General features: G+C 33.4%; 109 protein-coding genes, 1 other RNA gene and 4 pseudogenes (2 of these 114 cut by a window edge). 40 read left to right on the top strand and 74 right to left on the bottom strand.

Annotation, left to right across the window (positions count from 1 at the left end):
* From P5P90_RS03795 to P5P90_RS03690, 22 genes are all read right to left on the bottom strand, one after another.
* Positions 1-523, bottom strand: partial view of a peptidoglycan recognition protein family protein gene (locus tag P5P90_RS03795; RefSeq protein ID WP_278035886.1) — the 5' portion only. 8 nt of this gene lie to the left of the window's left edge; 523 of the gene's 531 nt are visible here — the first part of the coding sequence; it begins with the start codon at positions 521-523; its stop codon lies beyond the left edge, outside the window.
* Positions 513-722 carry a hypothetical protein gene (locus P5P90_RS03790; RefSeq protein WP_278035885.1) on the bottom strand — a complete coding sequence of 70 codons (210 nt, stop codon included), beginning with the start codon at positions 720-722 and terminating at the stop codon, positions 513-515. Before P5P90_RS03790 ends, P5P90_RS03795 begins: the two co-directional genes overlap by 11 nt.
* On the bottom strand, positions 719-1,033 hold the full coding sequence (locus tag P5P90_RS03785) for a hypothetical protein (RefSeq protein WP_278035884.1): 315 nt from the start codon (positions 1,031-1,033) through the stop codon (positions 719-721). The genes P5P90_RS03790 and P5P90_RS03785 overlap by 4 nt, the downstream gene beginning before the upstream one ends.
* 95 nt (positions 1,034-1,128) lie before the next feature.
* A complete protein-coding gene (locus P5P90_RS03780) occupies positions 1,129-1,671 on the bottom strand; it encodes a hypothetical protein (protein WP_278035883.1) in 543 nt (180 codons plus the stop codon).
* An 11-nt stretch (positions 1,672-1,682) separates the two neighbouring features.
* Positions 1,683-2,144: a hypothetical protein gene (locus P5P90_RS03775; RefSeq protein ID WP_278035882.1), complete on the bottom strand. Its 462-nt coding sequence runs from the start codon at positions 2,142-2,144 to the stop codon at positions 1,683-1,685.
* Positions 2,144-2,548: a hypothetical protein gene (locus tag P5P90_RS03770; protein WP_278035881.1), complete on the bottom strand. Its 405-nt coding sequence runs from the start codon at positions 2,546-2,548 to the stop codon at positions 2,144-2,146. Before P5P90_RS03770 ends, P5P90_RS03775 begins: the two co-directional genes overlap by 1 nt.
* 12 nt (positions 2,549-2,560) lie before the next feature.
* Positions 2,561-3,922, bottom strand: coding sequence for a leucine-rich repeat protein (locus P5P90_RS03765; protein WP_278035880.1), 1,362 nt, complete (start codon positions 3,920-3,922; stop codon positions 2,561-2,563).
* 3 nt (positions 3,923-3,925) lie between these two features.
* Positions 3,926-5,452, bottom strand: a complete 1,527-nt coding sequence (locus P5P90_RS03760; RefSeq protein WP_278035879.1) for a hypothetical protein — start codon at positions 5,450-5,452, stop codon at positions 3,926-3,928.
* Between the two features lies 1 nt (position 5,453).
* Complete coding sequence (locus P5P90_RS03755) at positions 5,454-5,849, bottom strand: hypothetical protein (RefSeq protein ID WP_278035878.1); 396 nt, start codon at positions 5,847-5,849, stop codon at positions 5,454-5,456.
* On the bottom strand, positions 5,846-6,322 hold the full coding sequence (locus P5P90_RS03750; protein ID WP_278035877.1) for a hypothetical protein: 477 nt from the start codon (positions 6,320-6,322) through the stop codon (positions 5,846-5,848). The genes P5P90_RS03755 and P5P90_RS03750 overlap by 4 nt, the downstream gene beginning before the upstream one ends.
* Positions 6,322-6,816, bottom strand: a complete 495-nt coding sequence (locus tag P5P90_RS03745; protein ID WP_278035876.1) for a hypothetical protein — start codon at positions 6,814-6,816, stop codon at positions 6,322-6,324. The genes P5P90_RS03750 and P5P90_RS03745 overlap by 1 nt, the downstream gene beginning before the upstream one ends.
* Before the next feature lie 884 nt (positions 6,817-7,700).
* Positions 7,701-8,114, bottom strand: a complete 414-nt coding sequence (locus P5P90_RS03740; RefSeq protein ID WP_278035875.1) for a hypothetical protein — start codon at positions 8,112-8,114, stop codon at positions 7,701-7,703.
* A 341-nt stretch (positions 8,115-8,455) separates the two neighbouring features.
* Positions 8,456-8,848 (bottom strand): DUF1541 domain-containing protein, encoded by a 393-nt coding sequence (locus P5P90_RS03735; protein ID WP_278035874.1) that lies wholly within the window; start codon positions 8,846-8,848, stop codon positions 8,456-8,458.
* A gap of 165 nt (positions 8,849-9,013) precedes the next feature.
* Positions 9,014-9,271 (bottom strand): hypothetical protein, encoded by a 258-nt coding sequence (locus P5P90_RS03730; RefSeq protein WP_278035873.1) that lies wholly within the window; start codon positions 9,269-9,271, stop codon positions 9,014-9,016.
* Between the two features lie 188 nt (positions 9,272-9,459).
* Entirely contained in the window at positions 9,460-9,951 is a 492-nt protein-coding gene (locus P5P90_RS03725) for a hypothetical protein (RefSeq protein ID WP_278035872.1), read from the bottom strand.
* Positions 9,948-10,130 carry a hypothetical protein gene (locus P5P90_RS03720; RefSeq protein ID WP_278035871.1) on the bottom strand — a complete coding sequence of 61 codons (183 nt, stop codon included), beginning with the start codon at positions 10,128-10,130 and terminating at the stop codon, positions 9,948-9,950. The genes P5P90_RS03725 and P5P90_RS03720 overlap by 4 nt, the downstream gene beginning before the upstream one ends.
* Positions 10,130-10,405 carry a DUF3127 domain-containing protein gene (locus tag P5P90_RS03715; protein WP_278035870.1) on the bottom strand — a complete coding sequence of 92 codons (276 nt, stop codon included), beginning with the start codon at positions 10,403-10,405 and terminating at the stop codon, positions 10,130-10,132. Before P5P90_RS03715 ends, P5P90_RS03720 begins: the two co-directional genes overlap by 1 nt.
* 1 nt (position 10,406) lies before the next feature.
* Entirely contained in the window at positions 10,407-10,709 is a 303-nt protein-coding gene (locus P5P90_RS03710) for a hypothetical protein (protein ID WP_278035869.1), read from the bottom strand.
* Between the two features lie 19 nt (positions 10,710-10,728).
* Positions 10,729-13,626, bottom strand: a complete 2,898-nt coding sequence (locus P5P90_RS03705; RefSeq protein ID WP_278035868.1) for a hypothetical protein — start codon at positions 13,624-13,626, stop codon at positions 10,729-10,731.
* Between the two features lie 3 nt (positions 13,627-13,629).
* Complete coding sequence (locus tag P5P90_RS03700) at positions 13,630-13,995, bottom strand: hypothetical protein (protein ID WP_278035867.1); 366 nt, start codon at positions 13,993-13,995, stop codon at positions 13,630-13,632.
* Positions 13,996-14,095: 100 nt separating this feature from the next.
* Positions 14,096-14,674 carry a helix-turn-helix transcriptional regulator gene (locus tag P5P90_RS03695; RefSeq protein WP_278035866.1) on the bottom strand — a complete coding sequence of 193 codons (579 nt, stop codon included), beginning with the start codon at positions 14,672-14,674 and terminating at the stop codon, positions 14,096-14,098.
* A gap of 11 nt (positions 14,675-14,685) precedes the next feature.
* On the bottom strand, positions 14,686-14,949 hold the full coding sequence (locus P5P90_RS03690; protein ID WP_278035865.1) for a hypothetical protein: 264 nt from the start codon (positions 14,947-14,949) through the stop codon (positions 14,686-14,688).
* A gap of 103 nt (positions 14,950-15,052) precedes the next feature.
* On the opposite strand from P5P90_RS03690, the gene P5P90_RS03685 reads away from it, so the two are divergent.
* On the top strand, positions 15,053-15,394 hold the full coding sequence (locus tag P5P90_RS03685) for a helix-turn-helix domain-containing protein (protein WP_278035864.1): 342 nt from the start codon (positions 15,053-15,055) through the stop codon (positions 15,392-15,394).
* Between the two features lie 127 nt (positions 15,395-15,521).
* Here the strand turns inward: P5P90_RS03685 and P5P90_RS03680 are convergent, their stop codons facing one another.
* Together P5P90_RS03680 and P5P90_RS03675 are read right to left on the bottom strand one after the other, a co-directional pair.
* Positions 15,522-15,926 carry a hypothetical protein gene (locus P5P90_RS03680; protein ID WP_278035863.1) on the bottom strand — a complete coding sequence of 135 codons (405 nt, stop codon included), beginning with the start codon at positions 15,924-15,926 and terminating at the stop codon, positions 15,522-15,524.
* Positions 15,923-16,657: a hypothetical protein gene (locus P5P90_RS03675; RefSeq protein WP_278035862.1), complete on the bottom strand. Its 735-nt coding sequence runs from the start codon at positions 16,655-16,657 to the stop codon at positions 15,923-15,925. Before P5P90_RS03675 ends, P5P90_RS03680 begins: the two co-directional genes overlap by 4 nt.
* A 406-nt stretch (positions 16,658-17,063) precedes the next feature.
* Between P5P90_RS03675 and P5P90_RS03670 the strand changes: the two genes are divergently transcribed.
* Entirely contained in the window at positions 17,064-17,852 is a 789-nt protein-coding gene (locus tag P5P90_RS03670) for a tyrosine-type recombinase/integrase (protein WP_278035861.1), read from the top strand.
* The gene (locus tag P5P90_RS03665; RefSeq protein ID WP_278035860.1) at positions 17,837-18,997 is read left to right on the top strand and encodes an IS91 family transposase; all 1,161 of its coding nucleotides are present in this window, start codon (positions 17,837-17,839) and stop codon (positions 18,995-18,997) included. Before P5P90_RS03670 ends, P5P90_RS03665 begins: the two co-directional genes overlap by 16 nt.
* A 371-nt stretch (positions 18,998-19,368) precedes the next feature.
* On the opposite strand, the gene P5P90_RS03660 is transcribed toward P5P90_RS03665, so the two are convergent.
* The 14 genes from P5P90_RS03660 to tsaD form a co-directional block, all read right to left on the bottom strand.
* A complete protein-coding gene (locus P5P90_RS03660) occupies positions 19,369-20,388 on the bottom strand; it encodes a Kiwa anti-phage protein KwaB-like domain-containing protein (protein WP_278035859.1) in 1,020 nt (339 codons plus the stop codon).
* Entirely contained in the window at positions 20,381-20,971 is a 591-nt protein-coding gene (locus P5P90_RS03655; protein WP_278035858.1) for a hypothetical protein, read from the bottom strand. The genes P5P90_RS03660 and P5P90_RS03655 overlap by 8 nt, the downstream gene beginning before the upstream one ends.
* Positions 20,968-21,729, bottom strand: a complete 762-nt coding sequence (locus P5P90_RS03650; RefSeq protein ID WP_278035857.1) for a DNA methyltransferase — start codon at positions 21,727-21,729, stop codon at positions 20,968-20,970. Before P5P90_RS03650 ends, P5P90_RS03655 begins: the two co-directional genes overlap by 4 nt.
* 8 nt (positions 21,730-21,737) lie before the next feature.
* Entirely contained in the window at positions 21,738-23,186 is a 1,449-nt protein-coding gene (locus P5P90_RS03645; protein WP_278035856.1) for a restriction endonuclease, read from the bottom strand.
* A 1-nt stretch (position 23,187) separates the two neighbouring features.
* A complete protein-coding gene (dcm, locus tag P5P90_RS03640; protein ID WP_278035855.1) occupies positions 23,188-24,243 on the bottom strand; it encodes a DNA (cytosine-5-)-methyltransferase in 1,056 nt (351 codons plus the stop codon).
* A gap of 2 nt (positions 24,244-24,245) precedes the next feature.
* Complete coding sequence (locus P5P90_RS03635) at positions 24,246-24,572, bottom strand: helix-turn-helix domain-containing protein (protein ID WP_278035854.1); 327 nt, start codon at positions 24,570-24,572, stop codon at positions 24,246-24,248.
* A 397-nt stretch (positions 24,573-24,969) separates the two neighbouring features.
* On the bottom strand, positions 24,970-26,013 hold the full coding sequence (locus tag P5P90_RS03630; RefSeq protein WP_278035853.1) for a tyrosine-type recombinase/integrase: 1,044 nt from the start codon (positions 26,011-26,013) through the stop codon (positions 24,970-24,972).
* 781 nt (positions 26,014-26,794) lie between these two features.
* The gene (locus P5P90_RS03625) at positions 26,795-27,364 is read right to left on the bottom strand and encodes a hypothetical protein (RefSeq protein ID WP_278035852.1); all 570 of its coding nucleotides are present in this window, start codon (positions 27,362-27,364) and stop codon (positions 26,795-26,797) included.
* A gap of 30 nt (positions 27,365-27,394) precedes the next feature.
* Positions 27,395-28,576 (bottom strand): class I SAM-dependent methyltransferase, encoded by a 1,182-nt coding sequence (locus P5P90_RS03620; protein WP_278035851.1) that lies wholly within the window; start codon positions 28,574-28,576, stop codon positions 27,395-27,397.
* A 2-nt stretch (positions 28,577-28,578) separates the two neighbouring features.
* A complete protein-coding gene (locus tag P5P90_RS03615) occupies positions 28,579-29,670 on the bottom strand; it encodes an AI-2E family transporter (RefSeq protein ID WP_278035850.1) in 1,092 nt (363 codons plus the stop codon).
* A 34-nt stretch (positions 29,671-29,704) separates the two neighbouring features.
* Positions 29,705-30,208: a TrmH family RNA methyltransferase gene (locus tag P5P90_RS03610; RefSeq protein WP_278035849.1), complete on the bottom strand. Its 504-nt coding sequence runs from the start codon at positions 30,206-30,208 to the stop codon at positions 29,705-29,707.
* Positions 30,209-30,213: 5 nt separating this feature from the next.
* The gene (locus tag P5P90_RS03605) at positions 30,214-30,852 is read right to left on the bottom strand and encodes a DUF4159 domain-containing protein (RefSeq protein WP_278035848.1); all 639 of its coding nucleotides are present in this window, start codon (positions 30,850-30,852) and stop codon (positions 30,214-30,216) included.
* Between the two features lie 99 nt (positions 30,853-30,951).
* A complete protein-coding gene (locus P5P90_RS03600) occupies positions 30,952-31,659 on the bottom strand; it encodes a 16S rRNA (uracil(1498)-N(3))-methyltransferase (RefSeq protein ID WP_278035847.1) in 708 nt (235 codons plus the stop codon).
* Between the two features lie 2 nt (positions 31,660-31,661).
* Positions 31,662-32,684 (bottom strand): tRNA (adenosine(37)-N6)-threonylcarbamoyltransferase complex transferase subunit TsaD, encoded by a 1,023-nt coding sequence (gene tsaD / locus P5P90_RS03595; protein ID WP_278035846.1) that lies wholly within the window; start codon positions 32,682-32,684, stop codon positions 31,662-31,664.
* A 207-nt stretch (positions 32,685-32,891) separates the two neighbouring features.
* Between tsaD and P5P90_RS03590 the strand changes: the two genes are divergently transcribed.
* From P5P90_RS03590 to P5P90_RS03570, 5 genes are all read left to right on the top strand, one after another.
* Positions 32,892-37,325, top strand: a complete 4,434-nt coding sequence (locus tag P5P90_RS03590; RefSeq protein ID WP_340696461.1) for a translocation/assembly module TamB domain-containing protein — start codon at positions 32,892-32,894, stop codon at positions 37,323-37,325.
* Positions 37,326-37,590: 265 nt separating this feature from the next.
* Positions 37,591-38,577, top strand: coding sequence for a 6-phosphofructokinase (pfkA, locus tag P5P90_RS03585; protein WP_278035844.1), 987 nt, complete (start codon positions 37,591-37,593; stop codon positions 38,575-38,577).
* A 77-nt stretch (positions 38,578-38,654) separates the two neighbouring features.
* Positions 38,655-39,659: a type I glyceraldehyde-3-phosphate dehydrogenase gene (gene gap / locus P5P90_RS03580; RefSeq protein WP_278035843.1), complete on the top strand. Its 1,005-nt coding sequence runs from the start codon at positions 38,655-38,657 to the stop codon at positions 39,657-39,659.
* A gap of 125 nt (positions 39,660-39,784) precedes the next feature.
* A complete protein-coding gene (locus P5P90_RS03575; protein ID WP_278035842.1) occupies positions 39,785-40,636 on the top strand; it encodes an N-acetylglucosamine kinase in 852 nt (283 codons plus the stop codon).
* A 10-nt stretch (positions 40,637-40,646) separates the two neighbouring features.
* A complete protein-coding gene (locus tag P5P90_RS03570; RefSeq protein WP_278035841.1) occupies positions 40,647-41,021 on the top strand; it encodes a methylglyoxal synthase in 375 nt (124 codons plus the stop codon).
* On the opposite strand, the gene P5P90_RS03565 is transcribed toward P5P90_RS03570, so the two are convergent.
* Complete coding sequence (locus tag P5P90_RS03565) at positions 41,011-41,391, bottom strand: RidA family protein (RefSeq protein ID WP_278035840.1); 381 nt, start codon at positions 41,389-41,391, stop codon at positions 41,011-41,013. The two genes, P5P90_RS03570 and P5P90_RS03565, sit on opposite strands and share 11 nt — an antisense overlap.
* Positions 41,392-41,445: 54 nt before the next feature.
* A complete protein-coding gene (locus P5P90_RS03560) occupies positions 41,446-44,196 on the bottom strand; it encodes a putative LPS assembly protein LptD (RefSeq protein ID WP_278035839.1) in 2,751 nt (916 codons plus the stop codon).
* An 82-nt stretch (positions 44,197-44,278) separates the two neighbouring features.
* Between P5P90_RS03560 and P5P90_RS03555 the strand changes: the two genes are divergently transcribed.
* The 8 genes from P5P90_RS03555 (at position 44,279) to P5P90_RS03520 (ending at position 52,909) form a co-directional block, all read left to right on the top strand.
* Positions 44,279-45,439, top strand: a complete 1,161-nt coding sequence (locus tag P5P90_RS03555; protein ID WP_278035838.1) for an N-acetylmuramoyl-L-alanine amidase family protein — start codon at positions 44,279-44,281, stop codon at positions 45,437-45,439.
* 48 nt (positions 45,440-45,487) lie between these two features.
* Complete coding sequence (locus P5P90_RS03550) at positions 45,488-46,450, top strand: MlaD family protein (RefSeq protein ID WP_278035837.1); 963 nt, start codon at positions 45,488-45,490, stop codon at positions 46,448-46,450.
* 6 nt (positions 46,451-46,456) lie between these two features.
* Positions 46,457-47,794 carry a 4Fe-4S dicluster domain-containing protein gene (locus P5P90_RS03545; protein WP_278035836.1) on the top strand — a complete coding sequence of 446 codons (1,338 nt, stop codon included), beginning with the start codon at positions 46,457-46,459 and terminating at the stop codon, positions 47,792-47,794.
* Between the two features lie 92 nt (positions 47,795-47,886).
* The gene (locus tag P5P90_RS03540) at positions 47,887-48,684 is read left to right on the top strand and encodes a (Fe-S)-binding protein (RefSeq protein WP_278035835.1); all 798 of its coding nucleotides are present in this window, start codon (positions 47,887-47,889) and stop codon (positions 48,682-48,684) included.
* 75 nt (positions 48,685-48,759) lie between these two features.
* Complete coding sequence (locus P5P90_RS03535) at positions 48,760-49,242, top strand: ABC transporter ATPase (protein ID WP_278035834.1); 483 nt, start codon at positions 48,760-48,762, stop codon at positions 49,240-49,242.
* 116 nt (positions 49,243-49,358) lie between these two features.
* Positions 49,359-51,221 carry a serine hydrolase domain-containing protein gene (locus tag P5P90_RS03530; RefSeq protein ID WP_278035833.1) on the top strand — a complete coding sequence of 621 codons (1,863 nt, stop codon included), beginning with the start codon at positions 49,359-49,361 and terminating at the stop codon, positions 51,219-51,221.
* Between the two features lie 77 nt (positions 51,222-51,298).
* On the top strand, positions 51,299-52,468 hold the full coding sequence (gene bshA / locus P5P90_RS03525) for an N-acetyl-alpha-D-glucosaminyl L-malate synthase BshA (protein ID WP_278035832.1): 1,170 nt from the start codon (positions 51,299-51,301) through the stop codon (positions 52,466-52,468).
* 12 nt (positions 52,469-52,480) lie between these two features.
* The gene (locus P5P90_RS03520) at positions 52,481-52,909 is read left to right on the top strand and encodes a protease complex subunit PrcB family protein (protein ID WP_278035831.1); all 429 of its coding nucleotides are present in this window, start codon (positions 52,481-52,483) and stop codon (positions 52,907-52,909) included.
* Positions 52,910-52,956: 47 nt separating this feature from the next.
* Here the strand turns inward: P5P90_RS03520 and P5P90_RS03515 are convergent, their stop codons facing one another.
* On the bottom strand, positions 52,957-53,445 hold the full coding sequence (locus tag P5P90_RS03515) for a hypothetical protein (protein WP_278035830.1): 489 nt from the start codon (positions 53,443-53,445) through the stop codon (positions 52,957-52,959).
* Between the two features lie 117 nt (positions 53,446-53,562).
* Positions 53,563-54,387, bottom strand: coding sequence for a UDP-2,3-diacylglucosamine diphosphatase (locus P5P90_RS03510; protein WP_278035829.1), 825 nt, complete (start codon positions 54,385-54,387; stop codon positions 53,563-53,565).
* Between the two features lie 187 nt (positions 54,388-54,574).
* On the opposite strand from P5P90_RS03510, the gene aroC reads away from it, so the two are divergent.
* Positions 54,575-55,639, top strand: a complete 1,065-nt coding sequence (aroC, locus tag P5P90_RS03505; protein ID WP_278035828.1) for a chorismate synthase — start codon at positions 54,575-54,577, stop codon at positions 55,637-55,639.
* 191 nt (positions 55,640-55,830) lie between these two features.
* The gene (locus P5P90_RS03500; protein WP_278035827.1) at positions 55,831-57,114 is read left to right on the top strand and encodes a dicarboxylate/amino acid:cation symporter; all 1,284 of its coding nucleotides are present in this window, start codon (positions 55,831-55,833) and stop codon (positions 57,112-57,114) included.
* 65 nt (positions 57,115-57,179) lie between these two features.
* On the opposite strand, the gene P5P90_RS03495 is transcribed toward P5P90_RS03500, so the two are convergent.
* Positions 57,180-58,433, bottom strand: coding sequence for a DEAD/DEAH box helicase (locus P5P90_RS03495; RefSeq protein WP_278035826.1), 1,254 nt, complete (start codon positions 58,431-58,433; stop codon positions 57,180-57,182).
* A 122-nt stretch (positions 58,434-58,555) separates the two neighbouring features.
* A pseudogene (locus P5P90_RS03490) lies at positions 58,556-59,598 on the bottom strand (formimidoylglutamase).
* A 113-nt stretch (positions 59,599-59,711) separates the two neighbouring features.
* Here P5P90_RS03490 and P5P90_RS03485 point away from each other — a divergent pair.
* On the top strand, positions 59,712-60,587 hold the full coding sequence (locus P5P90_RS03485) for a hypothetical protein (RefSeq protein WP_278035825.1): 876 nt from the start codon (positions 59,712-59,714) through the stop codon (positions 60,585-60,587).
* Positions 60,588-60,655: 68 nt separating this feature from the next.
* On the opposite strand, the gene P5P90_RS03480 is transcribed toward P5P90_RS03485, so the two are convergent.
* Positions 60,656-61,726: a glutaminyl-peptide cyclotransferase gene (locus P5P90_RS03480; RefSeq protein ID WP_278035824.1), complete on the bottom strand. Its 1,071-nt coding sequence runs from the start codon at positions 61,724-61,726 to the stop codon at positions 60,656-60,658.
* An 88-nt stretch (positions 61,727-61,814) separates the two neighbouring features.
* Between P5P90_RS03480 and ffs the strand changes: the two genes are divergently transcribed.
* The 4 genes from ffs to fsa all read left to right on the top strand — a co-directional run bounded on the left by ffs (position 61,815) and on the right by fsa (position 63,866).
* Positions 61,815-61,912: signal recognition particle sRNA small type (gene ffs, locus P5P90_RS03475), an RNA gene on the top strand.
* A 195-nt stretch (positions 61,913-62,107) separates the two neighbouring features.
* Positions 62,108-62,911 (top strand): SDR family oxidoreductase, encoded by an 804-nt coding sequence (locus P5P90_RS03470; RefSeq protein ID WP_278035823.1) that lies wholly within the window; start codon positions 62,108-62,110, stop codon positions 62,909-62,911.
* Between the two features lie 5 nt (positions 62,912-62,916).
* Entirely contained in the window at positions 62,917-63,117 is a 201-nt protein-coding gene (locus P5P90_RS03465) for a YhdT family protein (protein ID WP_278035822.1), read from the top strand.
* Between the two features lie 92 nt (positions 63,118-63,209).
* On the top strand, positions 63,210-63,866 hold the full coding sequence (gene fsa, locus P5P90_RS03460; protein WP_055091173.1) for a fructose-6-phosphate aldolase: 657 nt from the start codon (positions 63,210-63,212) through the stop codon (positions 63,864-63,866).
* A gap of 72 nt (positions 63,867-63,938) precedes the next feature.
* On the opposite strand, the gene fahA is transcribed toward fsa, so the two are convergent.
* A complete protein-coding gene (fahA, locus tag P5P90_RS03455; RefSeq protein ID WP_278035821.1) occupies positions 63,939-65,222 on the bottom strand; it encodes a fumarylacetoacetase in 1,284 nt (427 codons plus the stop codon).
* Positions 65,223-65,329: 107 nt separating this feature from the next.
* Between fahA and glyA the strand changes: the two genes are divergently transcribed.
* From glyA to P5P90_RS03435, 4 genes and pseudogenes are all read left to right on the top strand, one after another.
* Entirely contained in the window at positions 65,330-66,604 is a 1,275-nt protein-coding gene (gene glyA / locus P5P90_RS03450; protein ID WP_278035820.1) for a serine hydroxymethyltransferase, read from the top strand.
* Positions 66,605-66,742: 138 nt separating this feature from the next.
* Positions 66,743-67,336 (top strand): MiaE family protein, encoded by a 594-nt coding sequence (locus P5P90_RS03445; RefSeq protein ID WP_278035819.1) that lies wholly within the window; start codon positions 66,743-66,745, stop codon positions 67,334-67,336.
* Between the two features lie 108 nt (positions 67,337-67,444).
* Positions 67,445-68,488, top strand: a pseudogene (locus P5P90_RS03440) (GMP reductase).
* A gap of 3 nt (positions 68,489-68,491) precedes the next feature.
* Positions 68,492-68,986 carry a GNAT family N-acetyltransferase gene (locus P5P90_RS03435; RefSeq protein ID WP_278035818.1) on the top strand — a complete coding sequence of 165 codons (495 nt, stop codon included), beginning with the start codon at positions 68,492-68,494 and terminating at the stop codon, positions 68,984-68,986.
* 113 nt (positions 68,987-69,099) lie between these two features.
* Here P5P90_RS03435 and P5P90_RS03430 read toward each other — a convergent pair whose 3' ends face one another.
* The 3 genes from P5P90_RS03430 to P5P90_RS03420 form a co-directional block, all read right to left on the bottom strand.
* A complete protein-coding gene (locus tag P5P90_RS03430; protein ID WP_278035817.1) occupies positions 69,100-69,417 on the bottom strand; it encodes a hypothetical protein in 318 nt (105 codons plus the stop codon).
* Positions 69,418-69,529: 112 nt separating this feature from the next.
* On the bottom strand, positions 69,530-70,162 hold the full coding sequence (locus P5P90_RS03425) for a response regulator (protein WP_278035816.1): 633 nt from the start codon (positions 70,160-70,162) through the stop codon (positions 69,530-69,532).
* A gap of 50 nt (positions 70,163-70,212) precedes the next feature.
* Entirely contained in the window at positions 70,213-71,868 is a 1,656-nt protein-coding gene (locus P5P90_RS03420) for a sensor histidine kinase (RefSeq protein ID WP_278035815.1), read from the bottom strand.
* A gap of 431 nt (positions 71,869-72,299) precedes the next feature.
* Between P5P90_RS03420 and P5P90_RS03415 the strand changes: the two genes are divergently transcribed.
* A complete protein-coding gene (locus tag P5P90_RS03415) occupies positions 72,300-72,542 on the top strand; it encodes a hypothetical protein (RefSeq protein WP_278035814.1) in 243 nt (80 codons plus the stop codon).
* 7 nt (positions 72,543-72,549) lie between these two features.
* On the opposite strand, the gene P5P90_RS03410 is transcribed toward P5P90_RS03415, so the two are convergent.
* Positions 72,550-73,068 carry a GNAT family N-acetyltransferase gene (locus P5P90_RS03410; RefSeq protein WP_278035813.1) on the bottom strand — a complete coding sequence of 173 codons (519 nt, stop codon included), beginning with the start codon at positions 73,066-73,068 and terminating at the stop codon, positions 72,550-72,552.
* A gap of 52 nt (positions 73,069-73,120) precedes the next feature.
* On the opposite strand from P5P90_RS03410, the gene P5P90_RS03405 reads away from it, so the two are divergent.
* The 5 genes from P5P90_RS03405 to P5P90_RS03385 all read left to right on the top strand — a co-directional run bounded on the left by P5P90_RS03405 (position 73,121) and on the right by P5P90_RS03385 (position 76,553).
* Positions 73,121-73,693 carry a DapH/DapD/GlmU-related protein gene (locus P5P90_RS03405; protein ID WP_278035812.1) on the top strand — a complete coding sequence of 191 codons (573 nt, stop codon included), beginning with the start codon at positions 73,121-73,123 and terminating at the stop codon, positions 73,691-73,693.
* Between the two features lie 9 nt (positions 73,694-73,702).
* Positions 73,703-74,020 carry a HesB/IscA family protein gene (locus tag P5P90_RS03400; RefSeq protein ID WP_278035811.1) on the top strand — a complete coding sequence of 106 codons (318 nt, stop codon included), beginning with the start codon at positions 73,703-73,705 and terminating at the stop codon, positions 74,018-74,020.
* A gap of 4 nt (positions 74,021-74,024) precedes the next feature.
* Complete coding sequence (locus P5P90_RS03395; RefSeq protein WP_278035810.1) at positions 74,025-74,672, top strand: hypothetical protein; 648 nt, start codon at positions 74,025-74,027, stop codon at positions 74,670-74,672.
* Entirely contained in the window at positions 74,669-75,094 is a 426-nt protein-coding gene (locus P5P90_RS03390; RefSeq protein ID WP_278035809.1) for a hypothetical protein, read from the top strand. Before P5P90_RS03395 ends, P5P90_RS03390 begins: the two co-directional genes overlap by 4 nt.
* 84 nt (positions 75,095-75,178) lie before the next feature.
* A protein-coding gene (locus tag P5P90_RS03385) for an IS3 family transposase (RefSeq protein WP_422851720.1) occupies positions 75,179-76,553 on the top strand; the annotation gives its coding sequence in 2 pieces (ribosomal slippage) (positions 75,179-75,514 and positions 75,516-76,553; 1,374 coding nt in all).
* A gap of 130 nt (positions 76,554-76,683) precedes the next feature.
* On the opposite strand, the gene P5P90_RS03380 is transcribed toward P5P90_RS03385, so the two are convergent.
* From P5P90_RS03380 to P5P90_RS03365, 4 genes are all read right to left on the bottom strand, one after another.
* Positions 76,684-77,858, bottom strand: a protein-coding gene (locus P5P90_RS03380) for an IS3 family transposase (protein WP_278034111.1) whose coding sequence is annotated in 2 segments (ribosomal slippage) — positions 76,684-77,591 and positions 77,591-77,858 — 1,176 coding nt in all. Because the reading frame shifts where the segments join, the coding sequence is not laid out codon by codon here.
* A gap of 28 nt (positions 77,859-77,886) precedes the next feature.
* A complete protein-coding gene (locus P5P90_RS03375) occupies positions 77,887-78,507 on the bottom strand; it encodes a hypothetical protein (protein WP_278035808.1) in 621 nt (206 codons plus the stop codon).
* A gap of 15 nt (positions 78,508-78,522) precedes the next feature.
* Positions 78,523-79,173 carry a hypothetical protein gene (locus P5P90_RS03370; RefSeq protein WP_278035807.1) on the bottom strand — a complete coding sequence of 217 codons (651 nt, stop codon included), beginning with the start codon at positions 79,171-79,173 and terminating at the stop codon, positions 78,523-78,525.
* Positions 79,170-79,631: an HAD family hydrolase gene (locus P5P90_RS03365; RefSeq protein ID WP_278035806.1), complete on the bottom strand. Its 462-nt coding sequence runs from the start codon at positions 79,629-79,631 to the stop codon at positions 79,170-79,172. Before P5P90_RS03365 ends, P5P90_RS03370 begins: the two co-directional genes overlap by 4 nt.
* Before the next feature lie 85 nt (positions 79,632-79,716).
* Here P5P90_RS03365 and P5P90_RS03360 point away from each other — a divergent pair, with 85 nt between their 5' ends.
* Entirely contained in the window at positions 79,717-80,094 is a 378-nt protein-coding gene (locus P5P90_RS03360; RefSeq protein ID WP_278035805.1) for a hypothetical protein, read from the top strand.
* A 62-nt stretch (positions 80,095-80,156) separates the two neighbouring features.
* On the opposite strand, the gene P5P90_RS03355 is transcribed toward P5P90_RS03360, so the two are convergent.
* From P5P90_RS03355 to thrA, 8 genes and pseudogenes are all read right to left on the bottom strand, one after another.
* A complete protein-coding gene (locus tag P5P90_RS03355) occupies positions 80,157-81,548 on the bottom strand; it encodes a hypothetical protein (protein ID WP_278035804.1) in 1,392 nt (463 codons plus the stop codon).
* A 34-nt stretch (positions 81,549-81,582) separates the two neighbouring features.
* On the bottom strand, positions 81,583-82,068 hold the full coding sequence (locus P5P90_RS03350) for a hypothetical protein (RefSeq protein WP_278035803.1): 486 nt from the start codon (positions 82,066-82,068) through the stop codon (positions 81,583-81,585).
* Positions 82,049-82,747 carry an 8-oxoguanine DNA glycosylase OGG fold protein gene (locus tag P5P90_RS03345; RefSeq protein ID WP_278035802.1) on the bottom strand — a complete coding sequence of 233 codons (699 nt, stop codon included), beginning with the start codon at positions 82,745-82,747 and terminating at the stop codon, positions 82,049-82,051. The genes P5P90_RS03350 and P5P90_RS03345 overlap by 20 nt, the downstream gene beginning before the upstream one ends.
* A gap of 327 nt (positions 82,748-83,074) precedes the next feature.
* Positions 83,075-84,448 (bottom strand): annotated as a pseudogene (locus P5P90_RS03340) (IS3 family transposase).
* Positions 84,449-84,824: 376 nt separating this feature from the next.
* Positions 84,825-85,190: a hypothetical protein gene (locus tag P5P90_RS03335; RefSeq protein ID WP_278035801.1), complete on the bottom strand. Its 366-nt coding sequence runs from the start codon at positions 85,188-85,190 to the stop codon at positions 84,825-84,827.
* Between the two features lie 368 nt (positions 85,191-85,558).
* Entirely contained in the window at positions 85,559-86,848 is a 1,290-nt protein-coding gene (gene thrC, locus P5P90_RS03330) for a threonine synthase (protein WP_278035800.1), read from the bottom strand.
* Positions 86,849-86,959: 111 nt separating this feature from the next.
* A complete protein-coding gene (locus tag P5P90_RS03325) occupies positions 86,960-87,880 on the bottom strand; it encodes a homoserine kinase (protein ID WP_278036472.1) in 921 nt (306 codons plus the stop codon).
* A gap of 92 nt (positions 87,881-87,972) precedes the next feature.
* Positions 87,973-90,420: a bifunctional aspartate kinase/homoserine dehydrogenase I gene (thrA, locus tag P5P90_RS03320; protein WP_278035799.1), complete on the bottom strand. Its 2,448-nt coding sequence runs from the start codon at positions 90,418-90,420 to the stop codon at positions 87,973-87,975.
* A gap of 625 nt (positions 90,421-91,045) precedes the next feature.
* Between thrA and P5P90_RS03315 the strand changes: the two genes are divergently transcribed.
* Both P5P90_RS03315 and P5P90_RS03310 read left to right on the top strand, forming a co-directional pair.
* A complete protein-coding gene (locus tag P5P90_RS03315; protein WP_278035798.1) occupies positions 91,046-91,690 on the top strand; it encodes a DUF47 domain-containing protein in 645 nt (214 codons plus the stop codon).
* A 28-nt stretch (positions 91,691-91,718) separates the two neighbouring features.
* Positions 91,719-93,050 (top strand): inorganic phosphate transporter, encoded by a 1,332-nt coding sequence (locus P5P90_RS03310; RefSeq protein ID WP_278035797.1) that lies wholly within the window; start codon positions 91,719-91,721, stop codon positions 93,048-93,050.
* Positions 93,051-93,218: 168 nt separating this feature from the next.
* Here the strand turns inward: P5P90_RS03310 and P5P90_RS03305 are convergent.
* The 8 genes and pseudogenes from P5P90_RS03305 to P5P90_RS03270 all read right to left on the bottom strand — a co-directional run bounded on the left by P5P90_RS03305 (position 93,219) and on the right by P5P90_RS03270 (position 106,831).
* Positions 93,219-95,626: pseudogene (locus P5P90_RS03305) on the bottom strand (alpha-ketoacid dehydrogenase subunit alpha/beta).
* 185 nt (positions 95,627-95,811) lie between these two features.
* Complete coding sequence (locus P5P90_RS03300) at positions 95,812-98,682, bottom strand: gluzincin family metallopeptidase (RefSeq protein WP_278035796.1); 2,871 nt, start codon at positions 98,680-98,682, stop codon at positions 95,812-95,814.
* A gap of 55 nt (positions 98,683-98,737) precedes the next feature.
* On the bottom strand, positions 98,738-99,466 hold the full coding sequence (locus tag P5P90_RS03295) for an LOG family protein (RefSeq protein ID WP_278035795.1): 729 nt from the start codon (positions 99,464-99,466) through the stop codon (positions 98,738-98,740).
* A 249-nt stretch (positions 99,467-99,715) separates the two neighbouring features.
* A complete protein-coding gene (uvrA, locus tag P5P90_RS03290; RefSeq protein ID WP_278035794.1) occupies positions 99,716-102,553 on the bottom strand; it encodes an excinuclease ABC subunit UvrA in 2,838 nt (945 codons plus the stop codon).
* 129 nt (positions 102,554-102,682) lie between these two features.
* Positions 102,683-103,636, bottom strand: coding sequence for a Fic family protein (locus tag P5P90_RS03285; protein ID WP_278035793.1), 954 nt, complete (start codon positions 103,634-103,636; stop codon positions 102,683-102,685).
* 110 nt (positions 103,637-103,746) lie between these two features.
* Entirely contained in the window at positions 103,747-105,531 is a 1,785-nt protein-coding gene (locus P5P90_RS03280) for a chloride channel protein (RefSeq protein WP_278035792.1), read from the bottom strand.
* 33 nt (positions 105,532-105,564) lie between these two features.
* Positions 105,565-106,245 carry a DNA alkylation repair protein gene (locus P5P90_RS03275; protein WP_278035791.1) on the bottom strand — a complete coding sequence of 227 codons (681 nt, stop codon included), beginning with the start codon at positions 106,243-106,245 and terminating at the stop codon, positions 105,565-105,567.
* A 1-nt stretch (position 106,246) separates the two neighbouring features.
* Positions 106,247-106,831, bottom strand: a complete 585-nt coding sequence (locus tag P5P90_RS03270) for an acyl carrier protein phosphodiesterase (protein WP_278035790.1) — start codon at positions 106,829-106,831, stop codon at positions 106,247-106,249.
* A 288-nt stretch (positions 106,832-107,119) separates the two neighbouring features.
* Here P5P90_RS03270 and glmM point away from each other — a divergent pair, with 288 nt between their 5' ends.
* Positions 107,120-108,514, top strand: coding sequence for a phosphoglucosamine mutase (gene glmM / locus P5P90_RS03265; protein ID WP_278035789.1), 1,395 nt, complete (start codon positions 107,120-107,122; stop codon positions 108,512-108,514).
* Positions 108,515-108,574: 60 nt separating this feature from the next.
* Here glmM and P5P90_RS03260 read toward each other — a convergent pair whose 3' ends face one another.
* From P5P90_RS03260 to P5P90_RS03245, 4 genes are read right to left on the bottom strand one after another with little or no spacing between them, the layout of a single operon-like run.
* On the bottom strand, positions 108,575-108,973 hold the full coding sequence (locus tag P5P90_RS03260; RefSeq protein WP_278035788.1) for a DoxX family protein: 399 nt from the start codon (positions 108,971-108,973) through the stop codon (positions 108,575-108,577).
* 60 nt (positions 108,974-109,033) lie between these two features.
* Positions 109,034-111,565: a TonB-dependent receptor gene (locus tag P5P90_RS03255; RefSeq protein WP_278035787.1), complete on the bottom strand. Its 2,532-nt coding sequence runs from the start codon at positions 111,563-111,565 to the stop codon at positions 109,034-109,036.
* Positions 111,552-112,466 (bottom strand): FecR family protein, encoded by a 915-nt coding sequence (locus P5P90_RS03250; RefSeq protein ID WP_278035786.1) that lies wholly within the window; start codon positions 112,464-112,466, stop codon positions 111,552-111,554. Before P5P90_RS03250 ends, P5P90_RS03255 begins: the two co-directional genes overlap by 14 nt.
* Before the next feature lie 58 nt (positions 112,467-112,524).
* Positions 112,525-113,040, bottom strand: coding sequence for an RNA polymerase sigma factor (locus P5P90_RS03245; RefSeq protein WP_278035785.1), 516 nt, complete (start codon positions 113,038-113,040; stop codon positions 112,525-112,527).
* Between the two features lie 230 nt (positions 113,041-113,270).
* Here P5P90_RS03245 and P5P90_RS03240 point away from each other — a divergent pair, with 230 nt between their 5' ends.
* The 3 genes from P5P90_RS03240 to P5P90_RS03230 all read left to right on the top strand — a co-directional run.
* Positions 113,271-114,302, top strand: coding sequence for a hypothetical protein (locus P5P90_RS03240; protein ID WP_278035784.1), 1,032 nt, complete (start codon positions 113,271-113,273; stop codon positions 114,300-114,302).
* A 66-nt stretch (positions 114,303-114,368) separates the two neighbouring features.
* On the top strand, positions 114,369-115,115 hold the full coding sequence (locus P5P90_RS03235) for a zinc metalloprotease (protein ID WP_278035783.1): 747 nt from the start codon (positions 114,369-114,371) through the stop codon (positions 115,113-115,115).
* A gap of 18 nt (positions 115,116-115,133) precedes the next feature.
* On the top strand, positions 115,134-115,343 hold the 5' end (the start) of the coding sequence (locus tag P5P90_RS03230; RefSeq protein WP_278035782.1) for a porin family protein. 369 nt of this gene lie beyond the right edge of the window; only the first 210 of its 579 coding nucleotides appear in the window; its start codon is at positions 115,134-115,136; the stop codon falls past the right edge of the window.

The following is a 115,343-nucleotide window of genomic DNA, read 5'->3' as shown; positions in this document are numbered from 1 at the left end:
TTTTAGGTAACTTCAATTTGTGATACAACACATTTTCCTTTTCCATCAGGAAAGCATATTCCTCATACGCATCAAAAGACGGACAGGATTTAATACGTTCCCAAGGTTCAATTGCACCATTTTTGTTCTTATCATCCGAAAACTGATAATGACCCAAGATCATCACGTTTTGCAAATCGTTTCCATTCTCATGCAACCAGTGCATCATATCGATGATTTCTAAAAGAATAGCATTCTTTTGTGCCTGAGTTCTGGTATCGGCTGCAACCTTTACATTTTCCTGTAACACACCACCACGATAACTCATATGCAAACATTGACTATTAAATCCTGCAACACCATTAGTAACCGCATTATAATCCGCAAGCCTATGGCGTGTACCATCATAATCTATCCACGTGGCATATCCTGGAGATTTCCATCCTAAAGATGTTTTCCAAAAATCCTGCATGCTTTTTAGCGTTCCGTGTCCTGCCTGACAATGCACCACAATGTATCTGATATTCTTAGCTCTATTTGCCATAAGTATTGGTTTTATGTTCTGAAATTGTATCCAGTTCGGATTCAATTACAGTAATTAGATTATTCAGTTTTCGCTCCTTGCATACAATTTCCTTACGCTGTTCAATTACCTTCTTCGGCGGATAATCAGCAGGCAGGGCAGGCGAAAGCATCAAGGCACTAAAGGCTACCAGTGCTATTGTAGAAAAAAGTGTTTTCATAATTTCTGATTTATTTTGTCTTGTTCTTTTTTTTGCAAAAGCATTTCCAAGAGATGATTAAACTTATCCGTATAATATTCCAATTTCGCAGTATATTTTTCCTGTTCTTTGGCGCGAGAATCATTAACACTATCAATTCGGCTAGAAAGCACAGCATAATTATCTCGATGTTGCTTGTCATTGTAGTAGGATAGCGTAATTAGTAAGGCGATGAGAACGATATAATTGAGTGAAATACGTTTGAGTTGGGGCAGTTTAAAATACCAGTCAAACAGCTTCGGGATTTCTCGTAAAAAGTCAAGTATCTTCATAGAGCGTGTAGGTTTACTGTAAAAGTAGTTTGGCTCTTACTTTTTTGCTGTGACATAAAAAAAGCCCTGCATCTGCAAGGCTTATTGTTGAAATTTCAAAATGTTGTTGGATTGTTTGGTTTGGAATCGTTCCAGTATTTTACCCTTTTTTTTTCGCGGTAATACAATTGTCGTAGTGTATCATTACAAAACCCAAACTCCAATAATTCATATTTATCGATAAACTTATCTATCGCAGCTCTTACCACCGCTTCATTATTGTTTTCGACAACTCCATTCATGTATGATATGAACGACATTCGGAACATATCCTCAAGAAAATCATTGATATCCTTATTGGCTTCCGGAGGCAGCATCAAAAAAGAATTCGTTCCGTTTTCCTGTTTGTAAAACTGCCCGGTATATTTTTTAGAATTCCCATTATCTGAAACCGTAAGACATAAATTAAAATTCTCAACATTTACAGGACGTCCTGCTTTCACCATCAATAACCGTATGATCCTTCCAATTGTTGAAATAGTAGTCGAAAACAATACCGTTCGAACTTTTCTGTTCGAATACGAATACTCTTTTCCTTCACTTTCTTTAAAAAAGAAAGGAACTAAATGTGGGCTAATCTGGATAGGAACGTGTTGCATGGGACTTAGTTTTAGTTTATAAGGGTTTCATATTCTTTTAAAAAATCTTCTTTGTTAATGTTTTTCCCTCTTTTCCATCGGGCATAAGGCACAAAACCAATTCCGATAATGGTAAGACCAAGGAAACGGCTAAATGCACTGTATTGTCCTTTTCCTTTTCGTTCCTGACCTTTTGCATATAGCCAATCGGCTTTCCATTTAGTTGTGAAACTAGCCGCTACATTATAATTAATATAATGGTAATCATGCAGCATCGCATCGAGGTCTAATCCTGGTACATCTATCAAATCCTTTACTATTGTGGCTCCATCAAATTGAGCAGGATTTTGACAGAAATAATCAAAAGCATTGGTGTAAATTGCCACCTGATCCAAATAATATCCTTTCAAACTTAGTAAAGTATATAAATTGCCTTTTGCCTTTGACAAAGCTTCGGGTGATTGCAGGAAAAAGGGAGATTTAGAGCCTAGCATTATTCTACAATTACATAATTTTCAGGAAGTAAATTCCAAACTACTTTATCTGTGCTATTTCCATTTTCGTCTTTCAGGAAATCCGTTTGGATATAGGCTAGAAGCCCTATTTTTAAACGCAATTGCTCTTTTTCAAAGTCATTCATTGCTGTAGTGTCAAAATCCTGAATTAAAGCATTAACCGCTCCTGAAAATTGATTATACTCTGCAATAGATAATTCTTTATTAGAATTAGCAATTAAAGTTTTTGCGCCAGTTTCTTCGTTGATAATTGCAAAATGCTCGATGTTATAGACTACTTTATCCTGCTTCATTATAGCCTCGGCAATTTCTATTTGAATAAACGCTTCTTTTATTCCGGTTCTTAGCTCACCATATTGAGCTTTTATAGTTGATTGTATCATAATAATTTGATTTTAAACATAAGTTACTACCGCTGATTTATTTGTAATCAAAGCCTGTAAATCTGCATCAACGCCTCCACCATTAGAAGTTTGTGCTCCAGAAGATATGGTAATTGCTACACCATTAGCGCATTGATTATTGTTTGTGATAAATGTTCCGCCCGCATTTGTATTCATAACCGTAAGCATCGGGATATATACATTAGCCAAAACAGCACACCCAATAACTGAACCTGTTATAGTTACATTTGTTAACACTGGAAAACTAACACTTGTTAAAACATTTGAGGTTATTGCATTATATGAACCACTAATAGTTTTTAATCCGTTTAAATTTAAAGTACTTAAATTATTACATCCATATATACATTCATCTACAATTTCAGTCACACCATTAGCAATTAATTTAGTGAGATTACTGGCAGTTCTAAAATTTCTATATCCAAATCTTGTACATTTCGAATCTATATCATTAAATTCTTTAATATTTGTATTTGCAGAAAAATTTGAAGAATTTAATTGAAATGTGGATTTATATAATTTAAACCTCACATATTCCCCAACAATTTGAAAATTAAGCACTACAGCATTATTTAGATTTAATACACTAGCAATTGTTTTTCTATTATAAGAAGGAGTTGTGAATCGTAATTCAAAATTATAACTAGAATCACTAACATAACCTATATAATCTACTTCAACACTATTTCCAACTCCTTCTAAATCAGGGTCAGGATACCCACCATTTACAGTCAATAATGATACAGGAACTCTCAAAATACCACCACCAGTCATTGATGAAAATGTAGAGCTATTTGTAGATACTGAACTACCTATTACAGCTAAATTAGCTAAAACCATCTCGCCAGTAACCTGACAACTGTTGAAAACTTGTGAGTTCCCTACTTTATTTAGATTAACCATTGCAGGTGCATAAAAATTTGTAAATTTTGCACCAAAAAAACAATGTTCATTACTACCAACATCATTCCAAGCAGGAAAAGTTACATCTGATAAAAAAGTAACATTTCCGAAGCCATGTTGACCTATTTTAGTTACAGCTGGAAAAGTGCAATATTGAAAAGTGCAGTACCTAAATCCAGAAGAACCAACAGACGTACATAAACCAGATACATCATTGTAATAGGTAATTGTTGATGATTGAAATGCACTATTAGGAATAACATAACTCCCACCAGTAACCGCAAATTGAATATCACTTCCAATTACCGAAAAAGCTTTAATTCTTGAAGCAGATATACCAAGCTTTGAGGCCACCAAAGCAGCTGTGTTAATAGAGGCAGAAACTCCGCCAATAAAAGTATTTGGTTGAATTTTAGTTTTAGCCAAATAAAATTTCTTATTCTTATTCATAGCCTACCATCTTATAATTATAGTATTTCCTGCATTGTATCTGGTAAAAAGTCCATCAGTTTTTTCAGGAGTAGTGCTTGGAGTTGTTTCCCAAGTAAATGGAGCAGTAATTGCCCAAGTTACCGTAACACCAGGCATGGTTCTAAAACCAAATTCTTCAAAAGAAGCTCCTAATGTTGAAGGAACAGTAATGGTACAGTTTGCCGTGAAATAAACGGTACCACCACTCCAAGCATCCTTAACATTTTCCGAAGTTCCTATATAGAATTTAGTGTCTTTGGTTTGGAAATAAGTAGCTAAACGAGTTCCAAGTGTAACAAGTAATTGCGCAAAAGTTCTAGTTTTTGTTTTACTGGAATCTTCGCTATCTCCAATTAAAATCTTATCTTCATCTACCAAGGCGGTTGCTTTAGCTGTTAGATTCCCAAGATAAGAGTTTTTTAACCAGGTAATCCAAGATGGTATATCTCCAAACTTTCCGGCATTGGCTTTGTTTGCCTCGATGTCGGTTACTTTGTTGGAGCTATCTTCTTTACCTGAAACGGTAGTAGTCAAAGCCGTAAGCGCATCATTCAGGACTTTTAATTGTCGGGCATCTGCAACTTTGCCGGTAACTACGCAGTCCAGCGCGTTGTACACATCGCTCACATTTACTTTTCCAGCCAATAGCGTAACCAAATCAACTCCTTCCGGGAATGTTGCCATTACGGCTAAAAGTTCGGTAACGGTATTTACTACTGAATCTCCATCGGGAGCAGTCCCACCAATGATAGCAGCATGGGCGCGTAACTCGTCGGCTAATTTCTTAAGCGTATAATAAGTAACCTCTCCATTAACTAAATTGGAAACCTGTGTGTCTGTGTGTGAATTAGCAGCAGCTATTGCGGCTGTATCGGCTGCATCGGCATAGTCTTTGGCTTCTTGCAAAACATCGGCATCGGCGGCAGCTTGTGCTGTGGAAACGGGTTTGTCGATGTCGGCTGTTGGATCAAGGATAGCGAGTTTATCTTTTTCTTCTTTGGTAAAGATTTCAGTAATTGGAGGCGTAGTTGGTTCGGCTACAGCACTACCTAATACATAAATATCAGTTAGATGCAATTGACCTGCCGGAACAATTGGAGGTAGGGCTATTTCGGTTTCGTCAACTTCTTGACCTTGATAATATACTATGGTTCCTTCGTTGGTGGCAGCTAATGAATCAATACGATTAAATGTAGGGTCTGAGGTCTCCGCTATTATTTGCTCAAACAGCACATTTTTATAAGGATTCAAATCTATCTTCCACTCGAAATCTCCTGCGGGAATACTGATTTCGTTATCTACAATTGAAATCGAACTCACCTTAGTAAATCCATCTGGATATACTATTCCGTCAATACGTTTGTTTACTCTAGCTAACAAACTCTCCACAGGAACTGCACACACTTCCTTATCATCGTTTTGCATCAAAATATAACGTCCTTTCTCATCGCGAGAAGGATTCGTTATTTTTAATTTTTCGAGTATAGTGGTAATGATTGCTTTTCCCATTTTATGTGTTTTTTGGGTAGATTGCCCATTCGAAGTCTATATCTTGTAGAACACCAGGGATTTCTTTTAGAATAATTTTAAAGCTCGTAGGAGTTTTGTCTTTTGTGGTTAAGACAATATCCTTGTCAAGGTTAGCATTTGATGATTTTGATACCAGTGTACCTACCACTCGGTAATCTGAAGTGCCTACATTATAAGGTAGATTTACGGTTCTGATGTCAGGCGTAAAAACATCTCCAATAGAGAAAGTATTTGAAGCCAATGGACTTATTTTTCTTAAATAAGCAATGATAGCCCCAAAACACGCCCTTTCGTCTACCGGTTCAATTGTTGATTCGTCAGCTAGTTTTTGTCCTACTAATTCTTCAATTGCGTTTATTTCTTCTATATAATTCATGATGAAAATATTTTATAATGTAAGGATGAATAATTGTCTGAGTAATTTCGTGTACCAACAGGAGGAGGTTCAACTGGAGGATTGGGATTGGGTATATCCGGAATGTCAGCCGATGAAACGGCTGATTGTACTGGTTGCCAACTTGTAATTAAAGCAGGATCTCCTCCTAAATAATAGGCTGCATACCAGTAGGTGTCTTTGTCAAAGAAACCACGAGCTACGTCGCCTGGTTCTAATTCTGTTCCAATATTTGGAATTCCGTTTTGATGGCCTTTATCAATAATTACTAAATTCAAAAATGGATTAATCAAACTCGTTTTATCCATTTTATTTTCCGAAAGCATATTCACAAAATCACGCAATTCGTTGATTTCTTCCGCACTTAGATAATGCACCGTTCCGTATTGTTGCAGAAATGCCGCTAACTCAGGATCATTAACTTTATTAGCCCAATCGATAATAGGAAAACTCATTAGTTTAAGATTACAGGGATTAATGGATATATTTCACTATTCAAAGGACTTGCAACAAATCCTGAAGGGAAGATGGAAACGGTTTCAAACTTTGCTTCGGCAATTTTTATGTTAGTTTCTATCTTAATCTTTGGTCTGGCATTTTGTTTATAATCATTACGCCCAATAACCAAATCACGTCCTGATGATAATTTTAATTTGATGAACTTTACTTTTTTCATCAATGCAATTCGCTCTGAACGATTTCCATCTGTAGAAGGAAATCGTATCGTAATGCTTTGCTTGTAAGTAGGACCTGCGGGAGTATCAGCACTTTCTTCGCCAAAGGAAACCGAACCTAAACCGATGTAGGTTTTGGTAAAATCAGTATCAATCATCATCGAATTGAAAAATTGTTGCCATTCAGGAATATTGGCTGCAGTAACTTGGCCATAAAAAGCCAATTCAACGCCACAAATATTTGGATTAACATTCACTCTATCAAGTAGTCCCATCTTAAAAAACTTTCCCCGAAGATACTAAAAAATTTACTCACAGTAAATTTTTTATCAAGAAAAGTCACTAAAAGTAAATTTTAATTTAAGGTATTTACTAAAAGTAAATTTTTTAAAAACTCCAAAAATCCCATAATTTTTTGTAACAATGTAACCGAGTGGTTTTTTAAGCTGTGAAGCCTTATAAAATAAGGATTTTTTATTTACAGTCGTTTTGTAACTGAATCGAAAAAAGAAAATGTGATTTTGTAACCTCTTTATTAGTTACATTTTTTTTGTAACTACTGTTACATTAATAAAAGTAAAATGTAACCTAAAATACTAATAAATTAGCGACCTTTCGGCAATGGTTACAAAGTTACATTTTTTTATGTGCTTATATAAAAAAGGGGGTAAGGGGGAAATACATATAAGAAAGTACCTATTTATTGCGAGATTTTCAGAAAAATAGTTTTGTTGTAAATTGCTCCAGAATAAAAAATATAGTGTAGATGCATTTCACCGAAAAAGAAGTAGAAACTATGAGAATCCTGCTCCGTAGATTAGAACCGGATACAATTGAATCTGTGCAATATTTCACGCCCGAAAATGAGCTGCGAACTTGCTGTACGATGCAAATTCTAAACAAATACAATAAACCGATCTGTATTTTACAGAATTATGAAAATCTATCGCCTTTTCGGCACAAGCTTATACTGCGTTTATCCAAACAAATTCCTTATCAAATTCATATAACGCATCCTCGCGAAGGTATGACTAGAATAGGATGGAAGAAGGAATAAAAAAACCGCTCATTGGAGCGGTTAAAAAGGATAATCTGATTTTTTAGGTTTTGGAATTAGATCCTGGTACTCTCTTTTGATTTTTTCGGCAATGGGCCAATGCTAAGACATCACTTTGACATCAGACTTTGGACGACTAATTGTAATATCAAATTCAGGCTTACCACCAGAAGTAATAGTGCGAACAAATCCTTTACTTTGTTCGGGTATATCCTCGCCTTCTGTAGTCCAATTAATTAAGGCGTGAATAAATTGCTGATTGACTTCTTTTTTTGCAAGCCACATATTTCCCTTTGATATTCCGACAAATGGAGTTTGAGTAAGTGGTGAAATTCCGAAATCAATCATTTGGAAAATACCATTTGCGATTTCGTGAAAAGTATCTATATCAATACCCCATTTTTCAGCAAGTGCATTTTCGGTAATTGAATAATCCTCATCAGTATTTTCTGTGTTTGTTAGAATATCAGCAATTTCTTTGGCTTCGTCCCAATCTAATTTTACTGTTTTTGACATTTTATTTTTATTTAAAAAGTTAATAATTCGTTTCAAAAAGCACTGGCTATAACATGCGTTTGGCTCAATGGCGGTGCAGTAGTATATTGAACATTTGTGCTTCTATCATCATTAGTGCTAAATTGAAAGTGAGTGCCTTGAAACGCCACCTAGCGTAAAGCCCGAAACCGTTAACAGTAATGCTACCGAAAACTCACGAAATCGGTAGCAAACTATTAAGCCTTACTTTTTAGGTTTAGGCTTCGGTTTTGGCTTCGGTTTTGGCATTGGCATACCTGGTTTCATTCCCATAATGTTTAAATTTAAAAATTGTTCCAAAATTTACAGGCGTTTGGATTTTCCTATTTTAATTTCACTTCATCGTTTGTTAGCCATTTGTGGCTATTCATTTTCATACCGTCTTTCATAGTAATATCAGAAATATTTGCGGGCAATGAATAGCTTTTAATAATTGCGGTAGAACCATACATTCCGTCCATGTGATTTACTAAAACTTCCACTTCACTACCTTCTTTGATTACTTTTTTCTTTGCATCTGTAGAATCATAATCAATACTAAACTTGTCTTTCAATTTCTTCTTGACATCTTTGATTTTTTCTTGAAGATCTAAAGAATGATCAACCGCCCAGTCTTTTAAATCTGCATCGTCATAAAGCGATTGTGCGTCCTTTACAGATTGTTGTAAACTTTGGATAAAGTTTGCTAATTTTTGTTTGCTGCTCTCTTTTGCCATGATAATTAAGTGGGTTTTACAAAGGCCGCCCAAGCCTATATAATTTCGCCAGCCTATAACCGCGGCTAAGCGCCATTGCTAAATCTGCGGTTCATTAATATTTATTTTTCCTTTGGCGTTTCTCGGTAACGGAAACTATTCGTTTCCTAAGTCCGCAACGGACGCCTAGCCGTCACTCGTTAGTACTGAAATTTTTTTAGGATCATGTTTGTTTTTTGGATTTTGTCTTTGTTGCCGTTCAGAGGTAACTTCTGTAATATATTTTCCCAAAACTTCCTTTAATTCTCCTTTGAACAAAAGTCCTGTGCTGTTAATCTGAAGTTTCCATCCTTCGTCATTACAATTGATAATAAAGTAAGCCCCTCGGGTTTCGCTGTAAATTTCTTTACAACGTTCCATTAAATCTTGTATTTCGTTTTCCATCAGATAAAATCTAAAAGGTTATTAATTTGCTCGAAGAATATAAATGCTATGAAAATTAAAGCGGATAGGAAGCCTACAATAAACCATACAATTCTAGATGCTAGCATATCGTATTTATCCATGATATAAGTGTATCTATCTGGATAGTAATATTTTTGTTTTTTTGTCATGGTACTTGATTTAAGTGATTAAGCAGTTTTTTGATATTCTTTTAATTTAAAATGTTGCCTTTCGTTAGGAACGAAAATTTGTTTTTTGGCAACTAGATTTTCGAGAAACAAACTCGTAGTGCTTTTATCGGTATAAAATGGCCCTGTGAGTTTTTGAGCAGCATAGACATAATAAATTCTATTCAATTTTATGTGTCGGGGAGTGTCTTTAAGATCATCTATTGAAGCTTCGCGCAGCACCATATCAAACAGGAACTCATTACTTACTACATTTGGCATCGGGATAATTACACCCACTTTGCTAAAAGTCATTCGTTGATAGAGTTGAAAAAAATCGTTTTCCTCTCTCAATAAATGAGGTCCCGAGAGCTGATTGGTTTCCCAATCCAAGTAAAAGACTGTCACGTTTTCTTTTACCCATTGTTTGGCTCTCATGTTGTGAACATCGCCCCCAAACAAATCTGTTTTGGAGGCGGTTCGTAGTGCTGTACGTACTTCAAGTAGTTTCATCGGTTGACACTTTTTATTTGCCTTGCTCGCACTATGGATTCTCTTCTTGCAAATCGTTCCTGTTCGGCAGTAATAGCTTTGTCATTGATAAGCATTTCAAAAGCATCACAAGCTAGAACCACCTCGTAGAGAGTAACACAGCGGGCAAAAATTATTTTGATTTCGTAGCAGCTGTACATCAGGCTAGTTTTTCTATTTTCCATGCTTGAAGCGTGTTGAATACAAGAGCTTTTCCTTCTTTTATGTATTCACGTCCTTTCAGGTTGTAAGTGATTTTTACATTTTCTCCTGCTGTTCTGTTGTCTAGAAGGCTTACATTGCCTTGTGTGAACTGAAGCTCTACTGTTTGAGGATATTCCTCAATTGTTTTTACGTGGACAGCTCTTGTTTTAAACTGATTTTCTCCACGAACTTCTGTTTCTAATACTCTTACGATTTCTCCTGTAATTTCCATTTTATTGATTTATTTGTGATTTATATACTATGTATCCTGTATCGTTTTTTCCTCTGCCATTTAAAATATCGTAAAGCTTTGCTTTTGATATTTTTAAAATCGGTGCTGTAGCTACAACCGATTCAATTTCTACTTTTTCGCCTTTATCATCTTCGATAATTACCGGCTGTAGATTGTGAAGCTTTTTCTTAAAAGATGGCTGTTTATGAAGTGGTATTTCTACAATATCCTTCATGGGTTTACTTACATAACAGGTAATTGGATTTTCTCCTGTTTTCCAAAATTCAATGATGTTTGTTGTCATGGCTTATTTATTTAGTTGATTATTTTTCTTTTCCAAATATTTCCTCTTCGCTAGAGTATTCTGTTACATTATCAGTTACAACAACTTCCTGTTGTTCTACGGTTCTTATGAATATGGCTTCTTGTGTTTTTCCGTCAATTTTTTGAACTATTCTACCCGGTGCATTTTGTAAATCTTTTGGGTTAAATATGAACCCATGCAATTGGCAATAGGCTTTTAGGGCTTTTTTAAATTTATTAGAAGACCATTTCCCCTGTCTTGAAGCTTTACTGAAATCTTCAAAAGCAGCTTCTTTAGAAAAATAGTTGTCCAAATATTTAAACCCATCTTCCTGTTCATCACTGTCTAGTGTTGCTTTTATGATGTTTTTTGTGGCGAAAAAGGCATCCGCCCAACCTTCAAAAGCATCACCCATTTCGGCACGTAAACTTCTTTTAGTTACATTGTCCATTGGCGGGTTTATTTTGTCGGGATGTGATAAATAGAACTGGATACATTGCGCACAAAAATTATAGTAAGCATTCCATTCGGCTTCCGTAAATCCTGTAAAGAGGTTGCGTCCTCCAAAATCACTCGAAATGTTTCTTGATTCTCGATACTCATTGTCTTTGTTCTCATGATAATAATCAGAGAAACTGGTAAACAATAAACGCCTTGCTGTAGATGGTCCATCATCACGAATGGTGAAGTTGGACGTAATCAGGAATTTTGGAGAATCCTTGAAAGGAATCTCATAAGGCTGACCATTTTTAGGATTTACTTTTAAGGAACCTGTAATCTCCGAATAGAAAAAAGCAAAATCCAAGTACTGATTAGCATCATCAATCAGGATAAAATCGGTATCCTCAGTTACACCATGGTAGATGAAATCATTTTTAGTAACATTGGCATCACGCCCTTTGATATAAAATCTTCTTTTGAGGATGTTATCCAAACTTCCTAATCCTAATGACTTACCCGAACCTCCGTGAGATTCTCCTGTTTCGGAAATTTTGTTATCCATTGCAAATACACACCATGGTTTACTTTCGTCTTTATAACGATGGAGCAGATAGCCAATGCAATAGATTTTATTAATCAGATGCAGTTTTTGTTCGTAGATTTCGTCCTCACTTAATTTTTCTCCTGCAATGTTGAATTGATTGTCTTTGAAATAGGCATCGGCTTCGGCTTGTGGGCGGTTTTCAAATGATTCTTCCAATTCTTTACGCCAGTGCACGCGTGAAGCATTAATCAGGAAATTGAAATAAGGATTGTCTTTTTTTAAAACCTCGATATCCATGTTACCTTCGGTATCAGTAGATATTTTGAATTGCGAATCTTCTTTCTTTACTGCAAAATCTATGATTTTATCCTGCCAAACGTATTTATTGACTTCTCCTTGCTTGAATTCCTGAATTTCATTTGCCGTAATTTTCCAAACCTTTCTAGGGAAAAATAAGTACTGCGTGTTTTTATCGGCATCGGTAAAATCAATTTCTACCAAAGGTAATTTTGATAAAGAACGATCATTCATTTTTGGTGAGTTGTAGATAAAATCACGTAAATCAGGGTGCATTTGTCTTTCTTCCAAAAAGGTATGCACATAATTTTCAATCTCATACGGTTTCAATTCCTTAACAATTGAACCTTCCTTTTTGATGTAAACAAAACCTTCCTTAGTATCTTTACTTTCGTACCTCCCAAAGCCCATCAGTGAAAGGAATTGATACAAACGTGTATTGGATAAGTTGTAGGTTGTTTTACCGGCTTTGAACCACTCCGTCCAGAACTGCAAAGGCAAGGCATTAGCAATGATTTTATCCAAACCATTGATGAAGGTGTTTGCGTTGTCAGCTCTGTAAAATTTCTCCACATAATCCTTGAAGTCTTTACAAGGATTACCTCGCTTATCTGTGTATTTTTTTAGTTTCTCAGGTAAGAAAAGCAATTTGATATCCAGAAACTTTAAACCCATTTCAATGGCTTGTTTGATTCCTGTATTGTCAAGGTCGGCCACATAGTAAATGTCCTTAACCATTTTCTTTAATTCCTTATACTCGGACCAATCCAAATGCTCACTTTCAGAGTTGAACCAAATTGGAAACTTACCGAACGACCGTAAGTTAATACCATCAGAACCGCCACTAATAATAAAAGCAGCATCCACTTTATAATCTTTCTTTTTCTTGTCTGCTTTTTCTTCATCTTCTGTTTCTTCAGTTACTGAATATTCGTATTCTTCATCGGCTTTATCTTTTAATCGCTTGTATTCTTTTTCAATTAAATCCATCCCGAAACAATGTTTTTTAGGCTTCTCACCGGCATAGCGAAAACGGTATTGTTTCTCGAAAGAATTCGGTTGGTAGATTTTTTGCCAAGTACCAAAGTCAAAAACAAGAATAGGGTAGTCCTCGGTAGCGGTAGTAACAATAGTTTCATTCTCTTTGCAATAAGCAAATGATTTGCAGGAACGCAATTTAAAATCAGCACAATGTTGTTCATTGACACGTGGACCAATCAAAGCCAATTCCTCCTTAGAAATAGTTTCATTATAAGTGAAATAATAGGATTTAGGCGTTTCGTCTGGAGCTAAAGAACGTTTTTCAATGATAGGCTTATACACTTGCATTTCTGCCCCTTTCACATTGTATCTTGCGCCCAGTAAAGCACAGGCTTCACCATAGGAAATGTTTTCTTCTACCTGACAAATCATAATGGCATTTCGAGGCACTTGATCACCTCCAAAATCAGTCACTACCCAAATTCCATTTTGCAATTGTTTTAAAGATGCCGAGGCAGTTTTTTCATTACCTCTTATTTTGAACTGGCGGGTTCTTTTGGTAATTACATCTTCTGCATTTGGATAATAGGCTTTGATAATTTCCAATCCTCCGTTGGTTGCATCAAAGATGTCTGTGTCTTTTACGTAGCTCATAGGTTATGCCTCCTGTGATTTTGGGGTTAGTATTTCTGGGTTGTTTACCGGAATAATAAAGAGCGGTTCAAATAATTGTTCATGTAGTTTTTTACCTTCCTGATAAGATTCTAAACTCATCCCGAACCGGGTATGAGGTGGAATTTCTTCTTTTTCAGCAGCTTCAAGAAATTCATTAATTATATTAGCTGCAGTTTTTGCAACATCTGATAAAATACGGAGCTGCTTTATCGTTTTTAAAAGGGCTAACTTTGATTTAATAGGTGTCGATTGCTCTTCAATTTCCTTATCAGTAAAATGTCCTGATTTTTCCAGATTTTCTATTTGTTCCTGGCATAAGTCTATTTTTGATTGTATATCGTCTATCATGGCTTTGAATTTTAGGTTAGAAGAAAAAACCACTCCACAACAGAGTGGTTTTTTTTGTGTGTAAGCGCACACACAAACTGGTAAGAACGTATATTCGGTCTTAAATCCGAATGAGGTTCAGGAAGAAGGAAATCCGAGCTCCTTCCTGCTTGGTTTGTATGCCAAGTTTATCGTATAGTATTTTTTTTAGTTTGTGGAACGTACCTAAAGCCATACCTAATTCCTCCGCAATTACTTCATTTGTCATGTTAGTAGCTGTAAGTTGAAGTAGTTTTACTTCTTGTTTTTCTAATCTTTCTCCATTGAATGTTGGCAACTTGCAAAGAATTCCTTCACTTTTGCATTGGCCATGTAGCGGACATTCCCAATATTCTCCGTCCTGTAGTACACCATCTTTAATATCGCCTTGAAAGTCCAATCCACCAAAACGACATTTGGCAAATTGTTCGATGCGTTTCATTTTAGAAGTAGGGTGCATATCAAATAATTCCAGTTTAGCAGCCTTATCATTATTGATAGCTTCTTCAATAATTTGCATCGTTGCTAATGAAATTTCGCAAAACGGTAATACTTTGGAATTTTGAATAATTTTTACTTCATCGTTTGATATAAAAAATTCAGTAGCCGAATCCATCATACCCGGGAAGATAGTGTTAGAAGTTGTTGTTAATTGTGTCATGGGATTGTGATTTAAGTGGTTAAGATTTTAAGTTTTTCAATTTGCGCCTGATTTTCTTTGGCTACTTCGACTAGCGCATTAAGAACATCCAAGCGATTGTTTAAATTGGCACGAACATTTCTAATTACCTTCTTTGAATAGCGGTGTCCTTTAGGTAACTTCTCTAAGACTTTTTCTACATATGTACTGGGTAGATACTCATCTATTATTTTTCGTGCTATTTCGATATGCATTTGCACATCTTTTTCGTTACTATTTATTCCTATATTTGCCATAGAGTTACTATTTATGCCCCAAAACTAATAAATAAATTTACTCAAAGTAAATTTTTATGTATAAAAATTTACTATTAGTAATAATTTATAACGATTCTAAACTATGGAATATTACGAAAAAATGCGTGCTTTCTTTAAATCAAAGGGTTTGAAGCAAAATGAAGTGTCTGAAAAACTGGGGGTTAGCGCTCCAATGTTGAGTCGCTATTTAAAGGGTTCAGATAATTTTACACCTGATTTTATAATTAAATTGGTAAAGGAATTTCCAGAAATTAACCTACAGTACATTTTTTCTGAAAACGAGGAATTAAATCATAGTTTGGTTCAAGAACCAACAACTTCATACGGAATGGATAATGAAGAAATAGTAAAAGAGTTGGAATTAATTGAATATAAAATTTCGAAAATACGTGCTGAATTGGCACGAAAAAGCCCCGAAGAATAGTAAGAAATCAATAATAGTGCGCCTTTAGCGTTGTTGAAGTAATCCTTCTGCGATCACAAGAAGCCTTTACAGCAATGTAGAGGCTTTTTTGTTTTTAGTTATTTTATTTTTAACAAGGTATTTCTCATTAAAAATGAAGTTTTATTATGTTTTTTAGTTGGATGTTTGCACATTGTTTGCAAACGCAATACTTAAAATTCTCTCCGTAAATGTAAGGGTCAGTATTTTGTAAACCTCTAATTTTAGTTGAATGAAATAGTTTGTGAAGCCCATTTGGTAAAATACGATAATCAGCATTTGGAAATTCATCAAAGTATGAATTCCCTTCCCATTCTCCCCAAAAAAATAAGTCGGCTTGTGAGGGTTGCAAATCTTCTAAATCAATTACATAATGACCATTATTTTGAATAAACTTTCTAAAATGAACAACATCATTACTCCATTTACGAATAATTTGATTTCCGATTTGACAATATCCGTGTCCTAACCTAAAAGGCTTTTGATGTCCAGGGTGATTAAGTTGAATTTTCATTTTATGTGGTCTTTAAACTTTAGTTTTTCTTCCTTGCTTGTTTGAAGAAAAGGTTTTCTTCCTTGCACTTGAAACAAGACAGCTGAATTTTTATTTTGAGAAATTTTGAATGTTCCTTTTAATAAGGGGCTTTTTGAGTTCACATTTATAGATGTCCAATTACCAACTTGAGGGAATGAAATTTTATTCTCAAAATTATTTGAGGCTGAATACAGAATTACGTCAGGCTCTAAAATTTCTACCAAACTATGCCAAGATTTTGCTCCAATATGTTCTAATACATTTTTGTCCGAATTTGTTAATCCTGTCCAAGTTGGACTTGTAGCGTATGAACAGCCAATGTCCGTGTGCAATGCAGTATTAAGGGCATTGTGGTAATGGGAAGCGTCAAAACTTGTTAAGACAGCACCAAAACTTGCTTTAAACCAAGAGTTGTAAGGATTTTTTAGAAAATAATTATTGTAAGCTATATATAGACTTTCTATCGAACCATTGTAATCTGGAAATCTAAGATTGGTTGTGGGTTTGGAAGTTTTGTTTATTTTAAATTCTATGTCAGAAGGATTGAGGGAGACGGTTATGATTTTCAATTCCGATTTTAAATATTCTTCTGCGTTCCCAAACCAAACAATAGGAACAGAATTTGGAACAATATTGTGTCCATAATTGAGTTTTTTGAAATCATTAAACTCGTTAGTAATTAAATTCAAGAGTTCCTGTTTTTTAGTCATTTCTTTTATTTTCTAATTTATCACTTTTTGTGTGGTCGTCCTGCGGTTGCCACTAACGTTTCGGGTATTGCCGCAGTGGGGGATTTTTAGCACCACTGTTGATTAGAAATACCACTCTTTAAATATAGCACTAATCTTCAATAGAATTACGTCAGCCCCGCTTGCGCCAAACCGCTGTTGAACTAAACCTTCGGTAGCACATACCTTGATTTTGTACCTTACGAATATAATTAAATTCTGTAAGATATGACTACAAAAAAAGAATGTTGAAGAATTAAGAGAAAACAAAATTCTCAACCAAGCTAAACGAGAAGTTCTGGGTTTTGAGGAACTCATCAATCGCTTTGAACGTACGATTTCGGTATTGGGCAGAAGCCAAAGTACTTTCAATAATTATTCTCGGCATGTGGCTTCTATTTCCTTGTATTTTGGTAAAATCCCAACGGATTTAGATCCTGAACAAGTACAGGATTACTTGTTTTACCAGCAGAAAAAGTCCAAAACCCCTTCGCAAACCTATTTTAAACATTGTGTTTATGGTCTTCGCTTTCTTCTAAAATCAGAAGGCTTGCCTTATGAGTACTTGCGTTTGCCTTCGATAAAACACGAGAAAAAACTACCCTTTGTTTTGAGTAAAGAAGAAGTTTGGGTCATGCTTCAAGGTGCTAAATTACTCAAACACCGCATCCTTATTGGCTTGTTGTATGGTTGCGGATTGCGTTGTATGGAAGCACGTTCTGTACGATTACAAGATTTAGATTTTGATAGAAAGCAACTCAAAGTAGTGCAAGGAAAGGGTAAAAAAGACCGCTATGTTCCTTTATCGGTTCATTTAATACGAGGACTCAAAAAATATATCGAAGCCGAAAAACCACAAGATTACCTTTTTAATGGGCAACCTATCCAAAGAGCTGGAGGCGATTTTGATAGTCGTTACAGCCAACGAGGCGTGCAATGGGTAGTGAGGCAAGTGGCCAAGGCATCTGGTGTCAAAAAAGAGGTTCACACGCACACCCTTCGGCATAGTTATGCCACGCATTTGCTCGAAGATGGCATGGATATTATAACCCTCAAAGACCTTTTGGGACATCAGAATATAGAAACCACTTTGGAGTATTTACAGATTGCCCAACTTGCTAGCCAACAAAAGTTTAGTCCCCTTGATACTCTTTTTGCCCAATGCAACCGGAGGTAAGCACTGAGCGAAGTCGAAAAGCCTGCATTGAGCGTAGTCGAAATGAAGTAGCCGATGTCCTGCGGAAGATTGGTTCTAAAATCGAAGATTATGGATTGAATACTTGGCAACTACGCACGCTATCAGCCATAAGAAAATGCCGAACGGCCGAATTGGGCGGTCATATCGATGCTTGCGATGGTTGTGGTAATTTGAGCATTAGTTACAACTCTTGCAGAAACAGACACTGCCCAAAGTGTCAGGGCAAAAATCGAGAAGAATGGATTCAGGCCAGAAGTACAGAACTTTTGCCTGTGCCGTACTTCCACGTGGTTTTTACCCTGCCCGAAGCGATTAATTCTTTGGCGATTCACCAACCCAAAATAGTGTATGACACCTTGTTTGAAGCCACTTGGGAAACGCTTCAAAAATTTGGCAAAGCCAAAGCAATACAACTGGGTATGATTGCCGTTTTGCACACCTGGGGACAGCAGTTGAGTCTGCATCCGCACCTGCATTGCATTGTGCCAGGCGGAGGAATCGATACCGACGGACAGTGGAAAAACAGTCGTGCCGACGGTAAATTTCTTTTCCCAGTCAAGGCTTTATCGAAAGTGTTTCGAGCGAAGTTTTGTGAGAAACTCAAAAAGAAAGAACCCATTAAGTATGAACAAATCCGTCAGGAATTATGGCAAAAACCTTGGGTAGTTTTTGCTAAAAAGCCTTTTGGAAGTCCACAATCGGTGGTGGAATATCTGGGTAGATACACTCATAAAATCGCTATCAGCAACCACCGAATCAAAAGCATTGACAGCGAAAATGTCACTTTTGATTACAAGGATTACCGAGTGGCGGGCGTCAAAAAGCAAATGACACTCACGCATCAAGAATTTATCAGACGCTTTGCGTTACATATTTTGCCCAAGCGTTTTGTCAAGATTCGGCATTATGGTTTTTTGAGCAGTACTTGGAAGCGTGGGAAGCTAAAGTTTTTGCAGGAGAAACTCCAAGTAAAGGTCTTGGAAAAAGCAGAAAAGAAGCCTTTTTTGCCCAAATGTCCGTGTTGCAAAACAGGCAATTTGCACCGAATAGTGGTTTTTGACCAGCGTGGTCCGCCTGCTTGGTATCTTGGCGGTAGCCAAAACCCATTTCCCCGTGAAAGTTGATTTTATGGGTAAGGGAACTTATGCCCTAAGGTGAAGGAAAACACGACAAAACCATCTTTGAAACCACTTCAAAAAAAAGAGGACACTAAATCCTCTTGAAATTCTCTATCAAAACTTTACGATAACTCCATAGTTGTGGAATGGCAGCGGTTCTCCCGATAATTATCGGGACAAGCTGTTCAACACGGGCTTCATTGTTCGTGCTTCGCACGCAACGAATCCCTTGCTGTTGCCTGCTGCCGTTCTTTTCACGCTTCATTTTTCAGTCGTGTTCTTCGGTTTCTGTGATGCGTTGGCTTGGTAGCTCTTTTGCATTTTTGTTTGGCTTTGTGCGGTTGGAAAAATGCAAATGTGCTACCAAAAGCGTTGGGTTACTCGGCTGTCTGTAATTTCCCTGCGTACGTTCCGTATGCTTTACCCGAATAATCTCCTGTTTTGAAGTAGTCGCATAAAAGTTTGATTACATTGTCTATATCTTCTTCCGTTTCAAACTGAATTTTGCCGTCTTTCAAATTTATTGGTGCTTTTTTCTTCTTGCCTAATGTTTCTAATTTCTTGATATTTTTTGAAGTTAGAGAATTTAGATTTCCGATTTTTTCCAACTTCATTAGCTTTTTGTGAATAGCAACTTTTGTTTCTATTTTGTCGGATAGAAGTTTTACATCTCCAAAACATTCGTGTTTAGAAATTGAAGTCGCAACGTCTTCCGCTCTCTTTTTGTATTCCTCTTGTAAACCAACAAGTTGTTCAAAGTAATACTTTTTCAAAACGTAAAAAGTTTCTTCGTAAAAGATGCAATCTATTTGCTTATCTAAATAAACAGTATCACTTTTTAATAGCGACAACGTATTTGTATTGGTGTCAAAATAGGTTCTTATTTGGCTGCCTAAACTTTTCTTTTCTCCGTCTTTTTCCTTTTCAACACCTACTTTTCCAGGTGATATTTTTCTAAATGTGTAGAAAGATTTATTGCTGTCAATTTCAAACTCTATACAATATGCCCAAAGTGTTTCATCTTGAAGTATGTCGTTTAAATCTGTAATTTTTTGAGGACTTTGGTTTAATTGATTGTAAACAACATCTGAAAATGAGCCGACTTTATTTTCCATTTGATAAGTAAATAAATGCTCTGTTTCATCTGCAATAACATCATAATCAAAGAAGTGTAAATCTTCGTTGTTCTGGATTTTCTGAAACTGTTTTAGTGAAAGTTCATAAAGATACTTTCTTACTTCGTCAGTAATTTCAATTTGATAAACTTTAAAATCAAACTTTTCTAAAACCCGTGAATTGGCTTTCATTCCCTCTTTGAGAATGCGAGTTACAAAGTACATCTTCAAGTTTTCCGCTTTTGCCTGACCAATTATATCAACCAATATAGATTTATCCATAATAAATATTTTTCGTAATTAAGTTAATTTTTACTTCTTGTTCACTTTCCAAATATTCTTCTTTTGTTATCAAAAGTCCTTTTTTCGTTTTACCTTTTTTATTGTATTCAATTTGGTAAAGTGTGTGAGTAATACTCAAAATTGGATTTATCACTATCATATTTGATTTGGTATAAATGAAAAAGATGATGACCAAAACAATGAAAATCGAAGAAATATCAAACAAATTGTTCGTGTCTTGAAAAATAAACGGAACGATGTAAGTAGAAATATAACTTATGGTTTCACTATTTTTATTTTCGACTTCAACTATTTTTACAAGTTCTCCATTTGGTCTTTTCTTCTCTAAATTTGTCAATAAGAATTTCAATCCAATAAAACCGAAAATGGCAAGAAGAAAAAGAAAACCACTTAATCCGAATTTTCTAAAAGCCAATAAAATACTTTCTTGGTTGAAGTACCCAAAATTCAAATACTCAATATTTTGCTTGATTTGTCGTAAAATTAACAATCCAAACAAAGGAATATATGATGTAATGAACAACACCAAAACCGCAATATTATTTAGCTTTACTTTTTTCATTTTGCCATTGCATTATACTTTGCTCTTTCTTCTTTGAAAAGTCGTAATTGCTCAACGTGTTCTTTGTACAATTTATGCAGTCCGTTTTTTGATGTTTTTTGTTCGGGAAATGTCAATGCAAATGCCTCTAAATCGTTGGTATGAATTGCAGTTTTAGGAACAACTTCTTTGATTTTTTCTAATGCACTCAAATAATATGTTTCACTGATTTCACAAGCGGTTAAACTCAAACCCGCATTGTAACAAGCAACAGCAATTGTTCCGCTTCCTAAATGTGTGTCTAAAATTTTGTCGCCTTGTTTGGCATACATTTTCAAAAGCCATTCGTAAAGTTCGACAGGTTTTTGTGTTGGGTGAATTTTGTTTCTGTTTTTTCTAACGCTGAACTCAAAAATTTTTGATGGCTTGTCAAGTGAACTCCAAGCCATTTCAGCCATTGAAAAATTATTTAATGTTTCAGGTTGTTTTTTGTCCCAAATAATAAAACCTTTATTGTATGGACTTCTTGCCCAAAGTTGCCCAAAGTAATTTCCTCCCCAAATGATTTGATTTTTTGAAACACGAAAAAGCTCATTAAAATACTCATCATCAGGCTTTACATCCCATTGACTGTATTCGTCCATATTAAATTTATGGTCTCCACCTCGTTTGGTTTTGTTCAAAATCCCATAAGGTGGGTCAACTATGGCAAGGTCAAAATAATTGTCAGGATACCTTGCCATTAAATTCATATTGTCTTCTCTTGTAATTGTAATCATAGCAAGTTTTATTTTTGGGTTGCGAACCTTGAAATCGTTAAATCTGAAATGTTTTTACTGATGTCTTTTCCAAGATTGTTGACGATGATACTGTCAAAATCTTCATAATCAATTTCTCGTATATCATTGTCAATACAGTTGTATAAATATTCCGAAAAAGTATTTGCACGAATGATTACGATTGGACTTGTGCGAATGTCTTGAAGTACAGCAGGAACATATCTTGGTGTTACAACGATTGTATAAGCACCACCAATTTTTTCTCTGTGTCCTGCTAATCTTCCTGCGTTTACGCTTGAAAGTTTGTTTTTAGTTGATTTGGCTTCAACAGTAAATTTCTTTTTTCTTGGAATGTATAAACATTCTAAATCTGTATTTCCTGCTCCGCTAATTTTGTTTGCTTCTACGTTGTAGAACATATTGAAGCCTTCTGCCAAAGCATCTTCAAAAAGATATGCTTCCGCTCCGTCATTATTGTTTGCATATTGCTCAATCAATTTTGGGAGATTAAGCAATTCAAATTTGAAATCGTCAACGGCTTCGCCTATTTCAACCAAAAGTGTTTTTGGATAGAAACTGTATATCTCTTTTATTACGTCTAATTTCAAACGTTCAGGGTCGTTGAGTAATAAAGATTTCTCTAAAAACGAATATTCGTTTTCTAATTGTTCAATTAATGATTTCAAATTTTCTGGAATTGAAACTTCGTTTCGTGTTATTTTTCGGAAAGTGTTTGTGTTGCCATGTTGTAATTTTGTAATCACAACTCCATCTTTTTTGTCTAAAACACCTGCGCTTTCAAATAAACTTGAAACGTAGTAATCCCACTCGTAAGCTGAATTCACTAATGCGTGTCGGTCTTCTTGAAATTTTTGAGCGAGTTGCTCATCTGAAAGTTTGCGTAATTCCAATAAGTCATTTACCAATTCTTCGTAAGACGTATTGTTTATTTCTTTCAGAAAAACAACCGAATATGCTACTTCAAAAGCGTAAAGTTTATTTGAAAGTTTTGGTTCTGAAAGTAATTTGTAAATCAAACGAAACGGATAAAGTTGAAACTCATTATCAGTTCCGCTGTGTGGGTGCTGATATTGAACAGCCCAAAGCATTGTAAGAAATATTTTAGCCGTTTTCTCTTTATCTTCAAGGTGTTTCAAAAACAAGTTGCCAAGCGGACTAAACAAAAATCTGTCTTGTCCGTCAACCTTGGCTTGGTAGCCAAACATATAATACGAAAGCTGATTGATTTTGTGATTTATCGCATCAAGCGGTAATTCGGGATTTCGTTCATTATACAATCCCAATTCACGTAATTTTAAATTTAATTGTGTTTTTTCATCTGTTGAAATTCCTGTTTTGGTGTAAGACTTCAAAAATTCAGCAACAACACAAAGTTTATCAAAATCCCTTGTGTGTCTGTATAAAATCCACTTTTTACTATCAATTCTTAAAGTCATATTATCGGTTTATTTGGGCAACAATATTTTTAATGAGCAAAGGCGGAATACATTCGCCAATACATTTTCTAATAAGCAATTCGGGGGTGTTGTCTGGAATATTCCAATCTTGTGGCAAAGACGACAACAACATCAATTCTAAAGGTGTCAAAACTCTTGCATCAGAATACGTTCCGTTTTTCAATTTTCTGCCCGGGTGTACATTCAGTTGCGAACTGATTGCATCGTTACGCATCGTAATTGTCGGTGCAGGTTCATCCCAATTAATTCGTCTATACGATGTGTTGTAACTTTTGATTTTTTCTCCATTTGGTTTTACAGGGAAAAATTCTTTATTGTCAAATGCTGTTTGTCCTGTTGGTGTATGTTTCATCCATTGAATGTGGTTATCAGAATGTTTTCGGGCAAAGTGCCATTTCACATTTGATTTTTGTCCTGCTTCAATGCTTGGCAAAAAACCAATTTTTTCTTCTACGGTTATTTGCTTTTCAGATTTTATTGGTTGTCCCCATTTTTTACCTTTTCGATACAATTTTATAATTGCTCTTGTTCGTCTTTGAGCTACACCAAATTCAGCTGCATCATAAACATTTGCTTCAATGTTGTATTCTTTGCCAAAAAGAAGATTTAAAATTTCAACGACTTTTAATTGTTGATTTTTGTAAGGCAAAACCAATTTGAAAAATGTCGGAACATTTTCAATCAGCACGAAGTCTGGTGATTTTAGCTTGATAAAATCAATGATTTTGAAAACAAGATAATTTCTCTCGTCATTGAGCATTTGCTCAATATTTCTGTTTTTTCCTGCAACACTCATTCCTTGGCAAGGAGGTGAAGCAATCAGAAAGTCTAATTTTTCGGGAGTATTTTTTACGAGTGTTTTAAAAACATTTTCGTCTAAAATACTTCCTGCAATCATTTTTGAATTTGGATATAAAGCCTGATACAAATCGGCTCTTTCCTGAACCAATTCATTAGCAGCAATAATGTTTATTCCTACTTCATCAAAGTAAGTTTCCGCTATGCCTGCACTTGAAAATAGTGATGCTCCTACCATAGTTAAAACTTTATTGTACCTTGTTGCGTTTTTATTGTTCTGAAATATTTTGCCTTTTCTTCGGCTGCTTTGAATATTTCTTTGGTTTCTTCTTGTGGATAAATCAGCTCTGCAATTTTCTCACTTAAATATTCGTGTTCTAATTTTTTCAAGTCAAGATTAAAAAAGGCTGAAAGTTTGGGCAATATTTCTTCGGGTACATTTCTTTTCCCATTTTCAATTTTTGAAAGTGTAGATTGGTCAATGTCCAATGCAGCCGCAAGTTTGGTCAAAGTCAAGCCGTTTTCAGACCTAAGTTTGTGAATGTATGCTCCAAATGTTTCTTTCATCTTCTTGAAATTTTTACCTTGACAATTTTGGCAAATTTAAACATTATGTTCCGATTGCCAAAGTTTTTAGTTGAAATTCCTGTCAAAAAAATATTGGGGTGGTGGGTGGGCTTGGGAGCGTTGGGGCAAAATTAAATGTGGTGCGAAAGTGTTGCCATTGTGCGGTTGGTTGCACCTCTTTTAATTTTTGCGAAGAATAGCCAAACGGCTTTGCCGAAAAAATGTTTCTTTTTTGTCGGAATGTTGATATTTAGCACTGTCGCTCTACGGTTGCAGGCAACTAGTATATATGCGAAACAAACCTTCGTATATACACCCAAAATAGGGTAGATTGGCGAAGGTTTGTTTCGCTTTTTTTTTTTTTTTTTTTTTTTTTTTCAAAAGTAATGAAAAAAGATTACAAATCATCAAAAGGACTTTTTATTTGTTGAATACTTTTCGTACTTACATGAGTGTAAATTTCGGTTGTTTTGCTACTGTTGTGTCCCAAAAGTTCTTGAATGTATCGCAAATCGGTACCGCTTTCTAGCAGGTGTGTGGCGTAACTATGACGTAGCCAATGTAGTGTAACAGGTTTCTTAATGTTAACTTTGGTCAAGGCTTGCTTTAGAATAAGTTGAAGGCTCCTAGAATCATAAGGCTGTCCTTTAGTTTGTCCTTCAAATAAATAAGTGGTTGGTTTACAAATAGTGTAATATTCTCTTAACATTTCGAGTATTTTGGGACTCAAAGGAGCAATTCTGTCTTTTTTGCCCTTTGAATTTTTGAGCAAAACTATATTTCTTTTAGAATCGATATGAACGGGTTGTAAAGCCAATAATTCGCCACTGCGCAAACCGCAACTGTAAATCATCGAAAGCATCATTTTGTGTTTGAGGTTGTTATGGGCATTCAAAATCAATTTGATTTCTTCCTTGCTCAAAACATTAGGTAAAACTTTGGCGCGTTTAGGTCGGGGAATTTTATCAACCTCAATTTTTGTATCTTGAATAGTTTTAAAATAAAGTTTAATTGCATTGACAATTTGATTCTGGTAGGAGGCAGATAGATTATTTTTCAAAATATAATCGTTATTATAGATAATCACATCTTCGTTTGTAATTGCTGCAATGGCCTTTTCTCTGTAAAACAGTAAAAAAGATTTCAAAGCTTCGCAATAGGTTACAATAGTACTTTTGCTATATCGTTTGGAACGCATCCATTGTTTGAATTTTTCTATTTGTACTTGAGCTTCTTCTGATGGAATAGTTTGAGAGAGAGGTGTAATTTTAAATCGTATTCTATTTTCTTCGGTATCGGGAATGTGCCACACTGTTTTTTGCTGACTCCATCGGGCATCTTCAATTTGTTTAATTCGAGCAATTAATTCGGTGTTTTTTTCAAAATATACGCCAATTCGTTTTTCTCCTTTGTGGACAATAGGTTTAGCTGACCATTTCATATTGTGTTGATTTTCAAATTTAAAGATAATAATTTCAATGACAATTTTAATAGTAATGACAATGGTAATTTCAATGATAAATTTTAAAAGAAGCACCGACTTGCGTGAAGGATGGAAGTGGAGCTCTCCCGATTTTTCATCGGGAAGCGGGAACGGACAGCCTGACCTCGTTGCTGCACTGAGTCTCTTTTTTTGCACAATCGTGGTGCAGCGAGGGCACGCCCAAAAATATGTAATTGTTGTGGTTCTCGACACTTCGTCTATGCTCAGTGCAGGCTAGCTCGAACTGACAAAAAGCTGAATTTAATTTAGTTAGTTCTCGACACTTCGTCTATGCTCAGTGCAGGCTAGCTCGAACTGACAAAAGTTGGATTAGTTTTTACTGAGTTCTCGACACTTCGTCTATGCTCAGTGCAGGCTAGCTCGAACTGACAAAAGCTTGTGCTTAATTAAAAGAAAAGATTTTGAAACAAGTTCAGGGATTCTGAAACAAGTTCAGGGATTCTGAAACAAGTTCAGGGATTCTGAAACAAGTTCAGAGATTCTGAAACAAGTTCAGGGATTCTGAAACAAGTTCAGGGATTCTGAAACAAGTTCAGGGATTCTGAAACAAGTTCAGGGATTCTGAAACAAGTTCAGGGATTCTGAAACAAGTTCAGGGATTCTGAAACAAGTTCAGGGATTCTGAAACAAGTTCAGGGATTCTGAAACAAGTTCAGGGATTCTGAAACAAGTTCAGAATAAAAAAATCCGACTTGTGTGGACAAATCGGATTTGGATATTAATTTTCGATGCAGCGTAAGTTTTCGATGAAGTAGGTTTCGGGATGATAGGTTTTTCCGTCCATCTCTGAAACTAAATTTTTCTTGATGATGTAATCCTCGGTGTCGGTGAGGTATTTGATACGCATCAAGGATACTTTGGAACTTTTTATGTCTTCCATGGTGCCTTTTAAAAACATAAAGGTACCTACTATGACACGGTTGTCAAAGCCTTTTTCGTCGCGCAACATGCTTCCGCAAAACTCGTTATCAATGTGAAAAAGAGTGATCACTTTTCCGTTGTCTAATTGCAAATAGAGTCTTGAATTTTTGTCAAAACAATTGGCTTTCATGAATCCTTTGCTTTTTTGGATTAATTGTACACTGAGCGTAGGTAAACCATCGGTCATAGACAAGGCGCAAAAGATGTAACTGGATGTTCCTGCAAAGTTTTTTTCGGACATTAGGTATTCTTTTGTACGCTTGTAAGTGCCTAGTGAATCGGTTACATTAATCGAATAGTCACATGGTGTTTGGGCTAGGGTACTGAGTGAAATAAGAAATAAGGCAGTTAATAGTAGTTTTTTCATTCGGTATTTATTTGTTTTAATCTTTAGTTGTTATTTTATTTTGGCGCAAATTAATACAATTTTATTAGTATTAGCATCGGTTGTAAAAAAAGAATAATGATTGCCGCCCTCTTTAATTTTCCATTTTTTGCGAATGTTTTCTACCGTTTCAGGGAAATTACGGGTGGTAATATTAAAAGTTTTTCCGCTCATGTGATTTTTCATTTCGCTTTTGGTGTAGTGAAATGCAGTCTGAATTTCAAAAACACGCCCAGGAAAATCTACTAATTCCTCCGAAGTATACAAATGAGAGTGTTTGTGTAGTTTGTGAATGGGGAAGACTGCGGCAACTTCGTCAAATCCGCCCGATTTCATAATGGCGCTATTGGGTTCGTACAAATAGCGCAAGGGCAAGCTGTAAGCAGGGGAGTCTGTAGCTTGCTGCATGACAAAGTCAAAGCGGTCTAGATTTCCCTTAGTAATGTTGGCCGTTTTTAGGGTAATAACGCCACCATAGTCGCGATGCAATTCCCATAAAAGTTCTTTTACTTCGTTTTCTAAGGCAATGATATGAATGTTTTTGACGTTTTTCAATTCGGTCAATCCTGCCGAAATATCTAATAAAGGTGCTGTTTTGATTAAAATAGCATCCGATTTTTCAAAATAGAAATCCAAATTTTCAGGCACATTAGGCAAACAGTCTTTGAGCATAAAAACCTTGCCTTTGGCATCATGACGTCGTGAAGGATCGATGTAAATCCAATCCCATTTTTGATTGAGATTCTTTAAGGTTTCGGCACTGTCGCCAGCATAACATTGAATGTTTGATACCTTAAGTTGTTTGAAATTGTGTTGTACCAATTCTGAAAGTTCAGGATTGATTTCGCAGTGCGCCACTGCTTCCATTTTTTGGGCAAAATAATAATCGTCTACTCCAAAACCACCGGTTAAATCAATCAAGCTTTTTCCAGAAACCAATTGGCTTTTGTATTGCGCAGTAGCTTCAGAAGAGGTTTGCTCCACCGAAATTTTACTTGGATAGAGGATATTGGTCGTGTTAAACCAAGTAGGCAATTTGTGTTTTGCTTTGGCTTTTGCCTCAATTTGACCTAATATCTGTTTCCAATCTACTGCTGGAAATGGATTTTTTTGCAAAGCCAATTGTGTAACCGAAGCATTAATGTGCTTGTTGATATAATCTTGAATATCGATTTGTAAAATAGAATCTTGCAATGTTAAATATTTTCGGTTAGCACAGCAACAATTTTGTTGTTTGGAAAAAACTCTTTTGCAATTACTTTTAAACTGGTGTAAATAGGAATTGCGACAACCATTCCAAAAATCCCAAAGGTAATTCCGCTTATCAGTGTTACTAAAAAGATTTCTAGGGGATGAGAATTGACACTTTTAGAAAAGATTATCGGTTGGCTTACATTGTTGTCTATTACCTGAACGATTAGAAATCCGATAACAATGTAAATGGTGTTAGGTAGCATTTCGGAACCAAAATGGCCTCCAATATTGCTAATTAAAGTTAAAATTGCTGCTAAAACAGTCGCGATTATAGGACCTATGTAGGGTATAATGTTGAGCAAAGCACATAAAAAAGCAATGATTAACGCATTTTCATTTCCAAAAATCAGCAGTACAATAAAATACAAAATAAAAACAACAAGTAACTGAATCAATAAACCGGTAAGATAACGGGCTAATAACTCGTTGATTTTCTCAATTGAATTTAGAATTTTTTCCTCGTTTTGATCTGGAAGTATCATTTTGGCTTTTTCTTTAAAAAGGCGTTGGTCCTTGAGTAAAAAGAAAGTGATAAAGAAAACGGAAGCCATTCCAACTCCAAAACTAGTAATAGTATTGATCACTGTATTTAAAAAATCGGTGAAATAGTTGAAATCAATTTTAGAGGAAAGGTTCGATTCTTTAACCATTTTTTCGACATCTATTTGATGTAAATTAAAGTAGGTTTCTATGTTAGATTCAATAATTCCTACTTGATTTTGAAGTGTGTTAGTATCTAATAAAGATAGGTTGTATGCCTGAGAAATGATTAAAGGAACAAATAATAAAACAAATCCAATTAAAATTAATACGAATACTAATAACACTGTTATTGAGGCTATTAAGTCGCTGAATTTTAATTTTTTCTTTAAGAAACGCGCAAAGGGATTAGCAATTAAACAGAGTACAAGTGAAATTGCGATGTATAAAATAACGGTTTGAATTTTGTAGATAAAAAAGAGAACAAGACTTAGCAGTACTAAACTGCCTACTGCTTTTAAAATTCCTCTAGAAATAGTTCTTGATGTTATCATTTGGGTGCGATTTAGTCCCTAAAGATAAAAAATATCAGATTAATTTAGAGGTTATTTCATATAAAGCTATACTTGCTGCTTGTACCACATTCATACTGCTGTTTTTACCGTACATAGTAATGTGTACAATTTGATTTGAAACGGCTAAAAGGGGCTCGCTAATGCCGTTTATTTCGCTCCCAATAAGCAGTGCAATTTTTTTGTTTTGAGGTAAATGTACTTCTTTGAGTGCTTTGCTGTTAGAAGCAATTTCGAGTGAGATAATCTCATAATTTTGTTCTTGAAGGTGTTGTATTAAACTCTCGTTTTCTTCAAAAACTTGGTAAGGAACGCTTAAATGAGTACTTCGACTTGTTTTGTTTATCTTTCTGGGATTCAGTGGGATATCTTTACCTGTAAATAGTATCTTTTCTACACCAAAAGCTTCTCCAATTCTAAAAAGCGAACCAATGTTTTGCTGAAAATAAATGTGGTCGCAAACTAGGGTTATTGGGAATTGAGAAGTTTCAAAAGTTGTTTCTTGGTGAGTTAATTGCACAGCTATTAATTGTTAAAAATATAATGAATAATATTAGCTCCCATTTTTAAAGCTTTTTCGCGAACTGAAATTGGGTCGTTGTGTACTTCGGTATCTTCCCAACCATCGCCTAAATCACATTCGAAAGTATAAAGTAATACTAATCGATTGTCGATAAAGATGCCAAAAGCCTGCGGACGTTTTCCTTCGTGTTCGTGAATTTTAGGTAAGCCATTAGCAAAAAGAAATGGTTTTTGAAAAAGCGCATTCGTACTAGGGATTTCTACCAAGGCTTTATCTGGAAATATTTTTTTGATTTCTTTACGAATGTATTGGTCCATACCATAATTATCATCGATATGTAAAAAGCCACCGCCTTTTAAATATTTTTGAAGATTTTGTACGTCCGAAGGACTAAAAACGACATTGCCGTGTCCTGTCATGTGGAGGAAAGGATAAGAGAAAATATCAGGATTTCCTGGTTCTACCGTTTTAGGTTTGGGATTTATAGTCGTGTTGATATTGCTATTGCAAAAACGTATCAAATTAGGTAACGCCGTTGGGTTAGCATACCAATCACCACCACCACTGTATTTTACCAAAGCAATTTCTTGGGAAAAAGAAGTGAAAGAAATACATAGTAAAACAAGATACAATTTTTTCATTTTGCTTTTTCTTTTGGTTTGTTGTTTAAGGTTTAAAGTTCAAGATTTAAAGTTTATGGTTTAAGGTTCTTCACTAACTTCTAACTTCTGACTTCTAACTTACTCCTCATTAAAAAACACCACACTATGACAAGCGACCACTGCTGCGGTTTCAGTTCTCAATCGGGTGTTGCCTAAAGATACCGGAATGTAATTGTTTTCAAGAGCCAAATTGATTTCTTTGGTCGAAAAATCGCCTTCTGGACCTATTAGTAAAGTAACGTCTTCATTGGCTTTTAAAACCGATTTGAGTGTTTTTTTGTTGGTTTCTTCACAGTGAGCGATGAGTTGTAAACCTTTGTGTTGTTTGCGGATGAATTCCTTGAAAGTTAGGGCATCATTCAACTTCGGTAAAAACAATTCGTTACATTGTTTCAAGGCAGACAAAACAATTTTGTCAAAACGCTCTTTATTGATGACTTTTCTTTCGGAGCGATCACAGATAATTGGTGTGATTTCCTGAATACCAATTTCGGTTACTTTTTCTAAAAACCATTCAAAACGGTCGTTCATTTTTGTAGGTGCAACAGCTAAATGCAAATGGAATTTTGATGCTTCTTTTTTCTCAAACACATTAATTTGAACGGTGCATTTAGTATCGGAAGCTAAAATGATTTCGCATTCAAATAAATAGCCCAATCCATTGGTTACAAATAAAATATCGCCATCTTTTTTTCGTAAAACTTTAATGATGTGTTTGCTTTCTTCTTTATCAAATGAAAAAGAAGTCGTTTGTTCGTCAATCGTTGGATTGTAAAATAATTGCATGGTTAAAATTGGATTCGCGCTTTTGAAACTACCGAAGCACTTTCAAAATGTTGGGATAAGTATTTTTGATAACCTACAATTCCTATCATTGCTGCATTGTCGGTTGTGTATTCAAATTTTGGGACAAAGGTTTTCCAACCGTATTTTTGTTCCGCTTCTTTGAGGTTTTTTCTAATTCCAGAATTAGCCGAAACACCTCCACCAATAGCAATTTGTTTGATACCAGTTTCTTTTACAGCTAATTTTAATTTATCCATTAATATTTCAATGATGGTGTGCTGGATAGAAGCACAAATATCATTGATATTCTCATCGATAAAATTAGGATTCTCGGCTTTGTTTTTTTGGATAAAATACAAAATAGCTGTTTTTAATCCTGAAAAACTAAAGTCTAATCCGGGAACTTTTGGTTTGGTAAACGAAAAAGCTTTTGGATTACCTAATTGGGCATTTTTGTCTACTAGTGGGCCACCAGGGTAGGGTAAACCAAGAATTTTAGCCGTTTTATCAAATGCTTCACCAACAGCGTCATCTGTAGTTTCGCCAATGATTGTCATATCAAAGAAATTATCAACTCTAACAATTTGGGTATGACCACCGCTGATTGTCAATGCGATAAAAGGGAATTCGGGTTTGTCGTATCCTTCTTCGTCAATAAAATGCGCCAAAATATGTGCTTGCATGTGGTTTACCGCAATTAAAGGAATATCTAAGGCAAGTGCCATCGATTTGGCAAAGGAACTTCCTACTAGCAAGGAGCCCATTAGTCCTGGGCCTTGGGTAAATGCGATAGCTGATAGTTGTTCTTTTTTAATATTAGCTTTTTTCAAAGCGGCATCTATAACGGGAACAATATTTTGTTGGTGTGCACGTGAAGCAAGTTCAGGAACTACACCTCCATATTGGTTATGAATTAGCTGATTAGCTACAACATTCGATAATACTTTATCGTTACATAAAACAGCTGCGGCAGTATCGTCACAGGAACTTTCGATAGCTAGAATATAAACCTCGGGATTTAGCATAAAAAGGCACAAATTTTGGGTTATCTTTTTAGAAACCGATTTTATTTTTTATAATTTTACGGCGCAGCCAAAATTAAAGAATTTTTATTAAAGGTTTCGCTCTTTCCTCGAGCAAAATAATATTTAATCAATAATAAACGAAACTATATCAAAAAAGCGATTAAAATAACTTCGAATATAATTCTGGGGCTCATCATTCTTTTGTTGGTGCTTGCTATAGCTTTGTCGTTGCCTTTTGTCCAAACCCAAGTGGGTAAATATTTGATGAATGAAATCAATAAGGATTTTGGGACTAATATTAGTCTTGATAAAGTAAAAATTTCTGTTTTTGGTGGGGTTAAAATCCAAAATGTCCTGATATTAGATCATCATAAAGATACTTTAATCTATTCGAAAATTGTAAATACCAATTTATTAGACTTAAATGCGGTTTTAGAAGGCGATTTGATTTTTAAAACGATTCGTTTAGATGGGGTTTTGTTTGATATGAAAACCTACAAGAACGAGAAGAAAACCAATATGGATGTTTTTATAGAGTCTTTTGATTCGGGAAAACCTTCAACGGGTAAGCATACTCTTTTTATTGCTGATAAGGCTTCTATTAATCATGCTCATTTTAGATTGTATGATTACAACAGAACCATTCCTAAAGATGTTGATTTTACGAGAGTCAATGCCGAGTTGACCAATTTTAAACTCTACGGTCCAGACGTAGATATCTTGATTGATAAGTTGTCTTTTTTAGATGACAGAGGTTTATTTGTTGAGGATTTAAGTACTGTATTTAGTTATACAAAGAAAAGAATCCAACTTAAAAAATTAGAATTACAAACGCCCAATTCAAAAATCAAAGCCGATTTGACTTTGAATTACAAGATACAGGATTTTGCCAAATTTAATGATAGGGTAAAATGGGATTTGAAGATTCATTCTGCCTCAGTAGGGACAAACGATGTGCGGTGTTTTTATGATGGGTTGGCTAAAAATCAGGTTTTTTATCTTAAAAAGACAAATTTAAGCGGAACTTTAAATGACTTGTATGTAAATCATCTTCGATTGGTGGATTCTAATCAATCGCGCATGGAAGGCGACATTCGATTCAAAAATATTTTTGGCAAAACCCATCAGCGTTTTTATATGGATGGCGATTTTAGTCAAATCAATTCTAGTTATGTGAAGCTAGTTAAATTGATGCCTGAAGTTTTAGGAAAGAAATTGCCTTTAGAGTTAAAAACCTTAGGTGATTTTTGGATGGAAGGTAGTATTCAGCTTACGGCTACTGCTGTAGATGCGGCTTTAAATATGCGTTCACAAATAGGTAGAGTACAATCGGTTTTTTCAATGACTGATATCGATTTTATTGACAAAGCAACCTATAACGGCAATGTAGTCTTTGAGGAATTTGATGCGGGTGCATTTTTAAATCGTAGCGATTTAGGATTGGTTAGTATGGATGTGAACGTTGATGGAAAGGGATTTACTAAAAAATATTTGAATACTCAAATTAAAGGGGATATTAGAAAAGTGCATTATAATAGTTATACTTACAATAATATTACACTTAATGGTAACTTTAAGTTGCCGTACTACAAAGGGCAAATAAATGTTGAAGATCCTAATTTAAAAATGGATTTTGATGGTTTGCTAGATTTGAGTGCTAAGGAAAACAAATATGATTTCCGAATTCAAGTGGCTGAAGCTAATTTGAGTAAGCTGAAGTTGGTTAATGCACCGATTTCTAATTTTAAAGGTGATGTTGAAGTGCAGCTTACAGGGAACACTATTGAAAACTTACAAGGGAATGTTTACATCAAAAAAACATCCTATCAAAATGTAAAAGATACCTATACTTTTGATGATTTTACGGTTCATTCTGCTTTCGATAAAGCAGGAATTCGAACCCTTACAATTAACTCTCCTGATATTGTAGAAGGTGAAGTGGTAGGACGTTTTCAGTTTAAACAATTGGGTAAATTGACCCGAAACTCTTTAGGAAGTTTGTACACGAATTTCAAACCAGAGAAAGTAAACAAAGGTCAGTTTTTGAAGTTTAATTTTACGGTGTACAATAAAATTATTGAAATTTTATATCCTGAAATTGGTTTAGCTACTAATACAGTTTTGAAAGGTTCGATTAAATCAGATACCCAGGAATTTAAAATGAATTTTAATTCACCTAAAATTACCTATGCTAAAAACAGCTTTGATAATATCCGTGTATCGGTAGATAATAAAAATCCCCTGTATAATGCTTATGTAGAATTAGATAGTATAAAAACGCCTTACTATAAAATGCGTGATTTTAGTTTGATTAATATTACAACCAAAGATACTTTGCTATTCCGTTCGGAATTTAAAGGAGGAGATAAAGGCGAAGATTTTTTCAGTTTGAACTTGTATCATACGATTGATAAGGATAATAACAATGTGGTGGGTATCAGTAAATCGGAAATGAAGTTTAAGGAGAATTTTTGGTATTTGAATCAAAAAGATAGTCCCGATAATAAAATTGTCTTCGATAAAATGTTGCATCATTTTGTTTTTGATGATATTATTTTGTCACATGAAAATCAGTCCATCACTCTTAAAGGCGATTTAAGTGGTCCTTCAAAAAAAGATTTAGCGCTTAATTTTGATAATGTCGATTTGTACAAGGTTACGCCATTGAGTAGTAATTTTGTTTTTAATGGTAATCTAAATGGTACCGTTCATTTTAAGCAAAATAATCAAATTTACAAACCAACCGCTTCTTTAGTAGTCGATAATTTGAATATTAACAAGACCGAGTTAGGAGTGCTTAAGTTTGATATTGAAGGCGATGAAACTTTAGAGAAATTTACAATTGATACCTATTTGAACAATGAAAATTTAGAATCACTAAATGCTAATGGTTCTTTCGAAATTGTAAATAACAAGACGATTTTGGATTTAAAACTCTCCCTCGATAAATTCAATTTAGGGGTTTTTAGTTCGCTAGGTGGCGATGTTCTTTCGAATATTAGAGGATTTGTTACGGGGAACTCAGTGATTAGTGGTGATGTTAACAGTCCAAAAGTAAGTGGACGTTTGTTTGTGGATAAGGCAGGTTTGACTATTCCTTATTTGAATGTAGATTATCAGTTAAATGATCGTTCGATAGTTGATTTGGTCGATGAGACATTTTTATTTAGAAATAATACGATTGTCGATTCTAAGTTCAATACCAAAGGCTACTTAAATGGAACTATCCAACATAATAAATTTTCCGATTGGAAATTAGATTTCGGAATCAGTTCTAAAAAACTATTGGTTTTAGATACGAAAGATTCGGAAGATGCCGCTTATTACGGAACTGCTTTTATCAATGGTAATGCAACGATTAGTGGTCCTGTGAACTCCTTATTCATTAAAATTGCTGCTAAATCAGAAAAAGGTTCAGATGTTAAAATTCCAATCAATTATGCCGAAAGTGTAGGCGAAAATTCCTTTATTCATTTTATAACAAAAAAAGAAAAATACAATATTAAGAATGGAATTGTAGAAAAGACGAATAAGTACAATGGTTTAGAGTTGGAATTTGATTTAGATATTACACCTGATGCTGAAGTGGAAGTAATATTAGATCGAAATTCGGGACATGGAATGCGAGGAAAAGGGTATGGTTCACTTTTGTTCAAGATAAATACGCTGGGTAAATTCCAAATGTGGGGCGATTATCAAGCCTATGAAGGAATTTATAATTTTAAATATGGTGGGTTGATTGATAAAAAGTTTGCAGTAAGAAAAGGAGGTTCTATTACATGGGAAGGAAATCCAATGCGTGCGCAGTTAAATCTTCAGGCAGTATATAAAACCATTGCAAATCCTGCTGTATTATTAGAAAACTCTTCATTTAATAGAAAAGTGCCCGTGGATGTGGTTATAGGAATTCAAGGAGATTTAGCGAGTCCAAATCCTGATTTTAATATCGAATTTCCAACGGTTAGTAATGTCTTGAAATCAGAAATACAATATAAGTTATATGATAAAGATGTGCGACAAACACAAGCTTTGTATTTACTTTCATCAGGAGGTTTTTTGAGTCCTGAAGGGGTAAATCAATCTGATTTTTCGGGAAGCTTATTTGAAACGGCTTCAAGTTTGTTAGGAGATATTTTGAAAACCGATAGTGATAAGTTTAAAGTTGGTTTAAACTATGTATCAAGAGATAGAAGAATTGGTAGAGAAACCGATGGTAGAGTGGTGGCCACTATTTCTTCTAAAATTAATGAACGTATTTCTATAAATGGAAAAGTAGGTGTGCCATTTGGAGGGATTAACGAATCGGCGGTTGTGGGTGATGTAGAGGTGCAGTACAGAGTGAATCAAGATGGGACAATGAATTTGCGATTGTTTAATCGTGAAAATGATATCAATTATATCGGTCAAGGAATAGGGTATACTCAGGGATTAGGATTGACTTATGAAGTAGATTTTGATACTTTTAGAGAATTGTTTAACAAGATCTTTAAAAAGTACCGTGTACAAAAGACAGATACTATGAATGAGTATTTTCAAGATTCTAATGTAACTCCTGAATATATAAATTTCAACAACAAAAAAACGCCTAAAAAGGGGAAAGAAAAAAATAATTCTGAAGCGGTAAGTACTGAAGAAGATTAAAAAAGTTTAGTTCCTTTTAAAAAAATGGTATTGAGAATAATGGGAAGTTTTTTGGGTTGATAAAATGTTAATTAAATATCAAAAATAGGTTATAATTATTTTAATTATCTAAAAATCGATATCTATCAAAAAAAATAAGTTTTTTTTCTTTTATTTGAAACTTATTAACGAAAACGTTTGAATTTGTGATTAATGGTTGAAATTATAAAACATAGGCTTTTAAAGTTAGTAATGTTTCTTAATTTTACCCTTCAAAACTAAAACTATGCTAAAGACAATTAAGAAAATAGGTGTTCTAACTTCTGGAGGAGATTCGCCAGGAATGAATGCTGCGATACGCTCAGTTGTACGTACCTGTGCTTACCATAATATAGAATGTGTTGGTATTTACAGAGGTTATCAAGGAATGATCGAAGGAGACTTTGAAGAAATGGGACCTCGAAGTGTAAATAATATTATTAATAAAGGAGGAACAATTTTAAAGTCGGCTCGTTCTAAAGATTTTAGAACCCCAGAAGGAAGAAAAAAAGCGCACGAAAATTTAGTTAATGCTGGAATTGAAGCATTAGTAGTTATTGGAGGTGACGGAACTTTTACTGGAGCTTTAATATTTAACTCTGAATATAATTTCCCAGTAATGGGAATTCCAGGTACTATTGATAATGATATTTATGGTACGAGTCATACTTTAGGTTATGATACCGCTTTGAATACAGTTGTTGAAGCTATCGATAAAATTAGAGATACAGCTAGTTCACACAATCGTTTATTCTTTGTTGAGGTAATGGGTAGAGATGCTGGTCATATTGCTTTGAACGCTGGAATAGCTGGTGGTGCTGAAGAAATTTTAATTCCTGAAGAAGATTTAGGTTTAGATCGTTTATTAGAATCACTTCAAAAAAGTAAGGCTTCTGGAAAATCGTCAAGTATTGTAGTTATTGCAGAAGGAGATAAGATTGGTAAAAATGTATTCGAATTAAAAGATTATGTTGATGCTAATTTACCAGAATATGATGTTCGTGTATCAGTACTAGGACACATGCAACGTGGCGGTTCACCATCTTGTTTTGATAGAGTATTAGCAAGCCGTTTAGGTGTTAAAGCAGTAGAGTCATTAATAGAAGGAGTGTCAAACTTTATGGTTGGTTTAAAAAATGATACTGTAAACTTGACTCCATTATCATTAGCAATTAAAGGAAAATCAGAAATTGATCGTGAGTTATTACGTGTTTCTGATATTATTACCACTTAGTAAATAGTAAAGAAAAGTTAATCCTCAATTTGGAGAAATTTTCAATCGAATAATAAACAATAAATAAATAAAAAGAAATGTCAAAAGTAAAATTAGGAATAAACGGTTTCGGGAGAATCGGAAGAATTGTTTTTAGAGAGTCTTTTAACAGAGACAATGTAGAGGTAGTTGCTATCAACGACTTATTAGATGTAGATCACTTAGCTTACTTATTAAAATATGATTCTGTACACGGTCAATTTAATGGTACTGTTGAAGTAAAAGAAGGAAAATTATATGTAAACGGAAGAAACATCCGTATTACTGCAGAAAGAAACCCAGCTGACTTGAAATGGAATGAAGTTGATGTTGATGTAGTAGCTGAATGTACTGGTATCTTTACAACTGTTGATACAGCAAGTGAGCACTTAAAAGGTGGTGCTAAAAAAGTAATTATTTCTGCTCCTTCTGCTGATGCTCCAATGTTTGTAATGGGAGTAAACCACGAAACTGCAAAAGCTTCTGATTTAGTTGTTTCTAATGCATCTTGTACTACTAACTGTTTAGCTCCTTTAGCTAAAGTTATCAATGACAACTTCGGAATTGTTGAAGGTTTAATGACTACAGTTCACGCTACAACTTCAACTCAAATGACTGCTGACGGTCCTTCTAGAAAAGACTGGAGAGGTGGACGTGCTGCTGCTATCAACATCATCCCATCTTCTACAGGTGCTGCTAAAGCTGTTGGTAAAGTTATCCCTTCTTTGAATGGAAAATTAACAGGTATGGCTTTCCGTGTTCCTACTGCTGACGTTTCTACAGTAGATTTAACTGTAAAATTAGCTAAAGAAACTTCATACGAAGAAATTATGAAAGTTTTAAAAGAGGCTTCTGAAACTAACATGAAAGGTATCTTAGGATATACTGAAGATGCAGTTGTTTCTCAAGATTTCATCTCTGACAAAAGAACTTCAATCGTTGATGCTACTGCAGGTATCGGATTGAACTCAACTTTCTTCAAGTTAGTATCTTGGTATGATAATGAGTACGGATACTCAAGCAAATTAATTGATTTATCAGTTCACATCGCTGGATTAAAATAATAATTTAAATTTGTTAAAAATCCCGTTCGATGCGTCGAACGGGATTTTCTTTTTTAATGTCGCTTTAAAATGTAGTTTTTACATTTTTAAATTGATAGTATGTAATTAATCCAAAAACTGAAAAAATGAAATTAATAGTTGATAGTGGTTCTACTAAAGCCGATTGGATTGCGATAGATGATCACGGGAAAATATTGTTTACAACCCAAACCTTAGGATTGAATCCTGAAATTTTAGAAGGAGATCAAATCATTGAACGTCTTGATGACCGTTTTGATATTCAACAAAATAAAAAATTAGCCACTCATTTGTATTTTTATGGTGCAGGTTGTGGTACTGATAGAATGAAAATTGCTTTGAAAGAAGTATTTCAAAATTATTTCATAAATGCGCAAATTGTAGTAGAAGAAGATACTTATGCTGCAGTATATGCTACTACACCAAAAGACGAAAAAGCAATTGTGTGTATTTTAGGTACAGGTTCTAATTGTAGCTATTTTGACGGTACTGTTTTACACCAAAAAGTACAATCATTAGGGTATATCGTTATGGATGATTCTAGTGGTAATGTGTATGGTAAAGAATTAATTAGAAAATACTATTTTAATAAAATGCCTAAGGAATTAGCGGTTGAATTCGAAAAAGAATACAATGTTGATCCTGATTTTATTAAAAATAAATTATATAAGGAAGAAAATCCAAATGCTTATTTAGCGACTTTTGCTAAATTCTTAATTCAACATAAAGACACTGAATTTTGTCAAAAAATCATTCGTAAAGGAATGAAATCTTTTATCAAGAATTATGTAATGCAATTTGATAATTGTAAAGAAGTTCCAGTGCATTTTGTAGGTTCTATTGCTTTTTATTTAAAAGAGGAATTAGAATGTGCTTTTGATAAATATGATTTACAATTAGGAAATGTATTGAGAAGGCCTATCGATGGTTTAATTTCATATCATATTGCAAACAAATAATAGAAATAATATGGAGATTGCTATTATTTCTCACGATGGAAAAAAAGTTGACATGGTTCAATTTTTAAATAAGAACAAAGAGATTTTATCTAAAGAAAATGTTCAGCTTATTGCAACTGGTACAACAGGAGGAAGAGCCGAAATTGCTGGATTTAAAGTAATGAAAATGCTTTCTGGTCCAGTAGGAGGTGATGCTCAAATTGCAGCTAGGGTAGCGGAAGGGAAAACAAATATGGTATTCTTTTTTAAAGATCCTCTAGCGAGTCACCCACACGAACCAGATGTTAACATGCTCGTTCGTGTTTGTGATGTACATAATGTGCCATTGGCAACAAATGAAGCTACGGCACAATTATTATTAGATGCAATTGCTTCTAGACTGTAGCAATTACAGAAATTTCAATATTTACATTTTTTGGCAAACATGCCACTTGAACCGTTTCACGAGCTGGAGCGGTTTTTTCGTTAAAATAAGAACCATAGATAGTATTGATTGTAGCAAAATCGTTCATGTTCATAATAAAAATAGTCGATTTAACTACGTTTTCAAATGTCATTCCTGCAGCTTCAAGAATAGCCTTAATATTTTCCATTACCTGTTTGGTTTCGGCTTCAATAGATGAAGTTACGATGGTTCCATCTTCAGGATTGATAGCGATTTGTCCTGAAGTATAAAGCATGTTTCCTACAAGTACAGCTTGATTGTAAGGACCTATTGGTGCTGGTGCTTTTTCGGTAAAAATTATTTTTTTCATTTTTATACTGTCTTAGTGTTAAATCTAGTTTCAATTATTGTTGGGTTAAAAAATTTATCGGTTAGGATAATTACGTTTTTCCCATTTGATATCGCTTAACATTCCTGATTTAATTCCAATAAAGAAATTCCAGTTAGCATTAGTTCCAAAAGGCGTCCAGTTGAAACTCATTCTCCAACTAGATAAATCTCTTTCAAAACGGAATTGAGTATAAGTAACTCCTTTTTGAACAAAATCATAACCTGTAGAAATTCCCACTTTCCATTTAGGTGTTAAATCAGTATTGGCAGAAATCATTAAGGAGTTCCCAGATATTTTATTTTCACGGTTGTTATTGCTGTATGTAAATGCATAGGCAAAAGTCATATCCCAAGGAATTTTTGATTTAAAAAATTCAGAAATCGTATCTTCTCCTTCTTCTTCGCTGCCATCAAACATACTCTTTCGATTGTCATTTAAATCCGTGCTGGTTCCAAATAAGTCATCTTCTCGACCACCATTTCTTTCGGTTTGGGTATCTTTGGGTTTATCTTTTTTATTGTCTTTGTCTCTACTAGATAACGAATAATTTAGTGTAATATTGGCGCTCGTCATTCTGAACAAACTTCCCCCGTTTTCAATATTGTATTTGTTAATTCTTTGACCTGAATTATCAATAGCGTATGGATCTAAGGTTGCGGCTAAATTGGCATTTAATTTATTTTCAAAAAATTGAGCTCCTGTGCTTACACGAACTGGTGACCAAGCTAAATTAGTTACACCATCTGCGTCTAAATTATAACTAGTAGAAAAGTTCAAGTTGTTTAATAACATTACTTTTTTAGCTTCTGTCTTAGTGGTATCTTTATCGGTAACTTTCGCTTCAAAAGTATTGCTTACACTTATTCCTAAAATATTTGAATTGCTTAAACCTGGAGCACCAAAAATTCCGCCTTCAAAGCGCGTATATTGTTTATCCATTCTACCACTTGCGTCAGAAGAGTAGGTGTCATAATATTTCTCAAAGCTAGGAGTATAGGAGTAGGAGAATGAAGGTCGAATCACATGTCTTATGGCTTGAATTTTTTTGTTTTCACCAAAATTAAAAGTACCATAAATCGTGGTTCCTAAACTGGCAGATAAGTTGTAGGTTCTAAAGGCATCAAAACCGTTTACTGTCCTGTCTACTACTGTACTTTGTTCTGTATTGTATTCTTTACGAATGGTTTTAGTATACCAGATTTCTTCGTAGTTTGCAGTTGTTGTAGCGCTAAAGTATTTAAATATTTTAAAGTTTGTACTCAAAGGGATGCTATGTTGGAAACCTACTTTCGCATCTTTAAACATCTGTGGTTTGAAAAATAAAGAATCTGTTGTATTGATATAATTTCTTCCGTTCAAGTTATATTGTAAGTTGATGTTTTTAATAAACCCTTTTTTTACACCATCTTTTCCAACAAAGGGATACATCCTGTCTAAGCTAAATTGCAAAGTAGGAAGTGTCATATTGATGCTTTCTGTTTGGGTGTTTTGTGAGTGTGTAGCCGATAATGATAATCGGGCTTGTGGTATAGAATTAAATGTTTTTGAATAAGATATGGAAGAACTTAGGGTGTTATTTAATTGAGAACCCATGTTCGTTTGGTTGATCGATTGTTTGAAATATTTACTACTACCCAGGTTTACAGAAGCTGAAAAGCTAGAACTTGGATTCGCTTTTGAGTCTCTTGAATGTGACCATTGTATATTGTAAATATTTTGTTTGGAATAATCTGGGTAGCCTCTTTCGCTGGTGATTAGGTTTTCAAAACGAACGTTGACATTACCTCTAAATTTATATCTTTTAGCATAGGCAGATTCAAATCGCATCCCATAACTTCCGTTAGTGTAATAATCTCCTAAGACAGTCAAATCGTAATTATCGCTTAAAGCAAAATAGTAACCTCCATTTTGTAAAGAGAAACCACGGGTGTTTGAATCATTATAACTAGGTAGTATCAATCCCGAAACGCTTGTTTCTTTACTCATAGGAAAAAAAGCAAAAGGTAAAGCAATTGGAGTTGGTACATCTGCGATGACCAGATTAGTAAGTCCTGTTATTACTTTTTTGCCTGGTATGAATTTTACCTTTGATGTTCTAAAATAATATTCAGGATTGTCTTTGTTAGTGGAAGTCGTAAATCGAGCTCCCTTTAAAAAATAAACCGAATCATTCTCCTTTTTAGTGATGGCTGCTTTTACATTGAACTCTCCTTGGTCTGTTTTGGAATTCCAAATTAATGCTTTTTGGCTTTTAAAGTTAAAGCGAATTGAATCGGGTTCAACCACATTTTCTCCTTGTTTGAAATTGGGGTATTGGGTGAATTTTCCAGTAGAATCCTTGATTCGACCAGCATAAACCTCATTTTTTTCATAATCCAGAATGATTTTTCCGGCTTTCAATTCAATATCTTGATAGTAAAGCTCCGCATTGTCGTAAAGGGTAATTAGTTTACGTTTTTGGTCTATTTTAGCATAATTAGTGGCTTTGTATTTTACTTTTCCATCTAAAAATGCTTTTTTCGGTTTTATACTATCAGTTTTGGTGCTGTCTTTTAGCTTTTTTATAGTGTCTTTTATAGTTACTTGGGTATCTTTTGTTTTTGTATCAACTTTTACAGCTTGTTTTGCAGCAATGTTTTTGTTTTTCTTTGAAATATCTTGAGAATATATGTCAACTGTTCCAAAAGTTAGGAAAATTGATAATAAAACGATATGAAATAAGTTTGTGTGCAAAGGGATAAATACTATTTTTGTAAAATTATGGCTTGTTTTTTGAAGTGTCAAACTTACAGATTATTTTTCGCCAAAAATAGTCAATTAATCAATTTATAGTCGTAGTCTTTAATTAAAATTAACTTTAAAATTTATGTTTGTAATTAATAAAACAAAAGTTGTACTGTCTTTTATTCTTCTTTTTTTCGCTTTTACTAATTATAGTCAGTCCGGGAATTTTAAAGTGACTCTTGATGCAGGTCATGGAGCGCATGATTTTGGAGCTTCCTATAATGGTCATGTCGAAAAGAATATCAATTTGGCAGTAGCACTAAAAGTAGGTAAGCTATTAGAACAAAATCCGAAAATTGCTGTCATTTATACTCGTAAAACCGATGTGTTTATAGATTTAGTGGAAAGAGCTAATATAGCGAATAGAGCCAATGCAAATATTTTTGTATCCATTCACTGTAATGCAAATAGGAACACTGTTGCCGATGGAACAGAAACCTATGTGATGGGTATGACTAAGGTGGCGTCTAACTTAGAAGCAGCTAAAAGAGAGAACTCTGTAATTACTCTTGAAAAGGATTATAAACGAAAATACGAAGGTTTTGATCCTAATTCGCCAGAAACTATGATTGGTTTTACATTGATGCAGGAAGAATATTTGGATAATAGTATTTCGTTAGCGAGTAAGATAGAAGAAGAATTTGCTGCAATAGGAAAAAAAATCAGAGGAGGTGGTGTAAAACAGGCTCCATATATGGTTTTGCATAAAGCCTACATGCCAAGGGTTTTAATAGAGATGGGTTTTATCTCAAATTACACCGAAGGAAATATTCTTGATTCTGAAGAAGGGCAGAACGAAATAGCTAGAGCTATAGCAAATGCGATTTTGAGCTATAAAAAAGAATATTTTGGTACAGGGGAATCTGAGCCTGAGGTAAAACCAGCTCAAAGAATGCACGAACGAAATACCGAAACATCAAAAACGAACAGTGTCAAATCGGATTCTGATTCTTTGGGGACTAAAGTATCGGTATCTAATAAAGCAAATTCAGATGTGGTATTCAAAGTTCAATTAGCTGTTTCTAGTCGTAAATTAGAGTTACATCCTAAAAATTTTAAAGGTTTAAAAAATGTAAACATGGAACCACTAGGTAAGAGTTATAAATATACTTATGGTGAAACTGCTGATTATGAGGATTCCAAAAAACTTTTAGAGGAAGCAAAGTCTAAAGGATATACTTCAGCTTTTTTGATTGCTTATAAAAATGGAACTAAAATCGATATTCAAGATGCTATTAAATAACGTCGGGTTCTAATTATTTATATTAAATTTGCACTAAATACATATATTTTGAAATTAACAAGAGAAATTAAGACTGCGATTTTAGTAATCTCAGCAATATTATTATTTATTTGGGGTTATAGTTTTTTAAAGGGTAGAGACCTATTTAATAGTTATACAACTTTGTATGCTGAATACGAAAGTGTTGAAGGTTTATCGCTTTCTGCTCCTGTCACCATAAATGGATTGGTAATTGGTAAGATTGAACAAATTACAATTGATCCTAATACGGGTAAATTATTGGTGGAGATGCAAATTAAAACTGATTTTCCAATTTCTAAAAAGAGTTTGGCAACAATATATGAGCCAGGATTCATCGGAGGAAAGCAAATAGCTATTGAGCCTGATTTTTCAGATAAAACAACAATAGAACAAGGCGACAAGTTAGTTGGGAATGTTCGTTTAGGGATGACAGAATCTTTAAGTAAAAAATTAGTTCCGCTTCAAGATAAAATTGAAAAGCTCTTAGTGAATGCCGATAATATGTTGACTAGCGTGAACACTATATTGGATAAAAACACACAAGAAAACATCAAGAAAAGTCTAGCGGAATTGAGTAAAACAATGGAACAATTTCATCAAGCTTCTGCGGGTGTTAATTCATTGATTGCTGATAATAAAACACAGATTAAAGGCATGGTTGCTAACTTTAATAAATTTTCGGGTAATTTTTCTAAAATTTCCGATTCCATCAATAAAGCTGATTTAGGCAAAACCATAAAAAGTTTAAATACCACATTGGCTAAAGTAAATGGAATCATGGCAGGTTTAGAAGCAGGAAATGGAAGTATGGGAAAAATGCTTAAAGACGATGCTTTTTACACCAATTTGTCGAAGACCTCAAAAGAGTTAGAATTACTGCTTCAGGATGTACGTTTATATCCTACTCGTTATATCAATGTTTCTCTTTTTGGTAAGAAAAACAAGCCTTACACAGGACCAAATGATTCTATTGTGAAAGCTAAAAAATAATATTCGATGAGTTATTTAGACAATATAGTATTTGCAATCGTTTTAGTTGTAAGTATCGGGTATTTTGCTAAAAATGTAAAAAAAATCATTAGAAATATCAAGCTAGGGCAAAATGTAGACCGTACTGATAATTCGGCAGCAAGATGTAGAAACATGACATTGGTGGCTTTAGGTCAAAAAAAGATGTTTACCAGACCCATTCCAGCTTTGTTACATTTTATGTTATATGCTGCTTTTGTTATTACCCAAATTGAACTTTTAGAAATTATTGTTGATGGTTTGTTTGGAACACATCGTTTCTTTAAAATAAGTTTGGGAGGATTTTATACGTTTCTAATCAGTTTTATAGAAATTCTTTCATTACTGGCCTTAATAGCAACAGTCCTTTTTTTAATAAGAAGGAATCTTTTAAAATTACCACGCTTAAATAAGGAAGAGTTATTAGGATGGCCAAAAAAAGATGCTAACTTAATTTTAATTATGGAAATTATTTTAGTGTTGTGCATTTTTACCATGAACGGTACTGACGAAGTGTTGTATTCATTAGGGAATTCACATTTTGAAGGGATAGGTTCGTTTAATTTTGCTATTTCACAATTTTTAGGTCCTGCTTTTTTTGGAGGTTTGAGTGAAGGTACTTTGCATATTTTAGAAAGAATCGGGTGGTGGGGGCATTTTTTAATGGTCATGGCATTTTTAAACTATCTGTATTATTCTAAGCATTTACATATTCTTTTAGCTTTCCCAAATACCTACTTTGCTAATTTAAAACCTCAAGGTGAATTTGATAATTTAGAAGCTGTAACTAAAGAGGTAAAATTAATGATGGATCCTAATGCTGATCCATTTGCAGCTCCTGCAGAAGGGGCAGAATTGCCAGCAAAATTTGGAGCAAGTGATATACAAGATTTAAACTGGGTTCAATTATTAAATGCTTATACATGTACCGAATGCGGTAGATGTTCTTCAGTTTGTCCAGCAAATACAACGGGTAAAAAATTATCTCCTCGTAAAATTATGATGGATACTCGTGACAGAATGGAAGAAGTAGGTCGAAATATTGATGCTAATAAAGGTGTTTTTGTTCCTGATAATAAGTCTTTGCTTAATGATTATATCACACCTGAGGAACTTTGGGCTTGTACTTCATGTAATGCTTGTGTTGAAGAATGTCCAGTAAGCATCAGTCCGTTATCAATTATTATGGATATGCGTCGTTATTTAGTAATGGAACAAAGCGCTGCTCCAGCTGCTTTAAATTCAATGATGACTAATGTCGAGAACAATGGAGCGCCATGGCCATACAATCAGCAAGACCGATTGAATTGGAAAAACGAATTATAATTGGTTTGTAGTTTGTAGTTTGTAGTTGGAATGTCAACATCTGCAAACAATAAACAAAAAACTACTAACAACAAACAATAAACATAAAAAAAATGTCAGAAAATTTGATAGTACCTACAATGGCCGAAATGCTGGCCCAAGGAAAACAACCAGAAGTTTTATTTTGGGTAGGTTGTGCAGGAAGTTTTGACGATAGAGCCAAGAAAATTACTAAGGCTTTTGTGCGTATTTTAAATAGTGCCAATGTCTCTTTTGCTGTTTTAGGAACGGAAGAAAGTTGCACCGGAGATCCGGCAAAAAGAGCCGGAAATGAATTTTTGTTTCAAATGCAGGCAATGATGAATATTGAAGTGCTTAATGCTTATGAAGCAAAAAAAATTGTTACTGCTTGCCCGCATTGTTTTAATACTTTAAAAAATGAGTATCCTGAATTAGGAGGAAAATACGAAGTGGTTCATCATACGGAATTTTTAAAGTCGTTGTTGAATGATGGAAGATTAAGTATTGAAGGAGGTCAGTTTAAAGGAAAGAAAATTACTTTTCACGATCCTTGTTATTTAGGAAGAGCGAATAAAATATATGAAGCACCTCGAGATTTAATCGAAAAATTAGATGTGGAATTGGTAGAGATGAAACGTTCTAAAGCGAATGGATTATGCTGCGGTGCAGGTGGAGCACAGATGTTTAAAGATGCTGAAAAAGGAAATAAAGAAATCAACATTGAAAGAACAGAAGATGCACTTGAAACCACTCCTGATATTATTGCAACAGGATGTCCATTTTGTAATACCATGATGACAGATGGAATTAAGCATAAAGAAAAAGAAAAAGAAGGAGAAGTGAAAGTGATGGATATTGCTGAGTTAATCGCTAATGCACAGGATTTATAGACTAAATTTATAAGTTTTATTATTGAAGTCATTACATCTGAAATCTAAAATCAACAATTTAAAAACAAAATCAAAATGTACGTACCATTTGAAAATTTACCAGAAGATTCCAGAATTTGGATTTATCAATCGAATAGAAAGTTTTCGGATGCCGAAATTTCAGAAATAACGAATGATTTAGAATTGTTTTTGAACGGATGGGCGGCACACGGAACCAGTTTAGAAGCTTCTTATCAAATTAAATACAATCGTTTTATTATCATAGCAGTCAATCAAGAAGTACAGGCTGCAACAGGATGTTCCATTGATGCATCAGTTGCGTTTATTCAAAAATTAGAGCAAAAGTATAGTGTTGATTTGTTAGATAAAATGAATGTTACTTTCAAACTAGGTGAACATATTGCTCATAAACCTTTGATTGATTTCAAGAAAATGGTAAAGGATAAAGCGGTTACTCAAAATACAATTGTATTCAATAATTTAATTAATACTATTCAGGAATATAATGATTCTTGGGAAGTGCCCGCGATAGACAGCTGGCATAGCCGTTTCTTTTAAACCAAATTAAAATATTCTTTTATGAAAAATAGAGACATCAGGATTATACTTCTTTATGTCTTATTTTTTTTGTAGCAGCATGTAGTACAACAATAAAGAATAAGCAAGCTGTTGTATTGGGTAAAAATCCCGTTGTAACAAATCTAAACGAAACGCAACCTGAGATTTATTTTGCAAAATTAAATCAGTTATACAATCAATTAAACGCTGTTTCAAATGAATCGGAACAATACCATTTGTTTGAAAAAGCAATCACTGTTTTGATGAATGAGAAATTGGTTTTGCCTATTCGAAATTTAGAAAAACAGCAAATTGCTTATGTAAAATTGGGCGATGCACCCAATGATATATTTTTAACCACTTTACAGCAGTATACAGCGGTTACTGAAATTAAGGAGGAAAATCTAGAGCGTTTAAATGAACAATTGAATCCATTTTCAACAGTTATTATAGGTTATCATTCTTCTAATACAAATTCGAATAGCCTTTCATTTTCAGCAGAAGAACTGAAAATCATTAAAACGTTGGCACAAAATCATGTGGTTGTTTTAGATGTTTTTGCTTCGCCTTCTATTTTAACTTCCTTAAAAGATTTAAGTTCGCTTGAAGCTGTGGTAGTTTCCTATCAAAATTCTAACGTAGCCCAGATTGTTTCTGCCGAATTACTATTTGGTGCAATTAGTTCGCAAGGGAAATTACTCATTCATTTATCTTCTGATTTTCATGAGAATTTTGGTTTAACAACTGAAAAATTAGATGTTTTAGGCTTTTCTACTCCTGAAAATGTCGGAATGAAAACGGAGGTTTTATCTAAAATTGAAGGGATAGCCCAAAAAGCAATGGATAAAAAAATGACTCCGGGGATGCAAATTCTTGTCGCTCGAAAAGGAAAAGTTATTTATCAAAAGGCTTTTGGTTTTCATTCGTATCAAAATGATTTAAAAGTATCTAATTCGGATATTTACGATTTGGCTTCGTTGACTAAAATTATAGCGACTTTGCCTAATGTGATGCAGCAATACGATCAAAAAAAGTTAACTATGGAAACGACTTTGGATTCGTTGCTGCCTGTTTTTAAGAACACTAATAAAAAAGATATTACATTCAAAGAATTGTTATCACATTATGCCCGTTTACAAGCTTGGTATCCATTTTACAAGAATACCATCGATAGAAAAGGAAATCCTAAAGAGGCTTATTATCGAAAAGTAGGTGATGCCAATTTTTCTATCAAAATTGCCGATAATTTGTATTTGCGTACCGATTATCAGGATAACATTATGAAGATAATTGCCGAAAGTAAACTTTTACCCCAAAGGGTTTACAAATACAGTGATTTTACTTTTATGATTTTAAAAGCATATTTGGAACATGCTACAGGAAAACGATTGGATATTTTATCTGCTGAAAATTTCTTTCAGCCAATGGGTTTAAATAATTCCATGTATAATCCAATAGAGAAAATCAATAAAAACCGTATTGTGCCAACAGAGGTAGATACTTATTTTAGGCATCAGATTGTGCAAGGTTATGTACATGATCTAGGAGCAGCCATGCAAGGAGGAATAGGAGGACATGCTGGATTATTTTCAAATAGTATGGATGTTGCTAAAATGATGCAACTGTATTTGCAGAAAGGAAGTTATGGTGGCAAACGTTTTTTTTCAGAACAAACATTTGATGAATTTAACAACTGTTATTATTGTTCGCATGGAAATAGAAGAGGAATTGGTTTTGACAAACCACAATTAGGTGATTCTGGACCTACTTGTGGGTGTGCATCGATGACTAGTTTTGGTCATACTGGTTTTACAGGAACGATGGCTTGGGCTGATCCTGAAAAGGAAATTGTGTATGTTTTTCTATCCAATCGTACTTTTCCTAACGAGGCAGAGAATAAATTATCGAAAGAAAATATAAGAGAAGATATTCAATCGATTATCTATGAGGCAATTGATGCTTCTATTGATGACAAATAAATAGGAAACTAGTTTTAGTTTTCTTTTAAGAAAAGACACTCTTATTTTTATTAATTTAGGCGTATTAAAAATTACAGATGAAAATAGCAATTGTTTGTTATCCAACCTTTGGTGGAAGTGGTGTAGTCGCTACAGAATTAGGTTTAGAGTTAGCTCGTTTAGGACATGAAGTTCATTTTATAACCTACAGTCAGCCAGTGCGTTTGGCTTTATTGAATCCAAATGTGTATTATCATGAAGTAAACGTTCCAGAATATCCTTTGTTTCATTATCAACCTTATGAATTAGCTCTATCAAGTAAATTAGTTGATATGGTTAAATTGTACAAAATTGAAGTTTTGCACGTGCATTATGCAATTCCTCATGCTTATGCGGGTTATATGGCAAAGCAAATGCTAAAGAACGAGGGAATAGAAATTCCAATGATAACTACTTTGCATGGTACTGATATTACTTTGGTTGGAAATCACCCACATTACAAGCCGGCAGTGAGTTTTAGTATCAATAAATCAGATGTGGTAACTTCGGTATCTCAAAGTTTGAAAGACGATACGTATAAGTTATTTAAAATCAAGAGAGATATTCATGTGATTCCAAATTTTATCGAATTGGATAAAAGCAGAGAATTTACAGGACCATGTCAGCGTTCTTTGATAGCTAAAAAAGAAGAGCGTATTATTACACATATCAGTAATTTTAGAAAGGTGAAACGCATTCCGGATATTATTCGAATATTTCACAAAATTCAGCAACAAATACCTGCTAAACTATTAATGGTAGGTGATGGTCCTGAAAAAGAAAAAGCCGAATATTTGTGCCAGGAATTAGGAATATTAGACAAGGTAATTTTCTTTGGAAACAGTAACGAAATCGATAAGATTTTAAGTAATTCGGATTTGTTTTTATTGCCATCAGAAACCGAAAGTTTTGGATTAGCAGCATTGGAAGCAATGGCGTGGGGGGTTCCTGTAATTTCAAGTAATTCTGGTGGTTTACCAGAAGTGAATTTTGATGGCGTTTCGGGTTATTTGAGTAATGTAGGTGATATAGATGAAATGGCTGAAAACGCTTTGAAAATTTTGAAAGAAGATGATGTTTTGTGCCAATTTAAAGAAAATGCCTTATCAGTTGCTAAGAAGTTTGATATCAAACTCATTTTGCCATTGTATATTGATATTTACGAAAAAGCCATTAAGAAATATGCCAAGAAAAGCAACAAACAACTAACAAATCCGGAAAGTGAATAAATTAATAATAAAATGAAAAAAAGTATTCTGTCATTGGTTTTGGTATTGATGCTGTTTTCCTGTAAATCAACAACAAATACTAATGGGAAAAAAGTCCTTTATGAAGTTTTACTACAGCAAAATGATGGTGGGGGAAATATTAATTTCTACGAAATTCTAACAGAGTCGAAAGAGATTAAAATGTTGCAAAATGATAAAAAGTTGAAAGGAAAAATCAGTACGGATGATTTGCAACAGTCTAACTTTGTAATTCTTAATATGGGGCAAAAACCTACTGGTGGTTATGCAATAACAGTAGAAAGTGTTACTGAAACTGATAAAAATATTGTTATTAAGGTCAAAGAAATTAATCCAGATTCAGGAGCTATGCTTACACAAAGTATTACTTATCCTTATACGGTAGTCAAAATTAACTCGAAAAAACCTATTACAGTACAATAAAAAATGCCACTATTTCTAGTGGCATTTTTGGTCGTAGTAATTGTGTATTAGAATGTGAATCTGATTCCTAGAGCAAGGTCTGGACCAAAGTTGTCACCATAATAGTTGTCAGAAAAATACAATTCAGGACGGATATCTAATGAAAGTTGGATTGGCACTTCATCAAATTTGTACTCAATACCTAAATCACCAGCTACAAATGCATATGTTTTACTGTCATCTACTCCAGGTGCATCAATACTCCAGTTTCCAACACCTCCACCTACACCAGCGTACCAGTTGAAACCTCCGTCAATGTTCCAAACCCATTGGTAAACACCTGTTAATTTGAATGCGTCCACGTTGTTGCTGTTTCTCCATCCCAAATCTAATTCTAAACGGTTGTTGTCAGACAATCCTCTTTGGTATGAAAGCTCACCACCAAATCCATCATTGTCACCTAAACGTAAACCTAAAGCGTTTTTTGAAATTTCCTGTGCTTGAGTGCTAAATGCTAATCCCATTAGCATAAAAGCTGATAAAATAATTTTTTTCATAATTAAAGTTTTGTTTCTTGTAAATCTACAAATAATATTTAACGTAAAATTTATTATAAAAGTATACTATTTTGTAGAATTTCCTGTTTTTTTAAGTCAGAAAGTAAATACATAATTTTATTTAGGAAAAATGATCGACGCAATGAGTTGTTCCCCAGTAGGTTCATCTTTTTCGTGACTGCTTTTAGTTTCTGTGAATTCTGACTCCTGATAATAAAATAATTTCCATTTTTTTCTATTGTATTCTAAAGCGGTTAAATTTTCAACCCAATCTCCGGAATTTAAATAGGTAGTTGAACCGTTTTTGTTTTCTTTTTTGATGATTTTTGGTTCGTGAATATGCCCGCATAGTACATAATCGTATTGGTTTTCGATGGCTAATTCGGCAGCGGTTTCTTCAAAATCTGAAATATGTTTCACCGCTTTTTTTACACTAGCTTTGATTTTTTTAGAAAAAGAGTAGGGTTCTTGACCTATTTTTTTTAGACACCAATTAATAAATCGATTCATAAGAATTAAGTAATCATAACCTAAACCACCTAATTTAGCAATCCATTTAGCGTGATTAACAGAAGCATCAAATACATCTCCGTGGAAAATCCAAGCTTTTTTATCGTTTAATTCTAAAACAATTTTATCGGCTAATATAAAGTTTCCCATATTCATTTCGGTAAACTTTCGAAGCATTTCGTCATGGTTACCCGTAATATAATATACTTTGGTTCCTTTAGAAGCAAAGCTTATTATTTTTTGAATAACTTTTAAATGAGATTTGGGGAAATAGGATTTTCTAAATTGCCAGATATCAATAATATCGCCATTTAAAACTAAAATTTCAGGTTTTATAGACGATAAATAGTTGTTTAATTCTTTGGCGTGGCTTCCGTAAGTCCCAAGGTGAACATCGGAAAGTACAACTACTTCAACTTTTCTTTTTTTCAATTGATTCAATTAATTTGTTGTTATGCAAATTAACGCTGACAATGTAAATTCATCTTAAACTTAAGGTTAATAAAAAAGGTTTCTATGTAAACAAATAGTGCAAATTTATCCCTCATTTTAAAAATCTTTAAATCTTTAATTTTTAAAGCTAAAACTAAAATAGTACTTTTGTTCAAAATTATTTATAATGGCAGGAAATAGCTACGGAACACTATTTAGAATAACAACTTTTGGCGAATCACACGGAGAAGCTTTAGGAGGAATAATTGATGGTTGTCCATCGGGAATTGCATTAGACTTTGATGCAATTGAATTAGAAATGTCAAGAAGAAAACCAGGACAATCTGCTATCGTTACTCAAAGAAAAGAACCAGATGCTGTACAGTTTTTATCTGGAGTTTTTGAAGGAAAAACAACAGGAACACCTATCGGTTTTATTATTCCAAATACCAATCAAAAATCAGACGATTATTCACATATAAAAGATAATTATAGACCAAGTCATGCCGATTATGTGTATGATCAAAAATATGGTTTTAGAGATTATCGAGGAGGCGGTAGAAGCTCTGCTCGTGAAACAGCAAGTAGAGTAGTAGCGGGTGCTATTGCCAAACAAATGTTGTCAAACATCAAGATAAATGCCTATGTGTCTGCTGTGGGTTCATTGTCATTAGATAAGCCTTATCAAGATTTAGATTTTTCAAAAATTGAATCTAATCCTGTACGTTGTCCAGATGAAGCAATGGCTGCTAAAATGGAAGATTATATCAAACAAATTCGTAAAGAAGGTGATACTGTAGGAGGTGTAGTTACTTGCGTAATTCAAAATGTGCCAGTAGGATTAGGCGAGCCTGTTTTTGATAAATTACATGCCGAATTAGGAAAAGCGATGCTTTCGATCAACGCGGTAAAAGGTTTTGAATTCGGTAGTGGTTTTGAAGGTTCAAAAATGAAAGGAAGTGCTCATAACGATTTATACAATGCTGATGGAACTACTAAGACCAATTTATCTGGTGGTATTCAAGGTGGTATAAGCAATGGTATGGATATCTACTTCAGAGTAGCTTTTAAACCTGTAGCTACTATTATGCAAAAACAAGATTCCTTAAACAATAAAGGTGAAATAACAGAGATGACAGGAAAAGGGCGTCATGATCCTTGTGTGGTGCCTCGCGCAGTGCCTATTGTTGAAGCTATGGCTGCGATTGTCTTAGCGGATTTTTATTTGATAAATAAAACCTATTCAAAATAAAAGTTAGTTAATTTTTATTATTTTTACCCCCAAGAGGTGAAAAATTACATAATTCTTTTGAATTTAGCCGAAATGCTAATAATGATGTAATAAAAAATACAACAGCTTTGAAGAAAATAGAAAAAGCTCCTCTAGTTTTACTTGAGGAGTTTTTTTATACCTTAAATTATTTAAAATTTAAAATAAGTTAAATGCATACTACGGACGAAACTACAACTAAGAAATCATTTATTTCAGGATTGACTGGGCAGATTTTAATAGCGATGCTTTTAGGAGCAGTGTTGGGTGTTATTATTCATAATTCAGTTGCTACTGAAGTGGCAGAAACATTTAGTAGCCGAATCAAAATGCTAGCTACTGTATTTATTCGTTTGGTTCAAATGATTATTTCGCCTTTGGTGTTTACCACTTTAGTCGTAGGAATAGCTAAATTGGGTGATGTTAAGGCTGTTGGACGAATTGGTATTAAGTCTTTAGCTTGGTTTTTTACCGCATCATTTATTTCGTTGTTATTAGGGATGTTTTTTGTTAATGTTTTAAAACCAGGTGAAGGACTTAACCTGCCTACAGTAAATGCTGATACGGTAGCAGAATTTGCAGCAAAATCTCAGAGCATTTCTTTCGATAATTTCATTGAGCATATTGTGCCTAAAAGTGTTTTTGAAGCTATGGCAACCAATGAAATTTTACAAATTGTAATTTTTTCTATTTTCTTCGGTTTGGCAGCTGCTTCGTTAGGAGATTATGTAAAACCTGTAATTACGGCTTTGGATAAAACGTCCCACATTGTTTTAAAAATGGTCAATTTTGTAATGAAGTTTGCACCAATTGGTGTTTTTGGTGCCATTGCAGGTGTTTTTGCAGTTAGAGATTTTCAAGAATTAGCGATAACTTATTTTAAATTTTTCGGTTCATTTTTGATTGGTATATCTTCTATTTGGGCAGTATTAATTTTGGTAGGATATATTTTTCTTAAAAATAGGATGTCGGTTTTGCTTAAAAGAATTTTAAATCCTTTAATCATTGCTTTTGGGACTACAAGTAGTGAAGCTGTTTTTCCTAAACTAACTGAAGAATTAGAACGATTTGGTGTAAAAGATAAGATTGTATCTTTCATGTTACCTTTAGGGTATTCTTTTAATCTTGACGGAAGTATGATGTATATGACTTTTGCTAGTATTTTTATTGCGCAGGCTTATGGAGTTCATTTGGATTTAGCTACACAAATGACGATGCTTTTAGTTTTAATGCTTACAAGCAAAGGAATTGCTGGTGTTCCAAGAGCTAGTTTAGTGGTTGTTGCAGCCACTTGCGGAATGTTTGATATTCCAGTTGAAGGAATTGCTTTGATATTACCGATTGATCATTTTTGTGATATGTTTAGAACAGCGACTAATGTGTTAGGTAATGCTCTAGCTACCTCGGTAGTAGGAAAATGGGAAGAGGGTAAAGAAGAACAGGTACATTTGAACTAATGTATTTGCAAACTTGGAAATATAAAAAAACCTATTTGAAAATCATCAAATAGGTTTTTATAGTTTTAATACCAACGTTTTTTATTTTTCTTTGCGGCATCAGATTTTCTCGATTTATTGGATTTTCCACTTCGATTATTGCTTTTCGGTTTGGCTTCTGCTACAGTACCGGGATTTCCAGAATGCCAAGGGTAAGGATGATCCGTGATGGTTTTTACATCTACTTTGATTAATCGCTGGATATCTTTCCAGTAACCATGTTCGTCTTTGCTACAAAAAGAGATAGCGATACCCCCATTTCCAGCACGCCCCGTTCTACCTATTCGGTGTACATAGGTTTCGGGAATATTAGGTAAATCAAAATTGATTACATAAGGCAGTTGATCGATATCAATTCCTCGAGCAGCAATATCAGTAGCGATTAGTACGCCTATTTCTTTATTTTTAAAGGCGTCTAAAACACGTTGTCTGGCATTTTGCGATTTGTCTCCATGAATCGCTTCTGCGGCAACATTTTTTTTGCGTAAAGCTTTTACAATATTGTCGGCACCATGTTTGGTTCTTGCAAAAACCAATACATCTGTCAGGTTGTCGTTTTGTAGTAAGTTGTAAAGAAGGTTTCTTTTTTCTCCTTTTTCAACAAAATAAATGCGTTGCTCCACTTTTTCAGCCGTTGATGAAACTGGTGAAACGGTAACCGTTTCAGGATTGGTTAAAAACATTTCGGCCAATTCTCTAATCGCGATTGGCATTGTAGCAGAAAACAATAGCGTCTGACGGTTTTTAGGTGTCAGTCTTACAATTTTCTTAACATCATTTACAAATCCCATGTCCAGCATCTGGTCTGCTTCATCTAGTACCAAAGCGTGTAGATGGTCTAAGTCGATAAAGCCTTGTTTGTGTAAATCTAATAATCTTCCGGGAGTGGCAATTAAGATATCTACACCGTTTTTAAGCACATCAACTTGTGGATTTTGAGAAACACCACCAAAAATAGTTAATTGTGTTAGGTTGGTGTATTTTGCATAAGTATCAAAACTTTGCCCTATTTGTACAGCAAGTTCACGAGTTGGTGTAACTACTAATGCTCTAATTTTTTTTGGTTTTTTAGAAGAACCAACAATTCGATGCAGTTGATGGATAATAGGTATAGCAAAAGCAGCAGTCTTTCCTGTTCCTGTTTGTGCGCAACCAATAAGGTCGTTTCCTGCTAAAATAAGAGGAATAGCTTGTTCTTGGATAGGAGTGGGGTTTGTATAGCCTTCTTCAAATACGGCTTTTTGGATACTTTTTGAAAGTGATAATTCTTCGAATAACATATATTTTGTATTAATTATCCTGTAAGCGTTACAGGAATAAGTGGTGCAAAGATAGTATTATTATTCGGGATGCTTGTTTTTAGCTTATTTTCAGTAGGAATAAAAATAAAAAGACGTTTGGTTTATACGTTATACTTAATAGAATTTGACTTGATAAAGTCGGTCACTAAATATCCAATTAATTTTCCTATCAAGTGATTGTTCTTGTCTACATCTAGGTCAGGTGCGCCTTCGCAAATGTGTAAATAACTCGCATTTTTATTTTTAGCAAAAAAAGAAACAAATTGGCGCAATTCTTCAACTGAAAATCCGCTTAAAGTCATGGCGCTACTCGCTATGTTTGGTATTGCGTCTAGGTCGACTTCGATTCCAAAAGAATCACTTTTTATAAACTCTAAAGCTACAGCCAGTTCTTGCGAAAAGTTTTTTTCCTTTCGAATATTAATACTATCGTAAGTATTGTACCGCACTCTATCATCGATTTTTTTGATGATATCTAGTACGTTTTTAGAAGTATAATTTTCGTGTAAACCAAAAATGAAATATTTTTTCAAAAATCCTTCTTCATAGGCATAAGAAAAACCGTTGCCACTATGGCGTCCTTCTAAAATTCTAAAATCAGAATGGGCATCAAAGTTAACTGCATTGATGGGTTTTCCTTTGGCCAAGGCCGTTCCTTTAATATTACCATAAGAATTATTGTGTCCACCGCCAATGATGATTGGGATTTTTCCTAATTTGACGATATTGAAAATGATGTGTGAAACATCTTTATCAATTTTTTTACCAATTGGCTCAGTTTTACACGGTCATCAATTTTGTTAAAGTCTAAATTTTCAACTTCTGCCATTTCCTCAGCGACATTAATTTGTCCCATGACAATAATTTGATTCCCTTTACAAAAGCGATTGTGTTGAATATTGGCGATACTTTTAATGGCTTCATTCCAAGCAGATGCCGCACCGGGTCTGCCATAATTTGCTCTAATTCCAATGTCTTCTGGAATTCCAAAAAGGACATATTTTGCTTCAGAATTTTTTAAAAAATTGAGAGGATTAACTCCTGCTGGTACAGTTAGCATTTTCTCTCCAAATTTTATTTCTCCACTTCGATGGTTCGTTACTTTGGCAAGATCGTGAATGGTGAATGGTAGAAATTTGTCCATTGGCGTAGAAAATTTTTTCTACAAAAATAATATAAATTCTTTACAGACGTTATATGTTAAAATTATATTGTTAAATTTGCTATTAATATTAAAATTCAAAAAAGTTTAAAAAAATGGAAAGTAAACAAAGTAGTACAAGTCTAAAGGCTGTCATAGCAGTATTAGCAGTCTTATTAGTAGGAAGTTTGGTTTATATATTCAAATTGTCTTCTGATACTGAGAAAGTACAAACAGTTTTGACAACTACTGTTAGTGAAAAAGAGTCAGTATTAAAAGATTTAGAAGAATTAAAATCTACTTATGATGCAGCTATTGCGGAAAACACCTCAATGTCTGATGAATTAATTCAAGAAAGAGATAAAGTGGTTAGTTTGATGGCAGAAGTAAAACAATCTAAAGGAGATTTATCCGCTTTTAAAACTAAAATGAATCTTTTACAAAACAAATTGAAAGCTTTAATGGCTGAAAACGAAGGTTTGAAAAATGAGAATACAGTAGTTAAAGCACAACGTGATAGTACCGTTGTGGTTTTGAATGAGTCTAAAAAGTACAATGAAGCTTTAGTAGGTCAAAATGATGAATTGTCTAAAGTTGTTGAAAAAGGTTCTAAGCTAACTGTTTTGAATATTCAAAGTTCAGCGTATAAAGTGAGAAGTTCAGGTAAAGAAATTGAAACGGATAAGGCAAGAAGAACAAATATGCTTAAAATTAGTTTTACTATTGCGGGTAACGAAATTGCTAAATCAGGAGATAAAACCTATTATGTGCAAGTGATTGATAGTAAAAATAATGTCCTAGGTGAAAAGAAAACAATAAACTTTGATAGTATGAATTTGACTTATAGTTTTACAAGTACTGTGAAATATGAGAACAAAACAGTTCAAGTATCTGAAAACCTTCCAGGGAAAGATTTTCAACCAGGTACTTATTTTATCAATGTTTTTGACAAAGGAGAATTGGTTTCTAAGTCAAGTTTTAATTTGAAATAATAAACTTTAGAGACATAAAAAAAGAGGAGTTTTTGCTCCTCTTTTTTTATGCATTGTATTGAAAAAAATTATTCATTAATTTTTATTTCAAATGTTTTATCCCAGTTTTTACCAGTAACAAAAACAGTCTTCGTTTTAGGATTATAAGCTATTCCATTTAAAACATCATCTGGAGTGGCTTTTGTTAATTTTCTTAAAGTGGATAAGTCTAAAATTCCTTCAACAGCTCCATTAGTTGCATTTATTACAGCGATCGCATCTTTTTGCCAAATGTTAGCATAAAATTTACCATCGATAAGTTCCAATTCATTTACCGATTTAATTTTAGAGCTTCCTGAATACACATTGATATAGTCAACCATTTTTTGAGTATTAGGATTCATTTTCCATATTTTTTCTGTCCCATCTGATTGATAAATGTATTTGTCGTCATGAGTCATTCCCCAACCTTCAATTTCTTTTTCATAGGTAAAAGTTTTTTCCAGTTGTAAGGTATTGGCATTGAAAATGAATCCTTTTTTATCTTGCCAAGTTAATTGAAATAGCTTCCCGTTTATGAAAGTAATTCCTTCTCCAAAGTAGGCAGTATCCATATCAATTTGTTTGAATATTTTACCTGTTCTATAGTCGTATTTTCTTAAATACGAAGTGCATTTAATTCCAGAGCCAGAGGTTCCAGATCCTGTACTCTCATATAAAGTATCGTTATAGAATTCAAAACCTTCTGTAAAAGAGTTGGTATCGTGAGGATAGGTGTTTACGATGTTAAATTGTAATAATTTAGGAGTTATATTGGATACAACTTCTATTCGGGTAGTGGTTTCGGCATTTTCACCTTCAAAATAAACTACCGCTTTTATATTTTGATAACCTAGTTTTTGATTTTTTAATTCAAAAGAAAGTTTTTCAAGTCCTTTAACTGTTTTTATTTTAGTGTCATTAATGTAGTAAACAATACTGTCAACCGCTTTCGCTTTTGGATTCAAAATACTTAAATCAAGACGTTCTTGAGGTTGGTATTGTGCTGAAATAGTCGAAGAATCAAAATTAAATATCGTATTTTCTCTATTTTTTGTATCTCCACAATTAGAAAGTATTGTTCCTAATAAAATGAAAGATAGTAAGTTATATTTTTTCATGCTTTGTTTTTTAAAAGTTCTAATATACAATGTTATTTTAAGCTATCAAAAGGGCTTGCAAAAATATAAAAAGATTGTATATTTGCACCGGCAAGTCCTACACGACCAGCTCCTGCAGACTCCCCCAGGATGGGAACATAGCAAGGGTAAGCGGTTGAGCGGTGCGATGTAGGTCGCTTGCCATTTTTTATTTAATCTGATTTTTTTTCGGGTTAATTCTTCAGAATTAATACAAAAGTAGTCTTCCTTCGGGAGGATTTTTTTATTTTTGGCCTTTCGGTAAGTTAAAAGTTATAGGTTAGAAGTTAAGAGTTTTTGACTCAAATTCAAAATAGAACTATAACCCATAACTCATAACTAATAACCCATAACTAAAAAAAAATGAGTAAAGTAGTATTGATTACCGGAGGTTCTTCGGGAATAGGAAAATCTATTGGTGAATTTTTACATCAAAAAGGGTTTATAGTTTATGGAACCAGCAGAAATCCCGATGCAGTTTTGAACTCTGTATTTCCATTAGTAGCTTTGGATGTTAGAGATGTTAATTCTATTCGTTCTGCTGTCGATACGGTTATTGCTACAACGGGAAGATTAGATGTGTTGATTAATAATGCGGGAGTAGGGATTACAGGCCCTTTGGAAGAAATTCCAACATCGGAAATCAAAAACAATTTCGAAACTAATTTTTTTGGTCCTATTGAAGTGATGAAGGCGGTGTTGCCACAAATGCGTCAGCAAAAATCAGGTTTGATTATCAATGTGACTTCAATTGCCGGCTATATGGGCTTGCCGTATAGAAGTGTTTATTCGGCATCCAAAGGCGCTTTAGAATTAATTACTGAAGCCTTACGAATGGAAGTGAAGTCTTTTGGAATCCATATTACCAATGTGGCTCCAGGTGATTTTGCAACTAACATTGCGTCGGGTCGTTTTCACGCTCCTTTGGTTAAAGGTTCGGCATATGAAGTTCCTTATGGTACTACTTTAAAAATGATGGATGAACATGTTGATAGTGGAAGTGATCCTAATGATATGGCAGCGGCAGTTTATAACATTATTGAATCACTAAGACCTAAGATTCATTATAAAGTAGGCGCTTTTATGCAAAAGTTTTCTATCGTTCTTAAACGATTATTACCAGATGCAGTTTTTGAAAAAATATTGATGAATCATTATAAATTATGATAACTATGGAGAATTGGTTTGATACGATTGGAATTGTTTTTCCTTTAGTATTTTTTATCCTTTTATGGTTGATTATCCGAAGAATACTAAAGGCGATAAGTGATCGAATTAATAATGCTGAAGAGCATCGAAATGAATTATTGAACGTTTTAGAGGAAATTCGTGATGAATTGAAAGAATTGAATAGAAATAATTCGACTAAGTAATTTAAATTGTAAATTTGCAAACGTTGATTAAAATTAAGTGTGTAAAAAACACTTTTTAATAAAAAAACTAAAAACAATTAAATATATAAATTATGAAATTTTTTATTGATACGGCTAATTTAGCTCAAATTAAAGAAGCACAATCTTTAGGGGTATTAGATGGGGTAACAACTAATCCGTCTTTGATGGCTAAAGAAGGAATCACTGGAAAAGATAACATCTTGAAACACTATGTTGACATTTGTAATCTTGTTGACGGTGATGTAAGTGCTGAGGTAAATGCTTTGGACTTTGAAGGAATGGTGAGAGAAGGAGAAGAGTTAGCTGAATTACACGAGCAAATCGTTGTAAAATTACCTATGACTAAAGAAGGTGTTCAAGCTGCTAAATATTTTTCTGATAAAGGAATCAAAACGAATGTAACCTTAGTATTCTCTGCTGGACAGGCTTTATTAGCTGCAAAAGCAGGTGCTACTTATGTTTCTCCATTTTTAGGAAGATTAGATGATGTTTCTACTGACGGTTTAAACTTGATTCAAGAAATTAGAGAGATCTACGATAACTACGGATACGAGACTCAAATCTTGGCTGCTTCTGTACGTCACACAATGCATATTGTTAACTGTGCGAAAATTGGTGCTGATGTTATGACTGGACCGTTATCTGCAATCGCTGGTTTATTGAAACACCCATTAACTGATATCGGATTAGCACAATTTATTGCTGATTTCGAAAAAGGAAACAAGTAATTGTTCCTTTTTTATTCAAATATAAAAAGTCCCGTTTGAATATTCAGACGGGACTTTTTTTATAAAGTGTTATTATTTTCTCACAAATGGTGGAAGTAATTTACTGGTCACTTCACCAAAGCCAATGCGAACCTGACTGTTTTCGCAATATCCTTTGAAAATTACCGTGTCATTGTCATTGATGAATTTTCGTTCGCTACCATTATTCAGTTTTAATGGTTTTTCACCACCCCAGGTTAATTCTAACATCGAACCATAGCTATCCGGTGTTGGTCCTGAAATCGCTCCTGAGCCCATCATGTCTCCTGAATTGATTCGGCAACCGTTAGAAGTATGGTGTGTTAATTGTTGGTTCATCGTCCAATACATGTGTTTGAAATTGGATTTTGAAACTACAGTAGGCTCTGCTTTTTCGGGCTGTATTGCTACTTCAAGGTTAATATCAAACGAATGTTTCCCTTTTTGTTGTAAATAAGGCAACGGACTCGGATTTTGTTTTGGACTGGCTACTCTAAAAGGTTCTAAAGCATCCATCGTAACAATCCAAGGTGAAATCGAAGTGGCAAAGTTTTTAGACAATAAAGGTCCTAAGGGCATGTATTCCCATTTTTGAATATCTCGAGCCGTCCAGTCATTTAATAAAACCATTCCAAAAATATAATCTTCGGCTTCACTAATTGGAATCATTTCTCCCATGATATTTGCATCGGTAGTAATGAAAGCTGTTTCTAATTCAAAGTCAACAGAACGTGAAGCTCCAAAAACAGGCGTAGTGGCATCAGGGGGTAAAGTTTGTCCTAAAGGTCTGTGAACCGGAATTCCCGAAGGTATTATAGTTGAACTTCTACCGTGATAGGCAATAGGCATTTGAGGCCAGTTAGGCAATAAAGCGTTCTCTTCGTTGCGAATCATTTTACCTACATTGGAAGCATGAATTTTACTGGAATAAAAATCGGTATAATCACCTATAAGAACAGGCAATTGCATTTCTACTTCATTGATGTTGAAAATGATAATATTACGATGCTGAGCATTGTCGCGCAATTTGGAATTGTTTTCGTCAAAAATCTCGGCAATTCGATTACGAACCAAACGCCAGGTTTTTTTTCCGTCAGAAATAAAGTCGTTAAGAGTGTCTTGAATAAACATATCATCAGTCAATTCAATTCCTGCAAAATATCCTAATTGTTGCAGTGCACCTAAATCTATAGCCGAATCCCCAATGCGAGTTCCTACCGTAACCACATTTTCTTTGGTTAAGAATACACCAAAAGGAATATTTTGGATTGGGAAATCACTATTCGCAGGAACTTCAATCCATGATTTTCTTTTAGTATCGTTGGCAGATAATGGCATATTTTGTTAATTTTTTTGTTGAAAATTATATATCAAATATATTATAATTTAACAGTTTAACAAACGTTTTTTTGTATTTTTGCTCTAAATTATTTAAAATTTAAAAAATGCAACGCGACAAACAAATTTTTGAACTTATTCTTGAGGAACAAGATAGACAAATTCACGGCTTAGAACTTATTGCATCTGAGAACTTTGTTAGTGATGAAGTAATCGAAGCTGCTGGTTCAGTTTTAACAAACAAATATGCAGAAGGATATCCTGGTAAAAGATACTACGGAGGTTGTGAAGTGGTAGATGTTATTGAGCAAATTGCTATTGATAGAGCTAAAGAATTGTTTGGAGCAGCGTATGCTAACGTTCAGCCACACTCTGGTTCTCAGGCTAACGCATCTGTTTTTCATGCTTGTTTGAAACCAGGTGATAAAATTTTAGGTTTTGATTTATCTCACGGTGGTCACTTGACTCACGGTTCTCCTGTAAACTTTTCAGGGCGTGTTTACAACCCAGTTTTCTATGGTGTTGACAAAGAAACAGGTCGTTTGAACTATGATAAAATTCAAGAAATTGCAACTAAAGAGCAACCAAAATTAATCATCGCTGGAGCATCGGCTTATTCTCGTGATATGGATTTTGCACGTTTTAGAGAAATTGCTGATAGTGTAGGTGCTATTTTAATGGCAGATATCTCTCACCCAGCTGGTTTAATTGCTAAAGGTTTATTAAGTGACCCTATTCCTCACTGTCACATTGTAACAACTACTACACATAAAACATTACGTGGACCTCGTGGAGGACTAATCTTAATGGGTAAAGATTTTGAAAACCCATGGGGATTAACTACTCCAAAAGGAGAAATCAGAATGATGTCTTCTTTATTAGACTTAGCTGTTTTCCCTGGAAACCAAGGTGGACCATTAATGCATATCATCGCTGCAAAAGCGGTAGCTTTTGGTGAAGCTTTACAAGATGAGTTCTTTACGTATGCTCGTCAATTACAAAAAAATGCTAAAGCTATGGCTGAAGCTTTTGTAAAAAGAGGCTACGATATCATCTCTGGAGGTACTGATAACCACATGATGTTAATTGACTTAAGAAACAAAGGAATTTCTGGAAAAGATGCTGAAAATGCATTAGTAAAAGCAGAAATCACTGTAAATAAAAACATGGTTCCTTTTGATGATAAATCTCCTTTTGTTACTTCTGGTATCCGAGTAGGAACTGCTGCAATCACAACTCGTGGTTTGGTAGAAGAAGATATGGAAACTATCGTAGCAATGATTGATAAAGTATTAATGAATCATACTAACGAAGATATTATCGAAGAAGTTGCTGAAGAAGTAAACGAAATGATGAGCGAAAGAGCTATTTTCGTTTTCTAATCAACTTTGGTAAAAAGTTTAAGGTTTAAAGTTTTAAGTTTTGGGTTTACTGAAAAGTATCACATTATTTGAACTTTAAACCTTTTTCATTTTAGATAACTTTGAACCTTAAACAATTTAAACCTTAAACCAAAAAAAATGGGAGTTTTACGTTTGCAACTACCAACTGACCCAAGATGGGTAAATATTGTTGAGAAAAATATAGAAGAAATTTTGACCGATCATGCTTGGTGTGAGCAAAAAGCGGCTACTAATGCCATGACGATTATAGTTAATAATTCAGAGCATCAAGATTTGGTTAAAGATTTATTGGCTTTAGCCAAAGAAGAAATTGACCATTTTGATCAGGTACATAATATCATCATCAAAAGAGGCTTAAAATTAGGTCGTGAACGTAAAGATGACTATGTAAATGAATTGTACCAATATATGAAAAGAAGTAGTACTGGAAGTCGCGTTTCTGGTTTGGTAGAAAGATTACTTTTTTCGGCAATGATTGAGGCCAGAAGTTGCGAACGTTTCAAAGTACTTTCAGAAAATATTCAGGACGAGGAGTTGGCTGTTTTTTACAGAGAATTAATGGAAAGTGAAGCAGGTCATTACACTACTTTTATCACTTATGCCCGCAAATATGGTGAAGGAATTGATGTCGAAAAGCGTTGGAGAGAATGGTTAGAGTTTGAAGAATCTATAATTACTAATTATGGGAAGAACGAAACCATTCACGGTTAATATATCGTTGATAAGTCTCTTTTTTCTTTGCATAATTCTCGTATAAAATTCATTACTTTTAATAAAAACAAAAGTTATTTTCCGATAACCCGTAAAAAAGTGATAATTATGCGAATAGAAACCGATCTCAAATTAGGCTTCAAGGATGTAATGATTAGACCCAAACGTTCTACGTTAAAAAGCAGGTCACAAGTTTCTTTAGAAAGAGAATTTACGTTTTTACACAGTACCACAAAGTGGAATGGCATTCCAATTATGGCGGCGAATATGGATACTGTGGGAACTTTTGAAATGGCATCCGAAATAGCCAAACACAAATTGTTTACCGCCATTCACAAACATTATTCCGTAGCGGAATGGAATGCTTTTCTTGCTACAGTTTCTCCAGAAATGTATGATTATATTGCTGTAAGTACAGGAACGGGTAAAAATGACTTTAAAAAGGTTATCGAAATCATTACAGCTAATCCCGAGTTGAAGTTTATTTGTATTGATGTGGCTAATGGGTATTCGGAACATTTTGTTAGTTTTTTAAAACAAACCCGAAAGCAATTTCCTGATAAAGTAATTATCGCAGGTAATGTGGTGACAGGCGAAATGGTCGAAGAATTGCTTTTGGCAGGTGCCGATATCATAAAGGTAGGCATTGGTCCTGGATCGGTTTGTACTACCTGAGTTAAAACAGGAGTAGGTTATCCACAATTATCGGCTATTATTGAATGTGCCGATGCTGCTCATGGTTTAGGAGGGCATATCATTAGTGATGGAGGATGTACCACATCTGGCGATATTGCCAAAGCTTTTGGGGCAGGTTCCGATTTTGTAATGCTAGGAGGGATGCTCGCCGGACATACTGAAAGTGGTGGTAAACTTCTGGATATTGACGGAAAAAAATTCAAGCAGTTTTACGGAATGAGTTCGACAACGGCAATGAACAAACATGTGGGTGGAGTTGCCGAATACCGAGCCAGCGAAGGAAAAACATTGAAAATTCCTTTTAAAGGTGATGTGGTGAATACTATTTGGGATATTTTGGGCGGATTGCGCAGTAGTTGTACTTATGTAGGCGCATCCCGACTCAAAGAATTAACTAAACGAACGACTTTTATTCGCGTTAGCGAACAAGAAAATAAAGTTTTTACTAACGAATAATTCATGATACATATTGTTGAAGCAACTATTGAAGATTTACCCAATATTACAAGTATTGCTCGTAAGACTTGGCCTATAGCATATGGTGAAATTCTCTCTGAGGCGCAATTGGAGTATATGTTGAATTCATTTTATTCAGAGGAAGCTTTAAAAACCAATATCGCCAGTGGTCATGAATTTATTTTGGCAAAAGAAGATGATTTCGTTTTGGGTTTTGCTTCTTTCGAAAATAACTATCAAAAAACAGCTAAGACTAAAATTCATAAAATCTATATGCTTCCTGAATCGCAAGGAAAAGGAATAGGGAAGTTGTTAGTTGAAAATATTAAAAAAAGAGCTATTAATAAAGGCTCTAAAAGTCTTCTACTAAACGTCAATCGATTTAATAAAGCCATAGGTTTTTATCACAAAATGGGTTTTAAAATCGTTCAAGAAATTGATATTGAAATTGGATTAGGCTATTTGATGGAAGATTATGTGATGGAGAAGGAGATTTAAGAGATCTAATTAGCTTTTAAATAACCAATTTTTTTAAATCTTTTTATAAAAAAGAAAGGCTGTCTAAAGTTATTTTAAACAGCCTTTACAATTACAATAAAGAACAAGTATTTTTATTTACTCCAAGGACCATAGTTTTTGTATGCTGGTCCAGTTAATTTTTGTCTTTTAGAACCGCTAGTTTCTACTAAAACCAAATCTTCTTTTGCATAGGTTTCTTTACCTACTTGTTGGTTTTTATATTCAGGTCCTTGTAGTGTTTTTTTATTATTTACGGTATATATTTTAGTTGGAACCGCATTGTGCAACCAAGATTGATAATTTTTAAAAGCAGGACCTTTTAAATCATTGCGTTTTACTTCTGTTTGCTCTTGAGCAGATGCACTTAAAGAGATAACTAAAAATCCTAAAATCAAGACTAATTTTTTCATGACTATTACTTTTAATGTTTTTTACAAATTTACATTCAGTAATAGGCTTTTAGAATTATGTGAATTTACCCAATTTGTATCCGTATTTATACGGATTTTTATAACAGCTATTTTAGATTAGATTCATTTTTGCTGCTTTTTTAATCAACTCGGCAGTGTTTTTTACTTCTAATTTTTTTAAAATATTAGCTCTGTGGGTTTCAATGGTACGAGAACTTACAAATAATTTTGTGGCTATTTCTTTTGTGGTTAAGCCTTTAGCAATTAGACCTAAAACTTCGGTTTCTTTATTGGATAAAATATTTTCACTGATACTTTGATTTGACATAAAGTTGATCATTTTTTCAGAGATTTCGGCACTAAAATATTTCTTCCCTTTGCTAACGCTTCTTATAGCTAGAATTAATTCTGATTCATCTGTGTTTTTCAAAAGATATCCGTGAGCTCCCATTTTGGCACATTTTGCAATATAATTACCATCGTTGTGCATAGAAATAACAATAGGTTTTATATTGGCATTTATGTTTTTTAATTCTTTTAAAACCTCGAAACCATCCATATTAGGCATCGTAATGTCTAGCAATACAATATCAGCCTCGCATGAACTATTTATGAGTTTCATAAATTCGATACCATCAGCTACACTTTGTACAATTTTTATCTCGTCATGCTTACGTAATAACTCGGCAAGACCATTTCTAAAAAGTTCATGGTCATCTGCTATTATTAATTTGATTTCTTTCATTTGTAGCTATTTAATGATTTTCAATAATGACCATTTTGGTCCTACTTATTTCATAATTCTATGGGTAATTCTATTTCAAAGATTGTATTTCCAGCTGATGCATTTATGAGTATTGTACCATTGCAAATTTCTACTCGTTCTTTGATGTTGATTATTCCGGAACCTAGTTTTACAGTATCTAAATCAAAACCTTTACCATCATCAAAATAGTATAACGAAATGAATTCATCAAATTCTGAAAGCGTGATTCGAATGTTTTTGGCTTCAGCATGTTTCAATGAATTATTTATTAATTCTTGGCTTATCCTAAATAGATTGATGGCTTGATGATTGCTAATGTTTGAATTGTCAGCTTTGGTCAAATCCTCATATTCAATGTTCACTGTTGTTGCTGTTTTTAGGCTTTCGATAAAATTTGTTAAGGTAACACCTATTCCAAAATCATCAATCGAAGCCGGCATCAACGCATTAGACATTAATCGGATTTCAGAAATGGTTTCATCTACGATTTTCTTCATTTCGGCCTTTTTTTCTTCATTTTTTACTCTGTTTTCGATGTAGTGTTTCAATGAAGTTAAATATGGGCCTACACCATCATGTAGTTCTCTAGATAATCGGCGTCTTTCGTCTTCTAAACCGTTTACCAGCATACGTTTAGAAAGTATTCTAGTGTTTTCTTCTTTATTTCTAAATTCAATCAGTTTGTCTCTCATTGCTAATAGACTTATTCCTAATTGATCATTAGAACTTTTGGGTTTAAAATCAGTATGCAAATTCATCTTACCAATATCATCCGAAAATTTTACAGCCCCTTGCAAGGAAGCTTTTAAATTGGCTAATGCATCAAACATTTCTTTTATTTCTTTCGAGTTTTTGATGAATTCATTGGTTTGATTATAGTCACCTTCAGCCATTATTCGAAGACTTTTTTGCATGTTTTTGATTGGATTGGTAATTATTTTGGTTAATAATAGTGAAAGCATAACGGCTAGTAAAAAAATAGCTAGCGTTAAACCAATCAATCGTTGTCTTAGTTCTTTTAATGGAATAGTTACCTCTTCAACATCTATTTCCGATAGAATAACCATTTTTAATTGGCCTACATTGATAAGGCTGTTCACGCTGTAAACTTCAACTCCTCTATAATCATTAAAGACACCTCTGCTATTAATTCCTTTCAACGCATTTTGAACCCCTTTTGTATTTACTACAATTGAATAAGGAATTTTATTAGGAAAAAAACGGGATTGAGAGCGCATCCTGAAATCTTCGCCTACTAGATAGGATTCTCCACTATCACCCATTCCGGTTCGTTCAAGAAGAATTTTTTTAATTTTAGTATAGTCTAAAATTTTAATTTTTTTACCGTTTTTCGAATTAGAGATGAAACCAATGGTTGTTTTTTTGTCCACATGGTAAGGGGTTAAATCATGGATTCCAACTTTGTTCGTAATACTGTCAGGTAGCTTTAATTGGTTTTTATCTGTATTTTGTTGGTATAGTTCAGAAGATTCAAATAGTTCCCATTCGGATTTTAATAGATGTTCAATTTGGTTTTTCTTGAGGGTTTTAATCGAGTTTAGTTGCAATAAAATACGATCATTCAGAACGTTGGAAAATTGGATGTAAAATGAAAAAGATAATAAAGCAATTACCAATGCTATTAAACTATTAATTATAATCAGTATTAATGTCTTAATGTTCATTACAATCTTTTTAAGTAAATAGAATAAAAAAGAAGAATCCAACGATATAGTTTACTCTCTTTACACAATTTTTTATGTAAATATAAAGCGTTTGTTTCTTTAAAAGAAACGGAAATGAATAGTTAAGCTGAATTTCTTCTCTATTATTTTTTAAAATGAAAACCAGGAATTCTAATTTGCCTTTTTCCAATATATGATTAATCCTCTTTATAAACTCTTGTTAATACAAAGCTAATATGGGATTGACGAAGGCTTAATGTTTCACCACTAATTTTGATATCAATTTTTGTTTACATGTATAGAATTTTTTACGTTCTCGTTTTTTTTATCTCCTTTATTGTTTCCAGCCAAATGTAAATCGTCAGCAAAAAGTGTACTGATTTAAGTCAAAACTAAGAGAGTATTTTCAAAATCCTTAAATTTGAATTATTATGAAAACATCTTTTAACAAAATTCTCTACATCGGGTTTGTACTTTTAGGAGTATTCCAAGCCTTGTTTTCTAAAGACTATATGCAAGCGGGTTCCTCTATTGGTATTGCCCTAGCTTTCGATCCTTTTGATCAAGAACAAAAATGGAATGACAGGCCAACTTGGCAAAAAGCTGTTTTAATAGTTCATTTGTCTGTGGCAGCGGCTTTGTTGGGCTATGCAATAGGCTGGAATGATAAATAATAAGGCACTACAAAACTAATTTCATCATAATATCCGTTTGCTCGTCGTCGCCAAGTCTAAAGATATGTTGGTCAAAAGCCACAAATCCGTTTTTGGTGTAAAACTGAATGGCTCGGTGATTTTCTTCCCAAACGCCTAACCATACAAAGGCTACTTTTTTGTTTTTAGCGATTTGAATGGCTTTTTCGTACAGCAATTGTCCTACTTTTTTTCCGTGGAAGTCTTGCAAAACATAAATACGCTCTATTTCAAGGGCTTTGCCTTCTTGTACTTCTGTTTGTGCCTGTCCAGAGTTAATTTTTAGGTAACCAATGACCACCTCGTTTAGTGTGGCAAAATAGAATTCAGATGCTGGATTTTGTAATTCGGCAGTGAGTTTATCAGTAGAAAAACCACTTTCTAAATACGTTTTCATATTCTCTTCTGAGTTAGTAGAAGCAAAGGTTTCTGCAAAGGTTTTGCGTCCTATTTCTTGTAATTGAACTAATTGTTCAAGGGATATTTTGGTAATTTCAATACGATTCATAGTAACAAAGATAGAATTTAATTAATTCCCTATATTTATCGAACGAAATTAAATGGAACAGAAACAATATATGGATATTTTTAGAAAAATGTTAGCAGGAGGAATTATCGACAAAAACGATCCCGATTTGCCGCAACTTTGGAAACAGGTTTCGCAAACCATTGCCTTATCCTCGGCTTTGAATACCGCTACAGATATTAATCAAATTAGAGTACAATTAGGTAAAATTATTGGGAGTTATATTGACTCAAGCACTATTATTTTTGTGCCTTTTCATACTAATTTTGGGAAACATACCACTATTGGTAAAAACGTTTTTATCAATCATGGCTGTTCTTTTCTAGACTTGGGAGGTATAACTATTGAAGATGACGTGTTAATAGGGCCAAAGGTGAGTTTAATTACTGAAAATCATCCGACTGATCCTAACAATCGCAAATCGTTAGACTTAGCTAAAATTGTGATTAAAAAGAATGCTTGGATTGGTGCTGGAGCTATTATATTGCCAGGAGTAACCGTTGGCGAAAATGCCATTGTTGCCGCTGGAGCAGTTGTTACAAAAAATGTTCCCGATAACACAATTGTAGGGGGTATTCCTGCACAATTTATTAAAAATATTATATAGCTCTCGATTATGGAAGTTTCGATTACTATTACAGAAGTTGCTAAAATTCAAATCATAGAAATTTTAAAAGCAGAGAACTTACTGGATGCAAAATTCCGATTGTATATTGGATTAAGTCACCCCAACGGATATCAATATTCGTGTACCATTGATAATGAGATCAATGAAGATGATTTGGTTTTGAATTATAAAGTTCAGGAAAATAATTTCGACGTTGTAGTTGATAGCATGAGTATTCAATATTTGAATGGAGCTATAGTGGATTGTCTCCTGCAAGATGGCACACCTTCTTTGGTTATATCTAATCCTAATGCCCAAAAAGACTAAGATTTTGGCAATTGATTATCAACATATCCAAGATTGTAACAGCAGCCGTTTCCAAGAGGCAATGGTTATTTATAGTGAAGCTTTTCCTTCTAGTGAGCGTCAGTCTATGGTTACTGTCATTGAGCGAGTGAAGACCGGTCAATCTCAGTTGTTTGTTGGGATTGTAAAAAAGCAAGTAGTCGCAATGGCCTTGTTGTGGGGTTTTAAAAAATCACCTTTTGTATTATTGGATTATTTAGCAGTTAAAAATAATTGTCGAGGTTTAGAATTTGGCACTCAATTTTTTCAATTTTTGGTGCAAATGACAATCAAAAATAAACAATTTTTATTACTAGAGGTAGAGCATTTTCAATTTGGTTCCAATAAAGAGCAGCGCAAAAAAAGAATTCAGTTTTATATACGTAACGGCGCTTATTTACTGTCTAATGTTACTTATATTTTACCTTCTTTGGATGGTACTGCATCTACAGAAATGCTTTTGATGGTAGCCCCTAAACCTCCCAGAGAAATTCTAGAAAAAGAAAGTATTAAAGATTTAATTCAACGATTGTATCTTGAAATTTATGAAAAAGAATCGAACGACTCAGTTCTAATCTCCTTACTTGATAAAATCCCGGAACAAATTATACTAACCAATACCCCATTACCATGACAACAATTGAATTTTGGAGTTTATTAGTAGACTCTGTTGCTACCTTACTGGCAGCTGTTGCTATTTTATTATATGTTATCTTTTGGTTTAGAGACAAAACGACCAATTCGTATGATGTTTTTGATTCGACTTATATGGAATTGTTGAAAATAGCAATGGATAATCCTTCTTTTAGAAATTTTGAACTAACACAACAGTATGAAATGGCTTTTAGCGGAGATCAAAAAATTAAATATGAGTTGTATGCCTTTATGAGTTGGAATTTTTGCGAAACCGTTTTTGACAAACAAGATAAAGAGTTAATGAAAACTTGGGCTGTCATCATCCAGTATGAAAGCCAGCTGCATGCTAAGTGGTTTGAAAAGCTTGAGAATTACAATAAGTTTAAGCCTTCGTTCAGGAAGTATGTTGCCAAGTTGTGATGTTATGTGTAAATCGTCAGCAAAAAGTGTACTGATTTAAGTCAAAACTAAGAGAGTATTTTCAAAATCCTTAAATTTGATATTATGAGAACACCCAAGAAAAAAACAGCAGAGAATTTCATCAAAGACATTCGTAGAAACACACGAAGAAACTTTAGTTCTGAACAAAAAATTCAGATTGTTATGGAAGCTTTACGAGCAGAAATGTCAGTAGCAGAATTGTGTCGTAAGTATTCCATTAATGAATCTCAGTTTTATAAGTGGAACAAAGAATTTTTGGAAGCAGGTAAAAAGCGTTTAGCCGGCGATGTAACAAGAGAAGCTACGAGTGATGAAGTAGCAGAGCTCAAGAAAGAAAATCAGACTTTAAAAGTAATGATTGCCGATTTGGTTTTACGCTACGATATTGTAAAAAAAGCTTGGACATGCTGGATTAACTGAAAAGTTTAAGAAATATATGCGACTTACAGTATCCGAAAAACAAGAAATCATTCACATGGTTACTCGTTCAGAAATTGGCGTAAATCGAACACTTCGGGAGATTGGAATCAACAAGAGTACCTTTTACAATTGGTATCATGCTTACAGCGAAAAAGGAATAGAAGGATTAATTCCAACCAAAAGAGCAGCAAACAGGCAATGGAACAGCATTCCACAAGAGCAGAAGAATTTAGTTGTAAAATTAGCTTTAGACTATCCTGATTTATCTTCCCGAGAATTAGCCTACAAAATTACTGATGAACAACAGATTTTCATATCCGAATCCAGTGTTTACCGCATCTTGAAGGCAAGAGGATTAATTACTGCTCCAGCTCATATTTTTCTGAGCGCGGGAAATGAATTTACAGACAAAACAGGCTTTGTTCATCAAATGTGGCAAACGGATTTTACCTATTTTAAAATCTTAGGATGGGGATGGTATTATCTAAGTACGGTTTTGGACGATTACAGCCGATATATTGTGCACTGGGAACTTTGCTCAAACATGAAAGCTGATGATGTAAAACGAACAGTTGACACGGCAATTAAAAAAGCAAAATTAATTACCAAACAAAAGCCAAAACTCTTGTCTGACAATGGTTCGTGTTACATTGCAAACGAATTAAAATCGTATTTAAAAGACAATTATCAAATGCAACAAGTGCATGGTAGACTCAATCATCCGCAAACACAAGGAAAAATTGAACGTTATCACAGAACCATGAAAAACGTTGTGAAACTTGATAATTACTTCGCTCCAGAAGAATTAGAAGCTGCTTTAGAAAAGTTTGTTTATCGTTACAATAATGAACGCTATCATGAATCATTAAATAACTTAACTCCTGCAGACGTCTATTTTGGAAGAGGCGAACTGATTTTAAGAGAACGAGAACGATTAAAGAAAATGGCAAATATAAACCGAAGAAATAAATACCAAAAATCAAAATTAACAACTAATCAAAAAAACATTTATCTTTGAATTTGTAACTAAACACTCTCTTAACAAAAGTCCACTTTAGTTTGAAGACATACATGACAAGATAGATTCTTGATCAGGGTTCTTAAGTGAATCTATTTTCTGGATATGCAAACAAAAACGGCACATTAAGTTAAGCTACATTTTTGTAATTAATTTGATTGTTAAATTCTTCAATAGTTGCATAATTCAAAGTGGAATGTCTCCTTTTTCTGTTGTACCAAATTTCAATATATTCAAAGATTTCCAGTTTCATCTGTTCTTTAGAAATCAGTTTGTTCCCATAAATTAATTCCGTTTTCAAAGATTTGAAGAAGCTTTCCGCCACAGCATTATCCCAGCAATTTCCTTTACGACTCATACTGCGGGTTATTTTTTTATAGGAATCAAGAACATTTACAAACTTTTTACTGGCATATTGAACACCTCTGTCAGAATGAAAAATCAAACCTTGATCAATATCTCGGTTTTTAACCGCCATTTTCCAAGCTCCAAGCGTAGTTTCTTCTGTACTCATTCCGTCACTCAAACTCCAACCGATAATTTTTCTGTCGTATAAATCCATAATAGTGGTCAGGTATACAAAACCCTCTTTAGTTTGGATATATGTAATATCCGAAACCCAAACTTTTGAAGGCATTTTTACAATAAACTCTCTGTTTAATACATTTTCGACAACTAAATAATTATGATTTGAGTTGGTTGTAACTTTGAACTTCTTGCTTAATTTGCTTCGTAAGCCAAGTTCTTTCATATATTTTGCAACTGTAATTCGTGAAACTTTATAACCTAAATACTGCAGTTCCAATGTTATTCTAGGACTTCCATATCTTTGTTTGGCTCCAAAATAAATCAATGTTATCTGTTCTTTTATGGCAATTTTTAGTTGTTGTCTTGCTGTGACTGCTTGTTTTTTCCATCGGTAATAACTTCCGCTGCTCACTTTTAGAACTTTGCACATTTTTTCGATCGGGAATAGTTGTTCATTGCTTTTTATGAAACTATAAATCATCGACCGCTCTTGGAAAAAATGCCGATTGCTTTTTTTAATATATCACGTTCTAACTCGGCATCTTTGAGTCTTTTCTCTAGTTCGTGAATTTTTTCTTGCTCGGGAGTGAGTTTTAAATTTCCTTTCCCAGGAAAACTTCCTTCTCCAAATTCCTCGAACTCTTTACGCCATTTATACAACTGTGGTGCTGTGATTCCCAACTCTCTGGCGAGTTCTGATACATTTGTTCTCTCATAACTCAATTGAACGGCTTTTTCTTTAAAAGCTTTGTCATAAATTTTGCGGACTTGTTTCATAGGTTAAAATTAAGATTATTTCTTAACTTTATGTGATGGCTAAGTTAGCACGTCCATTCTTTATAACTCCAGTTCTATTATTAGATTTTTTAGATATCCTAAACAATTGATTTAATTTATCTATAGTTGTAGTCTTGTTTTTATCTGCCAACATTAAAAATGGTGTTACTATATATTCAGGATTTGATTTTTCAATAACATATTTTTGAAAAGCAATATCAAATAAATAGAACTTCCAAGATGAATCAAATTTAATATCATCTTCCCCTTTTTTAAATGATTTAGCTTTAACCTCAATCAAGTTAATTTTATTCCCTATTTTTTCTATAATATCTACCCTAATGAATAAATTTTCATAGATAAATGCAGCTTCGAAAATGACCACATTTTCAAGTTTTAAAAGCTCATTAGTTTGCTGTACTTTATCTAAATAATCGTAATTTTTATCATCTTTTTTATCTTCAATTAAAATACCTTCAGGATAATGTAATCTTGCAAGTTCTTCAACTTGAAAGCCACCATCAGCTAATGCAATTAAAAATGGATCCTTACTTTTTGGATTAGCATATTCGTTGATTTTACCAGTATAGTACAATTTATTTGGACATTCTAATCCAAGTTTGAAACGAGTCTTTGTTAGTACTTTCATGTTTGGTATTTAATATTATTGTTCAAAAACAATTTTAAGTTCTTTTTTTATAGTTGATTCTCCTTCTCCAAAAGCAACTTCAATGTATATTGTTGCCTCTTTCCCAATAAAATCTGGAAAAAACACCATTGATTGTTGAGGAGTATAAGTGTATTTACTATAAGTTGCAAAATAACTTTGGAGTACAGATTGATTAGCATACCAGTCGGTATTCGGTTGTATAGAATATCCTGCTAAGTTATTTATAGTAGCAATTTTTGCGTTAACTAGAGAAGGAAAAGTATAGGTTTTAGTTCCTATAGGGATCGGTGTGTTCATTTGATTACTATTCCATAATCCTAAATAAGAATATACTGGGTAAGTCCAAATAATATTTCCTGGTATATAGAAAAAGTTAGAATCAAATGATGTAACAACTAACGGTACATTATTAATAACATAATTTGGATCTAAAGTAGAAACACTCCCTTTTACAGTAAAATAGTTAAGTCCCGCATGTTTGATATGCCATATACCATTAGGGTCTTTATATGTACCTGGATGTCCTTGAAAGTCAATCCAAAAATCTGCTTGACAATCTCCATTTAGGCAAACTTCAGATTTTAACGTTTCCTCAGAACAAGAATACAAGAAAAATAAACTTATTAAAAAAGGTACTATTCTCATACTATTGAATTTAATTTATTAATTATTTGAGACAGATTTGTATCATTAGAACTTCCTCTAAATTCTGTAGGAACTAAAAAATGAATGGATTCAGATGTATTGTTCCAAACATTAGGGCTATCATCAATTACTATAATTGTTTCATATGTATTAAGCCAACTGGGTTCAATCACTTTTTTATATTGTTCATTAGCTCTTAAACAATTTTTTCTACTCAAGATTTGAATAGGATTAATATTTAGTGATTTACTAATTTTGGTTGCATAAGTTTTTAATGCTGTAGTATAAATAATTATATCAGCTTTACTTTGACATAATTTTATCAATTCGTTCGCTAATGGACGTTCATAAACAGATAAGTACGGATTAAATTGAAATATTTTTTTTGCGCTTTCTGTCGGTGCATACGAACCGTATATTAAGGTATGATCTAAATCCAGCAGAATAAGTCGTTTCATTTAGTAAAAATTATAAGTGTAAAATTATTTATCAATTAGACAAATTATGTCTAACTATAAAATATATTTGTATAAAAAAAGTACAATGGCTTTTATAGAAGGAATTTCAAGATTACAAAGAATTGTTGATTTTATCTCTATTGATTTTCGCAGCAAAAAAGAAATAATGGCATATTTGAGAGAATATAACACTATCATTTCCTATAAAACATTAGAGCGTGATTTAAAACAAATTAAAGAAGAATTAGGGTTTGATTTAGAATATAAACGCAATTTGGGTTATAGATGTGAAAATGAAAATGTGTTACAATCTAATTCATTAGCTATTGATAGTAGTTTTTGTAAAGTGGGTTATGAAAATGAACTATATATAATTTTAAATGTATTTACATATAACGGTAAAACCTATTGTAATTGTTTGGATAAAAGGATTAAAAAGGTGTTTTTAACGATTATGAAATAAATCATTTAATTTATGAGAATTCAAATCAATTTATTTTTGATTCACAAGTTATAAAGTATGTATTATTTTTTATTAGGCTTCAAACTTTTATTTATCTTATATAATTGATACGTTTGAATGGAATTTATTATAGCCGATGTCTTCATTTCATTTACTATATTTTTTTGACCAGTATCAATTGTATCATTTAAAGTATTGATACCACTATATATTAATTCAAATCCGTTTGTTAATGTTTGGTTTAATTGCTGTAATTGCAGATTAATAGAGTCTAAAGATTTTATTTGAGTTTTTTCAAATAAAGTTAAGTATATGCCTTTTTCTTCTAATATATTTTTTAAGTTCATATACATAGTAATTGAACCATTCTCAATACATGATATCATTTCATTTCTATATGAAACAAGAAATAGTATATGTTTGATATTTTGAAGGAAATTATTAAAAACATCAATTATATAATAAAAGTTATATTTATTAGTGCGCCACTTTTCTTCAATGAAATCACTATAACCAATTTTTGAGAATTCTACCTCTTTATTGGTTATTAAAGTATCTATTTCTTGATTGAAATTTTCAATTAATAATTTTATGTGATTATTTAATTTAATTAAATCTGAAATATATTTTTCATTTTGAGTATTAACCCAAAAATTCAAATAATCTACAGATGAGTTAAAATCTAAATTAATTTTGCCATTCGAAAGAATTGAAGAAAAATTAAAATTAGTTTTGAAAAAATTATGGAATAGTTGATTTACATATGAAGAAATTGGAATAGGATTTAATTCCATTATTTTAGTTTCGCTATATAAAACAGTTTTACATTTATCACCTATACAATTCCAAAAACCAAGTTTAGTTATCATTAAGTATTCTATTTGTCCATAAGCTTCAATGTAGTACATTTTTAGAAACCTATTACCACTTATGTTTAGCAAAGAATTTATCTCATTTTTGTATTGATAAATTTCAGATTGTTTTGAAAACAACCCACCTTTTTTTAACAATTCTTGTTTTAAATCATATAAACTAATGTATCCAAAATATTTTGTTCCTTCACTTTTTGATAAATCATTGTTAGAGATAAAGTCGACAACTTCGTTATTAGTATATTTTAAAAAATCATTAGAAATGTTTTGGTCAATATACTCTAGTCTATTATTAAACTCTTCAATAAATCCGAATAAATTATAATCGTTAAAATCAATAAATTTATTTTTTATAGCAGAATCCTTCTTTATCGATTCATCTTTTTTACTTGATGGGAAATTATTATCTAATGTTTGTAAATCAAGACTTATTTTTCCAATTTCATTTTCCAAATACATTTCTAACTCATCAACATCTAGTCCAAGTTTTTCAGCTTTACGCAAAATAATTTCTCTTTCTTTATCAGTAACATGACCATCTGAAAGAGCCATGTTTATTAATTTATCAATTTCTGGATGCATAGTAATGATTTAGGTGTTATGATTTTATAAAATATTATCTAAATAATATAAAAAGAGCTTTTATAAACATGAAAATTAATATTGGATTCATAATTTCTCTATTAAGTTCAAGGTATTTTCGTTGAAATTCTGTCGAACCATTTTTGATTATATTGCTATCATACCTATTTAATTTTGTAATAATAAAAAATATTATTTGTATGAATAGCCACACAATAAATCCAATTATATATTTATTAAAATTAACATTTAATTTTTCTATTTCGCTGGGAAAAAAAATAGAAAATAAAATAGGATAAAATATAAAAAATATAAAATATGAATTAATAGTGTTGTCTACCTCTTCAATTTCATCTTCAGACATTCCATTTTTTCTCATTTTATCATAGACCTCTTCTCTTTTATTTGTTCTTTCAATTCTTTCTTTTTCAATTTCAATTAAACATCTATCACAATAAGTAATTGAATATTTAGAAAGCAAATGACCGCATCTTTGACAATTATCGTATAGTAATCCCATATTTTTTTGTAGTGTAATTTTGAATTAAATAATTTCGCCATTTTCCTTTTTTTCTACCGACAGAAAAAATTCGTTTTTCAGCTTCAAAGCCAGAACATTCCAATATTTCAGCAAGATTGTCAATATGTTGACAAAATGTTTCATAAGTACTGGAATCATTATTATCATTTACCCAATTATTATTCGTTATATCCACAATATGGTAGCCTGCAAGTAAATTAATAGATTTCGCAACCCATTGATCCATTATATATCCGTTTAAATTGGGAGATAAAAAACAAATAAGTTTAGTGAAATAACCTATTCCAAGTCCAGGTAATATTTTCTTTTTTCTTTCATTTCGAAAAACATCAAAAGCCTGTTTTCTTGTTTCAAAGTTTCCATTACGTAATTTACCAACTATTTCAAGTATAACATTCTCATTTTCAAAAAGTCTTCTACCATGGTCACGTCTCATACCACCCCAAGATAAAATTGCTATTAGAATATTTAAATTATCGTTGTTTTGATTTTGGCAATAATCAAATAATTCATATCTATTAAATTGTCTATTTAAAAAAGGATCTAAATTTGTGTCTTTACCTAAAACAGATATTCCCCAATTTAAAGAGTTATTGCCAACATAACCTTGATCATTATTACCAATTTGAATTAAATATTTTAAGTGAACATCATTCATAGAAGTTAAGATTTAGAATTATAATACAAATATAAAATTATACTTAGCCAAAATTTGGCGAAATAGTAATTGATTTTTCATTTTTTTTGAACATCTATCTAAGACATCTTAATTTAATTTGCTGAAGTTTAGAGTTGTCTGGGTTCTCTTTTTGGATTGAATCAAATACGTAACCTACATTTTCCTTTTCAATATAATTCCACCCACGTAAAGATATTTGTTGGTTCCCTAATGCCTTTTTTAAATTTAAACTGTTTAAATCAAGATAATTATTGTACGTATTCAAACTAAAGTGAACTTTTCTTAAGAGAGTATTTAGTTAATAATTCAAAGATAAATGTTTTTTTGATTTGTTGTTAATTTTATTTTTTGGTACTCATTTCTACGGTTAATAATTGCTATTTTCTTTAATCGTTCTCGTTCTCTTAAAATCAATTCACCTCTTCCAAAATATACGTCTGCTGGGGTTAAGTTGTTCAATGATTCATGATATCTTTCGTTATTGTAACGATAAACAAACTTTTCTAAAGCAGCTTCTAATTCTTCTGGTGCGAAGTAATTATCAAGTTTCACAACGTTTTTCATGGTTCTGTGATAACGTTCAATTTTTCCTTGTGTTTGCGGATGATTGGGTCTACCATGTACTTGTTGCATTTGATAATTGTTTTTTAAATAGGATTTTAATTCGCCTGCAATGTAACACGAACCATTGTCAGACAAGAGTTTTGGCTTTTGTTTTGTAATTAATTTTGCTTTTTTAATTGCTGTGTCAACTGTTCGTTTTACATCATCAGCTTTCATGTTTGAGCAAAGTTCCCAGTGCACAATATATCGGCTGTAATCGTCCAAAACCGTACTTAGATAATACCATCCCCATCCTAAGATTTTAAAATAGGTAAAATCCGTTTGCCACATTTGATGAACAAAGCCTGTTTTATCCGTAAATTCATTTCCAGCACTCAGAAAAATATGAGCTGGAGCAGTAATTAATCCTCTTGCCTTCAAGATGCGGTAAACACTGGATTCGGATATGAAAATCTGTTGTTCATCAGTAATTTTGTAGGCTAATTCTCGGGAAGATAAATCAGGATAGTCTAAAGCTAATTTTACAACTAAATTCTTCTGCTCTTGTGGAATGCTGTTCCATTGCCTGTTTGCTGCTCTTTTGGTTGGAATTAATCCTTCTATTCCTTTTTCGCTGTAAGCATGATACCAATTGTAAAAGGTACTCTTGTTGATTCCAATCTCCCGAAGTGTTCGATTCACACCGATTTCTGAACGAGTAACCATGTGAATGATTTCTTGTTTTTCGGATACTGTAAGTCGCATATATTTCTTAAACTTTTCAGTTAATCCAGCATGTCCAAGCTTTTTTTAACAATATCGTAGCGTAAAACTAAATCGGCAATCATTACTTTTAAAGTCTGATTTTCTTTCTTGAGCTCTGCTACTTCATCACTCGTAGCTTCTCTTGTTACATCGCCGGCTAAACGCTTTTTACCTGCTTCCAAAAATTCTTTGTTCCACTTATAAAACTGAGATTCATTAATGGTATACTTACGACACAATTCTGCAACTGACATTTCTGCTCGTAAAGCTTCCATAACAATCTGAATTTTTTGTTCAGAACTTAAGTTTCTTCGTGTTTTTACGAATGTCTTTGATGAAATTCTCTGCTGTTTTTTTCTTGGGTGTTCTCATAATATCAAATTTAAGGATTTTGAAAATACTCTCTTAGTTATGAACTAAATCAGTCCACTTTTTGCTGACGATTTACAATTTCTTTTTTGGAGCGAAAAATCGTATTTTTATATATGCAACATATCCAAGGAATTTCTCGCTAGCAATTACAGCTCAGTAGTTTAGAAGATAAAATTACAGAAGATAATCTGGTTCGGTTTATCGATGCTTTTGTAAATGTTTTACACTTTCAAATACTCGATTGTAACTCATTCTAATTTTAGATTTTTGGACTATGACTAAAAAATAAACCTCCTTTAAATCGCTTTAAAAGAGGTCTTATTTTATGTTTTTAGTAGAGGTTGTTGAACAGCTACGGCTCTTATAAGCTGTTCTTTTACTCGGTTCTAATGAATCTTATTCGTTTCTTATTTGTATATAATAGAACTTCCATTTCTAATTCCGTTAGCTTTAGGATTTGTAAATCTACCGTTTGTGTTCCGAAATTATAATGAACGACATTTGAAATAGTATCAAATTCATATTTTCGGCATAATCTTTCGATTAACTTTTTATTAGCAAACATTTCAAATACCATACTATCTTTATAAAATGTCGTTTTTTCTGTTACGTTTTGCCCAGTTTGATCAACAACATCTTGCATTTTCCAACTTCCTATTATTTTTTTTGGTTCAATTTTCGGTTCAGTATTTTTGCACGACACAAAAAATATCAATATTGGCATTATAAAGCTGTATTTCATTTAAAAAAGCGAGATTAAAAATTGCTGATGAATAGTTTATATGTTTGACAAAGCCTCCTAATTTTGGATGGATATATGTGATAACTGGCACACAATATTTGTTTTTAAATATATTGTTTTTTTTCTTACAAACAAATAATAGGGCAATATCAATATCAATTTCAATGACAAATTTTAAAAGGAGCACTGTCCGCGTGAAGGATGGAAGTGGAGCTCTCCCGATTTTTTTCGGGAAGCGGGAACGGACAGCCTGACCTCGTTGCTGCACTGAGTGTCTTTTTTGCACAATAGTGGTCCAACGAGGGCACGCCCAAAAAAAACGACCAGAAATAAATCCTAGTCGTTTTTAAAAGTATTGTTGCGAATGTTTATCCTAAAAAGGCTTTCAATTCGTCGTAGGTTTTAATTTTTGTGCTTACTTTTTCTTTGTTGAGTACGCTTTCAATTTGTGTTGGGATTGGCAAAGTCACGTTTAAGGCTGGTTCTACCACGTCTAGGAACTTGATAGGGTGGGCGGTTTCTAAGAAAACACCAATTGCGTTAGGGTAGTTTTCCAATTCTTTTTTCAAGCCTAAATAACCTACAGCTCCGTGTGGCTCGGCAATGTAACCATCGGTGTTGTAGATTTTTTTCATGGCTGCCAAGGTTTCGTCGTCAGTGTAGGTATACGAAGAAAAGTCTTTTTTGAACTGTTCTAAATCGTTGCCATACATTTCCTGAATACGAATAAAGTTACTTGGGTTTCCTACGTCCATAGCGTTAGAAATCGTAGCAATAGAAGGTTTAGGATCGTACACTCCATTTACAAGGAATCTCGGTACTGTATCGTTTACGTTTGTAGCAGCTACAAAATGGTCGATGTTTAATCCCATTTTCTTAGCAATAATACCAGCACAAATGTTCCCGAAGTTACCACTTGGACAAGAGAAAACCAATGGGCGGTTTTGTGACTTCAACGCCTTGTAAGCAAAGAAGAAATAAAACATTTGCGGCAACCAACGCGCAATGTTAATCGAGTTGGCCGAGGTTAGGTTTTTGTGCGCCAAAGTTTCGTCTAAGAACGCTTTTTTAACCATATCCTGACAATCGTCAAAAACACCGTCTACTTCTAAGGCTTTGATGTTTTGCCCCAGAGTCGTTAATTGTTTTTCCTGAATGTCGCTCACTTTTCCGGAAGGGTATAAAATAACTACTTCAACGCCTTGAACACCAAGAAAACCACTAGCAACAGCTCCTCCGGTATCTCCCGAAGTAGCAACCAAAACGGTATTGGTATTGTCTTTTTTCTCACGGTTAAAATATCCTAAACAACGTGACATAAAACGCGCTCCCACGTCTTTGAAAGCCATTGTTGGCCCGTGGAATAATTCTAGTGAATAGATGTCTTTTTCTACAGGAACTACGGGGAAATCAAAGCATAAAGTTTCAGCTATGATTTGTTTTAAAGTTTCGGCTGGGATTTCGTCGCCTACAAATTGTTGGATCGCCTCGAAAGCAATTTCTTCGTGACTTAAATTTTCGATGTTATCAAAAAAAGATTGTGGAAGAGGGGTAATATTTTCGGGGAAATACAAACCTCTATCAGAAGCTAATCCCTGAATTACGGCTTCCTGAAAAGATACTTTTGGGGCGTTATGGTTTAAACTGTAATACTTCATTATGATTTTTGATTTCTGATTGAAGAGTAACGATTTTTGATTTTTTAGATCTGAAATAGTTAATCTAAAATCTTAAATAATTTTCTAAATTCTAATTTCTGCCTTCTAACTTTAAATCACTCTCATTCCTGTGTCATTCACTTTACATACATGGATTTCGTATGGTAAATTGATTTCGTCGTAAACGGCACACATTCCTTTGGCAATTTTTTCGGCTGCGTCTTTTCCTCTGCTTAAAGCAAAAATAGAAGGTCCTGAACCGGATATCCCTGAACCTAAAGCACCGTTTTCATAAGCTGATTGTTTGATTAAATCAAAACCAGGAATTAATACGCTACGTAAAGGTTCTACGATTTCGTCGTGCAAAGAACGCCCGATTAAATCGTAATCCTGAGTGTATAATCCCGCTACTAATCCGCCTACATTTCCCCATTGCGTAATGGCGCTTTTTAAGGAAACGTTTTGTTTTAAAACGGAACGCGCATCTGACGTTTTTAATTCAATTTGGGGATGAATTACGGTAGCGTACAATTCGTTTGGACTGTCAATTTTGATAATGTCCAAAGGATTCGAACTTCTTACTAAGGTAAATCCACCCAAAAGGGCAGGAGCCACATTATCGGCATGGGCATTTCCTGAAGCTAATTTTTCACCTTGCATCGCAAACTTTACCAATTCTTTTCGGGTAAATGGATTACCTAATAATTCATTGGCACCAAAAACAGCTCCAGCCGAACTGGCCGCACTACTACCAATTCCGCTTCCGGCTTTGATGTGTTTGTAAATTTCAATTTCGAATCCAAATTCGGCATCTACTTCTTCAAGCATCGCTAATAAAGCCACACCAGCCACGTTTTTCTCTGCTTCCAAAGGTAAATTAGCTCCTTCAATTTTAGTGATGCGAACACCTTTTTCAGCCGATTTGCGAACAATCATTTCGTCACCTACATTGTCCAAACACAATCCTAGTACGTCAAATCCACAGGACAGGTTGGCAATGGTTGCAGGGCAAAATACTTTTACTTCATTCATATATTTTTGTTTCATGTTAAGGTTTCATGTTTAAGGTTTATGTTGTTTGTGTGACAACTTTCAACTTTAAGCAAAGAAAACTTTAAACTACATTATACGTTTCCTATTCTAATTACATCGGCAAAAATTCCCGAAGCGGTAACCGCTGCTCCCGCACCAGCTCCTTTGATTAATAACGGTTGGTCTACGTAACGATCCGTATAGAATAATACAATATTGTCTTTTCCTTCTAGGTTATAGAAAGGATGGTCTTTTGGTATAAATTGCAATCCTACGCTGGCTTTTCCATTTTCAAATTGAGCTACAAATTTTAAGCGGCTGTCTTTTGCTTTGGCTTCCGCCAAAATTCCTTCAAAATGGCTGTTGTATTCAATCAACGATTTGAAGAAATCTTCGTTATTGGTTGTTGCCATACAAGCAGCAGGTAAGAAAGATTGGTTTTCAATATCTTCAATTTCCATTTTATAACCGCTTTCGCGAATTAAAATCAGGATTTTACGCGCTACGTCAATTCCGCTCAAGTCAATTTTCGGATCAGGCTCTGTAAATCCTTGTACTCCAGCTTCTTTAACCACATCATGGAACGAATAATTTTCGTCAAAATTGTTAAAGATAAAGTTCAGACTTCCTGATAAAACTGCTTGGATTTTGTGTACTTTATCACCTGAAGCGATTAGGTTTTTTACCGTATCGATAATTGGCAATCCAGCTCCCACGTTTGTTTCAAATAAGAAAGGAGCATTGTATTGTCTTGATAATTTTTTCAGGTTTTTGTAATTATCGTATGCCGAAGCACAAGCAATTTTGTTACAAGTTACCACGCCTACACTTTGTTTTAAGAAGCGCTCATAGATCGCCGCAACATCTGCATTGGCAGTAATATCTACAAAAATAGAATTACGCAAGTTTAATGAAGTTACTTTTTCGATAAACAATTCCTTGTTGGCCGCTTCTCCGTTTTCAAGAGTGGCTTTCCAAGAATCCAAATCAATTCCGTCATCGTCAAAATGCATTTTTCTGGAATTGGATAAAGCAATGACACGAACGTTGATTTTTAGATTTTCTTTTAAGAATTTCTTTTGTTGGTGGATTTGCTCGATGAATTTTTCACCTACATTACCCACACCCATTACGAATAAGTTCAGCTGTTTGGTGTTTTCTTCAAAGAAATTTTCGTGCAAAGTGTTCAATGCTTTTTTAACGTCTCTTTCGTTAATTACAGCCGAAATATTTCTTTCCGAAGCACCCTGAGCAATCGCACGGATGTTTACGTTATTTTTTCCCAAAGTACTAAACATTCTTCCGCTTAGACCTTGGTGGTTTTTCATGTTTTCACCCACTAATGCAATGATGCATAAGTTTTTCTCCACGATGCAAGGCTCGATTTTGTTTTGCGCAATTTCGATTTCAAATGCGCTGTTAATTGCCGATTCTGCCACATCAGCATCACTATTCAAGATACCAATACAAATAGAATGTTCTGAAGAAGCTTGAGTGATAAAAATAACATTGATTCCTTCTTGTGACAATACTTCGAATAGTCTTTTAGAAGAACCTGAAACACCAATCATTCCTGGACCTTCAAGAGTAATCAATGTAATATTATCAATATGACTAATTCCTCTTACCGGACTTCCGTTTGGAGTTGAAATATTTGAAATATAAGTTCCTTCGGCCTCTGGTTCAAAAGTATTTTTGATATGAATAGGAATGTTTTTTCTTAAAACAGGTTGGATAGTTGGTGGATATAAAACTTTGGCACCAAAATGCGATAACTCCATTGCTTCTTGGTACGAAATAGTAGCAATAGGTCTGGCTTGTTTTACAATTTTTGGATTAGCTGTAAACATTCCGTTAACGTCTGTCCAAATTTCTAATTCGCTTGCATCTAAGGCACCAGCAATTATTGCAGCAGTATAATCAGAACCACCACGTCCTAAAGTAGTATTGATATCATCCAAAGAAGAAGCGATAAAACCAGGCATAATGGTTACTTGTGCGTCATTTGAATTGAAAAATGCAGTAGTTAAAGCATTAGTAACTTCAAAGTTTACTGCCGCCTTACCATAATTATTATTGGTTTTGATTAATTCACGGCTGTCTTTGTAGCCACTGTTTTTTAGGTTTTGTTTTAGTGCTTCGGCAATAATATAAGAGGAAAGTAATTCTCCAAAACTTAAAATTGTATCTGATGTTCTAGCCGATAATTCACCTAGAAGGGAACAACCGTCCAAGATTGTTTCTAAGTGGTTAACGATTCTTTTAATGTGACTTAAAGAACTACTTTGTTCGCTTACAGGAATTAATTCTTTTAGAGCGTCTAAGTGTTTTTTCTCAATTTCAGCAACGATATCTTTGTAGGTTTCATCGTTCAAGGCTGCTTTAGAAGCAGCTAGTTGTAGCAAATCAGTTACTTTGCTTAGTGCTGAAACGACTACTACTAGTTTATCATTTTTAGCTTTGTTAAGAACAATATCAAGAACTAGTTTTATATTTTTTGCATTGGCTACCGAAGTTCCACCAAATTTTAATACTTTCATTTTGTATGTTTTATTTTAAAAGCAATGTTTTATATACACCCAAGAACTTACTTCTAATGAAAAAAGCATCTACGGTTATTGATTATATGTAATTATTGAATACCCCTAAGGGGTAGTAGTAGTTGTAACAGAAATAGCAACCCAAATAGGACTGCTTGTAAGAGAATAATATGTAGTTCTGTTGTTTTTCATAAGAGTTCCCAAAAATACAGTTTTTTATAAAAAGCAAAAAGCTTTTGATGGTTTTTGTGAAAAAATTAAAAAAAGAGCAAATATAGACTATTTGCTGATTTTAATCCGAATGATTGCCTTAAATTTTTACGATATTCTTTCTTTTAGTTGTAAAGTTTTGCAAATATTTTTATTATGTTCTGTCCGACTGGAAGTTTATTCAAAAGGTATTTTGAAATTCTATTAGCAATCGGTTTTGGAGTGGTTTGTTTTTTGTATAGAATTTTCTTATTTTTTGGTTCTAATACTTTGTTAAGGTATTGAAAGCGGTTTTTTGGTTAGAGAAAAAGGGTTTTGATATAAAAAATAGCGCTAAAAAGAAGCATTATTTTTAAAATAACTTTATCATCAAATAAAAAAAGTATTTTTGCTGTCTAAAAAATTAAGTAAAACAATGTCGATAAACCGTATTTTCCAATTTTTAGTACCGAAGGATAAAAAATTCTTTCCACTTTTTGAAGAGGCTTCTAGTAATTTAATTGAATTAGCTTCTAATTTACATGAAGCAGTTAATCTTCCATTGAAAGAAAGAGAAGTGCTTTTTCATAAAATTGACGAATTAGAACAAAGAGGTGAGGATATTACACGTCAAACGAATTTAGAGTTGAGTAAAAACTTTATTACGCCTTTTGATCGTGAGGATATTCACTCTCTAGTTACTTCTATTGATAATGTTGCCGACCGTTTGCACGGTGCTTCAAGTATTATGCGTTTGTATCAAGTAGACAAGATTACAAAATCGATTCGTAAATTGACAGAAATTAATCTTGAGGCTTGTCAAAATATTGAAATTGCCGTAAAAGAATTGAGAGATTTTAAAAATGCACACAAAATTAAAGCGGCCTGTGCTAAAATTTCGAAGTTAGAAAACAAATCAGATAACGTTTATAACAAAGCGGTATTTGAAATTTTTGAGAATGAAACAGATGCAAAAAGCATTATTAAATACAAAGAAGTATTGTCTATCCTAGAATCGGCTACTGATAAATGTAAAAGTGTAGCTAGTGTTTTAGAATCGATTGCGGTTAAACATTCTTAATTTAATTTATTCTTTGAAGTAATAAGGTATGACTTTACTTATCACAATTATAGTTTTAGCGCTAATTTTTGATTACATTAATGGTTTTCATGATGCGGCTAATGCTATTGCAACAGTAGTTGCTACCAAAGTATTGACTCCGTTTCAGGCGGTTGTTTGGGCTGCTTTTTTTAATTTCCTTGCCTATTGGGTTTTTGGTTTTGGAGTGGCGGATACAGTGGCAAAAACGGCGCATACAATGGAGATTAATCTCGTTGTAATTTTAGCTGGTGTTATTGCTGCAATTTGTTGGAATTTACTAACCTGGTGGTTAGGTATTCCATCGAGTTCTTCTCATACATTAATTGGAGGATTTGCTGGAGCGGCTATTGCTCATGCTATTGCTGTTCACGGTTTTTCAGGTTATATAGGAGAAGATGGAGAAACTCATTATTGGTATCAAATCGTAAGTTGGTATAAGGCTGGTAAAGATGGAGGTATGCCTTCAGGTGTAATAATTATCATTGCTTTTATTGTTTTAGCGCCATTGTTAGGAGCTTTAGCATCTTATTTGATATCGATTTGGTTGTTAAATGCTTCTCGAAAAAGTATTGGTCCTAAAATTTTTACTGTGGCTTTGATGCTTGCTACGATTTGGTTTGTAAGCCACCAAATGGTTTCTTATGAGGAAATAGAAAAGCCTCGTTTTGATTCTCATTTTTGGAGTGTTGCGTTTGATTCCCATAATATTAAATGGCTTTTAGTTGGTTTTATTGTATTGACTGTAAGTGGTTTTTGTTTGATATTTAGTAGTTTAAATTTACATCAGGCAGAAGCAGCTTTAAAGAAAATGCAATTATTGTCTTCTGCTGCATTTAGCTTAGGGCACGGAGGAAATGATTCTCAAAAAGTAATGGGTATTATTGCAGCAGCAGTTGCGGTATATATCCATACTAATCCTGGAGTTCATATGGATTCATGGCTCGATGTGGTCTTGCCTAATGAAGATAAAGGGATAAAAGGACAAATGCCTGGTTGGATTCCATTAGCTTGTTATTCGGCAATTGCTGTGGGGACATTAAGTGGTGGTTGGAAAATTGTCAAAACCATGGGGTCTAAAATCACTAAAGTGACTTCATTTGAAGGGGTAGCGGCAGAAACAGCTGGAGCTTTGACTTTATATTTTACAGAGCATTTAAAAATTCCAGTAAGTACAACCCATACAATTACAGGATCAATCATTGGAGTTGGATTGACTAAGCGTGTGTCTGCTGTTCGTTGGGGTGTTACGGTAAGCTTGATTTGGGCTTGGATTTTAACGATTCCAATTTCGGCGTTATTAGCTGCTTTATTTTATTATATATTGACTATTTTTATATAGAATAATAGTTCAATATTTAGAAAAACCTCAAATGACCTTTCGTTATTTGAGGTTTTTTTGTTAAAATTTGAAACATAAAGACATAAAAAAAAGAACCTGAATAAATCAAGTTCTTTTGTTATTAACTTACTTAACTAAAAACATTTCTGTTTTGGTATTTTTTCTCTTTTAGTAAAGTTTAGGGTATTTTGTAGGATTGCTTTCGGATAGTATGGAATATACTTTTTCGAAAATATCTTCAATAGATGGCTTAGAAAAATAATCGCCATCTGTTCCATAAGCTGGTCTGTGTTCTTGAGCTGCTAAAGTTTGAGGTTGGCTGTCCAAATATTGGTAAGCACCTTGTTCTTCAATAATCTTTTGTAAAATATAGGCAGAAGCTCCTCCAGGAACATCTTCGTCTATCACAAGCAAACGATTCGTTTTTTGTACACTCTTAGCAATATCGTGATTTTTATCAAAAGGGATTAAGGATTGAATATCAATTACCTCACAATTGATACCAACTCCCTCTAATTCTTTTGCGGCTTGTTCCACTAATCGTAGGGTAGATCCGTAGGAAACTAAAGTGATATCTGTACCTGTTTTAATCGTTTCAACAACTCCAATAGGCGTTTTAAATTTACCAAAATTTGTTGGTGCTTTTTCTTTTAATCGGTAACCATTTAAGCATTCGATTACAAGAGCTGGTTCATCACATTCTAAAAGAGAATTGTAAAAACCGGCAGCTTTTGTCATATCTCTAGGGACTAAAACATTAATTCCTCTTAACGCATTTATAATCATTCCCATTGGAGAACCAGAATGCCAAATTCCTTCTAGTCGATGTCCGCGAGTTCGGATGATTAAGGGGGCGTTTTGTTTTCCTACAGTTCTATATAACAAGGAAGCCAAGTCATCGCTTAGAATTTGTATAGCATACAATAGATAGTCTAAATATTGAATCTCAGCAATGGGTCTTAATCCTCTTAAAGCCAGTCCAATACCTTGCCCTATGATGGTTGCTTCTCTGATACCTACGTCGGCAACTCGGGTAATGCCGTATTTTTCTTGCATCCCCTCTAGGCCTTGATTTACGTCACCAATGTTTCCAGAGTCTTCACCAAAAATTAAAACTTGCGGATATTTAGCAAATAAAGCATCAAAATTATCACGGATGATCATTCTGCCATCGGTATCTTTTCTGGCATTCTCCTCGTAAGTTGGCAATACTTCATGAACTGAAAACACATTGTTTTTTGTTTCAGAATATAAATTGTTACTAAAAAGAGGTTGTGTTTTTGAAAAGTAGTTTTGAATCCAAGTAGCTAATTCTGAGCGAACGTTTTCATTTACCACAAGGCGTAATGATTTTCTAGCAGTTGCTAAAATTTCCTTTTTTAGAGGATCTTTAATCGCTTTGAGATTATTGGATAGTTTAAGAATTTGATCTTTGTTTTTGCTTGCAGGAGCAATTTTTTCTAATAAACTAACTAGTTCGTTTTTTTCATTAATGATTGGGTTAATAAAAGAAGTCCAACAAGCTTTTTTTGTTTCTAAAACTTCTTTTTTTATGGCAATCTCTATTTCGTTTAATTCTTCTGCCGAAGCGATATTGATTGCGATCATCCACAAACGCATTTGTCGGATGCAATCAAATTCTCTTTCCCAGTTTAGTCGTTCGGTGCTTTTGTATCTTTCGTGCGATCCTGAACTTGAATGACCTTGAGGTTGTGTAAGTTCTGTAACGTGTACTAAAACAGGAACATGTTGTTCACGAGCTATTTTAGATGCTCTTTCGTATGCTGTCATTAAATCAGAATAATCCCAGCCTTTTACAGTGATGATTTCAATTCCATTATTGTTTTTATCTCTTTGAAAACCAGATAAAATTTCAGAAATATTCTCTTTTGTAGTTTGGTGTTTAGCATGAACAGAGATTCCGTATTCATCATCCCAAACACTTATAACCATTGGTACTTGTAATACTCCTGCTGCATTAATGGTTTCAAAAATACCCCTTCGGAAGTACTGGCATTACCAATAGTACCCCAAGCTACTTCATTACCGTCTATTGAAAAATTTTCTTTATTAGGTATGTTGTCTAGTGCTCGATATACTTTTGAAGCTTGTGCTAAACCCAAAAGGCGAGGCATTTGAGCAGCTGTAGGAGAAATATCGGAGCTAGAATTATATTGCTGGGTTAAGTTTTTCCAACTTCCGTCTTCATTTAAGCTATGAGTAACAAAATGGCCTCCCATTTGTCTTCCCGCAGACATTGGTTCTTGTTTAATATCGGTGTTTCCGTATAATCCAGCAAAAAAGTTAGAAGGGGTTAATTCGCCTATGGCCATCATAAAAGTTTGATCGCGATAATAACCAGAACGAAAATCTCCTTTCTTAAAGAATTTAGCCATTGCAATTTGAGGCACTTCTTTTCCATCGCCAAAAATTCCAAATTTTGCTTTACCAGTCAAAACCTCTCGACGTCCTAAAAGACTACATTCGCGACTAGTTACAGCTATCTTATAATCATTCAATACTTCAGTCTTGAAATCTTCAAATGTCAATGTAGTATTGGTTTGTTCTTTTATCATAAATGAAAGATTATAATTCTTTGGCGCAAATTTACTTAAAAAGTAGGTATAATCATAATCAATCAAAATAAAAACAAGCTATATTTTAATGTTTTTGTTTAATAAAAACAGGTGTTTTTTATTGAAATGTAAATTTTTTTTCAAATATTTGGTTTTTTATCAACGTAATGTTTTAAGTAATTTGTTTAGAACCATTTTCGATTGAAAAGGTTTAAAAGTGCTTTTGGCGAAAAGGTAATTATAAAACGTATTTTTTCATTGTATCTGTTTTGAGTGATTTCCCATCCATTTGAAGAATATACAGGTAAGTATAACTCAAGGTAATCTGTAACTAAATTAAGTCGGATACCACTATCAAAAATGAATTTTGGACTTTGGTATTTGTTTTTTACTAAGCCTACATCTCCGTATACTTCTATCCAATTCCAAATATTATAACCAGTATTAATGGTGCTAATCCATTGATTAGCAAAGGCGGTATTTAGTTTAGATTTGAATCCTCCTTCGGCTAAAATAAATTGCTGACTAAAAAATCCGCTACTCTCCGAACGACCATACAAACCATAATCAAATAAATAATCGGTAGGTCTATCTATACCAAAACTAAAGTAGTCATTATTAATTTTGTTATATAAAAAACTACCTGCATAGAGGCGAATATTAAACCGATGATTGTCCTCGAAAAGTTTTCGGTACTCTATTTCTCCAGAAAGTTTACCAAAATTGCTAGCCAATTGGACGTCATTTACAAAACTAAAATGTTCGGTAACTTCTGTTTTCGTATTGATATACCTCGCATTAAAAACGGAGTAATTATTTGTGGGGTTATTGGTTACAATTTCACTTTTTTGGCGATCAACCATTACGTGTCTAAAATAGATTAGTTGTTTTTTATTGTCTCTAATATCGTTTTCTCTGATTTGTAATAAAATACTAGGATTTATTTTAGTATAAGTAGCATCAGGTGCATAATGAAAATAAGAACCCGCAAGCGAATATTTCACATTAAATAATCGGCTGTCTCGGTAGTTTTTATTTATTGAAAAGCCTCCAGATCCTGAAAAAGTATTCGAGTTGCTGGAGTAGGATGGGTTAATAGTAAAGGTAAAAGGTTTTTCAAGTATCGTCTTATTATGGAGTCTCATTCCTGCAATTAGCCCATCATAGAGGTTGTATTCAAAAGAAGGCATGTATATAATTTGGTTATAGTAAGGGTCTTCTAAATCTTTTGCGAATACAAATTTTAAGGGTCTATTGTTAGGAAAAAATGATTTTAGTGATCTCCAGTTGTTTCTTAAATTGTATTCAGGAACTTCGTTTTTATAATTTAAAATAATTTTGTTCGCTCCATTTCGCGCTAGGCTATAAATACTGTATTTCGGTCCTGGTTCTATCCATTCCTTAAATACAATTTCACCTTTGTTTGTTCCATAAATCGGAATAGGAACATTAATCCCTGTTTTATTTTTTAGTGAAAATTGGATGCTATCAGTTGTTTTAGTAACCTTGTCAAATTTATAATCGATAAGATCTCTGGAGTAGATAATCGTTTTAAAGAACCAATCAATATTTTTAGTAGTTTGATTTTTTAGAGCATTTTCAAAATCCAATGCGTCTGTTTGTTGTTTATTATTTTTAATGTAGAAATTATTGATGCTTTTACTCACAGCATCATTTTCGAGATAGCTGTTTAGGAATCGTAAACTAAGTCCTGCTCTGTATTTGCTTGCAATTTGCTCATTGAATTTAATTAATTTATTTTTAGGTTCACCCAAGGCCTGATCTAAATTTTTTCGAGCCATAAGCATATAAAAATAACTGTATTGCTCGTTAAAATCTAGGTTGGTTAGGTTATAACTTTTGAGTAATTTATAAGATGCAGCACTACCTAACATTTTAGTTCCTGGGTAATTCTCCTCGATGTATTTCATCATGATATAGATTTGAATTCCATTGTGAACCCAGCTGTCTTTTCGATTATTGATGTAAAGGCTATTGTTTAGAAAAACATTAATGTAGGTTTTTAAAAACTTAATTTCATAGGTAAACTCGTCTGAAAAAGGTCTGATGAATGAAGGAAGCTGATTTAAGCCATAAAAAGGATTTCGTTCATAGTCAGTTTGTGAAATAATAATCTTTTTAAAAGGATAATCACCAATTAGTTTTTTTACAAATCGAACAACACAATCTATAGCTTGAGCTTGAGCATAAGGAGTAATTTTTTCTCCATTTAAATTAGTCAATACTTCAAAATTATCGTTCTTAAAACTCGTAAAACTTGCTATTGGTTCGATATGTAAACTAAAATCGATGCGGTTTTTACCAATTAATTTATGAATTGAATAGTCTTCATTAGCTATAATTTCTTCATTTTCATCTAAATCGGTACTAATTTCAAATTCTTTGCTCACTCTTAATTCAACTTCAAAGTCTGTAACCGCATTAGGAATATCATCTAAATTTTCATTGCTGTATCTAACAAATTCGTGGTTTTCATATCGAGCGGGGGTTAAAAACCAATTTTTTAAGTTCATATTACCAAAATCATCATATCCGTATTTAGTAAACTTGTTACTTGGAATTTTGGCATCATAAGTAAGTTGGAGTTCCGTTTTTTGATTTGGAGCTAATTTTTGAGGCAGATTTATAATTACTAAATCAGGATTTTCTTTTGTTCGTTCCCAAGATAATAAAGATTGTTTCTCTCCAGTAATTTTTAATTTTGAAGTATTGCCTCTTTCTTCCTCTTTGGCAAGGTGAAAACCACGATAAAATTCATCTGAAAACCTTGATGCTAAAGGAGTTTGTAAATTAGAATAGGCATGATTCCAATCGTTTAATATAATTCTTGAAATGGTATCATTTGTTGTATTGAAATAGGTAATCTTTTGATTCACATGTAAAACATGAGTTTCAGTATCTACATCTACAAATAGTTGATTTTTATGCTGTGCCAAAACTTTCTTTTGGCCAGCAAAAATCACAATAATAGACATTAAAATTTTGAAAAATGCTTTCAATGTAAATTTGGGTTTGATTACTATTTCAATATACATTTTTTAGTTTTAATAATATACGAAATGTAAATAATAATAGTTCCTTATACGATGGTTAAAAATTAGGTTTCAAGGTGTATTTTTTATAAAAGTTATCTAAAACGGTAACAACTTCGTCTTCATTGTCCACAATTTTAAATAGATTCAAATCTTCTGGACTTATGGCATTTTCTTGTTCTAATAATACTTTTTTTATCCAGTCGATTAAACCTGACCAATAACTACTCCCTACCAGAATAATTGGGAAACGAGCAATTTTTTTGGTTTGTATTAGTGTTATCGCTTCAAACATTTCGTCTAAGGTCCCAAAACCACCAGGCATTACTACAAAACCTTGAGAATATTTGACAAACATTACTTTTCTAACAAAAAAATAGTCAAAATTAAGGTTTTTATCATGGTCGATATAAGGGTTGAAATGTTGTTCAAATGGGAGGTCAATATTAAGTCCTACAGAAGTCCCTCCACCTAAATGAGCGCCTTTATTTCCAGCCTCCATAATTCCTGGTCCACCACCCGTTATTACACCATAACCCGCTTTACTAATTTTGAAAGCAATTTTTTCGGCTAATTGATAGTATTTATTATCAGGTTTTGTTCGGGCAGAACCAAAAATGGAAACACATGGACCTATACGTCCCATGTTTTCAAAACCATTAACAAACTCCGACATGATTTTGAAAATAGCCCAGCTATCATTGGTACGAATTTCATTCCATGTTTTTTGTTTTAATCGGTCTTGGATGATTTTTTCTTCATCATTTTCAAAATCTTCTAAAAGCATAATTTTAAGTTTTTGTTTAATGACTTCAAAATGAAGTATTAATGGTTAATTTAGGGTGAAAAAGTTAATTAAAAATTGGTTTTTTACACCAAGTTAGGCTTTTTTTTGCATAAATGCTTTAGTGTAATCTCTTAAATTTTAGCTAAAAAAATGATTAATTGATTAATTCGTTGGTAAGTAAATGATTAGTGTTATTTTAGTAAACAAAAAAGGAACTCATATTAAACGAATTCCTTTTTGATATAGTGATTACGATTGTTCGAGTTCTTTTTTTAAGAATTTGGCGGTATAGCTTTTTTTGACCTCTGCTACTTCTTCTGGTGTTCCTTTTGCAACGACTGTTCCGCCGCCTTTCCCGCCTTCTGGCCCTATATCGATAATATAATCGGCTAGTTTGATTACATCCAGATTATGTTCAATAATCAATATAGTATTTCCTTTGTCGACTAATTTATGGATAACTTCCATTAGCACTCGAATGTCTTCGAAATGTAAACCAGTTGTAGGTTCGTCCAAGATATAAAAAGTATTTCCTGTATCTTTTTTTGATAATTCTCCTGCCAATTTTATGCGTTGCGCCTCTCCACCAGAAAGTGTAGTACTTTGTTGTCCCAAAGTAATATATCCTAAGCCAACATCCTGAATGGTTTTAATTTTTCGGTGAATTTTAGGGATATTTTCAAAGAAAGGAACTGCTTCATCTACGGTCATATTTAATACATCCGAAATGGATTTTCCTTTATAGCGAATTTCTAAGGTTTCTCTATTAAAGCGTTTTCCTTGACAAGTTTCACATTCTACATAAACATCGGGTAAGAAGTTCATTTCGATAGTTCGCACTCCTGAACCTTGACAAGTTTCACAGCGGCCACCTGCTACATTGAAACTAAAACGACCCGCTTTGTAACCCCGAATCATACTTTCTGGGGTTTTTGTAAATAAGGCTCTGATTTCGGTAAAGACTTCGGTATAGGTAGCTGGATTAGATCGTGGCGTTCTACCAATTGGACTTTGGTCAATATCAATAACTTTGTCAATATGTTCTAAACCTTCTATTTTTTTGTAGGGTTGTGGTTTTTTAACTCCATTAAAATAGTGAGCATTTAAGATAGGGTAGAGTGTTTCGTTTATTAAAGTAGATTTTCCACTTCCTGACACTCCGGTTACACAAATCATTTTACCTAAAGGCAATTCGATAGAAACATTTTTTAAATTGTTTCCCGTTGCACCTGATAGTTTTAAGAATTTTCCATTGCCTTCACGACGTTTTTTAGGAATTTCAAATTTCATTTTCCCATTAAGATACTGTGCTGTAATGGTATTCGATTTGAGGGTTTCTTTTGGAGTTCCAATACTTATAATTTCACCACCAAATTTTCCTGCTTTAGGTCCAATATCAATTACATAATCGGCACGTTCAATCATGTCTTTGTCGTGTTCTACTACAATGACCGAGTTTCCAATATCACGTAATTGTTCTAATGAATGGATGAGTTTTTCATTATCTCTTTGGTGTAAACCGATACTAGGTTCGTCTAAAATATAAAGAACTCCTACTAACTGGGAACCAATTTGTGTTGCTAATCGAATGCGTTGTGCTTCACCTCCTGAGAGTGATTTTGAACTTCGGCTTAAAGCCAAATAATCCAGACCAACATTCATTAAAAAATCCAATCGATCCTTTATCTCTTTGATTACTTCAGAAGCAATAAGAAGTTGTTTATCTGATAAATGAGAATTTAAATTATGGAACCATTTGGTTAAATCTGAAATATCCATATTGCACAATTCAGCAATATTTTTTTCATCAATTTTGAAAAACAAGGCTTCTTTTTTTAGACGAGATCCTTCACAAACAGGACATTCTAATTCGTCCATGAAATCTTTTGCCCAACGTTTGATGGTGGTTGAGCCACTTTCATCATGTTGACTTTTAATGAAGTGTGCTATTCCTTCAAAATCTATTTTGTAATCACGGGCAACTCCTAAGTCTTTAGAATTGATGGTGAATTTTTCTTTTCCACCATTCAAAATCATTTCCATCGCTTCATCAGGGATGTTTTCAATTGGGTCCGTAATTTTGAAATTATATTTTTGTCCAATGATTTCTAATTGTTTAAAAATCCAGGAAGATTTATATTCGCCCAAAGGTGCAAAACCACCTGCTTTTATGGAAAGTTTAGGATTAGGAATAATCTTTTTAACGTTGATTTCGTTTACCGTTCCTAAGCCATTACAGTGTTCGCAAGCTCCTTTTGGAGAATTGAAAGAAAATAAATTAGGTTCCGGATTTTGATAAGAAATTCCAGTGGAAGGACACATTAAATTTCGACTAAAATAACGTATTTCTTGACTATCTTGGTCTAATATCATCAATACATTTTCGCCGTGGTGCATAGCTGTATTAATACTTTCGGAAAGACGCTTTTGATTGTCCTCGCTATTATCGATAAGCAATCTGTCTACCACAATTTCAATATCGTGGGTTTTATATCTATCCAGTTTCATTCCGGGAGTAATATCTAGAGTATCTCCGTTAACTCGGACTTTTAAAAAACCTTGTTTGGCAATTTGTTGGAATAATTCACCATAATGTCCTTTACGCGCTCTAATTACGGGTGCTAAGATATTGATGCGCTTATTAGCAAAATCATTTACAATTAACTCTTTGATTTGTTCATCCGAATAAGAAACCATTTTTTCACCCGTATTGTAGCTATAAGCATCGGCACCTCGGGCATAAAGTAAACGAAGGAAATCATAAATTTCAGTAATAGTTCCTACGGTAGAACGCGGACTTTTACTAGTTGTTTTTTGTTCAATAGCTATGACCGGCGATAATCCGTCAATTTTATCCACATCAGGTCGTTCTAAACCGCCTAAAAACTGTCGAGCATAAGCCGAAAAAGTTTCCACATAGCGGCGTTGCCCTTCGGCATAAATAGTATCAAAAGCTAATGATGATTTTCCAGAGCCCGAAAGTCCTGTAATGACCACCATTTTTTCACGAGGAATCGAAATATCTATATTTTTAAGGTTGTGAACCCTAGCACCTAAAACTTCAATAGTATTATCTTTGTCTAACATAATTTTGGCTTATTGCTTCTTTCATCGCAATGACAGCAAAGTTACCATTTTGATTTGTTCTTTCACAGAAGAAAAAAGAAGTTTTGAAACTTAAAACTAGTAAAAGGAAAACGAAAATGCTGAATTTGATTAGCGTTTTCGTTTTCTTGTAGCTATGTAATTATCTATAGCTTCTTTACTTGTGTACCAATTTCTACCTTCTTTATAGGCATCTATCTTTCCTGTTCTGGCTAGTAAACTAATATATTCTTGTCCGTATGTAGCATTAGGCTCATTAACTATGTCTGAAATTTTTTGATAATCGTTGCCGTTATCAGGCATTGCATTCAGATATATATTTAAAGTACGTTCAAGAGCCTGACTCATCAGGAGCATTAGTTTCTGATAATTGCCATTGTTAGCCTGATTTAATGCTTCGTAATATTTTTTACGATCATTTTTAAGTATAATGGCCGGAGGGAAACCACAACGCATTAAAATTAAATTCATTGATAATCGTACTGTTCTTCCATTGCCATCAAAAAACGGATGAATCCATACTAATTTATGATGAAAAATAGTAGCAAGCTCAATATCATTTAATTGCAATGGATTTTTATTGATAAATTCAATTAATTCATCCAGTAAATCAGGTACTTTATTAGCATTTGGAGGGATAAAATTTGCGCCAGTAATTCGAACCCCTCCATTGCGTAATCTGCCTGCAAAATCATCTTCAATGGAACGTAACACTAAACCATGAATTGAAAGGATATCGATACTTCTTAATTTATAAGTGTCATTTATTATTGAAAATAAATAATCTATGGCTTTGTCATGATTATGTGTTTCAAAGTGTTCCCGTAAGGATTTACCTTTTATAGTAATTCCTTCCTGTAAAACCATTTGGGTTTCTCTTAGGCTCAGTGTATTACCTTCGATACTGTTTGAATTATAGGTCCATTCTATAGAAAGACTTTCCCGAATTTTATTTAATGCCATAGAGGGTAATGGTCGAGAAGATTGTAAAAGTTGTTTTTTCTCATACAATCTATCGAATATTTCCTGAAATTCAGTTCTATATGTCGTGTCTATATTCCACATAATCACAAATATATATCGGCAAAGTTATAAAATATACTTATCCGATATTAAAATTACTCCAAAAAAAACATCACAAAGGATGTTTTTTAATTTATATTTCCATAAAATGCTTATTCTATAGTCATTGATCTTAACTTACTTCTATAGGCTTCTAGTGCAGCTGCCTTAGAAATGAAACCAAAGTATTTTTCGTCTTTCACAACGGGAAGGAAAGTCGCTTTCGTTTTTTCAAATTTATCCATCACCACTTCCATACTGTTAAATGGATATACTACATCAAGAGGAGCAATCATAATTTCTTTGATGAGTGTATATTTTACTCGGTATTTATTAAAAATAATTTCACGGATATTGTTGAAATTAACAATTCCTAATAGGTGATTTTCTTGATCAACTACTGCAAAATAAGTTTGGTTAGAATGTGAAATTAAATCTACTAATTTTTCGAGGTTATCGTTAGGTGAAACGGTTAAAAAATCAGTTTGAATAATAGAATTGGTGTTTAATGTTGACAGCACGTTGTGGTCTTTATTACTGGTAAAAGCATGTCCCTTTTTAACCAAATCTTTTACATCCATTGAGTGTTTTTCAAATCGTTTTGAAATGGCAAAACTGATTGAAGCAACAATCATAAGTGGTAATAATAAACTGTAACCACCTGTAATTTCTGCAATTAAGAAGATGGCGGTAAGTGGTGCATGAAATAATCCGCTCAAAATTCCAGCCATTCCTACCATTGTAAAATTGCTTATGGGCAAATGAGCAATTCCTGTTAGGTTTATTGCTTTTGAAAATACATATCCTATGTACGAACCTACAAAAAGGGATGGAGCAAAGTTTCCTCCATTACCTCCTGACCCTAGGGTAATTGAAGTTGCAAAAACTTTCATCATCATCGTAGCTCCAACAAATAGAAGGATAATCCATCGGTTGTTTTGGTACGAACTAAATAAGGTGTTTTCTAATAATTCACCTGCATTGTTATCGGCAAGGATTTTGATACTTTCATAACCTTCTCCAAATAAAGTTGGAAAAACAAAAATGAGAACCGCTAAAATAGATGCCCCTAAAAGTCCCTTTTTGTAAGGATTCATTCTTAAATGGGAGAAAAAATGTTCTGTTCTTCTAAAATTTCTAGTATAATAGACCGAGAAAAATCCCGTAAGTATACCTAATAAAACATAAAAAGGAATTTTGTGATAGTCAAAATCTTGTTGTTGTCTAAAGTTCAATAAAACAGTTTCATCTAAAATGATTTCAGAAACCAATGCACCGGCAGCAGCAGCAATCATGATAGGCGTAAATGCCGAAATACTAACATCGACTAACAAAAATTCGATAGCAAATAAAACTCCTGCGATAGGTGCGTTGAAGGCCGCAGCAATTCCAGCAGCTACACCACAACCAATGAGTAGTGTTCTGTCTTTATAACTCAACTTGTAATTTTGTGCAAAATTAGATCCAAATGCCGCTCCTGTTACAACGATAGGGCTTTCTAAACCTGCGGATCCTCCCAGACCAACAGTTAAAGAAGAAGTCATGATTTGAGCATACATCTGTTTTCTTGGAATTATACTGGCTTTTTTAGCTACTGCATATAAAATTTGTGGTGTTCCTTTTTCTATTGTTCCTCCTAAAAGACGTTTGACAACTAAAATAGTAAGCAAGAGTCCAGCAATAGGTAAAATACTATTGATGAAACTTAACTTTAGAATACTGTTGACATAGGTAGCAAATAAATAAACCCAGTGCGCAAAAGTTTTTAATGCAATTACAGCAAATGCCGCCGAAATTCCCACTAAAACACTCGACAGAAAAATAAATTGCTTTGGGGTTAAGATAGATTGTGCCCAATCAATGATAATTTCTAGTTTAGAAAAATATTTTTTGAACATGTATGATTGTTTTTTAGTCGTACAAATTTACTATTATTTCTGGGCAAGATTAAGGTTTTTTGTAGCTTCTTTTCTGCTAAAAGGTTTTAAATTGCTTTTAGTGACAAATTCAATTATGGCCTTTGGATTTGTTTTAGCGTACTCTCGTAAAGACCAACCAATTGCTTTTTGAATAAAAAATTCTCTTGAATTTTGATGTTGAATACAAATAGATTTTAATAATTCAAAATCGGTTTTTTCTTTATAGCCTAATTGAAATAAAATAGCACTTCGATTTAGCCACATATTATTGGAATTGGAAAATTTTGCAACAATTTCTGGAATCATTTCTGGAAATTCTATAAGATATTGTCCTAAAATGTATTTTGAAATGGTATCTACACTGTCCCACCAAGAGTTGGTTATAATTAATTTTTCGATGAATAGAATAGCCTCTTTCTTGTATTTACCTTTGAATTCTTTCATTGCAATTTCAATGGCGCAATACTGAAGTTCTCTTTGTTCTTTATTGAAAAGTTCCCAAACAATGCTTTGGAAATTGGTATTAATTTCTTCCTGATGTTTTTTCCAGATATTTTTAAAAATTAATCGTCTTTCGGTGGTTTTAATGCCGTAAAAACCAAAATGATTTTTCATGTATTTAGCCATCTTCTTGGCTTCAAGACTATTTGCTTTTTCTTTAAATTGATTTTCAAGTTCAAGAATAAACGACATTTTATAGACTATTTAATTGTTGAGAACTATAGTTTTTGATTTCTTTAAAGAAAATGGTGAATTCATTTTCAAAGTCGGTATAATAGCTTGTAAGTTCTTCAGTGGCAAAACGCATATTTGATTTATTGTTTGTACGGCGATCCATTTGTGTTAATATTTGCTGAATACCCTCGATGAATTGGTAATTTAAAAGCCAATTTTGTTTTTCCATATAAGGTAAAATATTTTGCGCTTTTTCGCTAAGTAAATCATAATGTGTATGCATGGATTGGTAAAAACGACTGATATATACTTCTAAGTCTTCATCCGAATAATTGTTCCAGTTTTTGGCTAAAAAATGATCATAATAAATATCAACAATTACGCCCGCATAATGATGGTAGCGCTCGTGTAAACGTTTGGTACTTTTCCTGAAAAAAGGGTGCGCGTCAGTATAAGTATCGATTGCACGGTGTAACAGAATTCCTTTTTGAATTGTTTCTGGATATTTTTCAAATTGTTTCCCTCGAATACCATCAGCCATAAAATTGCCAATTTTTACAAGTTCGTCGTCGCCAGAAAGATAGATATGTGCTAAGAAATTCATTTGCCTAAAATATAAAATCTAAATGACTTTTATAAGGTGTCAATTGTTATATTTGTTCCCTATTTAACTTGTTGGGTGAAATTATTAAAACGTCAGTTCGAGTGTTTTTTTGTGTAGTGAAATGGAACAAAAAAATGTATCGAGAACCGTTTTTGATGAAATTTTCCTTGTTCTCGATACGATTTTCTGTCGGAAATCACTCGAACTGACGAAAAATTATCATCAAAAACTAATTTCATATAATGAGTTCTATTTACATTAAATTATTTAAATTTTAAAACATACAGAATGACATTAATTAAATCAATATCAGGAATTCGAGGAACAATAGGAGGTAAGGTAGGAGACAATCTTACTCCGGTAGATGCTGTAAAATTTGCATCGGCATATGGAACTTGGTTAAAAAACGCTAATGGAGATACCAATAAAAATTTAAAAGTTGTTGTAGGTCGTGATGCTCGTATTTCAGGACCTATGATTCATAATTTGGTAGTTAATACCTTAGTAGGTTTAGGAATTGATGTTATTGATTTAGGATTGTCTACAACGCCTACTGTTGAAGTGGCTGTTCCTTTAGAAAGTGCCGATGGTGGAATTATTTTAACCGCATCTCATAATCCAAAACAGTGGAATGCCTTAAAATTATTAAATGAAAAGGGAGAGTTTTTAAATGGAGTTGAAGGTGAAAAAATTCTAGCTATTGCTGAGGCAGAAGCTTTTGAATTTGCTGATGTGGATAGTTTAGGAGAGGTAATTGAAAACGATGCTTACATGGATATTCATATCGATGAAGTTTTGAATTTGTCTTTAGTAGATGTTGATGCAGTAAAAGCAGCTAAATTTAAAGTAGTTGTTGATGGCGTGAATTCGTCAGGAGGGGTTATTATTCCAAAATTACTGGAATTAATGGGGGTAGAAGTAGTAAAATTATACTGTGAACCTAATGGACATTTTCCTCATAACCCAGAACCACTAAAAGAGCATTTAACGGATATATGCGAATTAGTGGTGGAAGAAAAAGCGGATTTTGGTATTGTAGTTGATCCAGATGTGGATCGTTTGGCTTTCATTAGTGAAGATGGGGAAATGTTTGGTGAAGAATATACTTTAGTAGCAGTAGCTGATTATGTTTTGAGTAAGACACCAGGAAATACTGTTTCTAATATGTCTTCGTCACGTGCATTACGTGATGTAACAATAATGCATGGTGGAAGTTATGAAGCTAGTGCAGTAGGTGAGGTGAATGTGGTTGAATTAATGAAGAAAAACAAGGCTGTTATTGGAGGAGAAGGTAATGGAGGTATTATTTATCCTGAGTCTCATTATGGAAGAGATAGTTTGGTAGGAGTGGCGTTGTTTTTAACGCATTTAGCAAATAAAAATTGTAGTGTTTCTGCTTTACGCGCTTCGTATCCAGAGTATTATATGAGTAAAAATAAAATCGAATTGACACCTCAAATTGATGTAGATGCGATTTTAGTGGCTATGACAGAGAAATACAAAAACGAAGATATTTCTACTATTGACGGAGTTAAAATTGATTTTGCTAACGAATGGGTTCATTTAAGAAAATCAAATACAGAACCAATTATTCGTATTTATACTGAAGCTCCATCACAATCACAAGCGGATGCTTTAGCATTGCGAATCATTGAAGAAATCAAAGCGATTGCTGGAATTTAATTATTGTTTATAAAAAAATAAAACCCTTTCAAATTTGATTTTGAAAGGGTTTTTGTTTTGTTAATCCCATTCATTAGAATGCGAAAGAGCTATTTTTCCACCACCAGTAAATACTAAAGCAATACCGCCAGAAATATACAATCCTAATAACTCTAGTTGCCAGCCCCCATTTTCATTTAGTTGTAAAATCTCGTTAGTGTGAACTAAGAACAAAGCAAACAATGCCCCAAAAACATAGGCAATTGATGAAAGTCTAGTTCTACAACCAATAAGAATTAGTATAGGTGCAATTATCTCTGTTAGATAAACTCCATAAGATAAAAATCCAGGTAATCCTTTTTCGGATAGTAGTCCAGCAATAAAAGAGGTTTTTCCAATTTTTGCTATTCCATGTAGTAGCATTAATCCTCCTACAGCAACACGAATGATAAGTAGTCCTAAATCAATGTTTTTCTTCATAACTTTTATAATTAAAATAGTTTTTTTAAAAGTAAACAAATAATTACAGAATCGAATATATTAAAAATTCATTCTAAAGCTAATATTGGGAGTCATACCTAACGATTTATTGTTTACTTGTATGGCTTTGGAATTATCATTTGGATCCACTTTATAGTAGCGATTAATTGTGTTTTCATGATTTGTAGCATTAATAACACCAGCTCTAAGTGCTCCTTTTATACTAGAAGTAAAATTGAAATTATAACTTAAAGAAGTATCTAGTCGCAGAAAATTATCTAATTTTAAGCTGTTTGGCGCGTCATAATTAACAAAGTAACGGTTTCCATTTTGTACGGTTTCGTTCCCTTCTACAGGTTTGGTATAAGGTACTCCGTTACGCCAAGTTCCACCAATAGCTATTTTTAAATTGTCAAAAACAGTATAATTGAATCCTAATGTTACCGAATGTCTTATATCAACATTATTAGGAAAGGTAGACGGAATGAAACTGTCAAAATGATAGTTGTTTTGGCTATAAGTATAGCTTATCCAAGTACTAAGATCTTGAGTGGTTTTATTAATTAGAAATTCAATTCCTTTATTAGTATAACTTCCATGAGCATTTTGATATTGAAAATTATTATAAAAACCTTGGTTGGAAGCTGTAATTCCATCTACTATTTTACAGAAAGAAGTTAGGTCGATATTCCAATTGTTTTGGCTATAATCGATACCAAATGAGACTTGTTTACTTTGAGCAATTGGAATGGTATTATTGTCAACTAATTGCCAACGTCTTTTTTCTACACCTAAAAAATCATCTTCAAAATCGATAATTTGAGTTGAACTTTGATTTTTAAACTCTCCTTCAACTTTTAGTGCTAGTCCTTTTGCGATACTTTGTCTTACATTGATACGAGGTTCTATTAGGAATTTTTGAAATTTTTGGAAATAATTCAAACGAAGTCCCATCCGTAAGAAAGTATTGTTTTTTTGATATGTGGTTTCAGCGTAAGTTGCATGATTAAGCAAAACGGTTTTTTTGGTACTTGAATACAACGGATTATTCACTCGTGTTTGATTGAGCATCCCTGTTTCATTCATTTGATAGCCTGTTAAGAGCTTAAAATTTTCATTTAATAAATAATGTAAATTGAATTTGGCTCCTGTTTCAATTACTTCATTCGCTTCTGTTAAAAGCTGTTCTGTAGCAATTCGGTAATCACGCGAATCGATATTGTATCTGGAATAATAGCTGTTGAATTCGGTGCTGATTTTGGGACTCCACTTTGCATTCCAACTTCCACCAAAACCAATATTTTTTTGCGAAAGCCCACTGGATTTGGATAAACTTTCGTTTGCATTATTTTTTTCAGAATAGTTGAGTTCGTTGGTGATACCAATTAGATTAGCTCTAAGTTGATGCTTTTCATTTAAGTCATAAAGAATTTTAGCAGTATAATCGTAGAAGTTAAAGTCTGAATTGGTGTTTCTATCAGTATTATCAGCATTAATTTCGCTATCCTGAAAACTCTTTTTGTAATATTTAGAATATGTAGGAGTGTTTACAAAATCAGTTATAGAATGGCGAGCAGAAAGGTCAATTTCTAGGTTTGTTGCCAATGGAATTTGTACAAAAAAATCACCACTTATTAGGTTTATTCCAGCGCCACCTGAAATTGATTTTTTGATTTCATTATTAGTACTCATATTAATCATACTAGAAACCCCATCACTAAATTCGGCGCTGGTTCCATTTTTTGTGACCACAATTTTGTTAGTCAAATTAGGATTATAAGCAGAAATTAAACCAAAAAAATGTCCAGAATGATACATTTTAATATTATCCCAAAGCATAAAGTTTTGATCGTTCGTACCGCCTCGAACATTGATATTTGCTACGCTTTCATTAGTGCTTTCAATTCCGGGTAGGGTCTGTATGGATTGTAAAACATCTGGTTCGGTTAAACCCGGCAAGATTCCAAATTTCTTAGTGTATAAAATGGTACTTCCATCGGTGGTTTTTTGTAATCCCGAGGTTAGAAAAACAGGTATTAAAACAGGATTAAGTTCTTCTTTAGAAGGTTTTAATAAAATGGTTAAACCTTCTTTTGCAGCAGCAAAAAAATCTTTTGCTTTTAACTCTTTAGTTTCATAACCAATGTATGAAATCGTAATAATGGCATCAATGGGCACATTTTCTAAATTGAAATTTCCATTTTTAGCAGCAACAGTCCAGTTAGAATTAGTAGTTCTAATAGATGCTCCCGGAAGTATTGTTTTACTATCTGCAGCAAGAACAACTCCACAGGCACGGATGTTTTTATTCAATTTAGAAATGGTAATATATCGGTTGTCTAATGCCTTGAACTGAAGCGGAACTTTCGCATTCAAATCATCAATTGTTTGTTGAAGATTTAGTGTTGGATGGGGTTTTTCTATAGAAATGGTTGCAATATCTTCTACGGCATAAGAAAATTTCACATCAAACTGTTGTTCAATAGTTTTGATAACAATTGTTAGAGGTGTTTTGTTACTGTTAGTTTGTGCCGAACAAATACTCTTGGTACCTATTAATAATACGTAAAAAATCCATTTATTGAACCTCATATTGGTATAATATAATCGTTTTACCTTGTACTTTATAACTAAGTTGTAACGGAATTGTTATGGATTCTAGTGCAACTTTTTGATTGCTATGCGTAAAACTTCCTGTAAATAATTTGGTTGTATCTATATTCTCAGTTTCTATTTTGATATCATACTGGCGTTCTAATTCGGCAATTACTAAATTCAAAGGGATACGGGTAAAACTAGATTCTTTTAGTAACCAAGATGGTTTTTGAGCATCAAAATCATCTGTTTTTTCAATACGATTATTAATTACTCTAAAACTTTTACCAGGAGGTAATTTTACTGTGGTATTATTGTAGGTGACACTTACCAAACCTTCAAAACAGCTTACTTCGTAGTAATTATTACGTTGTTTTACATCAAAATGGGTTCCTAATACTTTAACCACTCCATCAGCAGATTGAACACTAAAGGTTTTTCCTTTTTGAACTTCAAAATAGGCTTCACCTTCTAGAGTTAAACTTCTTTGTTTGTCCCAATTGTTCTCGTTGAAAGTAATTTTGGAGGATGCATTTAGCAATACATCTGAATTATCAGGTAATTTAAATGATTTGGTTTGAGCAATTCCCGTTTCAAATGATTGGTTGCTATTCAAAAACAGAAAATAGGCAGATGTTAATAATACCAGAAATACTGCCGCAATTTTAAAAACAGTACTAAAATACAATGGACGTACTTTAGTTTTCTTTTTAGTTAGGTTTCTGTTTTTAAATGCAGCCAAAGCTTCTTCTGCATTTACTTTTGGCGCATCGATGTGTGAAGCATAATACGCAATTTTCTCAATCGTATTAAAATCTTCAGATTGTTTTAAATCTGCGATTTCTTTACTTGAAAGTTCGCCATCGAGCCATTTTAATATTTCTTTTTCCTTTTTCATTTGTTCTCGCTATAGGGTTAAGACAACTCAAAGGTATTTTACCCTACTATTCAATGAATTAAATATTTTCTATTTGTTCTTTTAATGTTTTTAGAGCGGCCGACATTCTTTTTTCAACTGCTTTTTGTGTTATTCCTAAAATTTCGGCAATTTCTCGGTATTTTTTTCCATCCACTCTGTTCATTAAAAATACTTCTCTTTGAGCGTCACTTAAAGAACTCAGCGCATTTTGTAATTTTGTTTTGAATTCTTCTTCCTCTAATAAGTATTCAGGACTTTGATTTGTTCTGTCTAGAGTAGGAGTGTCTTTGGCGTAAGCCATAACTACTTTTTGATGTTTGATCGAATTAAGAAATAAATTATTGACAGTTGTAAATAGATAGGTCTTTACTTTAGTATAATCTATTTGAGAGCAGTTTTCCCAAATTTTAGCAAAGGCTTCTTGTACTAAATCCAATGCTGAATCACTATCTCCCGACTTATAATAGGCAAAATTAGTTGCCGATTGAATCGTCTCCATATAAAATTGACTAAAATAGGATTCTTCACAAAGGCTATTTTTTTTCTCAGACATTCTCAGGATTGTTTTTATACTGTAAAATTAGATTATTTTTTTTATTCCTAACTCAATTTAATAAAGTGGTATTTTTTTATATTTTTAAAATATTGAAAAACAGTATTTTATGATTTTTTTAATTTTTTTTAATTTTTGGGGTGGGGTAGAATTCTTGTTGGTTGTCTTACTATCAGAAATGCGAATAATTCGTCATTGTTAACAATTAAAAAACATTAAATTTGTAAATTATGAAAACATTAAAATCGATTACAGGAATTGCTTTGATGAGTATTTTTAGTTTAACGTCATGCCAAAGCGAAATTGAAGAAGTACAAGGGGATAACCCAAATACTGCAAACTCTACAGCAGCTACTAATCTTAAAAGAGTATCCATGTTTGATGGTTCGTCTGATGATTTTTTAGATGATTCCTCATGCTCCTCTCTTGTTTTTCCATATAATGTTAAAATTAAAGGTGTTCAAGTTAGTATCTCAAGTCAAACCAGTTTGGAGACCGCATTATCAATTATAGGAGCAATTGATGATGATGCGGTGGAATTACAATTTCCTGTTAAAATTAAAATGAGTGATTATACAGAAGTTACTGTTAATAGTCAATCAGAATATGATGCAATTACTGATGATTGTAGTGAAGTTGAAGATGAAAGTGAAGATGCGATTTCGTCTATAAACATTAAATTCCCAATTACAATGTTATCTTTTGATTCTACTTTGCAACAAACAGGAAGTGTGGTAATCAAATCAGAACAAGAATTGTATTTGTATATGAAGAATATGACTTCAACAGAACTTTTTTCAATACAGTACCCAATAACTGTTACACTTTCAGGTAGTACAAGTCAAGTAATCAACTCTGAATCTGAATTTAATACTGCAATTAATGCTGCTTTAGATATTAAATCAAAAATGGAAGTAGCAGAAGATAACAAAGAAAAATTAGAGGCTATTTTGGTTAATGGAACTTTCAAAGTGAATTCATTTATCAACGCAGGTGTTGAATCAGCTAATAATTATGTTAATTATACGATTGATTTTGCTAATGATTGGAAAATTAAATCTATGAATGCATTAACTACTTTTGCGTCGGGAACTTATTCCGTAACTTCAGATGTTGATGTGTACGTAAACTTTGCTTATTCAGGAAGTACTAGCTTTAGTTTGTTAAACAAAGATTGGAAAGTAACTAGTTTTACAACTTCTACGATTACTTTACAAAGTAAAACAAACAGCGCTATAACTTTAGTATTAAAACAAATCTAAGAGTTATTTAGACCCAAATTCATTTAATATTTCTATTTTCACATAGAAAATACAAAAACAACGATAATGAAGAAAATTTTTGCTACAGCCATCATCGCTTTCCTGTTGTTGACTTCTTGTTCTTCTATCGAGAATAATTCGAATACTAAGTCTAATAACAAAAAAGCTTTAGGAAGTTCAGCTCATGATTTATTATCAGAAGATAAATTTGATAGCATGGTTGTAGAGATTGTATATGTTCAAGGGTATGAGCCCACAGCTGCTTCAATCAATAATTTTCTTTCGTTTTTGAATAGTCGTGTGTATAAGTCCGGAGGAATTACAGTTAACAAAAGAGCAATTGCTTCTCCTGGTAATGAAAGTTATACAGATGCACAAGTTATAGCAATTGAGGATGCTAATAGAGTATACTACAATGAAGGTAGTCAAATAGCAGTTTGGGCATTTTTTGCAGATGCAAAATCCTCAAAAGATACCAACACTTCAGTTGTTTTAGGAACGGCTTATCGAAATACTTCTTTTGTGATTTATGAAAATACGATAAGAAAGTTGAGTACAGGAATTAATAAACCAAGTACAACCGTTTTAGAATCAACTGTGATACAACACGAATTTGGTCATATTTTAGGTTTGACTAATGTAGGTACAGCTTTGCAATCGGATCACGAAGATTCAAATCATAAAAGACATTGCATTAACTCAAGTTGTTTAATGTATTGGGAAGCAGAGTCAGGGAGTAATTTACTTGGAGGTACTATTCCACAACTTGATGGAGACTGTATTGCGGATCTTCGCGCAAACGGTGGTAAATAATTATAAATTTTAAAAAAAATGAAAAAAGTATATATAATTGGATTGTTATTCGGTTTAATAGCAACTACAAAAGCTCAGGAGTTTGGATCTCAACAGTCGCACGTAGGTATAAAAGGCGGCTATAATTTGTCTTCGGTAAGTTTTGATGGCGATGGTGAGACTGACAAACGTAATGGTTTCCATGTTGGAGTATATGGCGAATCATTTTTAAATGATAGTTTTTCTATC

The organism is Flavobacterium nitratireducens (genome assembly GCF_029625335.1).
GTDB lineage: Bacteria > Bacteroidota > Bacteroidia > Flavobacteriales > Flavobacteriaceae > Flavobacterium > Flavobacterium nitratireducens.
The sequence above is the reverse complement of the archived record's forward strand: the minus strand, read 5'-3'. Positions and strand labels throughout refer to the sequence as shown.

What these genes read in the sequence shown, in the direction of transcription:
- P5P90_RS03790 (WP_278035885.1), bottom strand. Translation starts at nt 722, where the DNA reads ATGAAAACACTTTTTTCTACAATAGCACTGGTAGCCTTTAGTGCCTTG.
- P5P90_RS03785 (WP_278035884.1), bottom strand. Translation starts at nt 1,033, where the DNA reads ATGAAGATACTTGACTTTTTACGAGAAATCCCGAAGCTGTTTGACTGG.
- P5P90_RS03780 (WP_278035883.1), bottom strand. Translation starts at nt 1,671, where the DNA reads ATGCAACACGTTCCTATCCAGATTAGCCCACATTTAGTTCCTTTCTTT.
- P5P90_RS03775 (WP_278035882.1), bottom strand. Translation starts at nt 2,144, where the DNA reads ATGCTAGGCTCTAAATCTCCCTTTTTCCTGCAATCACCCGAAGCTTTG.
- P5P90_RS03770 (WP_278035881.1), bottom strand. Translation starts at nt 2,548, where the DNA reads ATGATACAATCAACTATAAAAGCTCAATATGGTGAGCTAAGAACCGGA.
- P5P90_RS03765 (WP_278035880.1), bottom strand. Translation starts at nt 3,922, where the DNA reads ATGAATAAGAATAAGAAATTTTATTTGGCTAAAACTAAAATTCAACCA.
- P5P90_RS03760 (WP_278035879.1), bottom strand. Translation starts at nt 5,452, where the DNA reads ATGGGAAAAGCAATCATTACCACTATACTCGAAAAATTAAAAATAACG.
- P5P90_RS03755 (WP_278035878.1), bottom strand. Translation starts at nt 5,849, where the DNA reads ATGAATTATATAGAAGAAATAAACGCAATTGAAGAATTAGTAGGACAA.
- P5P90_RS03750 (WP_278035877.1), bottom strand. Translation starts at nt 6,322, where the DNA reads ATGAGTTTTCCTATTATCGATTGGGCTAATAAAGTTAATGATCCTGAG.
- P5P90_RS03745 (WP_278035876.1), bottom strand. Translation starts at nt 6,816, where the DNA reads ATGGGACTACTTGATAGAGTGAATGTTAATCCAAATATTTGTGGCGTT.
- P5P90_RS03740 (WP_278035875.1), bottom strand. Translation starts at nt 8,114, where the DNA reads ATGTCAAAAACAGTAAAATTAGATTGGGACGAAGCCAAAGAAATTGCT.
- P5P90_RS03735 (WP_278035874.1), bottom strand. Translation starts at nt 8,848, where the DNA reads ATGGCAAAAGAGAGCAGCAAACAAAAATTAGCAAACTTTATCCAAAGT.
- P5P90_RS03730 (WP_278035873.1), bottom strand. Translation starts at nt 9,271, where the DNA reads ATGGAAAACGAAATACAAGATTTAATGGAACGTTGTAAAGAAATTTAC.
- P5P90_RS03725 (WP_278035872.1), bottom strand. Translation starts at nt 9,951, where the DNA reads ATGAAACTACTTGAAGTACGTACAGCACTACGAACCGCCTCCAAAACA.
- P5P90_RS03720 (WP_278035871.1), bottom strand. Translation starts at nt 10,130, where the DNA reads ATGTACAGCTGCTACGAAATCAAAATAATTTTTGCCCGCTGTGTTACT.
- P5P90_RS03715 (WP_278035870.1), bottom strand. Translation starts at nt 10,405, where the DNA reads ATGGAAATTACAGGAGAAATCGTAAGAGTATTAGAAACAGAAGTTCGT.
- P5P90_RS03710 (WP_278035869.1), bottom strand. Translation starts at nt 10,709, where the DNA reads ATGACAACAAACATCATTGAATTTTGGAAAACAGGAGAAAATCCAATT.
- P5P90_RS03705 (WP_278035868.1), bottom strand. Translation starts at nt 13,626, where the DNA reads ATGAGCTACGTAAAAGACACAGACATCTTTGATGCAACCAACGGAGGA.
- P5P90_RS03700 (WP_278035867.1), bottom strand. Translation starts at nt 13,995, where the DNA reads ATGATAGACGATATACAATCAAAAATAGACTTATGCCAGGAACAAATA.
- P5P90_RS03695 (WP_278035866.1), bottom strand. Translation starts at nt 14,674, where the DNA reads ATGACACAATTAACAACAACTTCTAACACTATCTTCCCGGGTATGATG.
- P5P90_RS03690 (WP_278035865.1), bottom strand. Translation starts at nt 14,949, where the DNA reads ATGGCAAATATAGGAATAAATAGTAACGAAAAAGATGTGCAAATGCAT.
- P5P90_RS03685 (WP_278035864.1), top strand. Translation starts at nt 15,053, where the DNA reads ATGGAATATTACGAAAAAATGCGTGCTTTCTTTAAATCAAAGGGTTTG.
- P5P90_RS03680 (WP_278035863.1), bottom strand. Translation starts at nt 15,926, where the DNA reads ATGAAAATTCAACTTAATCACCCTGGACATCAAAAGCCTTTTAGGTTA.
- P5P90_RS03675 (WP_278035862.1), bottom strand. Translation starts at nt 16,657, where the DNA reads ATGACTAAAAAACAGGAACTCTTGAATTTAATTACTAACGAGTTTAAT.
- P5P90_RS03665 (WP_278035860.1), top strand. Translation starts at nt 17,837, where the DNA reads ATGCAACCGGAGGTAAGCACTGAGCGAAGTCGAAAAGCCTGCATTGAG.
- P5P90_RS03660 (WP_278035859.1), bottom strand. Translation starts at nt 20,388, where the DNA reads ATGGATAAATCTATATTGGTTGATATAATTGGTCAGGCAAAAGCGGAA.
- P5P90_RS03655 (WP_278035858.1), bottom strand. Translation starts at nt 20,971, where the DNA reads ATGAAAAAAGTAAAGCTAAATAATATTGCGGTTTTGGTGTTGTTCATT.
- P5P90_RS03650 (WP_278035857.1), bottom strand. Translation starts at nt 21,729, where the DNA reads ATGATTACAATTACAAGAGAAGACAATATGAATTTAATGGCAAGGTAT.
- P5P90_RS03645 (WP_278035856.1), bottom strand. Translation starts at nt 23,186, where the DNA reads ATGACTTTAAGAATTGATAGTAAAAAGTGGATTTTATACAGACACACA.
- dcm (WP_278035855.1), bottom strand. Translation starts at nt 24,243, where the DNA reads ATGGTAGGAGCATCACTATTTTCAAGTGCAGGCATAGCGGAAACTTAC.
- P5P90_RS03635 (WP_278035854.1), bottom strand. Translation starts at nt 24,572, where the DNA reads ATGAAAGAAACATTTGGAGCATACATTCACAAACTTAGGTCTGAAAAC.
- P5P90_RS03630 (WP_278035853.1), bottom strand. Translation starts at nt 26,013, where the DNA reads ATGAAATGGTCAGCTAAACCTATTGTCCACAAAGGAGAAAAACGAATT.
- P5P90_RS03625 (WP_278035852.1), bottom strand. Translation starts at nt 27,364, where the DNA reads ATGAAAAAACTACTATTAACTGCCTTATTTCTTATTTCACTCAGTACC.
- P5P90_RS03615 (WP_278035850.1), bottom strand. Translation starts at nt 29,670, where the DNA reads ATGATAACATCAAGAACTATTTCTAGAGGAATTTTAAAAGCAGTAGGC.
- P5P90_RS03605 (WP_278035848.1), bottom strand. Translation starts at nt 30,852, where the DNA reads ATGAAAAAATTGTATCTTGTTTTACTATGTATTTCTTTCACTTCTTTT.
- P5P90_RS03600 (WP_278035847.1), bottom strand. Translation starts at nt 31,659, where the DNA reads ATGCAATTATTTTACAATCCAACGATTGACGAACAAACGACTTCTTTT.
- tsaD (WP_278035846.1), bottom strand. Translation starts at nt 32,684, where the DNA reads ATGCTAAATCCCGAGGTTTATATTCTAGCTATCGAAAGTTCCTGTGAC.
- pfkA (WP_278035844.1), top strand. Translation starts at nt 37,591, where the DNA reads ATGCTAAAGACAATTAAGAAAATAGGTGTTCTAACTTCTGGAGGAGAT.
- gap (WP_278035843.1), top strand. Translation starts at nt 38,655, where the DNA reads ATGTCAAAAGTAAAATTAGGAATAAACGGTTTCGGGAGAATCGGAAGA.
- P5P90_RS03575 (WP_278035842.1), top strand. Translation starts at nt 39,785, where the DNA reads ATGAAATTAATAGTTGATAGTGGTTCTACTAAAGCCGATTGGATTGCG.
- P5P90_RS03570 (WP_278035841.1), top strand. Translation starts at nt 40,647, where the DNA reads ATGGAGATTGCTATTATTTCTCACGATGGAAAAAAAGTTGACATGGTT.
- P5P90_RS03565 (WP_278035840.1), bottom strand. Translation starts at nt 41,391, where the DNA reads ATGAAAAAAATAATTTTTACCGAAAAAGCACCAGCACCAATAGGTCCT.
- P5P90_RS03555 (WP_278035838.1), top strand. Translation starts at nt 44,279, where the DNA reads ATGTTTGTAATTAATAAAACAAAAGTTGTACTGTCTTTTATTCTTCTT.
- P5P90_RS03545 (WP_278035836.1), top strand. Translation starts at nt 46,457, where the DNA reads ATGAGTTATTTAGACAATATAGTATTTGCAATCGTTTTAGTTGTAAGT.
- P5P90_RS03540 (WP_278035835.1), top strand. Translation starts at nt 47,887, where the DNA reads ATGTCAGAAAATTTGATAGTACCTACAATGGCCGAAATGCTGGCCCAA.
- P5P90_RS03535 (WP_278035834.1), top strand. Translation starts at nt 48,760, where the DNA reads ATGTACGTACCATTTGAAAATTTACCAGAAGATTCCAGAATTTGGATT.
- bshA (WP_278035832.1), top strand. Translation starts at nt 51,299, where the DNA reads ATGAAAATAGCAATTGTTTGTTATCCAACCTTTGGTGGAAGTGGTGTA.
- P5P90_RS03520 (WP_278035831.1), top strand. Translation starts at nt 52,481, where the DNA reads ATGAAAAAAAGTATTCTGTCATTGGTTTTGGTATTGATGCTGTTTTCC.
- P5P90_RS03515 (WP_278035830.1), bottom strand. Translation starts at nt 53,445, where the DNA reads ATGAAAAAAATTATTTTATCAGCTTTTATGCTAATGGGATTAGCATTT.
- aroC (WP_278035828.1), top strand. Translation starts at nt 54,575, where the DNA reads ATGGCAGGAAATAGCTACGGAACACTATTTAGAATAACAACTTTTGGC.
- P5P90_RS03500 (WP_278035827.1), top strand. Translation starts at nt 55,831, where the DNA reads ATGCATACTACGGACGAAACTACAACTAAGAAATCATTTATTTCAGGA.
- P5P90_RS03495 (WP_278035826.1), bottom strand. Translation starts at nt 58,433, where the DNA reads ATGTTATTCGAAGAATTATCACTTTCAAAAAGTATCCAAAAAGCCGTA.
- P5P90_RS03485 (WP_278035825.1), top strand. Translation starts at nt 59,712, where the DNA reads ATGGAAAGTAAACAAAGTAGTACAAGTCTAAAGGCTGTCATAGCAGTA.
- P5P90_RS03480 (WP_278035824.1), bottom strand. Translation starts at nt 61,726, where the DNA reads ATGAAAAAATATAACTTACTATCTTTCATTTTATTAGGAACAATACTT.
- P5P90_RS03470 (WP_278035823.1), top strand. Translation starts at nt 62,108, where the DNA reads ATGAGTAAAGTAGTATTGATTACCGGAGGTTCTTCGGGAATAGGAAAA.
- P5P90_RS03465 (WP_278035822.1), top strand. Translation starts at nt 62,917, where the DNA reads ATGGAGAATTGGTTTGATACGATTGGAATTGTTTTTCCTTTAGTATTT.
- fsa (WP_055091173.1), top strand. Translation starts at nt 63,210, where the DNA reads ATGAAATTTTTTATTGATACGGCTAATTTAGCTCAAATTAAAGAAGCA.
- fahA (WP_278035821.1), bottom strand. Translation starts at nt 65,222, where the DNA reads ATGCCATTATCTGCCAACGATACTAAAAGAAAATCATGGATTGAAGTT.
- glyA (WP_278035820.1), top strand. Translation starts at nt 65,330, where the DNA reads ATGCAACGCGACAAACAAATTTTTGAACTTATTCTTGAGGAACAAGAT.
- P5P90_RS03445 (WP_278035819.1), top strand. Translation starts at nt 66,743, where the DNA reads ATGGGAGTTTTACGTTTGCAACTACCAACTGACCCAAGATGGGTAAAT.
- P5P90_RS03435 (WP_278035818.1), top strand. Translation starts at nt 68,492, where the DNA reads ATGATACATATTGTTGAAGCAACTATTGAAGATTTACCCAATATTACA.
- P5P90_RS03430 (WP_278035817.1), bottom strand. Translation starts at nt 69,417, where the DNA reads ATGAAAAAATTAGTCTTGATTTTAGGATTTTTAGTTATCTCTTTAAGT.
- P5P90_RS03425 (WP_278035816.1), bottom strand. Translation starts at nt 70,162, where the DNA reads ATGAAAGAAATCAAATTAATAATAGCAGATGACCATGAACTTTTTAGA.
- P5P90_RS03420 (WP_278035815.1), bottom strand. Translation starts at nt 71,868, where the DNA reads ATGAACATTAAGACATTAATACTGATTATAATTAATAGTTTAATAGCA.
- P5P90_RS03415 (WP_278035814.1), top strand. Translation starts at nt 72,300, where the DNA reads ATGAAAACATCTTTTAACAAAATTCTCTACATCGGGTTTGTACTTTTA.
- P5P90_RS03410 (WP_278035813.1), bottom strand. Translation starts at nt 73,068, where the DNA reads ATGAATCGTATTGAAATTACCAAAATATCCCTTGAACAATTAGTTCAA.
- P5P90_RS03405 (WP_278035812.1), top strand. Translation starts at nt 73,121, where the DNA reads ATGGAACAGAAACAATATATGGATATTTTTAGAAAAATGTTAGCAGGA.
- P5P90_RS03400 (WP_278035811.1), top strand. Translation starts at nt 73,703, where the DNA reads ATGGAAGTTTCGATTACTATTACAGAAGTTGCTAAAATTCAAATCATA.
- P5P90_RS03390 (WP_278035809.1), top strand. Translation starts at nt 74,669, where the DNA reads ATGACAACAATTGAATTTTGGAGTTTATTAGTAGACTCTGTTGCTACC.
- P5P90_RS03375 (WP_278035808.1), bottom strand. Translation starts at nt 78,507, where the DNA reads ATGAAAGTACTAACAAAGACTCGTTTCAAACTTGGATTAGAATGTCCA.
- P5P90_RS03370 (WP_278035807.1), bottom strand. Translation starts at nt 79,173, where the DNA reads ATGAGAATAGTACCTTTTTTAATAAGTTTATTTTTCTTGTATTCTTGT.
- P5P90_RS03365 (WP_278035806.1), bottom strand. Translation starts at nt 79,631, where the DNA reads ATGAAACGACTTATTCTGCTGGATTTAGATCATACCTTAATATACGGT.
- P5P90_RS03360 (WP_278035805.1), top strand. Translation starts at nt 79,717, where the DNA reads ATGGCTTTTATAGAAGGAATTTCAAGATTACAAAGAATTGTTGATTTT.
- P5P90_RS03355 (WP_278035804.1), bottom strand. Translation starts at nt 81,548, where the DNA reads ATGCATCCAGAAATTGATAAATTAATAAACATGGCTCTTTCAGATGGT.
- P5P90_RS03350 (WP_278035803.1), bottom strand. Translation starts at nt 82,068, where the DNA reads ATGGGATTACTATACGATAATTGTCAAAGATGCGGTCATTTGCTTTCT.
- P5P90_RS03345 (WP_278035802.1), bottom strand. Translation starts at nt 82,747, where the DNA reads ATGAATGATGTTCACTTAAAATATTTAATTCAAATTGGTAATAATGAT.
- P5P90_RS03335 (WP_278035801.1), bottom strand. Translation starts at nt 85,190, where the DNA reads ATGAAATACAGCTTTATAATGCCAATATTGATATTTTTTGTGTCGTGC.
- thrC (WP_278035800.1), bottom strand. Translation starts at nt 86,848, where the DNA reads ATGAAGTATTACAGTTTAAACCATAACGCCCCAAAAGTATCTTTTCAG.
- P5P90_RS03325 (WP_278036472.1), bottom strand. Translation starts at nt 87,880, where the DNA reads ATGAATGAAGTAAAAGTATTTTGCCCTGCAACCATTGCCAACCTGTCC.
- thrA (WP_278035799.1), bottom strand. Translation starts at nt 90,420, where the DNA reads ATGAAAGTATTAAAATTTGGTGGAACTTCGGTAGCCAATGCAAAAAAT.
- P5P90_RS03315 (WP_278035798.1), top strand. Translation starts at nt 91,046, where the DNA reads ATGTCGATAAACCGTATTTTCCAATTTTTAGTACCGAAGGATAAAAAA.
- P5P90_RS03310 (WP_278035797.1), top strand. Translation starts at nt 91,719, where the DNA reads ATGACTTTACTTATCACAATTATAGTTTTAGCGCTAATTTTTGATTAC.
- P5P90_RS03300 (WP_278035796.1), bottom strand. Translation starts at nt 98,682, where the DNA reads ATGTATATTGAAATAGTAATCAAACCCAAATTTACATTGAAAGCATTT.
- P5P90_RS03295 (WP_278035795.1), bottom strand. Translation starts at nt 99,466, where the DNA reads ATGCTTTTAGAAGATTTTGAAAATGATGAAGAAAAAATCATCCAAGAC.
- uvrA (WP_278035794.1), bottom strand. Translation starts at nt 102,553, where the DNA reads ATGTTAGACAAAGATAATACTATTGAAGTTTTAGGTGCTAGGGTTCAC.
- P5P90_RS03285 (WP_278035793.1), bottom strand. Translation starts at nt 103,636, where the DNA reads ATGTGGAATATAGACACGACATATAGAACTGAATTTCAGGAAATATTC.
- P5P90_RS03280 (WP_278035792.1), bottom strand. Translation starts at nt 105,531, where the DNA reads ATGTTCAAAAAATATTTTTCTAAACTAGAAATTATCATTGATTGGGCA.
- P5P90_RS03275 (WP_278035791.1), bottom strand. Translation starts at nt 106,245, where the DNA reads ATGTCGTTTATTCTTGAACTTGAAAATCAATTTAAAGAAAAAGCAAAT.
- P5P90_RS03270 (WP_278035790.1), bottom strand. Translation starts at nt 106,831, where the DNA reads ATGAATTTCTTAGCACATATCTATCTTTCTGGCGACGACGAACTTGTA.
- glmM (WP_278035789.1), top strand. Translation starts at nt 107,120, where the DNA reads ATGACATTAATTAAATCAATATCAGGAATTCGAGGAACAATAGGAGGT.
- P5P90_RS03260 (WP_278035788.1), bottom strand. Translation starts at nt 108,973, where the DNA reads ATGAAGAAAAACATTGATTTAGGACTACTTATCATTCGTGTTGCTGTA.
- P5P90_RS03255 (WP_278035787.1), bottom strand. Translation starts at nt 111,565, where the DNA reads ATGAGGTTCAATAAATGGATTTTTTACGTATTATTAATAGGTACCAAG.
- P5P90_RS03250 (WP_278035786.1), bottom strand. Translation starts at nt 112,466, where the DNA reads ATGAAAAAGGAAAAAGAAATATTAAAATGGCTCGATGGCGAACTTTCA.
- P5P90_RS03245 (WP_278035785.1), bottom strand. Translation starts at nt 113,040, where the DNA reads ATGTCTGAGAAAAAAAATAGCCTTTGTGAAGAATCCTATTTTAGTCAA.
- P5P90_RS03240 (WP_278035784.1), top strand. Translation starts at nt 113,271, where the DNA reads ATGAAAACATTAAAATCGATTACAGGAATTGCTTTGATGAGTATTTTT.
- P5P90_RS03235 (WP_278035783.1), top strand. Translation starts at nt 114,369, where the DNA reads ATGAAGAAAATTTTTGCTACAGCCATCATCGCTTTCCTGTTGTTGACT.